We start from the raw sequence: 115343 nt of genomic DNA on the forward strand, positions 1-115343 counted from the left end.
AAGGCGTCGTGAGAAAATGGAATGATCGAGTCCCCAGTCACGTCAAAGCCTGAGTTGGTCACCGCTGAAATCGCTTGGTAGAAACCATAAAAGATTGCTTCACCAATACGATGGTAATAGCCCTTTAAATAGAAATAAATGGAAAAGAGCGTGCCAAAGATGACTTCGATTATTAGTAGCATAGAAAAGGTGATTCGAATCAGATTGACGATTCCGCTCAGACGGGGTTGATTCATATCGGTCATGATTAACTGCCGCTGTTTAAGGGTAATTCGCCGCTTAGAAACGATAAAGAAGAAAGTGGTAATCATCATGATCCCTAAGCCACCAATATGAAAAAGCACCTCCAGCATGACCACGCCAGCGTTGTTAAAGGTGGAATTAATATCAATCGTGGTCAATCCCGTCACGGAAACCGTTGAGATTGCCATAAAAATTAGATCCAATAAAGAAACGTGAGACCCTGGTTCGCGAAAAATTGGCAAGCTAAATAAAAATAAGGCCAAGATCGTCATCGCTAAATAGTAAAAAACGATAATCTGAATTGAAGAAAACCGATTGTTTAGTTTACGCCAGTTCTTTTTAAAAAAACTGATCCGTCGTTCAAAATTCATGGAGAACTCCTTAACAAGTAATTTGTAGAAAGAAATAAAATTTTAACAATAAAAATAGTATAGCATGCTTCGCTGAGAAAGGCTGTGGGAACTCGTCTAACAGCTTACCGAAAAAATGATTTGCAAGGTTGGCTGTTGTCAGAAATAAAAAAACTCCCGTCACTTGGACAGGAGTAGAAAAATTTATGCGTCTTGTGCTGTTGCGGCAATGTCGATTTCGCGAATGTTGACAGCTTGTGGCATATCGTAGATAAATTTGACCGTTTCTGCGACATGGACTGGATCTAAAGTGATTCCTCCCATGCTGTCCTTCCAAGCACCGTAATCAATTAAAGATTTTTGATCCGTGACATGAGTCAACAGTTCTGTTTCGGCCGCACCAGGAGCGACTAACGACACGCGGACATTTGAGCCGGAAACCTCTTCGCGGATCGTTTCACTCAGTCCGTGGACACCGAATTTTGAAGCAACATAAGCGGCATGATTCGTAAAGGTTTTTTTGCCTGCAAGGGAAGACATGTTAATGATCGTCCCATGTTTTCGCTCGGTCATATTTGGAAGTACGATCTGCATGCCGTTTAAAACACCCATCACGTTGGTATTCAGCATAGTTTGCCATTCGGTTGGCGATTGTGTCAGGACATTGCCTAATAACATGACCCCGGCGTTGTTGACCAACAAATCAGTTGGACCATAAACCGCTTCGGCCTGCTTGATACTCGCTTCAAACGCCGAGTAATCCGTCACGTCAACCGCTTCGATCATGACTTTGTCAAAATTCAGCGGCAAGGCTTTGATTTTTTCGACTCGGCGCCCTAACAATAACAAAGGGAAACCCGCTTGATTAAATATTTTGGCGATCTCTGCTCCAAATCCTGAGCTGGCACCGGTAATAACGACTAATGATTTTTCCATATAAATTGCCTTCTTTCAAAATTATGATAGACTTACTGTACTACTTGGAGTTAACTCCAGGTCAAGAAGGAAGTTGAAAAAAAATGAAAAAATTTTTGATCGGAGAAATTTCAGAACGCTATGGTATCTCTCAAGATACCTTGAGATACTATGACAAAGCCGGGTTGTTGCCTTTCGTTAAAAAAAATTCGGCGGGACGCAGGGAATTTACCGAAGATGATCTTGGCTATATCGAAGTAATCGATTGCTTGAAACGTTCAGGCATCGCGGTGAAAGAAATCGCGAAATTTATGGATTGGTGCGTTGCTGGAGATTCGACTTTGCCGCAGCGCTATGCCTTTATGACAGAGCAAGAAGCAGCATTGGAGCAAAAAATTCATGAACTGCAAGCGCAACTTGATTTTTTGCGTTGGAAAAAATGGTATTATCAAACAGCGAATGAAGCGGGAACTGAAACGATTTTCTTTAAGGCCGGGACCCGACAAGTAGATGCGAAGTGGCATCAAAAATATTTGGCTACGACTAGAGAATAAAAAAACGACCGGAATCCTTCAAGGATTCCGGTCGTTTGCGGTTATGAAAGCAGCACGCCAGCTGCTAGTAGGACAAGAATTAATACAATAATCGTAATCAAAAGTTTGGTAACAAACTTGATCCATTTATCAAAACCAATGTTCACTACCGATAAGGAAACAAGAATCAATCCCGTTGGTGCAATCAAACCAATCAGGCCTTGCCCCCAGTTGTAAGCATCAACAATCATTGCACGATCAATTCCGACCACATCGGCCAATGGGGCCATGATTGGCATTGATAGCACGGCTAAGCCGGAAGAAGATTGAATGAAGAAACCTAAAATAACATATACTAAGAACATAAACCAAATGAAGACAACATTGTTCATTCCGCTAATAGCACCGCTAAAGAAATTCATAATGGTATCGCTGATGAAGCTGTTTTCCATTACGATTCCTACTGAACGAGCCAAGCCTACAATCAAGGCAACACCTAAAAGATCAGCCGCCCCAGTCACGAAGCTATCAATAAATTTCTTTTCACCTAGTCCGGAAACGAAGGCCAAGATGTACGTCACTGCTAAGAAAACAACCGCAATCTCGGTGAAGTACCAGCCTAATTGTTGAACACCGTAAATCATGACAACAAAGCCCAACGCAAAGACGATTAGTGAAAATTTTTGACGCTTTGTAAAATCGGTACTGGTTTTACGTTCCTCGCTACCTAAAAATCGTTCACGGTCGCTCGCCGCTTGATCGGCGACTAATGAAGCAGCAGGATTCAAACGAACTTTTTCTGCATAACGAATCGTGTAGAGAATCGAGATACCAATGGCTGCGACCCACATGATGATCCGCAGCGGCATCCCATCAGTGAAGTTGATTCCCGCAGCATTCGACGCGATGACCGTTGAAAAAGGGTTGATCGTCGAACTCATCGTGCCAATGGCTGTTCCTAAATAAATTGAGGCGACAGCCGTCAAGGTATCGTAACCCGCCAATAAAAAGATTGGGATCAAGATTGGGTAAAAGGCAATGGTTTCCTCGGCTAGACCAAAAGTCGTTCCGCCAATTGCGATCAACGTGGTAACAATCACGATCAACCACTTTTGTTTGCCTTTCAGTTTTTCCGAAAGCCGCATCATGCCGGCATCCATTGCGCCAGTAGCATTGACGATTCCGATCACACCGCCTAGGATCAAGATGAAGATCATGATATCGACACTCTCAGTGATCCCTTGGACTTGGGATTTTAAAAATTGAGTGATCGTTCCAGTTACCCCACGAGCTGGTTTTTCGATTTGTTCATAAGAATTCGGAATAGCCGCAGGGCGGTAGATCGTCCCATCACGAAACTTGCCGACTTTGATATGGATGTCATATTTATCCAAAGTTGCTTGCGTCGCCGGTTCCATTTTGGTTTTGTCATGAGCATCCGTAATCATAAATTGATCTTTTCCGCCGTCGTACGTCAAGGTACTATACTTACCGGAAGGAATAAAAAAGGTTAGTGCTTGCACCAGAATCAAAACGATGATGATGACTGTGTAAGCGGATGGAAAACTGCGCCGTTTCTTAGGTTGTTCCATTAAAAAAGCCTCCTAATAATAAATGATAGAAAAATAAAGTTCCATTGAAATTATATCATTGGTAAGAAAGATCACTAAAAGATAACCTATTTCAGATTAGAAAATCCTTTGTTTTGCCAAAGTAAGAGCCAGTTGTTTTTTTATGAATATGGAAACAATGAAAATTATGACTGTAAAAAAATCTGCTTTTCCGCTATAATACGATAGGAACAAAAGGGAAAGGTGACAAGAAATGGCCCAGCTTTTTTTTAAATACGGCGCAATGAACAGTGGGAAGACCATCGAAATCTTGAAGGTTGCCCATAATTATGAAGAACAAAACAAACCCGTTGTGCTAATGACTAGCGGTTTAGATACCCGGGACGGCGTAGGCAAAATCTCCAGCCGCATCGGTTTAAGCAGCCCAGCTGTACCGATTTTTGCAGATACAAAAATTTTTGATTTTATTCAAGGGCTTGATTTTAAACCTTATTGCATTTTGATTGATGAATCGCAATTTTTATTGAAGGAACATGTCTTAGAATTGGCTCGTGTGGTAGATGAATTGGATATCCCCGTGATGGCTTTTGGCTTAAAAAATGATTTCCGCAATGAAATGTTTGAAGGCTCGAAGTATTTATTGTTATACGCGGACAAGTTGGAGGAATTAAAAACGATTTGTTGGTTCTGCCACAAAAAGGCAACGATGAACCTGCATTATATCAACGGACGTCCGGTCTACGAGGGCGATCAAGTCCAAATCGGCGGCAATGAAGCCTACTATCCAGTTTGTCGCAAACATTATTTGCATCCGCAGATTCCCCACAATGAAGAATAACTGATTAATCAAAGAATATATGTAATGAAAAACGCGTTTATTTTTCACTGTATGAAAAATAAATACTTTAATACGAATTAGGATGTCAGTTCCGCTTTTTCCAGTAATTGTGGTACAAAGAATCAAAAAGGAATTAAACTGTATCCAGATTGAATAAGTTTAGCGGAATGATATACGTGATGAGCATCAAATTCATTTTTCACTGTATGAAAAATAAATACTTTAATACGAATTAGGAGGAATTTTATCCATGTACGATCAACTGCAAGCCATCGAAGATCGTTATGAAGAGCTTGGCGAATTATTGAGTGACCCGGAAGTCATCACTGATACCCAGCGCTTTATGCAGCTGTCTAAAGAAGAGGCGAATACTCGAGATACTGTTGCGACATACCGCCGCTACAAAAAAGTAGTAGAGGGTATCAGCGATGCCGAAGAACTATTAGGTGAGAACTTAGATGCTGAAATGGCGGAGATGGCTAAAGAAGAGCTGTCTGATTTGAAAAAAGAAAAAGAAGTCTTAGAAGACGAAATCAAAATTCTGCTATTACCAAAAGACCCGAATGATGATAAAAATATCATTATGGAAATTCGTGGAGCAGCGGGTGGAGATGAAGCGGCATTATTCGCCGGCGATCTTTTCAATATGTATCAAAAATATGCGGAAGCGCAAGGCTGGAAGACGGAAGTTATGGAAGCCAATGTAACTGGAATCGGCGGCTATAAAGAAGTCATCATGATGATCACCGGTGATAACGTGTATTCAAAATTGAAATACGAAAGTGGCGCCCATCGCGTTCAACGGGTCCCTTCAACAGAATCACAAGGGCGGATCCACACTTCAACTGCGACAGTGGTCGTAATGCCAGAAGCTGAAGAAGTCGAGATCGATATTGCTGATAATGATATTCGGACAGATATTTATCATGCGTCAGGTGCTGGTGGTCAGCACGTCAACAAGACGGCATCAGCTGTTCGTTTGACTCATATTCCAACAGGGATCGTAGTAGCGATGCAGGACGAACGTTCACAAATCAAAAACCGTGAAAAGGCGATGAAAATTTTACGGGCCCGCGTGTTTGATAAAATTCAACAAGAAGCTCAAAGTGAATATGACGCAAGTCGTAAGTCAGCGGTTGGTACTGGGGATCGTTCAGAACGTATCCGGACCTACAACTTTCCGCAAAATCGGGTGACAGATCACCGCATTGGTTTGACGATCCAAAAACTGGATCAAATCCTAGCTGGTAAACTTGATGAAATTATTGACGCTTTAATTATGTATGACCAAACCCAAAAACTGGAAGAGTTGCAAAATGGGTAAAACGTATGTGGAAGTCCTGTCTGGGGCTTCCTCTTTTTTAGAGGCAGCCGGAAAAGAAGGCTATGCTATTGAATACCTTTTCCTCGCTCGCAAACAATGGAGTAAAACCGACTGGCTGCTGCATATGCGGGAAGAAATCTCAACAGCAGAGGAACAGCTGATTGAAGAAGATCTGGCGAGTCTAATGAAAAATATTCCGCCTCAGTATTTGCTAGGCTACGAATATTTTTTTGAGCATCGCTTCAAAGTAACGCAAGATACTTTGATCCCCCGACCTGAGACTGAAGAACTAGTCGCCCTTAGTTTGTCCGATAATGATGCATCCGCTAAAAAGGTCGTGGACATAGGTACCGGTACTGGTGCGATTGCGATTAGTTTGAAGCTGGCACGCCCTGCATGGACTGTCACGGCGGTAGATATATCTGAAGCGGCGTTAAAGGTCGCTTCAGAAAATGCAGAGACCTTGCAGGCACCGATCACTTTTTTGCAAAGTGATGTGCTAAGCGCTATTACAGAAAAGCAGGACATCATCATTAGCAATCCTCCTTATATCAGTAGGACAGAATGGGATTTGATGGATGAGAGCGTGCGAACTTATGAGCCAAAGCAGGCGCTTTTTGCGGAAAATGATGGGCTGGCAATCTATCAAAAGATCGCTGCGGAGAGTCAAGGGTTATTGCAACCAGATGGGATGATTTTTTTGGAGATCGGCTTTCAACAAGGTCTCGCTGTCCAAGAAATATTCCAACGAACCTACCCTGATAAAACGGTAACGATTCATCAAGATCTGTCAGGAAATGACCGCATGATCATGGTGCGTTGAGATTTGCCAAAAAATTATTTTTACGAGCAATTGTAATAAAAAAACATTGGGATGACGGTGTTAAAAGCTTGAAAAAGTTATTCACATGGTTATACACACTTGACAAACAAGTTATCAACAACACGGGGATAACTTGCAAGCAAAAGTTTTAAAATAAGGAAAGTTAAAAAAAGGGAGCTGTGGAGAAGCTGTGGAAACAAAAATATTTCAAGTAGAGGAACTAAAAGAAGCGGCGGGATTATTACGTCAGGGAGAATTGATCGCCTTTCCTACGGAGACAGTCTATGGATTGGGAGCTGACGCGCTTTTACCGGAAGCGGTTAAAAAAGTATTTGCCGTTAAGGGGCGTCCAAGTGATAATCCGTTGATCGTCCATATCGCGAATTTTTCCATGACCGAAAAATTTGTGGAAAATTACCATCCGTTGACTGAAAAAATTGTTGAAGCTTTCTGGCCAGGACCACTGACCTTGATTTTCCCTATTAAAAAAGGCAGTCTGAGTCCAGTGGTGACCGGTGGGTTATCCACAGCGGCCTTTCGGATGCCAGATAATAAAAAAACATTAACTTTAATTGAAGAAACGGGCGATCCTCTCGTTGGACCAAGCGCGAACACGTCAGGGAAACCAAGTCCAACTACTGCTTCTCATGTTTATCATGATTTAAAGGGAAGAATCGCTGGCATCCTTGATGATGGAGCGACCCAGATCGGAGTGGAATCAACGGTGCTTGATCTTAGTGGCGAGGTACCGACGATTTTGCGTCCAGGAGCGGTAACAAAGGAACTACTGGAAGACACTCTAGGGATTGAAGTCCCATTAGATAAACATTTAGTCAAAGAGAGTGAGACACCTAAAGCTCCTGGTATGAAATATAAACACTATTCACCAGATACGCCGGTCTTAATGGTTAAGTCTAATGATTGGGCAAAAGCATTAGCGTGGGCCGTTGCGGAAAATAAAAGCTATGGACTATTGGCGACACCAAAAATTGCTGAACAATATGCGTCAACGACACGTTTTGTTTTTGCTGATGATTCGATCGAAGCGGCGACGCGAGGATTATTCAGTGGCTTACGGGCATTGGATGAAGGAGAATCCGTTGATTTGATTTTTGCAGAAGTCTTTCCGGAAGATCATTTAGGCTTAGCTTATATGAATCGTCTGAAAAAGGCTGCTGCACAGAAATATTTCGAAGTATAAAGAGTTTTAGATTGAATCTTGAATTTTTCGCTTCATTCATGGAAAAAAATTTGTGGGTAAAAAAGTAAACAAAAGATTCGATTATCTCTAGAAACTTTCGTATACTTAAATCAGAAAAAATGAAAGGTGGCGTTGGGATGGATTACAAAGCACTAGATCCCGAACTATGGGAAGCAATTAAGGATGAGGGGCAGCGGCAAGAGCAAAATATTGAGTTGATCGCCTCAGAGAATATCGTCTCAGAAGCCGTTCGGATGGCGCAAGGCAGTGTGTTGACCAATAAATATGCGGAAGGCTACCCTGGTCGTCGTTATTATGGCGGGTGTGAATTTATCGATGTTGTAGAAAATTTAGCGATTGATCGCGCAAAGGAATTATTTGACGCAAAATTCGCGAATGTTCAAGCGCATTCTGGTTCACAAGCCAATCAAGCAGCTTATTTTTCATTGATTGAACCCGGAGATACAGTTTTAGGAATGGATTTATCGGCAGGAGGACATTTAACTCATGGTTCACCAGTGAATGTCAGCGGTAAGTTGTATCATTTTGTTAGCTACGGCGTTGATCCTCATACAGAAACGATCGACTATGAAGTCGTTCGTATTTTAGCGCGGAAACATCAACCAAAATTAATCGTAGCAGGAGCGAGTGCCTATAGTCGGATCATTGATTTTGCCCGTTTCCGTGAAATCGCTGATGAAGTAGGTGCGAAGTTAATGGTGGACATGGCACATATCGCTGGTTTGGTGGCAACTGGGTTGCATCCTAACCCAGTTCCTTACGCGGATGTTGTTACTTCCACCACTCATAAGACTTTACGTGGGCCTCGTGGCGGCTTGATTTTAACCAATGATCCGGACATGGCCAAAAAAATCAACAGCGCGGTTTTTCCTGGGTTACAAGGCGGACCATTGGAACATGTTATCGCAGCCAAAGCTGTGGCTTTTAAAGAAGCGTTAGCGCCTAATTTCAAAACTTACAGCGAACAAGTCTTGAAAAATATTCAAGCGATGGTGAAAGTCTTCAATCAAACACCGGAAACCCGGGTAATATCTGGGGGCAGTGACAATCATCTGATTTTATTGGAAGTCACCGGATTTGATATCACCGGTCGGGAAGCAGAAGAATTATTGGATCAGGTTCACATCACAGTCAATAAAAATTCTATTCCTTTTGAATCAAAAAGTTTCCGCGAAACGAGTGGGGTTCGGATTGGGACCGCCGCTATTACCAGCCGCGGCTTTAAAGAAGAAGATGCCAAACGTGTAGCTGAATTGATTGTTGAAGCATTACGCTCAAAGGGTGACGAAGCGAAGCTGGATGAAGTACGCAAGGCGGTCTTAGAATTAACCGATGCTCATCCGATTCAAGCCAGCTTAGACTAGTTTTCTCAAAGCAGTTGTCATATAATAAATGAAATGCATACTAAGAATATCCGCTCAACATGCAGTAGTTTTTAGAGTTCAAGAAAAACTGGTTGCTGGATAGACAACATGAAAATAATTATATTAAAATGAGTAAGGGGCAAATTAATATGGGCAAGTTTCAAGTAATTGATCATCCATTGATCCAACACAAATTAACGATTATTCGCGATAAGAATTGTGGAACCAAGGTTTTCCGCGAAGTGGTAAATGAAATCGCGATGTTGATGGCGTACGAAGTATCTCGTGATATGCCATTGGAAGACGTTGAAATCGAGACGCCAATCACTGTTTCAACACAAAAAACATTATCCGGTAAAAAAGTTGCGATTGTTCCGATTTTACGTGCTGGTATTGGTATGGTAGACGGCATCTTAGAATTGATTCCCGCTGCCAAAGTTGGCCACATCGGGATGTTCCGTGATGAAGAAACGTTAGAACCAAATGAATATTTCTTCAAAATGCCAGAAGACATCGACAGCCGTCAATTATTTATTGTTGATCCAATGTTGGCGACTGGTGGTTCAGCGATCATGGCGATCGATTCATTGAAAAAACGTGGCGCTTCAAATATGAAATTCGTTTGTTTAGTTGCTGCTCCAGAAGGGGTCAAAGCCTTGCAAGACGCGCATCCAGATGTAGATATCTATACAGCTGCATTAGATGATCACTTAAATGAACAAGGCTATATCGTTCCTGGACTAGGCGACGCAGGCGACCGCCTATTTGGAACTAAGTAAATTAAAATAGGTTGGGGGAGAAGTGGTTAGCTACTTTTGTCCCGACGATTGCAACAAAAGAAGGAGTTTGGGCGATCATCGCCCAAACTCCTTCTTTGTTTAAAAACTAAATTTTTTCCATTTGTTTATAATTGATTACAACAACACCGTTGGAATGATTAATCAACTCTCCGTTGTCTTGCTTTTCATCAATTTCAACCACTGCTGCATTTTTCAATTGTTTCGTGACAATTCCAGTCTGAGATTGTCCGCGAATCGTAAACATCACATGTGTCTGAACTGGAAAATCTTTTCCAGCTTCGGAAGGATCAATTTGCGTCTCTATTTTACCAAATGTAGCCATCTGTTCTAAACGCCTCCTTTTTCATACTAACGAAAATCTCAACTTTAAACTGCGTCGGATTTGTTAGTATCTTGGATTTTGACTCGACTTAATCACAGGATTTTGCTAAACTATGAAAAGTGGAGCGGTCATCCATTGGTATCACATGCCCTATTTTAGCATATTTTCAACTTTTTTTCATGTAATCGCTTTTTGAGAGGAATCTTACTTTACTTTTTGCTAGAAGTTTTTTATAATTCCTTTTGTACGAAACGCCAGCTTAGCTCAGTTGGTAGAGCAACGCACTCGTAACGCGTAGGTCGTAGGTTCGAATCCTATAGCTGGCATAAATTATAAAAGCCGTCATATCAAAGGGAAACCGAGATAGCGACGGCTTTTTATTATTTATAAAGTAAGTATAAATTTTTCACAGGAATACGCTTTACAGCAGATTTAGCCATGTCTGGCTTCACGAANCACTCGTAACGCGTAGGTCGTAGGTTCGAATCCTATAGCTGGCATAAATTATAAAAGCCGTCATATCAAAGGGAAACCGAGATAGCGACGGCTTTTTATTATTTATAAAGTAAGTATAAATTTTTCACAGGAATACGCTTTACAGCAGATTTAGCCATGTCTGGCTTCACGAACTAGCTTTATCGGCAATAAGCAAAACGATTTCGAAATTTGAGAAGCACCAAGTAGGAACTGTTCAACATCAAAGTTAAAACTTTGTGTTTCTCAGTCATTTATCAAAAGTTTGGTCTGATTGCTCAGCTGACTCCTAATTAGGGAATCATTTTTCCAAAAATACGAAAAATGACTCTGATTGTCGTTACGCATACCATTTTTCTAATCTCAATAAAGCAAGCAGAAAAACTGGCAAAAAGCTGAGGGAGTTCGCGAAAGCCTTTCTCATATTATTTTGATTGTATGGAAGAAAAGTTGCTTTCTATTGAGGGAGAAGGATGAAGAAAAATTATTTGTTCCACTTTGGTGTGATTCTTTATATTTTATTTATGAGTCTATTTCGCGAGACGTTTTCGTTTATGGGCTTGAATGTTTTTCTAGCTTGGCTACCGCTAGTCTTTGGTAGTTTGTTTATGAAACTTATTTCGCCGGTTCGCTGGCTATTTGCAGCGCTGTGGTTATTGTTTTTCCCGAATGTTCCCTATTTATTGACAGATCTGTTTCATTTAGAGAGTTTGAGGATTTATCACGCCCATGGTCTTTTTGCACCAGTTGCGAGTGATTGGTGGTCTTATTTTTTCTTAGTGCTGCCGATTTTAGTTATGGTTTTTGTTGGGATGGCGCAAGTCTTCCACTTGCTTGCGACAGTCAAATTGCAAAAGTCGCAACGGTTCATCAGTCTGCTAGGCTTAGCTGTTCTTTCAGGAATTGCCGTTTACAGTGGCCGCTTCGATCGGATTCACTCGGTCGAATTGATTCTTAAACCGCTTCACGCGTTACAACTCTTATTAGGAAACTGGCACGTTGAAAAAATTCAATTCGTAGTGATGTTTAGTCTGTTACAATTAGGAGTGTGGGCGTTAATTTTCGGATTGCAACATGATCGATCGCTCCAAGACTAAAGATTTTGCAAAGGAAATGAAGCGGACTTTTCTTTAGCGAGAGAAGCGTCTATAATAAGGCGAGTAAATTGGTGGAAAAGAGATGAAAAATGAATACGTTAAGAAAAAACAATGATAGCCGAATTGATTACGGCGTTATTTTACCTGTGTTTCTATTATGTTTGATTGGATTATTGTCCCTTTACGTGGCATTATCTCACGATCCGAGAGATCCAAATATTTTTCGCAATATCGTCATGCAAGGCGTGTGGTACGCAGTGGGAGCATTGGCAATTGTTATTATCATTCATTTTGATGCGAAAATGCTTTGGCGTTTGACCCCATTTTTGTATGTCATTGGATTGGCTGTCATGCTGGCTTTGTTAAAATATTACGATCCGGTTCTGGCAGCTTCCACCGGTTCAAAAAACTGGTTCAAATTCGGTACCCTGACCTTCCAGCCATCTGAGCTGATGAAGATTGCTTATATTTTAATGATGGCGCTGATTATTACGAAACATAACGTAGCCAACAAGCTTCACACAATTAAGACAGACGCGTTATTAATTGGCAAAATGTTGTTAGTCACACTGCCCGTGATCGGCTTGGTCTTGGCACAGAAGGACTTTGGGACAATGCTAGTTTTCTTGGCTATTTTTGCTGGGATGTTTTTGATGTCGGGAATTTCTTGGCTGATCGTTTTACCAGCGATTGCTTTGGCGGTGGTATTAGGTGTCTCACTGATCTTTTTAGTTTCGACAGATACCGGAAGAGCGTTATTAACAAATCTGGGTTTTAAGAGCTATCAATTCGCTCGGATTGATTCTTGGTTAGAGCCTTTCCATGATCCTCAAGGAGTTAGTTTCCAATTGGCTCATGCGTTGATGGCGATTGGGTCTGGTGGTATTTTTGGGACAGGCTATAACGTGAGTCATGTTTATGTGCCGGTGCGCGAATCGGATATGATTTTCACCGTTATTGGTGAGAATTTTGGTTTTGTCGGCGGTGCTTTTGTGATCTTAGTTTATTTTGTTTTGATTTACCGGATGATCCGTTTATGTTTTGATATGAATAATGAGTTTTATGCTTATATTGCTTCAGGGATCGTTATGATGATGCTCTTTCATGTCTTTGAAAATATCGGAGCGAATATTGGTCTGCTACCATTAACAGGGATCCCATTGCCTTTTATCAGTCAAGGTGGTTCTTCTATTCTCGGTAACATGATCGGAATTGGCTTGATTTTATCAATGCGTTATCAAAGTGCCGGTAAACAAGTAATGAAACCAACAAGGAGCTCACAACATGCTTAAATTTTATTGGTATCCAAAATGTTCGACTTGTCGAAAAGCCAAAGCCTGGTTGGACCAGGAAAATATTTCCTATGAAGCGATTGATTTGATTCAAGCTACGCCGCAAGCGGCTGAGTTTGAAAAGTGGCTGTCAACTAGCCAGCTCCCTGTTCGCCGCTTCTTCAATACTAGCGGAATGAAGTATCGTGAGCTGGGATTGAAGGATAAAATGACAGAGCTGTCGATTCAAGCTGCGAGTGAGCTATTAGCTAGTGACGGGATGCTGGTGAAGCGTCCAATGCTGATTAACAACGATCAATTTGTTGTGAATGGCTTTAAAGAATCAACTTATGAAGAAAGCCGAGCCAGCTTCTCATAGCAGAAGCTGGATGTTCACCGGCTATATTAAAAATTTTTATACTAGCAAAAGGGGCGTTTAAAGAAATGAATTACTTGAAAAAAAATGATGGTCTGTGGATTTTACATAATGATAAAGATTTTTGTATGGGTTTAACCGAAGAAATGGCTGAAACACTTGGCGAGGTAACCTTCATTTCGTTACCGAAGATCGGCCAAAAAGTAACAGCAGGCGAACCGTTATTGGAAATCGAAGCTGAAAAAGCGGTCCAAGAATTTAAAAGTCCATTAACCGGAGTCGTTTCATCCATCAGCGAAAAAGTAGCTGCTGATCCGAAAGCATTGAATACTGAGGATGAAATGGATGCCTGGATTCTTTCACTGCGAGAAGTAGACGCAGCTGATTTTGAAAAACTATAAAGAAAATTTTCATTTGATGTTTGACAGGATAAAAATCCCCTGATATAATCCTTTCATACACATGAGAAAGCGATGAAAAGAAAAGTACATCTGATGAACGTACAAAGAGAGCTCCGGTATGCTGAAAAGGAGTGACGCGAGTGAGATGGAAAATGGTCTTTGAGCAGGATCGACGAGGCGAGTGCCAAGTCCTTCACGGGAGTGCCCGTTATAGCACCTCAGTATGCGCCATAGGCAAGTACTGGTAGAGGTTATGATTGTGAAATCATAATAAATTTTAGGTGGTAACACGGAAGTCAAAGCTTTCGTCCTAAATGTACAAACGTACATTTATTAGGACGGAAGCTTTTTTTGTCAGTTTTTCTTCCTGCTTTAGCAGGTTAGAAAAATGATATGTCGACGAAGATAAAAATAAATTTTGTCAAAAATTTATAGTCATCCGTCTGAGCTAGTTGTTTCAGGATTCATCACATTCTAGTCGCAAAAAAATAATCCGTAAGTTACCGTTCCACAGAAAGGGAGTAAGAAAGATGGCATTGATTGAATTGAAGCAAGTGGAGAAGAGTTTCGCCGGCAAAAAGGGAACAATCCACGCAGTCAATGGAGTAAATTTAGCAATTGAAGCAAAAGATGTATATGGCATCGTCGGTTATTCTGGTGCAGGCAAAAGTACCTTAGTTCGTTTATTGAACGGGTTGGAAGCATCGACTGGCGGTCAAGTCTTAGTCAATAATGAGGACGTCGCCAAGTTACAAGGCCCCGCATTAAGAACGTTTCGAAAAAAAGTTGGGATGATCTTTCAGCATTTCAATTTATTATGGTCACGGACGGTCAGTGAAAATATTCAATTACCGTTGGAACTGGCTGGCGTAGCCAAAGACAAGCGTCAACAAAAAGCGCAAGAATTATTAAGTTTGGTCGGCTTAGATGGTCGGGGGGATGCGTATCCTTCACAACTCTCCGGTGGCCAAAAACAACGGGTCGGCATTGCTCGCGCCTTAGCCAATGATCCTGATATTCTGCTTTGTGATGAAGCTACTAGTGCTTTAGATCCCCAGACAACCGAAGAGGTTTTAGAGTTGTTGGCGAATATCAATCAGAAATTAGGACTGACGATCGTGCTGATCACCCATGAAATGAATGTGATCCGGAAAATTTGTAACAAGGTCGCTGTGATGGAATTAGGAAAAATCGTCGAAGAAGGTTCCGTTCGCGAAGTCTTCCGCCATCCACAACAGGAAGTGACTAAGATTTTCGTTCAACAAGATTTAGAACCGAAAGCTGATCCATCAGCTTTGTTAGCAGAGTTTATCAAAGAGAATCCAACCGGGACGTTAGCGACGCTCCACTTCTTAGAAAACAATGCTGGTGAGCCAGTGGTTTCACAGGCGATTCGTAAATTTCCAATTGACATCAGCATCGTTTATGGCAATATCGAGCGCTCTACGGGAAGTTCTTTTGGAACACTGACCGTCCAATTCACTGGTGATTCAGCAGAGGTAGACCAAGCGATCGCTTTTATTGAAGCTCAACAAGTTGGCGTGGAGGTGTTGCACCGTGGATAAAAGTTTTACAGAGACGTATTTAAATTTCCAACAAGTATCATGGGACACCTTGAAGGAAGCAATCAATGATACGTTGTTCATGACGATCATTTCGATGGTGATAGTATTTGTTTTAGGTTTATTACTAGGCTTACTGCTGTATTCCCTTGGACGAAAGCATTCAGGTGCCCATAGTATTTTATACGGCTTAGTCTCCATTATCAGTAATATCTTTCGTTCCACCCCGTTTATGATCTTAATGGTCCTGATCATTCCTTTCACGAAAGTGTTAGTAGGAACGATGCTGGGAGCGAAAGCAGCGATTCCGGCGCTAGTCTTATCAGCAGCCCCATTTTATGCCCGACTCGTAGAAATTGCGTTTCGGGAAGTTGATTCTGGTGTCTTGGAAGCGGCAGATTCGATGGGGGCCAGCTATTTCCAAACAATTTACAAAGTCTTGATTCCAGAAAGTCTACCAGCGTTGATCTCTGGGTTGACGGTTACATCGGTTTCGATGATCGGCTTCACCGCAATGGCTGGTGCGATCGGTGCAGGAGGGCTTGGAGCGTTGGCTTGGCAAGAAGGCTATCAACGTGGAAATTATACAGTTACGTTAGTGGCAACAGTCATCATTTTAATTATTGTGTTTATCGTTCAAGGAGTCGGCGATTTCTTGACGAAGAGAACAGATAAACGTTAAAAACTAGGAGGAAATTATAATGAAAAAGAAAATTTTAGGTTTTGCAGCAGTAGCATTATTAACAGTCGGATTAGCGGCTTGCGGAAATAGCAGCAGCGGTTCATCAGACAGTAGCAGTAAAGAAAAAAGTGAAACGCTAGTTGTGGGAGCATCGCCAACACCCCATGCGGAAATTTTAGAGCACGTGAAGCCATTACTTGAAAAAGAAGGCGTGAATCTGGAAATCAAAAAATTTGATGACTATGTCTTGCCTAACAAAGCACTAGCAGATAAAGATATCGATGCCAATTACTTCCAACACAAACCATTCTTTAACAAAGCCGTGAAGGAAAATGATTACAAGTTTACCGATGTCGGTGCGGTTCACATTGAACCAATGGGCTTATACTCTAAGAAGATCAAAGACATCAAAGATTTAAAAGATGGGGCAACCATCATTACTTCAAATTCCGAATCTGACTGGGGTCGGATCATTACGATTTTACAAGATGCAGGTTTAGTAAAAATCAAAGACGGTGTTGATTTAGAAACAGCAACCTTTGACGATATCGCTGAGAATCCTAAGCATTTGAAATTCGAACACTCAATCGATCCAGCGTTACTTGCAACGACTTATAACAACGACGAAGGCGATCTAGTAGCGATCAACGCAAACTTTGCTTACGGTGCTGGCTTAAATCCAGTGAAGGATGCCTTATTACTTGAAAAAGACACTTCTCCATATGCAAATATCATTGCTGTTCGAACAGAAGATAAAGATGATCCTCGCATCGAGAAATTAGTGAAAGTGTTACATGAAAAAGATGTTCAAGATTGGATCTTGAAGAAATGGGACGGCTCAGTGAAGCAAGTCGATAAATAGAACGTTTATCCTTAATACATCTGTATTAAGGATTTTTTTATTATTCTAAAGCTCATATATAATGATCATTTTGGATCAATATATATGAGCTTTTTTAGCTACAAAAGACTTTTTAACCGAAAATCGTTCAAAACGTTGAACGATATAGGTAGCGATGATATAGTATCCTCATAAACAAGGTAAGCGCTAACCTAGTTATGAAAGTAGGTTTTACAATGAATTTGATTGATTTGATGATGAGCGATTTGATTATTTTTAATGAATCGATAAGCTCAAAAGATGAGCTTTTTGAAGAAATAGGTCGGATACTTGAAGAAAATCAGCGTGTTACGAAAGCAAGAAAAGTAATTAAGGATTTATACAAAAGAGAGTTAGAGACTTCTACTGGTATTGAAGATGGATTTGGAATTCCGCATGCAAAAAGTAAAGCTGTCTTAAAGCCTACAGTTTGCTTCGCGCATACAGGAAAAATGGATAATTACGTTGGATTAGATGAGAAACCCATTGAATGCGTTTTTGCTATTATAGTACCTAAAAAAGCTTCTGAAATTCATTTAGAAATTTTGAGTGGATTGTCACGAAAATTAATGGACCTAGAATTTAGAAAACAGTTGAAATCAGCTACTAACGCAGCCGAGATACTTGAGATTATAAACAAGGAGGAATCATCATGAAAATAATTGGAATTACAGCTTGTCCAACGGGAATTGCGCATACGTATATGTCTGCTGAAAAGCTGGAAGTCACTGCAAAAAAATTAGGATATGAAGCAAAATTTGAAACTCAAGGTGCAAAAACAGAAAATGTACTTACAGCAAAAGAAATCAATTCCGCGGATGCAATTATTTTAGCTGTTGATAAAGATATTGATACAAGTCGATTTGCAGGAAAAAAAGTTAAGAGAGTTTCGACAAGTAGGGCAATCAAGGAGCCCGAAGAAGTAATTGAAGAAGCACTTAATAATGTTGGAACGATAGAATTCTCAGCAGATAAAGGAAATGATTCAAAAGAACGACAAGGAGGAATCTATAACCATTTCATGAATGGAGTAAATTATATGCTGCCTTTTGTAATTGCAGGTGGAATAATTATTGCTCTAAGTTTCGCATTTGGGATAACCGCTTCTGACCCTGAGTCTGCTGATTATAACGTTCTTGCAGGAGCACTATCAACTATTGGAGGTGGGACAGCTTTTGCAATGATGGTTCCTGCACTGGGTGCGGGTATTGCCAGCTCAATTGCTGGTAAAGCCGGATTTGCTCCAGGGATCGTTGCTGGTTTACTTGCGGCTAATGGAGGTTCTGGATTTTTGGGTGGTATGATTGGTGGGTTGCTAGCTGGTTATGCTACTGACTTGTTGGCCAATAAAATTAATGTTAAAAAACAACTTGCTGCAATCTATCAGTTAATTGTTGTTCCTTTGGTTTCAATCTTAGTAATTGGGCTTGCTATGGTATTTCTAATTGATAAACCGATTGCTTGGGTGTTGGAGGCGTTAACGAGTTGGTTAAATGGATTAGGAAATACTTCTGGACTTATGTTTGGTTTGTTAATTGGTATTATGATGGCTGCAGATATGGGTGGTCCAATCAATAAATCAATTTCTACCTTTTCAATAGGGTTAATGTCCGCAGGGGTTAATGCACCAATTGCTGCATGTATGGCAGCTGGCATGACTCCTCCGTTGGGATTAGCATTAGCGACCATTTTATTTAAAAATAAATTTACTAAGGAAGAACGAACTTCCGGACAATCATGCTGGATACTAGGTGCTTCTTATATTACTGAAGGCGCTATACCATTCGCAGTTTCAGATCCGATTCGAGTAATTCCTAGCTTAATGCTTGGATCTGCTACTGCGGCAGGAATTTCTATGGCAGCAGGAGTAACCTCAATGGCTCCTCATGGTGGGATTTGGGTTATGCTGATTCCTAACGTCATGAATAATTTGCCAATGTACGTATTAGCTATTGTTGCTGGAACTATAGTAACGGCGTTAGCTGTTGGTGTTTTGAAAAAAACAGTAACAGTTGAAATAAAAAAAGAATCATCTGAAAAAATAATTAATGAGGTGGAAGTTTAATGTTGTATACAATGAAAGACTTATTGAAAATTGCGAAGGAAAATAAATTTGCAGTACCTGCATTTAACATTTGTAGCTATGATATGATGAAAGCTATTATGGAGGAAGTAGAATCACAAAATGCTCCGGTTATTCTGGAGATACATCCAGATGAAATTGCTTATCTAAATGATGAATTTGTAGCGGCAGCGAAAGAATACGCACACAATAGTAAAGTCCCGGTGGTAATTCACATGGATCATGGGGGATCAGTTAAAGATGTGATGCGAGCTATTCGTAATGGATATACTTCTGTAATGATTGATGCATCTACTAAACCTTATGAGGAAAATATGAGCCTTACTAAACAAGTTGTTGAACTGGCACACAATATAAATGTTTCAGTTGAAGCAGAATTAGGTACAATCGGAAATAATGGATCAGCAGAAGGTGGATCGGCAAATATTATTTATACTGACCCTGATCAAGCAGAGGAATTTGTTAAGGAAACTGGAATTGATACTCTTGCCGTAGCAATTGGAACTGCTCACGGACTTTATCCTAAAGATATGACGCCAAAATTAAATATTGATTTGCTAAAAGAATTGAATGAACGGATTGATATTCCTTTTGTATTACATGGTGGGTCAGGGAATCCTGATTCTGAGGTTAGTGAGGCTGTTAAGTATGGCGTAGCAAAAGTTAATTTAAGTTCTGATCTAAAGAGCGTTTTCTTTGATGCTCTACGTGATGTATTGAGTCAAAATCCAGAAATGTATGAGCCAGGAGATGTTTTTCCAGAAGCCAATGACAAAGTGAGAGAAGTTGTAAAACACAAATTAGGCGTACTAAACACAATCGGAAAAGCTGAATTATATTAATAAAAAAGACAGGGCTTTCAATTTTTTGAAAGAGCTGTCTTCTTTTCCATTAATAATGTTAATGTATAAGTGAGAATATTTTATAGGAATGGAGCTAAATAAAAATGCTAACTACAGTTGAAGATCGGCAACAGCAGATTGTTAATTACTTGAAAATTAACCAATTTGCAACAGTTACAGACTTAATTGAATTAGTTAACTATAGTGAAGCTACAATAAAAAGAGATTTGGTTTTACTTGAAGGTAGTGGATTGATTAGGCGAACCCGTGGTGGGGCCATGATTGTAGATAATAAAAAAATTGATGTGCCTTATCTAATGAAAGTTACACATTTAAATGAAGAAGATAATAAACAATATATCGCAGATGTGGCGTGTACTCTAATCAAAGATGATATGGTTATTTTTTTGGACTCAAGTACCACAAGCTTACATTTAATAAAAAATCTAAGTAAGTTTGATGGACTTCAAATAATTACGAATGGTGTGTTGACTGCAGCTATGCTAAGCGAATTTACTAGTGCTCATGTATCTATATTAGGTGGATCTATTGTACCCAAACGAGCGACAATTAATGGCTCGAAAGCCTACAATGATATACTCACTTATAATGCTGACATAGCTTTTATAGGTTGTCGGGGATTGGATTTTGATCATGGAATCACAGAAACTCACGAAGGAGAAGCGTTAATTAAGAAAGCTTTTCGAAGACAGGCAAATCATGTAGCGGTACTGGCTACAATAGATAAATTAGATCATAAGTATATGTATCAATCACTTGCCTGTCATGAAATTGATTATTTAATTACGGAAATACCACTTTCTATTGAGAAAATAGATAAATTAAAACAACATCATATTACTTGTTTATACTAATACGATTAAGAGCTTTGAAAGGAAAATCTTTTCAGGTTCTTTTTTATATATAAATAAAACTTAAATTGTCGTATCTAAAAACGAAATTATAATAATTCTAAATAAACCTCAGTTTTCCGTAAGAAAATCGGTGAATCAATTTGTATTCCATTCTCATTTAGATTAAAATGTGTGAGAACGAGAAAAAATATTTGGAGGTACTTTCATGTCAGTTTTAGAAATCAAAGACTTACACGTAGCCATTGAAGATAAAGAAATTTTAAAAGGCGTTAACCTGGAAATGAAGACTGGGGAAATCCACGCTATTATGGGACCAAATGGGACAGGTAAATCAACGTTATCTGCCGCAATCATGGGAAATCCAAACTATAAAGTGACTAAAGGCGAAATCCTTTTTGATGGCAAAAATATTTTAGACTTGGAAGTTGACGAACGCGCGCGCTTAGGCTTGTTTTTAGCAATGCAATATCCAAGCGAAATTCCTGGGATCAGTAACGCCGAATTCATGCGGGCAGCAATCAATGCCCGTCGTGAAGAAGATGAAAAAATCTCTGTGATGCAATTCTTGAAAAAGCTAGATAAAAAAATGGAATTATTGAATATGCCAGAAGAAATGGCTGAACGCTATTTAAATGAAGGCTTCTCAGGTGGAGAAAAGAAACGCAATGAAATTTTACAATTATTAATGATCGAACCGACCTTTGCGATTCTAGATGAAATCGACTCAGGTTTAGATATTGATGCCTTGAAAGTCGTTGCAAAAGGAATCAATGAAATGCGGGGCGATGATTTTGGTGCCTTGATCATTACTCACTACCAACGTCTATTGAATTATATCGTACCTGATGTTGTGCACATTATGATGGATGGACGAGTAGTCTTGACTGGTGATGCAGATCTTGCGAAACGTTTAGAAGCTGAAGGCTACGCAGGGATTTCTGCTGAATTAGGTATCGATTACAAAGAAGAAGTTTAGGAGGGCAAGATAGATGAAAAAATGGACAGAATATCTTGAGGCCGTCAAAGCTTTCTCAGCCGAATGGGCCGAACCTCAATGGATGACTGATTTACGCATCAACGCATTAAATAAAATCGACGAGCTGCCTTTACCCGTCATTGAAAAGGTGAAATTCGCTCGTTGGAATCTTTACAACGTCAAGCCAGAACATCAAGCAGCGGCTGGAACAATTCCTAGCTTCGACCAAATGAAAGACAATCCAATGATCGTCCAAACGGGTGAAACAACCGTTTTCGAACAAATCTCACCAAAATTGGCAGATCAAGGTGTGATTTTTACGGATCTTGTAACAGCGATCCAAGAACACCCTGAGTTAGTCAAAGAATATTACATGACGAAAGCTGTGCCAGTGGAAGAAAATAGTTTGACTGCTTTACATGCCGCGTTTATGAACAATGGCGTCTTCTTATATGTACCAAAAAATGTCGTAATCGAAGAACCACTTGAGAGCTTATTCATCCATAATGGTGATGAAGAATCACATTTCTTCAAACACGTATTGATCGTAGCAGAAGACAACAGTGAATTTTCTTACTTGGAGCGCTTTGAATCACAAGGCGCTGCCGCCAAGAAACTTTCAGGAAACGTTGTCGTTGAAGTCATTACGAAGCCAGGTGCGCGGGTGAAATTTGCGGCAGTAGATTCTTTAGGTGAAAACATTACGACTTACATGAACCGTCGGGGATACTTGATGCGGGACTCCATGATTGATTGGGCTTTGGGGATCATGAATGATGGCAATGTAGTTGCTGACTTTGATTCTGATTTAGTCGGCGAAGGTGCCCATTCAGAGGTCAAGATCGTCGCGATTAGTGATGGTAAACAAATCCAAGGGATCGATACAAGAGTTACCAATAAAGCCCCTCATACGATCGGACATATTTTGCAACACGGTGTCATCCTTGAAAAATCGACCTTAACCTTCAACGGGATCGGGCATATTTTAAAAGGTGCTAAGGGAGCTGATGCGCAACAAGAAAGTCGTGTCTTGATGTTGTCTGAAAAATCTCGTGGCGATGCCAATCCGATCCTTTTGATTGATGAAAATGAAGTGACCGCCGGACACGCAGCCAGTGTTGGTCGCGTTGACCCAGACGAATTATTCTATTTAATGAGTCGCGGGTTAGAAAAAGCAGCGGCTGAACGGTTAGTGATCCGTGGATTCTTAGGACCTGTGATCACCGCAATTCCAATCAAAGCCACTCAAGAGCAACTGATCGCAACGATCGAAGGGAAGTTGAGTAAATAATGAGGGATTTTGCTACGATTAGAAAAGATTTTCCGATTCTTTTCCAAGAAGTAAATGATGAACCACTTGTTTATTTAGACAATGCAGCAACAACACAAAAACCGACGCAAGTCTTGGATGCGCTGCGTCATTACTATGAAAACGACAATGCCAACGTTCATCGCGGCGTCCATACTTTAGCTGAGCGGGCAACCGCAGATTATGAAAATAGTCGCGAAAAAGTTCGTGCATTCATCAACGCTAAGGAAACCGCTGAAGTATTGTTTACCCGTGGAACAACGACTGGTCTGAATTGGCTGGCTCGCAGCTACGGCGATGCCTTTGTTGAAGCAGGCGATGAGATCGTTATTTCCTACATGGAACACCATTCAAATATTATTCCGTGGCAGCAATTAGCCCAACGCAAGGGTGCGACATTACGTTATGTCCCATTAACGGATGACGGTTTCCTTGATATGACTGCTGCAAAAGAAATCATCAATGAAAAAACAGCGATTGTGTCACTCGCCTACGTCTCCAATGTTCTTGGTGTGATCAATCCAATCAAAGAATTAGCAGCGCTGGCTCATGCCAATAACGCGGTGATGATTGTAGATGGCGCTCAAGCAACTCCCCATATGAAAGTAGATGTCCAAGCGTTGGACGCAGATTTCTTTGCCTTTAGTGGACATAAAATGTGTGGACCAACCGGAATCGGTGTATTATATGGCAAGCGTCAATGGCTGGAACAAATGGAACCTGTCGAGTTTGGCGGCGAAATGATCGAATTCGTGAATCTTTATGATAGTACATGGAAAGAATTACCTTGGAAATTCGAAGCCGGCACACCCAATATCGCTGGAGCGATCGCATTAGGTGCGGCGATTGATTATTTAAACGAGATCGGGATGGAGCAGATCCATCAATACGAACAAGAATTAGTGGACTATGTGTTACCAAAATTACACGAAATAGATGGAATCACCACCTACGGACCGCAAGATCCTGAACATCATACGGGTGTGATCGCCTTTAATTTAGACGGTATCCATCCTCATGATGTAGCGACGGCTTTAGATATGGAAGGTGTCGCAGTTCGGGCGGGCCACCATTGTGCACAACCATTAATGAATTATTTGAATCTGCCAGCGACGGCGCGGGCCAGCTTCTATTTCTACAATACGAAAGAAGATGCAGACCGTTTGATCGAAGCAATTCAGGCGACGAAGGAGTTTTTCAAGCATGGCGCTCTCTAAATTAGACAATTTATATCGGCAAGTGATCTTGGATCATTCCTCTCATCCACATCATCGTGGAAAATTGAGTGATTCCACGCAAACGATCGAGATGAATAATCCAACTTGTGGTGATGTGATCGAGCTTGAACTAATCGTAAAAGACGACATCATTACAGACATCGCTTTTTCTGGCAGTGGCTGTTCAATCTCAACCGCTAGCGCGTCAATGATGACTGACGCAGTGGTGGGCAAGCCTGTCTCAGAAGCGGAACATTTAGCAGTAATTTTTGCCCAAATGGTTCAAGGCAATGAGATCCCAGAAAAAGATGAAGAGGCTTTGGGCGATGCGGCGATGCTTAGCGGTGTCGCAAAATTCCCTGCTCGTATCAAGTGTTCCACCTTAGCTTGGAAAGCACTAGGCAAAGCCTTGACCAATGAACAAGGTAAAGCTAGAGAAGGACAATTTCATAAGGATTAAAAGAATACTAGACTTATCTTTCTGAAAAGAAAGTAAGTACATATAAAGTAAGAAGTTAGGAGCGGGATTACATGAGTGTACCTGAAATGCAAGAGGAATATCAATTTGGCTTCCACGATGATATCGAACCGGTCTTTACCACCGGCGAAGGTCTATCTGAAGAAGTTATTCGCGAAATCTCCCGCGCAAAAGGAGAACCAGAATGGATGTTGGATTTTCGTTTGAAGTCCTTAGAAACATTCAGAAAATTAGAAATGCCCGGTTACGGACCTGATTTGTCCGAACTGGATTACGATAAAATCAATTATTTCATTCGTTCCAGCGACAAACCGGCCCGCGATTGGGACGATGTACCAGAAGAAATCAAAACAACCTTTGAACGTTTAGGAATACCAGAAGCAGAGCGTGCTTACTTAGCTGGTGCTTCGGCTCAATACGAATCCGAAGTGGTTTATCACAACATGAAAGACGAGTTCAAAAAATTAGGCATCGTCTTTACTGATACTGATTCAGCTTTGAAAGAATATCCTGAGTTGTTCAAAGAATATTTCGGAACATTGGTGCCACCCTCAGATAACAAATTGGCTGCGCTAAATTCAGCGGCTTGGTCTGGCGGAACCTTTATCTATGTGCCAAAAGGTGTGAAGACGGATATTCCGATCCAGTCTTACTTCCGGATCAACTCAGCCAACACCGGACAATTTGAGCGCACATTGATCATCGTCGACGAAGGCGCCAGCATCAATTATGTTGAAGGCTGTACCGCACCAACCTATTCTTCAGATAGTTTGCATGCCGCAGTCGTAGAAGTTTTTGTTAAAAAAGATGGCTATTGCCGTTATACGACGATCCAAAACTGGTCGAACAACGTGTACAGTTTGGAAACCAAACGTGGGCAAGCTCAAGAAAACGCGACAATGGAATGGGTCGATGGTAACTTAGGATCAAAAGTGACTATGAAATATCCAAGTGTCTACATGGAAGGCAAAGGCGCCCGTGGTACGATGCTATCAATCGCCGTAGCTGGCAAAAACATTGTCTTAGATAACGGTGCGCGCATGATCCATAATGCACCAAATACTTCCAGCTCAATTGTTTCAAAATCCATCGCCAAAGACGGCGGCGCGGTAGACTATCGAGGAACCGTGCGCTTTGGTCGTAATAGCGCAGGCTCATTCAGTCACATCGAGTGCGACACGATCATCATGGACGATCAATCAAGTTCTGATACGATCCCGTATAACGAAATCTTGAATGGGAATGTCTCTTTGGAACACGAAGCCAAAGTTTCAAAAATCTCAGAAGAACAATTATATTACCTAATGAGTCGCGGTATCTCTGAACAAGAAGCAACAGAGATGATCGTGATGGGATTCGTTGAACCATTTACAAAAGAATTACCAATGGAATATGCCGTGGAATTAAACCGTCTGATTCAGTATGAGATGGAAGGCAGTGTAGGTTAATTTTAATTTAAGCGCTAGAAATGTTGATTTATCAATGTTTCTGGTGCTTCTTTTTTTCGGAAAAGTAAACTAACTACAAAACTAACTACAACGGAGGTTAAAAGAGATATTTCTCTTTTTCAATAAATTTAGCAAATTGATCCGCACTGCGTTCCTCGCGTTCAGGATAGAAGTAGTTATAAACCTGACGAGTCATCTTAGAATCTTTATGTCCAACTCGATACATAATATCCTCTAGATTCATATCTGCCATTGCACAAAGAGAAACGTGCGTCTTCCTGAATTCATGAAGAGTAATACGTTTTAGGTTGTACTTGGTTGCAATGACATCATACCAATCGTTTGCTTGACCAGGACGACAAAACATATTTTCTCTATTTGGAAACACAAGCTGGTGCTTACTTGTAGATTTAAATCCTAAAATAGTTAACTCTAACTGCTGTCTAGTTTTCCATTCCTGTAACATAGTCATAGTTTCTGAATCAATTGAAATGGTTCTTTTTCCAGCATTTGTTTTAGCACTTTGGCTAGCTACTTTAGTTATTTTAGTAGTAGGATCACTTTCGACTTCAGCTAGTGTTTTACTGATGATTAATTTATTCGTTTCAAAATTAATATCATTCCATTCAAGAGCAAGTATTTCTGATTTTCTAGCGCCTGTATAGGACAGGACACGAAAATAGGTTTCGATTTTCTTATTTCCATGTTTTTTGCATGAATCTAGAAAAAGCGCTAATTCTTTTGGTGTATAAGCTGTCATTGTTTCAGTAGCGACTAAATGTTCATCAATTTCTTGACGTTTAATTGGCTCAGTTTTTCGCATTGGGTTTTCAGTAATGAGTTCTTGTTGGATACCATATTGAAAAATTTGAGCAACCGCTCTCCGAAAATAGTAAGCCTGTTTATATCCATCTCGTATCCAGCGACGATTAACTTGAGTACAAAATCGAACAGAAATATCATTTATTTTTTTGTCTCCAAAATATTCAAGTGCATGATCTTCAATTGCTCTTCTAGTGATCATGATAGTAGACGGCTTTACTTTCAATCGATATTGCTCGATGAATTCTTCATACAACTCTTTAAAAGTAATATTGCCATTCATTTTAATTAGATTTCTGTCAAAATCTAATTGTAGTTGTCTGTAGACTTGTTGGGCATCTTTTTTTGTTTGAAAGCCACTTCTTGTGGTGCGGACTTCTTCACCAAACTCAGTCTTTCCAAGATAGCATTGGAATTTCCAGAGTTTTTTATTGTATTTTGTGTATTGCTTAAAAGAAACAGACATTAAAATCTTCCTTCCTAATTCATTATTTGGATTAGGGTATTTTGTTTTTAGTAAGATTTTAATAATTGAGGCTTTAATCAGATGAATCATTTTTTAATTGATTGAAAATATTTTTAACATCTTCAAGATCATACAAATGTTGCCGACCAATCATAATTACTTCTAATCCATTTAGATGAAGTGTTTTTAAGGTGTCATAACCAATGTGCAATTCCGTCATCAAAGTTTGTTGATTAATATATCTTCCGAGAATTAGTGATGTTTTATCAGGCATATTCATAGGATCTTACCTTTCTTTACACAATAGATTGGTTTCGATATTTATTTGCGTAATATCGTTGAAAAAAATCAGCAGTCATCCTTTCTTCTATGAAGAGTGTATTTGCCTCAAAATGCTGCGAGCTAGAATTAAATACTGTACTTTAATTATAATACGCTCAGCATCTTTTTCCTATACTAAGTAGAAAAAGGATAATTGTTTTAAGGAATGTTATCACTTATTCAAACGACTTAGGAAAGTCCACAGGAATTTCACCTCAACTCAAACTTGGAGAAGCTACCCAATGCCGTGAAGCGTTCAAGGTAGGAGTATCATTATAGTGAATACAAATCATGGCTTCTTCAAATTCCTAAATGAAGAGTGTAAATCAAATAATAATCGCTCGTTTTTTTCAAAGTCATTGCGGATTTGTTTACCTAGCTTATTGTAATCAAAATGTATTTGAATAAGTTATTCAATTTTCAAAGAGCAGTTTTGGTTATATACTAATAAGAGGTTTATTGGATAAGAAAATACAACATTTAATTTGTTAAATATGGAAAAATGGCCGAGTTTGTACTCTCAGCCATTTTTTTGGTTTAATTCAAATTTGGGTTGTAAATAAATACTTGATATTCTTATTATTGAACTTCAAAATCCATTATCAACCTGATAAAGCGCTCTGATAACTCTTGATAGCAGTCTAAATCAATCCTGCCATCACGTGTAGACTCTTTTAGTAATAAAGGTTGAAACTGTTGGTACAAATGTACCATTGATTCATGATCGCCTTTCTGAGCTTTAATAGCTAAAGAAGTAAGAGTTTCCATATTCTATTCCTCCCTTAAAAAGTTTTATAAATTTTTTAAAGGAGGAGCTCGTATATAAATAAATCTGAGATTATCTTTTCATTAACTTCTTTAACTTTTCTAGCAACCTTTTCTTGTAAATAGAAATTGCCTGCTGTGATATTTCCTTTTCTTGTGCAAGTTCAGTATCACTTTTTTTTACAACATATTTTTCTAAGAGAAATCTCTTTTCTTTAGTATTAAGCTGTTTGATTGCTTTTATAAGCATTTCATCTTCAAAATACGTTTCAAGGTTTATCAAGTCAAGTAATGTCATATTGATAATATTAAAATAATTATCTGTGTAAGAAGAATCGAGTGTGATATCTTGAAAATCGGTAAGGAGTAATTTAGCAGAGTAGTTTCTCTTTTTTCTATAATAGTTGTTTGCTTGATAGTGTATTCCTATATGAATGTATTTTTTTAGTTTGTTATCACTTGGAGTATTTGCCATGTGAACTACCTCCTATATCTATGTGACTTTTTCCGTATGTCGATACTGCCAAAAATCTCTATAAACTTTTTCAACAGGCAAGTTATTATCGTCTACCATTTTTGGTAAAATATTACTTACTAGATTTTTATAACCTAAATTGAAATGTAGATTTTTTGTGACTACAGAATAAATTTGTGAAGCATTCATTGGTATGCCAGAAGATTTCAAAATGTAGCAGATATCTTTAGAAATAATGTCATAGGGAATAGAAGAAAGCTTTATTTTTTGATCCTTAAATTTTGTGTAATCAATTTCTTTCTTTGGATAATAGTAGTTTGAGAAAGTGCATGTCCTTCAGAAATAGTATTTTCTATTTCTTCTATTCGATTTAATCGTTTTTCAACGGCTTCATATAGACTGGCTACGGCTTTTCTTTCATGCATTAATTCAACCAGCAGCTTCATCAGGGTTCTTTTTTCTTCTAACAGATTCAAAATAATCACCTCTTTATTAATAAGAGGTTTTAAAGTTACCAAATTACAACAAAAACCGACCATCAATCTAATAAATTGATAGTCGGTTTTTGTTGCTTTATTAAATTAAAAGTGGGTAATAAAGATTATTTATGTCAACAGACTGTTTTCTGAATACAAAAAAGTAATTTATGAGGGAAAATAGAAAAAATTAGCCCAAATTGGTGAATCTACAAAATTTTTATTCGAAATTATTTCTCTATTGATAGATATTTTTGTGCAGGTAAAAGTGGCAGTTATTATGATAATAACTGCCGTTTTAGCAATTACTATCATTGGCTTATCAATTTTTATTTAATAAGGGTAAGGAATGTAAATTTACTAATTGAATAACAATTTAAAAGGAGAGAAGAGACGCCATTTCGAAAATACTTATTAGCAGCATGGCCCACTATGATCTCTATCTCATATTTTTAGTTCACAAAAATAGTTTAGATTTTCTATTTCGAAAAAATTTGCCAAGAGAAAGTGAGAGTGCATTAATAACAATGCTCCAGCTTAACATAATAATTAACAATTTGAATTGAAAAATCACACAAAAAAGAAAAACAAATAAGTATTTGTAAAGTGATAATTTCAGTTTGTTTTTAAAGTAAACTAACTCTTCATTATCAAATGGTTTATTTTTATTATCAACAGGATTGGATAAATAAATATAGATGTAAGATACACAAGCTAAAAATTCTAAAATATTAATTGATACAGCATCTGATTTGACTAATATTATCATCAATTGAATTAGCAATAGAGAGAAGAGAATACAAAAGTGATCATTTTTTAAATGTAGTCCTCCAGCATATCGTCTCAGGGTAAGGAAACAGATAGTAAAAAGTATTGTTTCTAAAAGGAAATGATTAATTGTACCTAAAGTTAAAATAAGAAATGCGATAAAGAGATATTGAAAAAGCGTTTCTAATCCATAAATGTATATATCTACTTCATCCAAGTCTATAATTTTTTCTTTGACTAAAGTGTTCGCTATGATTCTAGTAAATTTTTGCATATTCTAAAATTTTCTTAATTTTTTTACATTTTTAGGAATTTTTTTTTGCCCAAAGATAAATGCACAAGTAAAGTTTACAGACAGTCCTGCACTAGCAAAACTTATTTTTTTTGTTAAATTGAGAATTTGTTTCTTCATAATTCCATATCTCCTTTATTTTTATTTTATTTATAAGTAGTTAGAAATATAGAGTTACTTTCTTACTACTGTATAATTTGTTTGAAAAAAGTTAAGAAATTTTAATTAAAGTCCCATAAAATTATTTTTACGCAATAATAATCATTTTCGATAAATTGCTCGTAAATACCACTATTTTCACGGACAGTTTTTTTTATGTTTTTTATTCCTATTCCTTCATTGGGAATTTCACTATGATTAGTATCAATGGTATTTTTTATGTTAATAAACAAACTTTGATCAAAATATTTAATCTTTAGATCAATTTTTTTGAAACAAGATTTATCAATCTCTAAACAAGCATTAATAGCATTATCAAGTAAATTACCCAAAAGTACAATAATGATGTCATTTTCTAAATTTAATTCTTCAGGAATGAGACAATTTACTTGAGTAACTATACCATGATTTTTTGCAAAATATATTTTATGAGAAAGTAAATAATTCAATTCTTTATTTGGAGTGTAGACTTCAAGCGAGTTATTATCTAATTCTGAAATTTGCGATTGAATGGTTGATATGAAATTCATCGCATCTGTATATTTTTTATTTTCAATGTGACTTGCTAAGATAAGTACCGTGTTTTTGAAATCGTGCCTCATAGATTGAAGTTGCTCCTGTGAAGCAATAGCATTAGTAAGTTCCTTTTTCTGCTTAATTAAGTTAAATTCTAGTTTTTGATACTCTAAATCAGTTCTGTTTTCTTTTTTCATACGATTATACAGAATAAAAAAACCTAAATTGAGAAAAGAAATCTCAAATATCAGCAATAAAGTAAGAATCGTATTTTCGATAGGTATTTCTATTATAAAATATAAAAACATATAACAAGACAATACAAACAATGAGGTTAATGGAACAAGACAAACAATTAACTTTGAAGCTTTTCTTGTTCTAAAAAAATCTTGTTTTAATAGAATTATTGCACAGATAATTAAAACTGTCTTAGTAGCAAATGTTGGAATTGTTCCATCTATAACTAAGGGAATTTTATCTAAATCATAATTAAGTAATTGAGTTAGTTCCAGAGCTGTAATGCTCTCACTTAATAAAGTAATTAAGACATAAATACCCCCAAAATAGAATTTATCAATCATTGGTAATTTAATGTTATAAGTTAAAAAAGCTATAAAAAGTATATATGATATTAAATTAAGTAGTGTTAAAGTTGATTCACTCAAGGGAATGAAATGACTGGTATTTATTCCTAAATTTGGTATGAAAATTCCGAAGAAGCCTATTATTAATTTATTCTTTTTACATTCTGCAAATCTTTTCATAAAAAAATAAAATAAGAATATATCAATGAGTGTCGAAGTCATTAACAAGAATATCGTCATATTAAAATTTCCTTTCCATATATCTAAGTATTTCAGTTCTTGCATACGATCTGAATTTTCTACTTATTGGAAGAATTTGATGATTTTGTAATTCGTGATTACTAAATTTCAATATAACATTTTCACCAGATAAACGTATTAAAGATTTCAGATTAATGATAAATGACGTATGAATTTGAACAAAAGAGTCATTCAGTTTTTTTAATAAATCGTTTGTTGACATGATAAATTCATCTGCACCATTTTCAGTATGAATTAAAACGTATCTCCCCTTTTTTTCAAAATAAATAATGTTTTTAAAAGGCACCAAAACTACTTCATTTCTTTTTTTATAATAAAATTCTTCTTCTTCTGAATCAAGTAAATCTGTTATTCTATCAATTGTTTTAAATAGCTTTTCTTTGGTTACGGGTTTTATTAAATAATCAAAAGTATTTACCTCAAAAACATCTTTCATATATTGTGTGTAATAAGTACAAAAAATAATAAAAGCATGTACATCAGTTGATCTTATAAGCTTCGCTAATTGTAAACCATTAATAGTTGGTATCTCGACGTCTAAAATGTAAATATCATAGTGACTATTGTTAAGATTGTTAATGAGTCGCTCTGATTGATTAAAAATATCACAATCTATTGTAAAACTATCGCTTGTATATTCTAATAGATAATTTTCAATAGAGCTAGTAACTATTGGAATGTCATCACATATTGCAATTTTTAAGGTCTTCATATTTGAGGCTCCAATCTTTAATTAGTTATGAACGGCATAAAGAAATCAAATATTGTACAATCAATTTTAACTCCTTCAATAGTAAAATCGTCTGATTTGTCATGATCAGCAAAGTAAACGTAACGATAAACAAAATTTGAAAATAACGTTGATCACTTTAAATAATTTTAACATGCTAGTTTTCATTTTGGAAATATAGATTACAATGCGAACAGTTTCTATGTATTAATTGTTTTCAAATTTTCTTATGTTATTTAAGACAGCTTGATTGTCGATTATTACATGTCAATTTTTTTTTTGAAGAATTTGTTACATTGGTAACAAGTAGTAATGTATTTTACTAGCTCTTAAGAATTACCTGTTTAATGACTTTTCTTGAAGTTAAATTTATGTTTTATCCACAAAAAGTTATTTTATAGGTATCAAATTATATAGTATAGGAGGGGAGAATAATGGAAAAAGCAATGGTTGTAAATAACAAAAGCTGTTCAGTATGTGCTATTGGAGCAGCTTGCTTAGCGGATGGACCAGTTCCAGATTTTGAAATTGCAGGGGTATCTGCTATTTTCACAGCATTTGGTTAAAGTATTTAAAGTATTAAAAGGAGGTGAAAATGATATGGAAAAAGCCATGATTGTAAATAACAAAAGCTGTTCAGTATGTGCTATTGGAGCAGCTTGTTTAGCGGATGGACCAGTTCCAGATTTTGAAATTGCAGGGGTATCTGCTATTTTCACAGCATTTGGTTAAAGTATTTAAAGTATTAAAAGGAGGTGAAAATGATATGGAAAAAGCCATGATTGTAAATAACAAAAGCTGTTCAGTATGTGCTATTGGAGCAGCTTGTTTAGCGGATGGACCAGTTCCAGATTTTGAAATTGCAGGGGTATCTGCTATTTTCACAGCATTTGGTTAGAAAATAATTAAGCAAATACATTACTACTTAACTATAAATAATAGTGTCATCATAATACGGAGTAATAGTATGATAAGCTCCGTATTATGTAATAGTTGGATTTAACTTGTAATTTAATAAGAGGAGGTGTCTCGAATGAACTATTTAGCAATTAATCCTAAGGTATCAATGTTTTTGACAAAAGATGCATACAATATAATCATCGAAAAAGAAGATTCCAACAAAAGGAAAATATATGATTATTTTTCTGTTAACAAAACAGGAAAACTTATTCTTGAAAGTATAAATGGAGTAGAAAAATTCGAAACGATCATAGATATATTTATAAAAAAACATAATCTTATTGAAGATGATCGTCAATGGATTACTGAATTCATAATGGATATGATTCGTAAAGAAATTATACTTGTTGAAAAAAAGCCAAGCAAAACGCCTCACGTTCTAGTGATATTTGGAGAGACTAATTTAATATCTCCAATGCATGTAACTATCGAAATTACTGAAAAATGCAATCTTTATTGTGATCATTGCTACTTAAATGCATCATGTAATAAAACTACTTCAATAGACTATGAAAGTTTTGAGCCTTTAGTAAAAGAATTAAAAGAAAATAACGTTTTATCTATCGAGTTAACAGGTGGAGAAGTTTTCATGAATAAAGATGCTGATGCAATTTTGGAACTAGCGTTTGCAGAGTTTGCTCAAGTTGCAGTTTTGACCAATGGAACAATTTTAAAAAAATCAAGTCTAGAAATTCTAAAAAGAAATAAAGATAAGTTAGTGGTTAGTATTTCTTTAGATAGTGTTTCGGAGGAAACACACGATTCTTTTAGAGGATTCAAAGGAGCTTTTAAGAGTACATGTAGAACTATAAAAAAATTAAGTGATGAAGGTATTCATGTAAGAGTTGCATCCTCGATTTTCGATAAAAATATGTGGGAAATTGATAAACTAGCAGAATTATCAAAGAGATTAGGTGCAGAAATCTTTGTTTATAATTTTATTGAAGATTTTGGTCGAGGAATAGAGTTCAACGAGTCTAATGCTATTGCATCTACAGAGAAGTATCGTAAATATTTAAATGATACAGTTCATAAATTTAAGGATATTATTCCTATAATTGAATCAGAATTCTTTTTAAAAGCATCATCAAACTGTGGTGCTGGGATCAATTCTTTTCTTATTGGTTCTAACGGGGATATCCGTCCTTGTGCAATATTTCCTAAAAACAAGATTTTTGGAAATATTTTTCAAGAAGAATTCTCAAATATTTTTAGCAAAGACATTTACAGCCAGTTAAGTAAAATAAAGCCACCTAGTACAGAGAATGGATGTTCAGTAGAGTGTCCAAAATATTTATCATGCTTAGGTTGCTACATGAAAGGATTAGAAAATAATTTTGATAAACAACCTAATGAATTTTGTACTTGGATAAAACACAATGATCTTGCTGAATTTATGGAAGTATATAAGGAAGGTCGTGCTGTCTAAATGAAATGTATATCTAAGTATTTTTTTAGGCATCTTCCCAATGAAGCTACTAAAAGAACAATTCTTTTGGTACAGAAAGAAATTATATCGAAAATTAATCATATTGAACTTGAATTAGGTATAGTGGTTAAAATGTTTGTAGTAGGATCAATTTCCAGCTCATTCGTTGAACTGGTTAGTATTCAATCAGTTGATGAGTTAACAGAAACTCAGTATAGAGAAATCATTACAAAAATAGGAGTATTAGAAAAAAAACAATTTAACTCATTAGGTTCAATTGATATCTCTAGTTTGGAAATTGAGGATATTGGTTTAAAAAGAAAAATTAAAAATAATACTGACAAAACTTTTATAATTTTAAATAATCAATTTAAAAATTGGAATGACTATAAGTTCATCCCAAACAAAGAAATTTTGTTAGGTAAATTTGAATTGAATGGTGAACCACGAAATACGAATGTATCATTTATTGGTAATTATTTTGATATTGAATCTCTAAATTCATATGAAGAGCTTGCAAAATTGAAATTATATGAACAATTATGGGAAAGCAACAGAGGGTTACTTAATATCAGAGAGAAGGGGTACTGTTATTCGACAGTAGCGAAATTTCATGAAAGATTAAGTATTTTTATAATAGGATCAGTGGCGGAGTATAGTATTGAAAAAAGCGAATTCATTAGAAAAAGTATCCAAAGCGCGAAGTTTTCAAGCGATAGTTTGAGGAAAGCAAAACAGAGATTGAAAAAAAACCTTCTAATTTCTTCTAGTCTAAATCAATCTTGCTACACTCTGTTTCCTTTCTGGATTTTCAATAAAGAAGTAGTTATAGAAGATATAATCAACGTTATTGATAAATTAAATGTGGATGATCTACAATGTGAATTTTTATCTAGTGAATTTGTATGTACAAAGATTGGGGTAAATAATGAATAAAGAATATATCTATATGGAATTTAGTTTTCCTATCAATGTTTCAGTAGATCATATATATATATATCCAAAATTTGAAATGTTACCAGGTTATTTACATTTGCTTGAACACATGATTATACGAAATAGTAAAGTGGAATTAGAAAAGTATGAACTTAAAAATAATATTTATAACGCATTAACTGATAAAAAGAAGATGAACTTTGTATTTATTCACAGTGATTTTGAAGAAATTCCTATTAGTTTTTCAGCAGATACCTTTTTTCAAGAAGAAGATTTTAATACAGAAAAAAAGATTATTATAGAGGAAAGAAAGTTATATCCTGATAATTATCCATCTGTCGATAAGATTTTGGGAACAGAAGATCAAATTGAAGAATTTAAGTTGAGAATTTTACAGAACATTTTAATAAACAATGAATTTTCTTTTATACACTTTAATTATGCCTCTCATAATCAAAAAATAAATGAGAAGAGAAAAGAGTACGTACCTATTTCTATGAATTCGATTTTTAATTCTGTAATTTCTAAAAGCAAAGGATATATTATTTTAAAAGAATCCTTTGTTGCAAAGTTAATTATCTATTTTTTAAGAATATTAGAATTCACTGTTATTGGGCTTAAGTTTAATGTTAACAAGGAAAATAAAAGAATAGAAATATCATATTACGAAAATACAGATTTACCCAAACTACTAACCCAAAAATCTCAGATATTAAAACGTTATAAAATATTTCTAAATGAGTTTAGGTTTCATAATCAAGAAATGATTTATCTAATAGAAAATTTTGAATGCGTAATTGAATTTGAAAAGTACTGGGAGGAATTGACTTGGGAAAAGCTTCTATATTAAAAAAGAAAGCTGTTTTTCTTTTTATAGTTAACCTAGTTATGTTACTTATTGTATGGGGATTAAGAATTTATGGAATAAAGCCACCTAATGTATCAAACTATCTAGTTTGTTTGGTTTATTTCATTATTTTGATGTTAGAGTTAGAGTTCAGTAATATGCTGATTTTTTTTAAAGAGCAATCGTTTTCCACACCTAATTTTCTTAGTAATTTAATTAGTACTATAAATATTGGAATCTTTCTCATGACTCTACTCCTTTTATGCAATCGTTTATTCAACAATTCTTTTATAGGGATTTTAGATAGTAAAGTTTGGTTATTGAATATTTCTCTATTCTTAGTTAGTATATTATTAGTGATAAAAAAGCAAATCATAAATTTAAAAGATAAGAAGAAAATGTTATTTATTTTTATAGGAATGGGATTATTCATCTTTCAGCTTACTGTTTTAGACGTCTTTTCTATTTTAGTGATTTTTTTTACTACAAGCATAATAGATAGATTTAATCTGAATGCTAATTATCGAACAATCACGTTGTATTTGTTAGTTATTCCTATGATTGCATTATTAGTAGTAGCCTTAAAGTCTCAAAATATTGTCGTTTGGTTTATAGTTGGAATGTTGATGATAGTATCTATTACAATTAGAAAGTTAGGAGGAGCTATTTATGGATAGAAAGTTATTAAGAATACTTATTGCTATTTGTTTTTTAGTAGGTGGCATTGTATTTTTGGTTAAGCAAGAATACATTTACGCCATAGTATTTTTTGTGGTGGCAGTTGTATATTTATTGAACAGAGGCAAACGAAATGAGTGAGAATGAACCACTATTGTTTATAAGCAATCTCAAATCTTGGTATGAGAAAGAAAAATTTATAATAGATATTGAGGAACTAACAATTTTTAAGCACAGTATAGTTGGATTAGTTGGGAGAAATGGTGCAGGGAAAACTACACTTATTAATACGTTGAGTAGTGTAACTGATCAATATAGTGTAACTAAAATTAAATGGTTGAACAAACCAATATCTTTTGAAAAATTAGAATTCAAGAAAAATCGATTTACTGTTTTTACAGAAAATAATGGATTTATGAATTGGAATTTTGATCAATACATTCGGTTGCTATGTAAGTTATATAACGTAGTATTTGATAATGAAAAATTATTGTATTTAACTGAGGGCTTTCATTTTACCTCATATAGAAATGTTCTGATTAAAGATTTATCCACAGGTAATAAAAAAAAGGTATTTCTTATTTCAGGACTATTTCTTAGGCGGCCTCTATTAATTTTGGATGAGCCTCTGGATGGTCTTGATTTTGATTCTACAGAATTTCTTTATAAAGAACTCATGGAATATAAAAAATATGGCTCAATTTTTATGAGTTCGCATATTATTGAAAGTATAACAAGAGTATGTAATGAAATTATGGTACTGAAAAACGGAAAGATAAATAGTTTCAAATTGCAACAGGACTTAGTTTCTGATCAATTACTTAAAAAAATAATGGGAGAACTTTAAATGATAACTATTACTTTTAGAGATTTGCTTAATTTAAAGAAGCTAACATTCACCTTAATTTCTTTATTAGCTGCTGGGTATTTTTCTTATAATTTTACTATTCATTTTAATCTGTCCATTATTTTTTTTAGTGTTTTTATTGTTACATTTCTCTCATCTATGCAGACATATTTTTCATACTTTATCAAAGGAAGGATCATTGACTATTATCAACTACCAATACCAATAAATCATTTTTATGTAATTTTTCTAACAAGTGTTTTCTTTGTAAATTTACTTGAAAGATTGTTAATATTGGGAGTCATATTTTATAGTCAATTTATTAGTAATTTTCCAGCATTTATATACTGTTTGGTTTATTCAATGTATGTTATATTGATTAGCTTCTTTACATTTGATCTTATGCAGAAAGATAGTCTAATTTTTTATAAAAAAGCTTCTAAAATGATAACATATCTAATTGCTATGACTATTCCGATTTTGATAGATAGTCTCATACTACTATTCTTATTATTACTAGTTGCCATGGTTAAATTAGTAAAAATAAAACATTTAGTCTATATTTCTGAACAATTAAGAAGCAGATCAAGCCTTGTTAAAAATAATTATTTTACCAATTCTTTAGTTATGGATGGTGCTTTTTTTATCAACTTGATTTTTGGGATGGTTTTCATTGCATATCTATTAATGCAAAATACTAATGTTCATGTTATTGTACCATTAATTTTTACTATAATTTCTATTAATTCACCCATTGCAACATTAATATCGTCGGATAGAGGAATGTTAAAACAAATTAAGTCATTGCCAAATTCTAGATATATTTATATGATGTATTTTAGACTACTGCTTGTCTATTTTTCTTCGATGAATGGTTTCATTTTTCTTATACTAATTTATTTGAATATTATAACTGCAAATTTGTTTACCGTTTTTTTTATAGCAGTATTAATACTATTCGAATCAATATTTTCAACCATTTTGGAGATACGTTTTCCTATAAAAAAATGGCATTTAAAAAAAGATATATGGAAAAATCCAAGAAAATACATTTTAGCTGCTATAGTTTATTTATTTACGTTTCTCTTTAGCTTTTTATTTTAGCTCCGATTCTCGAATCTCTTTGCAGAGATAGAGGATAGGAGCTATTTTATTATCAAATATTTTTGTACTTTAAACTAAATATTACAATCGAATATCTAGACTTTTATATAGATATTCACTATAAAACTAGTTGATATTTGAACAGGTTGCGTGTTTCCTATTTTCAAATTATTGTTTTAAGCATATTCAATTTACATTAACATTAAGAAAATAAAGTAAAATGATCTATTGAGGAAATGAAATAAAATAACCAGTTATTCTTGAATTAAGAGCTATTAGCCTTGTTATTAGAGTTTATGGTATCCCATATCCAATAATATAAGGACTATTTTTTTCATAATTTAGTTTAGCAATCTTATCTCCTGAATTCCCTTCAATTGTGAAAATAACTTCATTTTCTACTTTCTCAACAATCCCAACATGGTCACTAACAGAATCACCATCCCAGTCAAAAAAGATGATGTTGCCACTTTTAGGCAAGCTTCCTTTCCCCAGCCATTGATTTTTAGCTTTAAAATTTTCAATACCTGTTGGGCAATAAGCGAACCGTTCCATTTTAACCCCAGCTTTTTCAGCATTATAAGAAACAAAAATAGCGCACCATTCTACACGCCCATTAAAGCCATACCATTGCCAATATTTCGTTCCACCATCATGTGTTCCTTCATCCAATTCTTTAAGTGCTGCTTTTACAATAGTTGAATTTCCTTGGCTATTGTTGTTGGAAGTAGAAGTGATGTATTGCTTAACAATTTGAGCATAAAACATATTGCCATACGCATAACGATAATCATAGCCTAAGCTGATAGCTATAGGATTCGTGTAAGTGACTGTTTTTCCACCTGCTTGAGTTTTTGAGAATTGAATCGCATTATCCAGAGAATAACTTTTACCTGAGTGACTTAAGAAGCCACCTCCAAAGTTATAAGCTTGCACAATATTTAAAACATCGTAATCACGATGCTCTTTCCACATATCTGCAAAATATTTTACGCCAACTTCAATGGATTCGTTTGGATTTTTGATTGAATTTGGTGGCTTTCCTTGGCTTTCGGAACATTGCATTATATCGGGATATTTTTCTGAATTTCCACCTGATTCTGCCATAATGATTCCTAATAAATAAGGAACAGCTTCGTAAATTTCATTTTTAGTTGCTTCCTTTGTGACTTTATCTTTCCAACGAAGCACTGCTTCTGGAAGGTTTTCTCCTTCTTCGGAGGCTGTGTGTGTAGTAGAAGAACTACTACCAGCAATGAGCATAAAAAAAACAAAAAAGAAGCTCAAAAAAAGCAATGGAAATAACTTACGCATTTTCATAGGCTTGTTCCTCATTAATTTCTGGTGTAGTATAGGTTTCTTGTCTTAGGTGACTGATTTCTTTTTCCAGTTGCTGGGCTTCTCGTTCTGTAACTGGAGAAGGGGGGTGTGACTCTGTTTCTGATGAGTCGTCCTTTACATTGCTGCTTTTTGTTTCAATGATTGATTCAACAACAGGTATTTCTGTTTCCTCTGTTAAAGCATTTGGGCTAAGCAAATGATCATCAACCTCTTCTCTAGGTAATGCGGTTTTTGTGAGTAATGGCTCTGTATTTGAGACAGAACCAGAGGCATTATCAACAGAATAGTTAAATGATTCTTCTGAGTCTTTTACATCAAAAGTATCTGTAGGGAGTGGTTCTTCTTTGGACTCCATTGGTTGTTCATCAAAAGACATTGTCGTTTGATGCAAAGAAGCTTCTTCCTCCCCAGCTTTCACTAATAAATTATCCTGTAGTTCATTTTGACGATAAGCGTGATCTAGCTCTATACCTGATTGAAGGTAATCATTTTCTGCGGTTTGCGTTTTATAGTTTTGTTCAGCATAACGATTTTGCTGATCTTCTTTTTGTGCTCGCTGATGTTGTTTTTCTTGAAGAGCTTGTTTGGGATTGAAAGAAAAATCTTTTAACTCTGCTTTACCTTTCGTCAATGAACGAACAATCTGACCTTTATTTTTCCAGATGAATAGCCCCAACAAAACTTTGACAAACAGTCCGACAATCATGGTGACAATGTTTGTGACAACAAAAAAGGAATCTAACAAATTTAAAATAGAGAACAAGAGACCAAAACCGAATCCAATCCCTATTTTTGAAGCAAACAGTGTTCCTAGTAACATGAAGCCATTTTTTAACAGATGGTGCATGTTTGGAATCAAAGCTAAAAAAAGTAGTGAAGGAAAGAGAAAGAGGATGCCGTAAATTAATAGCTGGATTAAAATGTTTGCAACTCCGATAATTAGTACGGCCGTTCCAATCACAATTAGCATGATAAACGTATTTAATAAAACAGCAACTTTTTCGGTCATACGATCTGAGGTGAGATAAGAATTTTTTTCGGAGTCTTTTTTTATTTTGTCAGCAATTTCATTTGTCTTTTTTTGGTCAAATGTTTCACCACTTTTAACAAGATAGGATTCAAATTGCTCTTTTGATATGTCTGTTTTTCCATAGTTTAGTAAAGCATAAGGTTTAATAACAAATTCATCAAAAATGAGATTTCGGATATTGCTTGTTCCATCTAATTGTTGGTTTGATCCAAGTAGTTTTTCTGAGATATTGCCAGTGTTTTTCGTGAAACTGCCACTTGTTAAATCAACTAATTGTCCTTGCACATTTTGAGAGAGGGTATTCACTTCTTGAACTTTGTTGGCACCATCGGCAAAAAAGGTCATACTACCCACGTAGATTAAGGTGAAAATACCAAAACGGATTAATGCCTTGCTGATTCCTTTTTCAAAAAAATCCTTCACTGAAATGACAATCACAAATGTAAAAAGGAGAATCCCTACAATACTAAATAATTTGTTGTAAATAGCACCAGTAGTGGAGAATAAATCTGGTAATACTCCTTCTAATAAATTTAAACTAAAGAGTTTATTTATCACGTAATCTAATGCTAGAACAAGGTATTTGATTAATCCAAAGGCAATATTGAGCAACGCATTTAGCACACTTTGCAAGTTTTCATTGATGCTAAACCAGCCGCCTTTTTCAAAAAAGGATTGGAAACTGTCAATATCAAATAAATCTTTTAGTAACATAGCTGCTCCTTTCTAAGCGCTAAAGGTCGTTTCCACATCTGCACTTGTATTTTTTTTGACCGTTTGCAGCATTTGATGGATTTCTTCATAAGGACAGTAGACAAGCATTTTGCCAACACGTCCTCGTAAATCTAAATAAAGGCAATGATATTTTGGTAGGTTTTTTAACCACTCAATATTCTCATTAGTGATTTCTAATCCTAAATGACGAAGAATATCTTCTCGTTCATCTTTGTCATCGTATGCAAAAATTCGTCCAAAGTTTCCTGTATCGTCTTCTTCGGCTGTATCTTTAACCGATTGAGTGACAATAATAAGGGTATTGTTAAAACTTCGACCAACTCTGCGCATGGATTTGATAATCGCACGACCGTTTTTAGAAGAATTAAAAATCCAACTTTCATCAAATAGAACAACGGTGCTTTCTTCTCGGTCACGTAAGCCGAAAAGTTCACAGAATTTTCCAATAGACATCATCAACATGACCGATTTTCTTTGTGTAGCACTGTAATCACTGCTAAGCGTTTCTGCACGAGGCATTTCTAACCCCAAAACTTCTAAGATAGTCACCTTATTCGTGAGATTTAGTCCTTCATTTTCGCCATAACTAAAAGCTAATTCTAAAATAGAACCTTGTACTGATTTCTTGATTAAGCTGGCCGTATCTCGTACCTCCTCATGTGGACTTTCCAGCATGAAGTCAACTACATGAAGTAAGCCTATTCGTTCGCCTTGATCTCTTCTTTTTAATACAGTTTCGATTCCTTCTAGCATTGCCAATCTTGATTTTTTCTCTCTAGCACTAGTGAAATCATAAAGCTCTTCAAATAAGTCTTGTGCCATATCTTTTGCAGCTACTCGATTAGGAATAAAGCAGAAGGGATCAAGAACGCCTTTGTTACTGGTTTTATTTGGATCAAGTCTCACTTGGTGGAAGTGCTGTTGAATGAAAGCACAAGTGTCGGGATACTTTTCTTGATAAAGTGGATGATTGATAACCTCCATAATCCAATCGAAGAATTCAGATTTAGGGTCAACGTACAATCCTTTTCCATTCATTAAAACTGAAAGGAAGAAAATAAACTTTGCTAAGTAGGATTTTCCGTTTCCAGTGGGTCCAGTGATGGCAATGTGCGGACTATTGGCTTTTTTATCGGCGATATCATTTTGGTTCCCGATAGATGGATTAAAGAAAATGGGTTTTCGGCTCGTTTTTGCCACTTCTTTTGGTGTTAAGTTTCGAGTGTTTTTCAATTCCGAAACCATACCAATAGGAATTCCTACGTTATCGCCGATCCGATTTTCAACACTCAATAACATTTCACTAATTCCCTCAACTGTGGTGTAGTGAAGCCAATTTTTTTCAGGACCTAGTTTGTTACCAGCTAAAAATTGATGGAAGAGAAACACTTGATCGGCTAAGCCTTTGACTATTTCAACATTTCGAGATTGGCATAAAGAAATGACGGTACGAATCCGACTGCGACATTCCTCTGGTGTTTGTCCAAAGACACCAAAAAGTCCCAGCCATTTAATGACAGGGACTCTTAAATCTATTTTATTGTTTAGGTCAGTCAAAGCATAACGGTTAAAGCGGCTGGATTTCATTTCGGAATCGCCCATAGAAACCGTTTCTTTTGCACTATTTTTTAATCGCTTGGCAGCACGAGAAGACTTTCCTTTTAATCCTCTACCACCTTTTAAGGGTTCAAAATGCCCTTTGAGTCGGAATTCTACTGGAAAGGGGAGACTTTGCACCACTTCTGCTATATGATTGAATGCCAAGTTGGGGGCGAATTTATGAATAGGAAGCAGAGCAATGTAGCTAGTTCCTTCTGAGCTTCTTAACTTTAATAAGCCTTGTTCTTCTGTAGGATCAAGAATAGTATCTGTTAATGAATAGCTGCTATTTTCAACAAAATCAAGATCAAAGGAAGTCTTCATTCCACGTACATAGGGATAACGGCAGGCTTGTAGCACTTCTTGTTCAGTAAGTCTACGCCCATTAACCGTTCCAACAAGTTGAAAAATTTCTGATTCTATTGAACGGTATCGTTTTAAAAAATCTTCATCAACAGTTAGGTGATAATGGTTCAAGGATAATAACTTTCCTGCGTAATAGTCAACGACTTCCATCGCTTTTCCTTTTACAGTTGTTGCAGAAGATAAACTAGAAAGTTTAACCCCAATATAAAATTTTTCCGTTGTGAGAACTCGAAGTTGATTTTCTAATTCGGAAAGTGTTCGATCAACTAAACTATCGCCCATTGATTTTGCTTGTTCATCAAAATTTTCGGAGAAAGCTGCTAGCCGCTCACTAAGATTGTAAGAATGCGGATTTAGAAATAGTTCAAAGTCCTCAAAACGGCGTAAGCTTTGTAAAAATTGATTCCATTTTTGTTTATGCTTTTCTTGAATTTCTTTATTTTGACCAATAACATAGTCGCTAGGACAAGTAAAATATGCCCAAACTTCATTTTCTGTAGTAAGCAATAAATTATGATAAACCTTATGAAATGGCTGTTTAAACTTCATTTTTTTCCACCTTTCTATAATAATCTAGTGATTCGTTTACGAATGGATTGCTTGATTAATGACTGATATTGTTCCTTTAATTTAGGAATTTCTGACATCGGGATAACTCCGTCTGCAAATTGCCGAAAGAGTATTTTCTTCATTAGCAATACTTCATCATCTGTTTCAAACAATTCATAGAAACCTTCTTCTCTTGCCTTTAAGGATTCAAATTCATGGATTAGTTCTGGAACAACACTATCTTTTATTTCTTGTTTCAATTGGTCAACATCTAATGTATTCATTTTTGCTTCTCCTTCTTTTTTTATGGAAAGCTGTTCAACGGTACAGCGATCATAAATTACTTTTTCTTGTTTAAATGAGTGAAGTTGCTCATGATACAGTGATTTATGCCCAAATACAAAGGTCAGAAGATAGAGAAAATAATCTTTCAAAAAAATATCCGCTCTCTTTCCATCTGGTTCAACTCGGTTAAATAGTTGTACTAATCCATAAGGAATCGCCAGAGAAATCATGACGACTAATTGATTCATTCCAAAAAGTATCAACAAAGTACTAAACACAATCGCAAAACTGACTGTTGCAACAGTGAAGTCCTGTGCATAAACGACAAAAGGTAAGTGGACATTTTTAGCAATTTCTCGAATCATATAGGGGGCATTGAAGGGCTCTCTATAGTCTAATATCTGTTTTTCTACATTCATGACTATAACCCAAAGTAGCTTTTTAGATTAGAAAGGGAATTAAGAACGCCTGTAGGGTCTTTAATAACAGCGTAAATGATACCGCCAAAAAAGAGCATTGCAAAACCTTGAATCCATTTTGAATTTAGAAATTCTTTGATGACTAAATAAACAACAACTACCCCAAAAATTGGTGCAATCCAGTCATTCAAGATATAGTTACTGGCTTCTTTAGCATTTGCATCAGCATAAGCGACAGGAGATAGAAAGAAGAAGAATAAAAGGCTGCTGAATATTGTTGTGAGTTTGACGGTTAGTAGTTGTCTTTGCTGAGGAGATCGGACTATTTTCTTTTGTTTCATTTAAATTCCTCCTAAATAATGATGAATGGTTTCAATAAAATAAGTGTTTTCTCGTTGCTTCAATAATAAAGTCATGGTTTCCTTGTGTCCTATTTTTGTTTCACCATCAATAACATCAAAGGTAACAAAAGCAAAGAGTTGTTCGTCCTTGAAGAAGGGCTTAATTTGGCTATTGTTTATCTGATAATTACCTGTTAGAATCTCTGGTTCTTTCATCATAAATGCCATATCTTCCAATGAAGCAGATACATATTTATCAAGGAATGACTGAATGAAACTGATAACCGCTTTTTCTTCTTTGTTATCGACTTGTTGGTACTGAGAAATATCAGGCATTTTTAGTTGCCCGTTTTTTGAAGTTAGTGAAGGCTCAAGAGTAAAATAAGGATAGGCAGTCACTTTAAACGATTGATTTTTTAATTGCACAAAAGGGATATTTAACAACACACGATTTTCAATTTTTTCGTAATCAATATATTTTTCTTTGATAACTACTTTTTTATCATCTTCCTTTTTCTTTACATCACGTTCTTTTGTAACTGGAGCATTGATTTCATAAGCAATACGGTATTGAGCCACTAATTGTCCATTTTCGTTGACTAGATTATAAAAATCAGAAGAGAGTAGTTTTCGTTCAGTCCCTGTATTCTTTTCTTCATCTAGAGTGATCATGAAATAGGTCTCTTGGAGTGAATTAAAACGTTTTTCAAATGCTTGCTGATCGGTAGGAATATTAATGTAAACTGTGATGAAAGGCTGTAGAAACTGTTTATACAATTCTGATGTAACAACTGTATTTGTATTTTTTGCTAATTCTTTCTGAATCGTTTCGGTTAATGAGGTTTGTTCTTTGCGAATAAGACTTTGCATTTGGGTAGTTTTAAAAAAGGCAAAGGGACCACTGCTGATTAAAAAAAGCGTTAGGATTAGAAAGAAGGTACGAGTCGTTCGGATACTAGCGGCTTTTTCTTCTTTTGGTAAAGCTGGGGGATGATTCTTTTTCTCTTTGATAAATTTCATTGAATTACTCCTTTGCGATTATTAAAAAAGGGAACCCCTTTACCAAATAAAGGAGTTCCTTTGCAGAAAGTTGCGTACCATAAATTTTTAAACGACTAGGCTGAGAATTGAATAGATAGGTAGCTTTGTAAAAATCATACGAATAACCAAGATAAACGCCGGAATCGCTATAACGTTCTAGTCCTTCAATATAAAGACTGGTGTGTTTAGAAAGAATTCGTTCAAAACAGACTTCTTTTTTAGGAATAAAAACCAGATTTTCTCGTTGAGTTAGTTTTTTTACAGTGAGAAATTGCCGAGCTTGTCTTTCGGGAATTTGTCCTTCTAAATAGAAAAAGCCATATTTTTTTAGTTCTTCTTTGAGATATTTCTGATTCATGACAATACCTCAATAATAGTATTGTCGTTTGCTTGATAGAGGCGTCCATCTTGGCGTAAATCTTCGCCAATTCCCTCATAGTCAACATTCCACTTGATTAAATCAGGAACACCAGATAAATAGCCAAGATCATCCACTAATTGTTCTGCATAGTCTTTATAAGAATAACAGTCAGAGTAGACTTGAATTTCATCAATTTGTTCAAATGCATCTAAAATATCGCTGAAAAATCCGTACTCTACAAGTTCACCTAAATAGTGAATGGCTGGGTGTCCACTATGCTCATCCAGTTGTTCTGCTACTTCATTCATTTCATTAAAATTTTCATAGTGAGAAAGGGTAAATGGTGCCATGTAGTCTGTTATTAAATGTTCCTGCCCATCGTCCAATTCGATTTTTTCTTTGACTTCTTCCCAATCAATAGGTAGTTCAAACCATCGCCCTTTATGGGTATGAAGATTTTCGATATATAATTCAATCATGTTTTTCACCTCTCAATTAAATAAAAATTGTGCTAATAGTTGTTCGACTTCATCTTGTGTAACAGTTACAGAAGAGGGAGTAGTCGTTCGAGTTTCTTCTTGTATCAATAATTCTTTGATTGTTGTTGTAAGTTTTGCCAACTCTTCTTGATCTTTTTCTTTTAGCTCTGCTTGCTGAATTCTAGACATTAACTCATTTTTGCCAAATGTTTGATCCATAATCCAAATTTTCTTTAGTGTAGGAGCAAGATAGTTTGAGAGCCAGCGTAACGCTTTATCATAATTTGGTTTTTCACCCTTCATGGTCAATCGCAATTCTTGCATGCTTTCAATGACCATGCGCCAATTTTGGCTGTAATGAGTGCGCAGTCCATTTGAGTCACAATCATATACTTTAATGGCAGTATCGATTAATTCTTTAACAATCCATTCAATTGTTTCTCCTGTAGAAAGTAAATACTCAACAAAGAGATAGGCTTTTTCGTCAGCTAAACGGATTTCATAACGGTTTTTAATGCCATATTTTTGCCGAGCCATTTCAACAGAGATTTCTTCTTTTTTTGCTAGTTCGTAATCTTTTTGGTAAAAGTTTAAATAAAACGGCGATTGTCTGGAACCAAAATAAAGAGAGAGTCCTTTGTTGAGCCGCTGTCCACTTTTAACAACAATTCCTCCTGTAAAATCAAAATTGCGAAATGTGGTATCGACTAATCCTTGTTCAACTTTTTCTTTCAACTCAAATAAATCATAATTGGGATAAAGAAGAGAGAGATGTTCATCCAGAGCCAAATCAATTCGTGTAATTTTGGTGTCAATTATTAGACCTTCACCAAAAATATTCGATTGATAAAGCCGCCAAAAGAATGTTGTCCAAGTTTCTTCCTGTTCTTCTAGTACCAATTCATATTCTCGACAACCTTGTCCACGCAGTTCAATCATTACACCCATATCTAGGTTTTCTGGATTTGAGAAAACAAAGATGTCACTGAAACAATAGCTTTCTGTATAATGATTAAAACCATAGTTTTTGTAAATGAATACATCTGGATTCATTTGTAATATCTTCTCAATTACTTGAGAAGGGGAGTGGATTTTGAATCGAACACGAAGAAAATCAATTTTTGCTTCCATTGGTAGAATGCCACCATCCAAATGGAATGTTTTACGTATTTTTTCTGTAGATTTTTTTGTAATCGCTCGTTTGCCAGTTTCAATCATGGAGAGATATGATTTACTCCAATTAAGCTTTTCGGCAAATTGCTGTTGTGTTAATTGTAGTCGCTTTCGTAAAATTTTTATTTCTTGATTATTCATGGGTCACCTGCCTTGTTGTTCACAAAATAAATGAAAATTGTTTACAGCTTTATTCTTAAAGAAAAGCTTTATTAATAAGGGATTTGGATAACCAATTTGTCTTTCTTGTAAAAAGTTACCCCCATGTTATTTAGCGGGGGTAACAGGTTAGAGCGAGCACTGCTCGCCCTAACCACGCACAGTCATAGGCAGGAAACCTGCCTATTCCTTTTCGTTCTACCGCCACACACCAAAGTGTGCGGCTTTCACAAGGAAACCTTGTTCATAAAACGAAGCGGTTAGTATCAGCTTCTTCCATCCGCTGAGGCAACGAAAAAAGGGCAACAAAAGATAAAGCTTTTCCTTTCCCTTTTTTCATTGATATAGGGAGTATCTCACCCTAATTTTTTCTGTGAAAGTCCAAAAGCTGAATGTGCTTCATTAATTTCCTCAGTAGTCATTTCTTGTAAAAGCTCTTTTATATTTAATGTTTGCATAGTACCTATTTGTCTAAGTTCTGCTAGGAAATCATATTTTTTCGGAACAAGAGGGGCATAGAATTCACGAGGAACTCCTGAGCCACTATCGCAGTAGCCTCTGCCTTTCATTCGTTTATTGATGAACGCTTTTCCTTTTTGATCCGATCCAAAAGTCATGTAATAGCCCTGTTCTGATAGCTTTCCCAAGCTAACTCGAAATAGAAGATTATCACGTACACCGCCACCAAAGTTATCTGCATCAGGACGTTGGGTTGCTAATATTAGAAAAACACCTGCTTGTCGTGCTTTTAGAACAAGTTCCTTTACATATCGCAGAATTTCGTCCTGTTCTTTATAGGTTAAGGTGCCAAAAAATGCTGCCCACTCATCAACAATAATAAAGTAGGGAGGAATACCATAGTATGCAAAGTTTTTCCCTGTTGTATAGTTAGGGAGAGCCTTCATATAAACATAACGTCGATTCATTTCTTCTACAGCATTTTTTAAGCATTTCGTGATCCATTTTGTTCCGTAAAATACGTGATTTTTGAATAAATGTAGACTTTCTAAATCTTTTAAATCTGCTTCTTTTGGATCACATACATCAACTGTTCCAACCTGAATAAGCGCATGGATTAAGGTGAGCAGAAAGTAGGACTTGCCACCCCCTGTGCCTCCAGTTACTAACATGTGAGGCACTTCGGCATAGTCCCATACAACGCCATCCATGAGTTTGACTTGTCCATTTGTTACGATACAATCTTCAATTCCAATCCGCTTACTGATCACATCAATCATTAATAAATAGGTGGTGAAGCCCATTTCCTTTTGTTCCTCAATGAAGTCAGCAATGTACATTTCTTCAAAAGTCTTTGCAATTTTTTGAAAGCGATCATGCCATTTCATGCCATCTGTGGGAACCGTTAAATAAAGAATTTCCTTGGTATTACGGTAATAAACTTTTGGGAAAACCATTTTTTCAGTAGCCTGTTCTTTTGATTTCCGTTCCTTCTTCTCATACAATCCATTGCTTTTCAAGAGGCGAGCTAACATTTGTCGTTGGTAGACTCGATAGAAGAAACCACCCTTTAAAAAAGAAACTCTGCGAATCATGACCAAAACTAACAACGGCAAGAAGAGTATTAAAAAAAGCCCTCCAATGGGAACTAAGAGGGCAATCCAATCAATTATTTGTCTTTGTTGCATCATCTGTATTAGCGGATAGATAAAAAGGTAGCTATAGTAACCAGCAGATAATAGAAAAGGAAACCAAGCTAGTAGAAGGTAGGTACGATAAACAGATAGATGTAGAGGACGAATTCTACGTCCACGATAATGAAAGAATGTGTTCATAGTTGCCTCCATTCAATTAGTTTTTCAGATTTTGGTCCCCTTTAGCTTGCTTTACATTAACTGATTCTACTTTTTTTAGGGATTCTGCTCGGATTTTGAAGGCTTGCTCTGACTGAATCGAATCGTTATAACCAGTATAAGAAGAAAGCCAAGCAAGTGCAGTGACTTCTCCTGTAAGCTCTACTTCATCATCATAAGAGAACGCTGTAGTATCAACAGTTTCTGGAACAGTAATATCAATTTGGTCATTTTTAGCTTCGGAATAGACAGTAATGCGTTGTTCACGAACAAAATCTGTTCGGTTACCTTCTGTATCTGTTTCATAAATTTTTTGGCTATTCAAATAGAATAATTTTCCAAATGTTCTACGTGTATCAAAATCTTTCACAATGTTATCTTCAAATTTTAAACTCATCATTTTTCTCCTTTTCTAGTTCAGTGTCAGCAGTTGTTTAGCGAAAATTCGTAATTCAAGTGATCGACTAACTGTTCCAATATTATTTCGTTTGGCACTAGGAACAAGTGTAACTTCACGCAGCTCGACTTCTTTACGACCTTCAAAACGTAGGGAGTTTCGTAAATTTGGAACGATGATTTCAAAGTCAGGATGAAGAGCAGAGGAGGCTGTAAAAATGCGACAAGGGATTCTTTTTCCCTCTACATAAATTTCTCGTTCTTCTTTAACGGTTGCTTTGATTTTATTTCCTAATTGATTGTCCTTTAAGACAATGCTTGTGACACGATTGGACATCTTTTTTCCTTCTTTCTTTTTTATAATAAAAAAGAGACATAGAACTGCCTCCGTTTTTTCTAATTATCGTTGTGATGCTTTTTCTTTTTGTTGTAAAGGTAATAGCCAGCAACTCCAGCTAACAATAAGCTCCCTAAAATAATTCCTGCAAAAGAAACAACTTCACCCGTTTGTGGTAAGCTTCCTGTTACAGAAGTTTCTTTTTTACTTGGAATCATTTTATTTGTCATGTTACATTTGATAACCTCACCGTCTTCTTGAATTTCAAACTTAATCGGCGTTTCGTCTATTTGATAGCCAGTAGGGGCTTTATATTCTTGGAAATAGTAAACTCCTCGTGGTAAGTTTTCAAAACTAAAACGACCTTGATGATCCGTCTTTCCTTCAATGATGATTTTTTTATCTTTATCAAGAATACGAACGCCTGTATCTGGCAGCTCTATTCCGTTGGACACGTCCGTTTTGGTTAGTTCAGCAATCCCTTTGACTAAATGATTTTTAATCTCCAGCAGTAGAAGTGGTTCTTGATTGGTTTGTGGTTCCTCAGTTGGTGTAGTTTCATTTGTTAATTGCTTGTTTGGATTTTCTTCTTGTTTCTCTTCATTAAGGATTTCACCAAGTAAAGTTCCTTTACTGTCATAGGCTTGAATTCCTTTTAGAGTAGAGATAATTTGATAGGTCTCAGGAGATAGGACATACTGTTCAGAAGCTGGTTGTTTTTCTTTCAAATAGAATGTTCCCACAGGGATATTGGTAAAGGTAGCAAGAGATTGTTCATCAACAGTGACTGTTTGAATCACTTCTTTCTCCTCATTTTCTAAAGTCAAAATAGTGCCTTTTCCATTCCCTGTAAAAGCAAAATCATAGCCATTTTTTTCTTTTAAAGTGGCTTCTTCATTTACTTTTTTTAGTGAAAATTGATTGAAGTGAAGCTTATTTAGAAGTGGTACAGATTCATCCTCTGAGTTTTCTTTCGCAGCATAAATGTCGATTACTTTTTCGGATTCGTGGTCAGCAGCTGTAAACTCAAATTCATGATGGCTAGTGTCAATATCATGATTTTCACCAGCATCTAATTCTTTAACATAATAGTTTCCTTCCATTAATTGTTGCCTAGGGAACGTAAGTCCACCATCTTTTACTGTGCCAAAACCTAGTAGAGAATCAGCAGGCAGCACTGTTTTATCTGTCATTGTAAATTCTTGATTAGTAAACAGACCGAATAATTTGTCGTTGGCTTTGATCTCTTCTATAATTGGTTTATTTTCTTTCCACTCCTGAATCTGTTCTTCGTTTTTATGGAGAGTGATCTTTAGTTGTTGAAAATCGTTTTTTGCTTCAATAGATTGAGATACAAGTTCAACGTTTTGTCCTTCATAGGTGAATTCAAAAGGAAGCGGAGTGGTATTCATCAAATAGCCAGCAGGCGCAGCTGTTTCAATGGCTTCATATTTTCCGAGATAAAGTTTTGGCATATTCATTAGTTCACCATTGTTATCTGTTTGAACAGTGGCAACTACACTTCCTTTTTTTGCATGAACATAGTTGCCTACTTTAATATCTTCACGAGCTTTGATGGTGAAAGTTACATCCGCCAGAGGAACATAATCGAAAGTGATTTCATGTAGCTTTCCATATTTTGAATCTTTGGTTGTAACACTAGAAGCTTTTTGCCCTGTTTTCTTTAGGTGAAGCAATCCTTGTTGGGCTTTATTTCCAAACACCACTTCAATTGTTTTATTGGGTTCAATCGTAATTTCTTTAGATTCGCCTTTATTTACAAAGCCATTGTTGGCCGTTACTTCGGTGATTTTTATTTTGGTACCAGCTTTTAAGTCATTTATTTGAGCTAAACCATTCGTATCAGTGACAATTTCTTTGGATTGTCCGTTAAACTCAAATTTCATTTTTGTATTGGGGACAGGCTGTCCGGTATCCTCATCTACTTTTTTAAATTTGACATTACCGTTTAAATTGACTTTGATATTTAGCTGAAAGGAGCCGGCATTAGATAATTTGAAAGTAGCTACTTTTTGTTCATTGGGTTTGTTGAAAACAAAACTTGTACCAACATCATTCGCATTTGCGATATTGTACTGTAATTTTCCTGTTTCTTTCGATGAACTGGTTGCGGTTAACTTCAATTGGTTTCCGGATTTATTTAGTTGTAGATTAGCGGAATTGCTAGCTAAATTGCCATACTTACTTAAAACACCGTTTGTATCATTAAGTGTGATTGTATCGCCAACATTTAATGTGATCGTCTGATTATTGAATGAAGGTTTTGTATTGTGTGCATTCACTTTTTCTAGAATTTCATTTTTCCGATTTTGATAGTTGGGAAGGGTGGTAGACAGTAGCTGATCGCCAAACGACTCCCAAATCATATTTTGAGTTATTCCATAGTTTTCACTTGTAGGATTCGTTTTATAGCCATAATAGGCAATCAGAGACAAGCGGTCTTTTTCAGCAATAGTGAGTTCAGATGGATCAAAACCAGAACCGCCGTTTAAAATGGAACCATGTTCAATACAAAAGGCAGGCTCACCCTCTGCTTTAATCATGTGAACACCATCATCTGTCCAATGAAGACCAGCAGGGTTCGCTAAATACCAAGTAGAAACGTAATCAGCAATTCTTGTGTAGTTGACGGTAGCAGCAAGAGCAGTGATAGGAGTAACAAAAAAACTAGCCATAATGACTATCAATCCCAGATAGTTGGCTAGTTTGTGCTTTTTATATTTAGTTGTCATTGTTTCTTTTCCTCCTTTAAGTTATTTTTGTTTTTTAGTTTAAGAGAGGGACTTCTGATTAGTGGGGACACGGGTTTTTGTTCAACTCCTTTTTGCCAAAAGTATTATTCAAATGGTATGGAACATGATAGAATTAATTTATTAAGAAAACTTAGATTATTTTAGGAGGGAATTTATGAGACTAGAAAATTTTGAACCATTATTTATTGCAATGAATCAAGTAGGTGAGAAAAAACAGAGATTTACAATAGAGTATAATGGAGTTAGAGCACACGTTCTATTCTTGGCTGACATTGAACCATTTCTTTTGATTTTTGGCATTCAAGGTACAAATGAGTATTTTGAGTTGGAAATGACTCGAGATTTTGAAGTTAATTCTTTTTTTGTTAAAGAACTGTATCGGAAATTAATAGAGATATTCAATATTCAGTATGATCCTGATCATAAATTCACACCGAATGACTTCTTGAGTTTTGTTAATAACAATGTACCTGAGTTTAGAAACACTGAAAGAGTAAAAAGTAGTGATATTCTTCGATATAAAAGAGACATAGAGGAAGCGGACAAAGTACATTTCTGTGGTTGGATTTATCATACTACTAAAAGTAATGCTCAGCCTCCTAATCTTGAAAAAACACGAATTTTAATGGGTGAAGCAGCCTATAAGAGATGCTGTGAAAGAAATATTAGTTCTAAATGGACCGATTTAATAGAAAGAAGAACTGATCCAGATTTGGAAAATTTTTTAGCTTAAAATGGATTTCTAAATAGCAATTGTAATATTTTAAATTGCTCAGAGTTAAAAAGGACTGGAAAATAACTCAGAGAGTTCGTTTTCCAGTCCTTTTAGGATGCTTATTAGAGTGATAAAATATTGTAAAATTGAATGGATATTCCGTCACATAAAAAATAATAAAATTAGTTTTTCTTTTTAATAGTCACTTTTACCCCTGCGGTTCCAGAAGCACCAACAAACAGTTTTGTGATTCCGTTTGTTTCAACAGCAGCTTCTAAGTTTAACTCAATATTATCTAGTTCATATGACCCTAAACTCTCTATAAAGCTTGTAATTTCATTAAAATCAATTGCTGTACTTGCAAAACTTGCTCCATTCCCGCTTGAACCACCATATTCTTTCTCTATTTGTGATTCGTCTTTCTTTACAGGCATTAATATTTCAAATTTTTTCATTATTCATCCTCCTCAGGTGTACCGATATCTATAGAGATTTCTTGGAGAATATTGAATCTATTAGTGGCTTCAATTTCACCATAAAGATTTAATTCTTCATTTTCATATAGACTTTCGATTGTTATTATTAACACATATTCAATTTCTTCTTCATCTGGAATTTCTGGTTTTGTATATAATTCTAACCACAATTGCCAGTCGCCAGAATCAAAAACAGTAAACTCTTGAGAAAAATGATGCAAGTTACTCCATTTTTTTCGACCGTTTTTTTGGGAAGGGTTTTTGGTAACTAATTTAGAATTCGAATTAAGCATATGTAACGAAGTATCTATATATGCTCTTAAATATTCGCTACCTTTACTCATATCCACTGGAGAAATAGATAAGCATGTTACTGTAACTTTTGCTAACTTCACACCACTTTTTCTTTTATCTGATAAAACCGCAGGAATTAGAAATCCAACTTTTTCTTTTGTTTTCCTATTCATTTTTCCGTACCTAATGTAAGTAGGCTTAGATGCAAATGACTCTTTTGCACTATCTAAATTTCCATAACCACAACCATATACTTTATTGTACTCTTCGGTGCTTGTATCTGACATATTATCTATGGATTTAGCATGATGACTAAGCAATCCTCTAGAGATAAAAGTTGCTTTTCTATCCAAATTATTAGTATCTCCTATACTATTTAGATACTCAATAACTGAATGTTGTAATGAACCTAAATCGAATGCTGCTAAAGGAGTGGAGAAACTTGTACCAAAATCTAATGAAATATAACCATCTGAATTAATGACAAACATACCAGAAGTTTTTGGTATGAAGCATCGTGTATTTTGTTTGCACACATTTCCCCCAGGATAAACTAGATCTGGTTTATATGAATTTGCAAATCCATATCCAACCCTACTGAAAGGAGACAACGCATTCTTGTTAGATATGCTGTCTGGATGCTGATCTTTTGTGATTGAACCTATTGATAATGAATGAAGGCTTTCAGCTGGTGAAGCTAAACGAGCATCGTCATGTTCACAAATGTCATTAATGTCATTTAAAGTTCGCCATAATTCGTGATTGCCCATTGACACAACAAAATTGACACCTTCTTTATAAGATATAACATCTAATTCAAAAGCTAATTTGCTTACTGATTTTTCACCAAAAATGGAGGACGAGTTATCGTTAAAAGCTAAACAAAATGTTGTAGTTATATGCTTTATTTCTTGTACAGCTTTTCTGATTCTTGAAATTATTTTTGTCTCAGTTACAGTATTCCCATCAGATATTACTGCATCAATTATTCTAGCCTTAGGTATAAGTAATTGATTACTTATCTGTTCATGCAAATTTTCTCCAAATACAATTCTACTAGCTACTTTAGTACCATGAGCAGAAGTATTATAATTAATATCTGGTGCAGTCCATCTACCAGCTATAGCAGCAGAAATATTATCAGGGAAAGACACACCATCATCCAAAACACAAATAAGTGGAAGATCATCCAGATTGTCAGAATAAAAATCAAAAGCTGCCACATTTTGTCCGTTCTTGGTAATTTGATGACTTCCATTATACTTATGAGTGATATCAATATCCAATACAACCTCTTGTTCAATCAAATCATTTACTGCACTAGATGGTAGGTAAGCATGTAAAACAGGAGTATGGTCTGCTAGATAATAAATTCCATCGCTTTCTATATCTCCATTAAAGCTTTCTACTAAAGTGATTAGATGAGGTAGTATTTTTGCATATTGTTTTTCATTTAGTTTTGGAACGACGGTAATTTGTGCATCAATAATATCATTATTATTTTCGTTATTTTGTAAGTAATCTAGCTTTTTACTTTTTTTGTCGTGGATATCTATTGGCGATATTTCATCAATATATTGCCAAAAAGAACTTTTAGGTGCAGTACCTTGTGTATACTGTACTGCGCTTTCTTCTAAAGAGATCATATCATCTTTTTTTATTGATACGATGGCTTTATGGGAGTCTCTGATAGCATTGATATTTATTTTATTATCAGCAAAAATCCTTTCATAATCTCCTCGAGAATCAACAACTTTATCATCTGGAAGTTCAACTTGAAAGAACAGTAAATCGTCTGACAGTATGTTATGTTTAGGGGTATTTCTTTCTTTTATTGATAAAAGACCTTCACCAATTTTTTCGCCATGTTTTCTAAAATCAATCTCAACTGGTTCTGGAATAGCTATGCGTTTAGTGTCCTCACGCTGTACTTCATTATCTGGTATTGTAAAATGTTTTTTCCCTTTTTTTCCTTTATTATCATCGTCCATAATCCTTACTTACCTCCTTTCAGTTTATCTGCAAGTGTGCTGCGTGGAATTTTTAATAATTCTGAAATACTAGTTAATGTTAAACCGTTTTCTCTTAGTTTTGTTATCTTCTCATAATCAATTTTTTCCTTAGAAAAGTTATACATTAGAACCACTTCGATGATAGATTCTGAAAATTCTTTTAACGAAATATCAGAACTATTATTTAAGACTGATTTTTTCATTGTTTTCATACAAACTTCCCGTATTTCTGAAAAACTGAAATTCTCGCAGTAGTGACTGGCTTTTTCAATGCTACTATTGTCCATATGAAACTTGTACTGTAGTAATAAGTTTCTAATGTAAATTTCTCGTAGCTTTGTATCTGGCTTGTCTAAATATAAAATACTGTTAAATCTTCTCCAGACGGCAGAATCTAATAATTTTTCATGGTTAGAAGCTGCGATTAAGAAATTGTTTGTAGGCATTTGATCAATATTTTGAAGTAATGAATTTACAACTCTTTTTAATTCTCCTAATTCGTTGCTATCATCCCTTTTCTTTGCAATAGAGTCAAATTCATCAAGGAAAATAATTGCATCTTTATTATTTAGCTCTTCAAATATTGTTCTTAGATTAGAGGAAGTCTGACCCAACATGGAAGAAATTAATGAATCTAATCTGACATAGACAATAGGTAAGTTCATTTTTTTCGCAATATGGTAGGCAATAGTAGTTTTTCCACAACCAGGAGGTCCACAAAGTAAAAGTCGATTCTCAATAATGATACCTCTGTCTTCAAATTTTTCTTTGTTAGTATACTCATTAATTAGTGAATCAATTTTGTTTTCGATTTCAGTTGATAGAACAAGGTTGTCTGAATCAATACCTGATGGATATAAAACATCGTACAATTTAGATTTTGGAATACTTGAATTATCCTTTTTCTTGTTATGATCGAACATCTTCAAGCCAGAAGATGCTTCATATTTTTTTTCTTCTGGATACTTACTTAATACATTTAATAACATAGAGTAGTTATTGTTTTTTCCTGCTTTTTTTTCATTTTCCGCTATTTTCAAAAGAGACTTTCTGAATAGTGCTTCTTTTTCTTGAAAATGATTTTCTGCTAATCCAATAACATCTTCAATCTTCATTATTTATCCTCCATTTCGGAATAGTCCGTCCTTAGATGAATATGTTACCATAAAATAAGGATTTTTAACAGGGGAACACTTAATGTTTTTCCGGAAATTTCCGTCGGATATACAGAATTTATCAAACGGTTCTAATATTGTGAAAATAAAAATATTTGTTTAAAACAAGTATTTTTATCAACTTTTCAATTTTGGGAAACTTTCCTTAATTTAGAATCATTAACGGAATACAAATAACGGAATTACTATCTTTTTAATCCCGTTATTCGATGCTTGATTAATTGGAGAATTCTTTATTAAGAGTAATTGTTCTAGCTCGCAATGGTCTTACTAAAAACATCCAAAATATCCCAATTTTCTAGTTAAAACAGTTTGAAACTAAATCAAAACTAACTACAATTGACAAAAATTACTAGAATTTCGCAGTATTCACAGAAAAAATAGAATGCTGTCATACCAACGATTAGAGCTTATCAGAAGCTCTGGAAAAAGTTAACCTTTTGCTGGAAGGGTCTGTCGGTTAGTAATCAATCTAAAACTCGAAATGTTGAGAATTCAGCGTTTCGAGTTTTTTTATTTGAAATGTTTATGTGCTCTTTATAATGTAATAGAAGAATGATATAATAAAAAATGTTATTAGAACGCACGTAATTATCTTTAGTTATAATTTAAAAGCGATTATAACGTTGTCCGTATAAAGATAATTGATATTTTTTGCATTTTTAAGTGAGTTGATAAATAGCTGTTAGTTTTAGAAAAAAATAAAAATAAATATAAGGAGAAGCATTCGAAATGGATGCGTGGGTGAACAATGAATTTTGAAAAGCAAAAATTAACGATCATCACTCTGGCAGTTGTTCTAATTGGTGAGGTATTGGCTATTACCGGCATCGCGCTAGTTTACTTCAATCAGCAGTTTTTTAATGAACGAATCAACATTATCGAAACATATATTGGCGCGTCAACGGCTTTTTTTGGTAGTTTCTTTTCAATTTTAGCGGTTTTGCTGCTGTTCCAATTCGTTAAGTATCGTGAGAAACAAAAAGAAGTGCAACAAACGCGGCAGATTTATCAGAAGCTGAAAAAGGAATATGAACATAATTTTTCAGTACTAACTGAGCTTGGAGTGGAAATTGCTAATGGTTCTGGTGAGCTAGCTAAATTGTTAAAAGAGAACCAAAAAATCAGAGAATTATTCCTTTTATCTATTTTTAAATTGGATTTTCCAATTTTTGATGCGTACTTTGATCAGCTTGATTGGCAGCAATTAGGTGAGGAGCTTGAAGATGGCGAGGAATACTTGGAATCAATGGAACAAACCAATCAACTAAGAGCCCTTTGCCAAGCGATTGCTACAAAAGCGATTGATAGTGAAGAAAATTTGAAGCCGTTGTTACAGTTGATCACGCAAAAGATTTCGCTATTGAAAGGGAATCAGACGGAGACTGAAAGTAGCGCAGTTTTTATTGAGACTGTGGGAGAATATGCTTATCTTACCGAAACACCAAGCGGTGAAATGATTCAAGAGTAAAAATAGAACCAGTCGACTTATCAAAAGAGTCGCTGGTTTTTTTCGAATTCATTAGTAAAAGTTTGATTGGAAGTTTGGCTGTTCTTTTTAAGTGAAACCAGTAATTTGATAAATCTATTAAGGAAATGGGCAGAGGCGGGATTGGCTTTGGCTTTATAATGGAGAGAGAAGATTTTTTGCAGAGTATTTATTGGACGTCGAGTCTTAAATAATTAGTACAAAGATCCGTGGTTGGTATCAAGGGAAGAATGTTTTTACAAATCACCTATGTGGGGACATGGGGTTGGGGGGATAAGTATGGAGTTGAAAAGGAAGGGTAAAGGGAAAAAGCAGAAAGAATATGAAGAGTTTGAGTCGCTGTGTCAACGTTTAGAGAAGAAGAATTATTTGAAAGAGGATCGGACCTTCTCACTGAAGGATACGAATTCCCTTGATATGCTGTTGTCGTTGCCATTGATTGTGTTGGTGGTGACCGGCTATTTTTGGCGTTGGGGCAAAGAGGCGATTCCGCTGTGGGAAAGTGATTTTAAGCTGGTCATTTTCTTGTTGGTTGTTTCCATTCCAGTTCATGAGCTGCTGCATGGACTGGCTTGGGCGAATTACGCTAAAAAGAAAATGAAAAGTATCAGCTTTGGTTTTAATCTGATTGAGCTGATGCCGTATTGTCATTGCTGTGAAGCTTTGGAGGTAAAAGCTTATAAGCTCGGAGTATTAGCGCCAGCTGTGGTACTGGGAGGCGGCTATTTTCTTCTTGCGCTGTTAGTGCCTAATACGGAGTTTCTTCTGCTTTCGGCGTTTAATATTTTTATGGCTACCGCTGATTTATTGATTTTTTGGAAAGCGCATGGGATTCATAAGGGTTTATTGATCGATCATCCTGAGCAGCCAGGCTTTGTTGTATTTACCAAAAAATGAATACGCTATTGACGGAAGTAAACTAGCGTAAAAGGTTGTGTGTAAAGTGGCAAAATTTGAAGCACTTATTCAATTCTTTTTTCATCCAATTGTTCTACTGCTAGATGTCCTATCGATTTTTATTATTGTGATCGGTGCTTTTCTTTCCTTGATCAAATTGCTCCAGCAAGGAAGAAATCAGGCCTGTTCCTCGACCTTGGAGAAAAATAAATATATCAAGGCTTATTTAGGCAGTTATATTTTATTAAGCTTGGAATTTCTGATCGTAGCGGACATCATTGAATCAATCATTCATCCGACTTTCCAAGACATCATCAAGTTGGCGATGATCGTCCTCATTCGAACCTTGATTTCTTATTTCTTAAATAAGGAAATCAACGAGTTTTCAGAAGGCTAATGAAGGTATAACAATCACTTTGACTGGGATTAAAAGGTTTGCTTTACTTCCGTGAGCCATCGCTCAATCGTTTCGATTAATAAATATTGCTGATGCATGACCGCTTTTTCAGTTGTGGAAAGTGTTGGAAGTTCTTGTTGTGTTTCGTTGATCTTCGTTAGCTTTGTCTGGGTACTTTTAATATTTGCTTCAAGAATGCTTAAACAAGTTTTTTGATCTGCGGGAGAAAGATTGTCTAAGTTTAGAATAACGGCGTTGAGATCTAAGTGAAGATTAATCGGACGGGTAGCGATGCCCAGCATTAATTTCTCAAACTCCCGGCGGCCTTTTTTGGTTAAGGAGTAAATCACTTTTTCTGGCATCTTGCTTGTCTTTGCTGTTGTACCTTTTAGATAGCCTTGTTTTTCTAGCTGGATGACTTTCTTATAGATTGATGGAATACTAATTTTGACCCATTGAGAAATATTCCGTGAGGTGACCTGTTTTTGAATATCATACGCACTAAGAGCTTCTCTTTTTAAAATACCTAAGACAATCAAATCAATTGTTCGCACAAGAAGAACTCCTTTCGATTAGTTTAAAATAGTATAAATTATAGCAATGTTAACTATCTTACTATAATTTATACTATTTATATTTTGCATCAAAGTCAAGTTTGAAGAGGTTTTACGGATTTGGAATCCGTTTACATTTCTTTTTTTGCTATGCTATTATTAAATAAAAAAGGTAGGTGGTAAGATGAAATTATTAGTAACAGAAGATTATGAAACATTGAGTCAGGTAACGGCTGATTTGATTTTGCTGAAGTGGTCGGAAAATCATCGGGTGAACTTGGCCTTGACGGCAGGTTCTTCGCCGAAACGAACGTATGAGATTTTGGTTGAGCGTTTGCGAGCAGTACAGTTTGATCAAAGCTTGGCACATTTTTATAACTTTGATGAAATCAGCTTGAAGGATCAAGCAGACGGGTTGACGATGCAGGCGCTGATGCAAGAATTATTTCAACCGCTAGGAATTGAAGATAAAAATATTGAAGTCTTAGATGCCGAAAATTACCAAGATTATGACTATCAGATTGCTGAAGCTGGTGGGTTGGATCTTGTCTTGATGGGGATCGGCGAGGACGGTCATTTTTGTGGTAATCTGCCGGGATTTACTTCATTTGATTATGGGGTGTATCGTGTGCCGATCGCTCCAGGTGATGATTTGTATCAACTGCTGGATCAAGCGACACCTCATACACCCGGGACGGAAATGGTCACCTTTGGACCACAAACGGTTTTGGCTGCTAAGGAACTGGTATTGATCGCTAATGGGAAAAAGAAAGCGGCAATCATCAAACAAGCATTGGAAGGCCCAATCACAGAAGACGTGCCGGCTTCAGTTTTACGTTTGCATCCTAATTTAACAGTGATCTTAGACCAAGAAGCCGCGAGTGAATTAACTGAATAAATAATTTCTAAGAGTGCATTCATTTGTACTCTTTTTTGATTAAGAGCAAAAAAATAGGCTCCGTTCTCATTGAGAACGCAGCCTATTTTAAATTAATTTTCTAGTTCTTCCTCTTCAACCGTTTCAAAATACTGTGAATGAATAACAATCAATAAAATCCCGATAAAGACCATTGCGCTGGCAAAGTAGAAAGTATAATTCCCGCCAAATTTTGCCCCAATCAGGCCTGCGACAAAGGGTGCCAGTGAGCCGCCAAAGAAGCGGACAAAGCTGTAAGTAGAAGAAGCAATGTTACGCTTGATTCCAGGAATCTCCATCGCAATCGTAGTCATCAAAGTATTGATGATTCCTTGGAAGAAGCCGGCTACGATCAACGCAGTCGCGACAAGGTTAGGCTGATCAGCATTGATCCCCATTAAGAGTAAACAAATGACAAAACCAATGAAGCCGATCATTAAGGTATAAAAAGTTCCAATCATTCTTTCAATCCAAGTAGCTAAAAAGATGGACGAGATCGCTAGTAAAATACCCCACCCGAAGAAGGTCATACCAATCTGCATTTCAGAAAAATTTGGTAGTAAGAAGGGAGCATAGGCTAATAAGGTAAAGAAGCCAAAATTGTAAAGCAAAGCGATCAAGCCAACCGAACGTAATTTATGATTTTTCAAGGCCTTCACACCGGCTAATAGCGCAACTTTTTCTTGATCGCCCTTGGGTTCTTTGAACATGATAACGATCGACAAGAAAGAAATCAGCATTAGCACAGAAACACCAGCAAAGGGCAAACGCCATGAAATTGACCCTAGTGAACCGCCGACTAACGGTCCAATCGACATTCCCAAGCCCATCGCTGCTTCATAAAGCATGATGGATTTTTCTGTTTGTCCAATCAATACGCTGACGATCGCGGACAAAGCCGTTGAGATAAATAAGGCATTTCCTAAGCCCCAGCCTGCTCGAAAATAAATCAAGGCATCAATCGAATGAGATAAGCCAGCAAAAAGCGCAAATAAAATAATAATAAAAAGTCCTAACATCAAGGTCTTTTTTGTGCCGATCCGACTAGAGACAAAACCGGTGAAGAGCATCACGACTCCTGTCACCATCATGTAGCTGGTAAACAGTAAGGTTGTTTGCGCCGGTGTTGCTTGTAAAGATTTTGCGATGGAGTTCAAGATTGGGTCAACCAAGCCAATCCCCATGAAAGCAATCATACAAGCAAACGCGACAACGTAAGCAGCCTTTCCATTTTGTTTTTCCTTAACCAATTCGTTTTCGTTTAAATTTTCCATTAAGTCACCACTTTCCATTCACTAGTTTAATCATGAATTTAATTTATGTCAATATTTACATAAATAAATTTACATATATTTTTTGTAAAAAAAGAAACAGATCTCAAATGATCTGCTCCAATGATTAGTTGCTATTTTTCTAAAAAGTACGCTTCAATTTTTTCTCCTGCCCACTCACACCAAGCCAGCTCTTCTTTACACAAACGGATTTTTCGTTCAATAATCAGTTCCCGTCCAAAATTTTTATGACGTTCTGCTTGGTTCAAGTCGCTCAAGCTGTCTAAGACTTTGGAATACTCGCTTAGCTGCTCTTGAAAATACTGCTGACGTTCCATAATCAAAAATTTTGAAGTGTCTCGATCCAAGGCAGAGATTGTAAAGACCTTCGCCAAAAATTCATCCTTTTGGGAGGGAGCATGGCTTTTACTGAAGACCCATTCCTTTACTAACTCTTTGCCTGCGGGAGTAATATCATAGATTTTACGTTTACCGTCGGGAATATCGACGATCTCAATTAATTCCTGTTTTCGCAGCTCTTTTAAAGTAGGATAGATTTGACTATGATGGGCCTCCCAAAAAAGATTCAAGAAACGTTTTAATTCGTAACCGGTCAAGGGTGAGCGAATCAGCATCGCTAAAATTACATAACTGATGGTATTCATGATCGATCCTTTCTGCTAAGGATATTTTGCAATTTTTTATTTGTAGGAATTTCTCCGTATCCATTGTATCATTGTTTATTATTTTTGCTAATGCAACTAATCAAAAAGCGGTTTTTTCAGACTTTTGGCGGATGTTTTTGTCGTTGGTTTTCGCTAAACTTATTTCTAGAGAGGAAGATCGTTATGAAAGTTTTGTTTGTATTTGATGACCGTCAGTATTCGAGCTTCTTTGTGTATGATTTGACCAGCGGTGTAAATAGTTTACTGCGGGTCTCACCAGAGATAAAAATTCAAAAGCTGACTTTAGGCGAATTATATACTCAAGTACCGATCGAAAAATTTTTAACTTATTTTTCGCTGGCTTTTTCAATAGAAGTAAAAAAATATTTGATTCTGAAAAAGTCGGATAGTCTTTTAGGAGTGGAAGAGGCTGGTTTGGAGGCAGATGGCAAAATGCCAGTGACCGTCTACAAAGAGTTCACCGCTTTGAAAAGCGGCCAAACGTTTCAAAAAGGCGAACAACGTCTGACTTTGGCAGAAATTGATGCGTATATCAGCTATCAAATTGATCAGGATGGTCGAATCGACGTTTTCGAGCGGCAGGAGGATATTATTCGCTTAATGAAACGTAAAACAGTGCGTCCGCGGTTGTCAGCTATTACGAATAATTATGGGACTGTTAAAGAATATTCCGGCAGTAATCTCAATTTAAAAGATATGCTGAAAATGGGAACGGGGTATTTAGCGAAGGGGAGTGCCCGTATGAATAAAATCAATGTGCCTGAAGTGGGCAGCTTTTCAATAGAAGGAAACTTTCCTTATCGCTTAGGTCCGATCGATTGGGCAAAAAATGGGGTAAGGCTGCGAAAAGATCTTATTTGATAAGAGTTATTCACAGGTACAGCCAAATTGGTGTTTTTTTACAGTGGATTAGCCGCTTACAAAAGGGGAAAAGGGATTATGGCGGGCTTATTTAAGGTTTCACATTTGCGAAACTTTTTGCAAAAGGGCTCAAAAGGCGCTTGACAGAGGCATAAATTATTTGGCTCAAAAGATGTATTCGGGATGAATTTAAAAAATGGAGGGATTATTATGTTATGGACATTGATTATTGGCGCGTTGATTGGCGCCATCGGTGGTGGTATTTCCGGTCGAGGAAAACAAATGGGCTGCGTATTAAATATTATCGCTGGGTTAGCCGGTTCGTATATTGGACAAGCGATATTTGGTCACTGGGGGCCACATCTTGCAGGTATGGCGTTAGTCCCCTCTATTTTAGGCGCGGTCATTGTTGTAGCCGTAGCTTCCTTTTTTACCGGCAGACGGTAAAAAATTTTTTGTAGCATAGACTCTTTTCTTATTTACAAATAAATCATATTTCTTCATCCAAAAGATTGAGGCTTTAAGCTTCAATCTTTTTTTCTAATCGTGTTCGTTCAGCTTTTTGGAACTCTTTGCTATAATGGATAATGGGTGATAAGAATGATAAAACGAATTGAAAAATTACGTGCATTGATGGAAAAAGCAATCATCGATGCTTACTTAGTTACCAGTCCAGCAAATCTTCGTTATTTGACGAATTTTACTGGCACGGCGGGCATGGCTTTGATTACATTAGAGCAAGCCTTCTTTATTACAGATTTTCGCTACATTGAACAAGCTAGCGAACAAATTCAAGGAATGACGATTATTCAGCATCAAGGGGATATCGTTAGTGAAATTCTTAAACTAATGGAAAGTGAATCAGTTAACGTGCTCGGCTTTGAAGATGCTGTAATGACTTATGCCGATTATTCGATCTTTGAAGAGGTGATCGATGCCGAGTTGGCACCTGCTAGCGGATTGATTGAAAAATTGCGGGAGCAAAAAGATGATGGCGAGATCGCAATTATTGAGAAAGCTTGTGCGATCGCTGACGAAGGTTTTGATCATGTACTAAAAATGATTCGGCCGGGCATGACTGAAATTGAAGTTGCCAACCAACTTGATTTTTATATGCGGTCATTAGGTGCCAGTGGAACCTCTTTTGAGACGATCGTTGCTAGTGGTGCACGTTCAGCATTGCCTCATGGTGTGGCCAGTGAAAAGATGATTGAACAAGGAGATCTGATTACGCTTGATTTCGGTTGTGTTTATCAAGGGTATGTTTCTGATATCACACGGACCTTTGCAATCGGAGATCCAGGACAGCAGTTGAAGGATATCTACCAAATCGTTTTAGAAGCACAGAAAAAAGTTCTTGAAGTTGCACAAGCAGGTGTGACGGGTTCGCAGCTAGACGCGGTTGCTCGCGATTTCATTAGCGAAGCTGGATACGGGGAAGCCTTTGGCCATTCCACCGGACACGGGATCGGAATGGAGATCCATGAAGGACCGAATATCAGCCGTTCCAATGATGAACCATTAATGGAAGGCAACGTTATTACCGATGAACCGGGCATTTATTTACCTGGCTTAGGTGGGGTACGGATCGAGGATGATCTAGTGATTTTAGCAGAAGGTAATCGAATTTTAACGCAATCGCCAAAGGAGCTCATCATTTTGTAGGAGTGCTTGAGTAGTGGTAGCGTTAGTAAACAAGAAATGATAAACTAGAACCAAATCTGAAAAGATGGGGTATCAATCAATGTGTCTGTTTTCTTTGCCTTGCAAGAAAACGAACAGATGTAACAAGGCTTGGAATTATTTTGTAACACTTTACCAAAGTAATTACCTTGCAATGAATTAGGGGGAAGTATCATGATTTCAGTAAACGATTTTAAAACTGGCTTGACGATCGAGGTGGACGGCGGCATTTGGCGCGTAGTCGATTTTCAACATGTGAAGCCGGGGAAAGGTGCAGCCTTCGTTCGTTCAAAATTAAAAAATCTACGTACGGGTGCGGTTCAAGAAAAAACCTTCCGTGCCGGTGAAAAAGTTGCAAAAGCACAGATTGATAATAATAAAATGCAATATCTCTATGATGACGGCGACAACTATGTTTTCATGGATATGCAAAGCTATGAACAAATCGAAATGCCGAAACAACAAATTGCGGATGAAATGCGCTATGTCTTAGAAAATACTGAGTTGACCGTCATCATGTATGGCAACGAAGTTTTAGGGGTTGAACTACCAAATACAGTAGTGCTAGAAGTCGCTGAAACAGAACCAAATATTAAAGGCGATACATCATCAGGCGGATCAAAACCTGCTGTAATGGAAACTGGCTTAACTGTCAACGTGCCATTTTTCGTCAATCAAGGTGATAAATTAATCGTGAATACACAAGACGGCAGCTACGTTTCACGAGCCTAAACTAAGATACGACAGGAACATCAGAATTATTTTTTCTGAAAGAAAAAATAAATACAATTGACCGAATAAGGATGTCAGTCCAACTTTTGGCAGTATCTAAAGCAATGAGGAATCGAAAAATCATCAGCGAGACAAGACTACTGAAGTTTAGTTGGATGATATACGGCATGAGAATCAGACTTATTTTTTCTGAAAGAAAAAATAAATACATTTGACCGAATAAGGAGAGAGTACAATGACAGATGAAAAAAATTTAGTTTTAGGCGAAAGTCCTGAGCTTGGAGAAATTATCATTGCACCTGAAGTGATCGAAGTCATCATCGGGATCGCTGCTTCTAAAGTTGACGGCGTCTATGGGATGCGCGGCTCTTTAGCTAGTAACGTGACTGAACTACTTGGAAAATCCGCTCACGGCAAAGGCGTCTATCTTAAAAATGATGAAGATGGCTTGAAGGTCGATATCTATTCTTATTTTGATTATGGCACTTCCGTACCAAAAGTGGCAATGGCAATGCAAGAACGGGTAAAACAACAAGTCTTGTTTATGACGGACATTGCATTAACTGAAGTAAATATCCATGTAGTCGGTGTCGTAGCAGAGAAGATGGAACAACCGACACTAGAAGAACTATTTAATGATGAAGAGGAAAATAATGAATAAAGAATTATCACGTCATGAAATTCGGGAAAAGGCGCTGCAAGCTTTGTTTCCGTTGGATTTTAATCAGGATTTAACTAAAAAGGACGCCATCAATCATGCCTTGAGCATTGATCAACAAGAATTTGTCAGTGAAGATGAAGAGGAATTCGTGCCTGTTTATCTGGATGATTTAGTTGGCGGAGTCGTGGAACACCAAGCAGAGCTAGATGGAATTATCCAAAAACATTTACGTTCGAACTGGTCGATTCAACGAATTGCAAAAATGGATTTGATTATCTTACGACTAGGGATCTATGAGATGTTATACAATACTCAGGTACCCAATCGAGTTGTTTTAAACGAAGCAATCGAATTAGCCAAAACTTTCAGTGATGACCAATCAAGAAAGTTCGTCAACGGAATCTTATCTAATGTAATGAAAGAGATCGATGAAGCTGGGGCAAATAGCTAATAGAGCTATTTTTCCCAGCTTCATTTAAACTATCCGAAAAAGCGAGGGAATAGAGTGGCACAACTTATCAACGGAAAAGAATTAGCGGAGAAGCTGCAAAAAAATACGGCAAAAGAAGTCGAAGCTTTGAATGCACAAGGAATTCAGCCTGGTTTGGTTGTTTTGCTGGTCGGTGAAAACGCGGCTAGTCAAATCTATGTTAGAAACAAAGAACGAGCAGCGAAGAAAACCGGCATTCATTCTGCGGTAATGCGCTATCCAGAAACGATTACAGAAGAAGCGTTGATTAAAGAAATCGAACATTTCAATCGCTCAGAGGAGTTTCATGGTATTTTGGTGCAATTGCCTTTACCGGATCATATCAATGAAGAAAAGGTTTTGTTAGCCATCGATCCATTGAAGGACGTTGACGGTTTTCATCCCATGAATATGGGACGACTTTTTGCTGGCATGCCTCACACGATTCCTTGTACCCCCTATGGCATCATGAAAATGTTTGAAGAATATGATATTCCTTTAGCTGGCAAGCAAGCCGTCGTAATCGGTCGCAGCAATATAGTTGGTAAACCGATGGCAATCTTACTTTTAGGCGCGGATGCAACGGTTACGTTAACTCATTCTAAAACGGAAGATTTGGCGAAAGTTGCAAGTAAAGCTGATATTCTAGTTGTAGCGATCGGCAGAGGACATTTTGTCACGAAAGAATTTATCAAGCCTGGTGCTGTCGTGATCGATGTGGGAATGAATCGCAATGAAGACGGAAAATTGATTGGTGACGTAAAATTTGATGAAGTAGAGCCAATCGCAGGTTACATCACGCCAGTTCCTGGTGGTGTCGGTCCAATGACGATCACGATGTTGCTTCAGCAAACTATTGAATGCTGTCGACGTCAAGTAGTGGATCACGAATAGCAAAGAGGTGTTTACATGACGCAAGAGTATTTGACCGTCAGTGCTTTAAATAAATATATTAAACGAAAATTCGACGTCGACCCTTATTTAGAGCGGGTCTATTTGACTGGAGAAATTTCCAATTTCCGCATGCGGCCCAATAATCACCAATACTTCAGCCTAAAAGATGAGCGTTCCAAAATCAATGCCATCATGTTTAAAGGGGCGTTTCAAAAATTGAAATTCACGCCTAAAGAAGGCATGAAAGTATTAGTGGTGGGCCGGGTAGCGTTATACGAAGCCAGCGGAATGTATCAAATCTATATCGATCATATGGAGCCTGATGGCGTGGGTGCCCTGTATCAAGCTTTAGCCGAATTGAGAGAAAAACTAGATAAAGAGGGGCTTTTCTCACTGCCTAAAAAGCCACTCCCGCGTTACCCAAAACGCATCGCAGTGATCACCAGTCCCAGCGGTGCGGTGATTCGCGATATTATTACCACCGTCAAGCGTCGTTATCCAATTGCTCAGCTCGTTTTATTTCCAACGTTAGTACAAGGAGATAAAGCAGCGGCGGATATTGTAAAAAACATCAAACAAGCCGAGACGCTGGATTTTGATACGATGATTATTGGTCGTGGTGGCGGCTCAATCGAGGATTTATGGCCCTTTAATGAAGAGGTGGTCGCTCGGGCGATCGCGGATTCACCAATTCCGATTATTTCATCGGTGGGACACGAGACCGATACGACGATCGCTGATTTAGTCGCGGATGTTCGGGCGGCCACTCCTACGGCGGCGGCAGAATTAGCGGTCCCTGTCTTGTCGGAAGAAATCTTACGAATTAAAGAAAAACAAGCCCGTCTAGAGCAAGCCTTCTTGCACCAGTTGCAACGGAAAAAGGAACGTTTCGAACGACTGCAGCAGTCGTATATTTTTAGGCAGCCCAATCGTTTGTATGAAGCGCAAAGTGTTCAACTCGATCGCTTGACCCAGCAGCTGCAGCAAAATATGACTGTTTTAGTCAATCAGCGTGAGCGTGAATTGATGCAATACAGCAATCGTTTGGCGCAAGCAAACCCTATTAATCGGGTCAAACAAGCCCAGCAGCAAATGACGTATTTACAAGAGCGATTGCAACAACAGATGCAGAGCTATTTAGACAATCAACAGCGTCGATTGCAGCAAGCAATCACGTCATTGGACTTATTAAGTCCTTTGAAAACGATGGGCCGGGGTTTTACTTATACAACACAAGAGGATCAGGTGATTCGTTCGGTGAAGGACCTGCAAGAAAAAGAAATGACGGTTCATTTTGTTGATGGGACGGTTAAAGCCGCTGTCTTAGAAATCAATGCGGTGAATGAAGGAGAAGAATGATGGAAAATACGACTTTTGAAGAATCAATCGCGCAATTAGAAACAATCGTGACCCAGCTTGAACGGGGCGATGTTCCCTTAGAAGAAGCTTTAGAAGCTTTTCAAAAAGGAATGGTCTTAAGCAAACAGTGCCAAGATACTTTAACAAAAGCGGAAAAAACCTTAACGAAAATGATGAGTGAAGAGGAAGAAGTACCTTTTAGCGGTGAGGAGGAAGCCTAATGTTGCAAGAGCTTTCTGCTAAAGAACTGCCGAAAGTCGAAAAAGAGATCACTGACTTCCTCAATACCAGTTCCGCTAATGATGAATTGAAAAAGAGTATGCTGTATTCTGTCGAAGCCGGCGGTAAACGGATTCGGCCTTTGATTGTTTTGGCAACGATGCGTGCTTTTAAGAAAGAACTGTCTGCACCGGTTTATCAAACGGCGGGAGCGCTTGAAATGATTCATACATATTCGTTGATCCATGACGATTTGCCGGCGATGGATGATGATGATTTGCGACGAGGAAAGCCTACTAATCATAAAATCTATGGTGAAGCTTTGGCGATTTTAGCCGGTGATGGACTATTGACCGGCGCGTTTCAGTTAATCAGTGAAACGACCTTAGCGCCAGCTGAAAATGTACTGCTGATCCAGCTGTTAGCTAAAGCCGCAGGAATCGGCGGTATGGTTGCTGGACAGGCTGGGGATATGGCAGCTGAGAAACAACAGGTATCTTTGGAGCAATTAAAAACAATTCATCGCGGCAAGACGGGATCGCTGTTAACCTATGCCTTTGTGGCTGGCGGGATTTTGGCACAGCAAACAGAATATGTGATTGAGCTATTGGAAAAGCTTGGTAATCACATTGGCTTGGCCTTCCAAATCCGTGATGATTTGTTAGATGTTGTAGGGACAACAGAAGAGTTAGGCAAACAAGTCGGGCAGGATCAAAAATCAGAGAAGAGTACCTATCCAGGATTACTTGGTCTTGAGGGAGCAAAGCAAGCTTTAACCACTGAATTGGCGCAAGCAGAAAAAACGGTTCAACAGCTTGCCGAAGCGACTGAATTCCAACCTGAAGTATTTGAAGAATTACTAACGCTTTTTAAGTTATAAGCTTTCAATAAATGAAACGGACTTAAAGCGATTCCCTTAGGATGAATAAGGAGCAATAACATGAAAAAAGAACGTGTCGATGTTTTAGCTTTCAATCAAGGTCTTTTTGAAACTAGAGAAAAGGCTAAACGTGGTGTAATGGCTGGTTTAGTCTATGACCAAAAAAATGAACGGCTAGACAAACCGGGAGAAAAAATCGCGATTGAAACCGTACTGCAGCTCAAAGGGCAACGCTTAGCGTATGTTTCTCGTGGTGGATTGAAATTAGAAAAGGCGTTAAAAGAATTCGATGTAGCTATCAAGAACAAAATTTTATTGGATATTGGCTCATCAACCGGCGGCTTTACTGATGTCGCACTACAAAATGGCGCGACCATGAGTTACGCTCTCGACGTTGGTTACAATCAGTTGGCTTGGAAACTTCGTCAAGATGAACGGGTCGTTGTGATGGAACGGACCAATTTTCGCTATTCTAAGCTAGAAGATTTCCAGCAAGGACAACCGGACTTTGCAACGATTGATGTTTCCTTTATTTCTTTGAAGCTGATTTTACCGCCGCTTCATGAAATCTTAACCAATAATGGTGACGTGGTGGCATTGATCAAACCGCAATTTGAAGCGGGAAAAGAATATGTCGGCAAAAAAGGGATTATTAAAGATCCCAAGACCCATTTGATGGTTTTAGAAGAAATTACCAGCTTTGCAACTGTTCATGGATTTGATGTTGCGGAATTGACTTTTTCACCGATTACCGGCGGCGAGGGAAATATTGAGTTTTTGGCTCATTTAAAAAAAGTTCCAGCGACTGGTCAATTAAATCAATCCATCGATCTAGCAACAGTAGTAGCAGAAGCCCATCAACAACTGGATAAATAATTATTTTCGGAGGGAAACGGATGCGAAAGCAAGAGCGGCATCGAATCATTACGCAATTGTTAAATGAATACGATGTAAAAAAACAAGAAGACTTCGTGATGATTCTTGCGCAACAGGGAGTTACCGTGACGCAAGCGACGATCTCGCGGGATATTAAAGAAATGAAGCTGATCAAAGTTCCGGCGCAAAATGGTGGCTATCGCTACAGCCTGCCGAAACAGGAGCAAGAGGACGTCAATGAAAAATTAACGGACTTATTAAAAGAAGCTGTCCTTTCTGTTGATCAAATGGAAAAATTTATTAATGTGAAAACTTTACCGGGAAATGCCTCAGCTTCTGCAAATTTGCTAGAAAAGCAATTCTCAAAGGAGCTGTTTACTACTTTGAATGATGATGACAGCATTCTAATGATCGCTCGGACAGAAGAAGACGCCAAACGGATCCAGCAAGAGATTGCTGAAAAAAGTCAGAGTGGCAATTAGATAAAAGGTCTTAATGGGAATAGGAGTGTAAAAATGTTACAGGAATTGACAATCAAAAATTTTGCGATTATTTCTTCTTTGCATTTAGGTTTTACCGATGGAATGACCGCGTTAACTGGTGAAACCGGCGCAGGAAAATCGATCATTATTGATGCCGTTAGTTTGCTGGCTGGCGCCCGTTCGTCCATTGAATACATTCGACAAGGCAGTGAAAAATGTTTGGTAGAGGGGTTGTTTGATCTCCCTAGGCAGCGAGAGTTCCAAGTGTTAATGGAGGAATTAGGAATTGAAGTGGACGAAGCTGGCTTGATCGTTCAACGGGATTTGAATGTCTCTGGTAAGAGTATTTCCCGGGTAAATGGTCGGATTGTTACATTAGCCAATTTACGGCGCATCGGACAATTTCTAGTGGATATCCAAGGTCAGAATGACCACCAAGAACTGATGCATCCAGAATCACATTTGCGTTTGCTGGACAGCTTTGGAGATGCGCCTTTCCAAGCAATCAAACGAGATTATCAAGCGGCCTATCAAAGCTATCAGACCTTAGCCAATCAAGTCAAAAAATTCAAACAAAATGAGCAATCTTTTGTCCAACGGATCGATATGCTGACCTTTCAGCAAGAAGAGATCGGGAATGCCGAACTAACACTTGGCGAGGAAGAGAAGTTGATGGAGGAACGAGAAAAGCTGACGAATTATCAAAAAATCGTGGACAGCCTTTCTTACAGCTATCAGGCCATGACGAATGAAGAAACTAGTTCCCTCGATGCGATTGGTTCCGCTAGTCAAGAGTTACAAACAATCGCTTCTTTAGACAAAGACTATGAAACGATATCTGACAATGTCCACAGTGCCTACTATTTATTGCAAGACGCAGTTAGTGAGATTGGTCGGCAGTTAGACCTCTTGGAATTGGATGAAGAACGGTTGGATTTAGTCAACGAGCGGCTGGAGTTGATCCATCAATTGAAACGAAAGTATGGGGAGTCGATTGCAACGATTCTTAGCTACTACGATCAGATCAGCCAAGAATTATTAGACTCTGACTTTTCAGGTGACAAGCTAGAAAAGTTAGAAAATGAGTTGCGTGCAAAAGAAGAGAAGTTGCAGAGCTTAGCGAAACAATTACGACGAGCGCGTAAAGAAATGGCCAAAAAATTGGAATCCGCGATTCAGCATGAGCTGAAAGATTTGTACATGGAAAATGCTCGCTTTGAGGTAGCCTTTAAGGAAAGTAATTATACCCACGATGGCTTTGATGAAGTCGAATTTTATATTACAACGAATCCTGGGGAGCCATTGAAACCATTAGTCAAAGTCGCTTCTGGCGGAGAAATTTCACGAGTGATGTTAGCTCTTAAAACGATTTTTTCAAAAACGCAAGGATTGACCAGTATCGTTTTTGATGAAGTAGACACTGGTGTGAGTGGGCGCGTCGCCCAAGCAATCGCCGATAAAATTTATCAGATCGGAAAAAATTCACAGGCATTATGTATTACACATTTGCCACAAGTCGCTGCCAAAGCAGACCATCAATTATTTATCCGTAAAGAAATCGTCAAAGGTCGGACACTGACAAAAGTGGAAGAGCTGACCGAAAACGAGCGAACAGAAGAAATTGCTCGAATGTTAGCAGGAACCGAAATTACAGACTTAACGGTAGAACACGCAAAAGAATTATTACAATTAGCAAAAAAATAGCCGGAGCAGCTGCTCCGGCTATTTTTGCATTCCAACTGAAACGAAGGTCGTTTGTCAATTTTTTACATGATGCTAATCAAGCTACTTAAAATTAATGAGCCAATCGTTAATATTAACATAGTCCAAATAACGACTTTAGTTACTTTAGAAAATGTGCTAGTGGATTTCTTGTTATTCATGCTGTCACCATCCTCATAAAAATCTCAAATTCATCATACTCTTTTTTTTAAAACTCCGCAATTATTCGAAAAAAACTTTTAAAAAATACTAAAAAATCTTTTCGCGACTATATCATGAATTCAATTGTTAAAACTTGCTAAATCCTTTATATTTTAAATGAAATGAAACACGAATGTAACGATAATGCAGTATAGTTAGGGTAATAGTTTTTGATAGGAAGGACTGTAGTTGTTGGCAGCATTTTCACCAGTTATTTTGTTATGGTACATTTTTCCGTTAATAGTTTTTTTAGCGTCGGATTATATTGTAACAACTTTTAAACTAAAACAGCGATTCAATTTGAGGACACCGGATATTACCGTACCATTTTTAATCGTCGGAATGCACGAAATATCTAAAAGTATTAGCACGTTCTCTATTTTACCATATTTTTTATTAACCATATTGTTATTGGGAATAAGCGTAGTGGTTTTTCAAGCCTATCGCTATCGCGAAATAATGTATGGACGTTTCTTTAAAATGTTTTGGCGTCTAACGTTTTTGCTTTCGGTTGTGATGTATTTGATTTTAATCCTGGTCAGTATTATTTATGCGTTATAAAATAAAAAAACTATAAAAAAACTCCTGATTAGCCTCTTGGACCTTGATTAGATAATATGGTTAAAAAAGGTCAATAAAGTGTTATTTTTGTTTTTTACAAAATGTGGTAGATTGTGGGGGATTGTGGTAGACTAAACTCATGCGGTGGGAAAAAGGGGGAAGTCTACATGTTCATGGGTGAATTTCAGCATAATATTGATGCAAAAGGACGTTTGATCGTTCCTTCGAAATTACGTGAACAGCTAGGCGAGAAATTCGTCGTTACCCGCGGCATGGATGGCTGTCTGTTTGGTTATCCCTTAGCCGAGTGGAACCAGTTAGAAACAAAATTGAACGAAATGCCTCTTTCAAAAAAAGATGCGCGTGCCTTCGTTCGCTTTTTCTACTCCGCTGCTACCGAATGCGAGATTGATAAACAGGGACGTATTAATATTCCCGTTTCTTTACGCAGTCATGCTTCGCTTGAAAAAGAATGTGTGATTATCGGTGTAGCAAATCGAATTGAAATTTGGGATCAGACTCGCTGGAATGACTTTACTAAAGAAACAGAAGCGAGTTTTGATGATATAGCAGAAACAATGGTAGATTTTGGATTTTAGAGAAGAGGATTAGTAATGACAGACTTTCAACATACGACCGTTTTGCTTCATGAGACTGTCGATGGTTTAGCAATCAAACCAAACGGTGTTTATGTTGATTGTACATTAGGCGGTGCTGGACACAGCGAGTATCTATTGAGCCAATTAGGTAAAGCAGGACACCTTTATGCGTTTGATCAAGATCAAAAAGCAATCGACAATGCTAAAATCCGCTTAGCAAAATATGTGGAACAAAACCAAGTGACTTTCGTCAAAGCGAATTTCAGAGAGCTTACTACTGAAATGAACCGTTTAGGCGTAACAGAAGTCGATGGTATTTTATATGACCTTGGCGTGTCTTCTCCTCAATTGGATGAAGCAGAGCGCGGTTTTAGTTACCACCAAGACGCTCCGCTAGATATGCGAATGGATCAAACAGCGCCACTGAGTGCGTATCAAGTAGTCAATGACTATTCTTACCACGAATTAGTAAAGATCTTTTTCCGTTATGGTGAGGAAAAATTTTCAAAACAAATCGCGCGCTTGATTGAACGCAAGCGGGCCGATGAACCAATCAAAACGACTGGTGAATTGGTAGATTTGATCAAAGAAGCGATCCCCGCTCCTGCCAGACGAAAAGGCGGTCACCCAGCTAAACGGGTATTCCAAGCCATTCGAATTGCGGTCAACGATGAGCTAGGCGCCATTGAAAGCTCGTTGGAACAAGCAATCGAGTTATTGGCGCTTAATGGTAGAGTTAGTGTTATTACCTTCCACTCTTTAGAGGATCGAATTGTAAAAACGATGTATAAAGAATTCAGCACACCGAAGGATATGCCTCCGGGATTGCCAGTTGTGCCGGAAGAATTCCAACCAGTATTGAAATTAGTCAATCGAAAACCAATTATTCCTTCAGATGAGGAATTACAAGATAATAATCGTGCGAGAAGCGCTAAATTACGGATCGCGGAGAAAGTGAAGAAAGGATAGGGAGTATGGCAGAATTAAAGAAGCAACAATATGATCAATTTGATTACCCTCAAGAAGAGATTCATCAAACGCCAGACTCTTTCCAAGTCTTTGTTTCACCCGGAGATCGTCTAAAGAAAATCACCCGGATTGAGAAGGTCGCTGTTTTAGCTTTCTTAGTTATGTTGATTGGCTTATCAATCGTAATGGTGAATTATCGCAATGAAATCAGCAAGACACAAAATGACATTACTAGTATTCAAACAGATATAGATGGAAAAGAAAAGACAGCGACTCAATTGCAACAAGAAAAGAGCGAATTATCACGTTCTGATCGTTTGAAAGAAGTTGCTGAGAAAGCTGGACTTTCAATCAATGATGCAAATTTAAGGAAAGTGAAGTAAATGCGTTTTAAAAGGCTAAAAAGAAAAATCCGAAAAAAGAATTTGACTCCGATGAACAATCGCAAAAAAGTAGGTGTTGTTTTGTTTGCTACGAGTATTGGATTGTTCTTTTTGTTTGCCGTTCGCATGATCTATGTGGTGGCAGGCGGTCATGTAGCAGGCACCTCATTAAAAGTAAAGACCGAAGAACTCTATCGAGGAGAAGATGTCGTCAAAGCGAAACGGGGAACAATCTATGACCGTAATGGCGAAGTAATCGCTGAGGACGCAACTTCCTATTCTGTTTATGCGATTCTGTCAGAAAGTTATGTTTCTGGGAAAGAAAAGCTTTACGCGCAAGAAAAGGATTTTGATGAGTTGGCTTCGATCTTACATAACAATTTGGATATTAAAGAAAAGACTGCTTTGAAAACATTAAAAAGCGGCGTAAACAGTGACGGAACAAGTAAATACTATCAAGTCGAATTTGGAAATAAAGGAAAGAACATCTCTGAAGAAACGAAACAGAACATGGAAGATGCCATGAAAAAGGCTAAAGTGAAGGGACTGTACTTTACTGAACATACGGATCGGATGTATCCGAATGGTAATTTTGCTTCTCATTTCATTGGATATGCTCAACCTGATAAAAAGGAAGAACTTGTTGGGATGATGGGCGTTGAAGCTGCTTATGATGATGTGCTGAAAGGCAAAAATGGAAAAATTGTATATCAAAAGGATGAAAACCAACGACCAATCCCTGGCAGTGTAGCCGAGGAGAAAAAGGCAGTCGATGGGGAAGATATTTATACAACCCTCGACGGCGGACTACAAAGCTATTTGGAAACCTTAATGGATAAAGTCAATGCTGAGGCCAAGCCGAAAGAACTAACCGCGACTTTGATGCAAGCGAAGACTGGAGATATCTTGGCGATGTCTCAACGGCCAACGTTCAATCCTGAAACTAAAGAAGGATTAGGCGAAGAGGACGCCTGGCAGAATTTCTTAGTCGAGACCAATTATGAACCAGGTTCGACGATGAAGGTCTTTACGACTTCAGCTGCTGTGAATGAAGGTGTTTTTGATGAAAATGAAAGCTACTTATCTGGGAAAATCCAAGTAGCGGATGCCACCATTAATGACTGGGATTTAGGAAAAAAAGGCGTTTTAACGATGCGTCAAGCTCTTTCTTGGTCAAGTAATGTTGGAATGGTCAAGCTTGAAGAAAAATTAGGCGACAAATGGCCTGAGTATGTGAAACGGTTTGGTTTTGGACAAAGTACTTACTCTGGTTTGCCTGGCGAATCTAAAGGCACATTGCCAACGTCAAATATTGTCGACCAGGCGATGAGTTCTTATGGTCAGGCTATTGGGGTGACAAATTTCCAAATGATGCGGGGCTTTACTGCCGTTGCAAACGATGGGAAAATGCTGCAACCTCATTATATTGAAAAAGTTTCTAATCCAAATACGAATAAAGAAATCATCACGAAACCGGAAGTAGTAGGTGAGCCTATCACAGCGGAGACTGCACAAAAGGTTCGTGAATATATGCGAGATACGATCGAAAGTGAGAACTATGGATCAGCCTATGATCAATACAAAGTACCAGGCTATCATATTTCGGCTAAAACAGGTACGGCTCAGATTGCAGAAAATGGTCGCTATTTAACGGGAGATACAAACTATATCTACTCGATTGCGTTGATGCTGCCATCAGAAGATCCTGAATACATTTTGTATCTGACAATGAAGCAACCACAACATTATTCAGCCGGCGTGCTGGGAGAAATTGCAAACCCATTGTTAAGTCGTGCAATGGAATTTCAAAATAATGAATCGGATTCCGCGGATGAAGAAAATGATACAGAAGTAACGGTTGAGGATTACCGTAATCTAGCTACTTCAAAAGCTGCTGCTGATGCGAATAAGCGTGGGTTGACAGCGGTGGTTGTAGGTGACGGTGATGAAGTAACAAAACAATCGGCCAAGCCTGGCGAAAAAGTCATGGCAAATGAGCATTTGATCCTATTAACAGATGGTAAGAAAGAGATGCCGGATGTTCGTGGATGGTCAAAGGCAGATATATTAAAATTAACAAACCTACTAGATATCGATGTCAGCTTCAAAGGTGAGGGCTATTGTACAAAACAAAGCATTGCCCCTTTTGCAGATATATCGAAAAAGAAATTGAAAATTACCTTAGGTTAGGACTGGAGAGAAAAAAATGGAACCGGCACAATATTTTATTGCTTTTGCCAGTAGTTTTGCTATTACTGTTGCAGGCATGCCATTCATTATTGGTTATTTTAGAATGAGAAAGCAAGGACAAGAGATTCGCGATGAAGGGCCTAAATGGCACAATTCAAAAGCGGGAACACCAACGATGGGCGGTTTAGGATTTTTGGCCGCTGCCGTGATTACTTCTATCTGGTTCAGCCTTTGGCAACAACAAATGACAACGTCGTTATTGATACTAGTTTTCGTCTTGTTGCTGTATGGAATCATCGGCTTTTTAGATGATTACATTAAATTAGCAAAAAAACAAAATGAAGGTTTAACTTCAAAACAAAAATTTATCGCCCAAGTCGTTGTGGCCATTATTTTTTACGTGGTCTATCGCATGGAGGGTTATCCGAATACGCTGAATTTCTTTGGCATTGAATTGCCACTGAGTATTTTTTATGGAGTATTCATCATTTTCTGGTTGGTTGGTTTTTCAAATGCCGTGAATCTAACGGACGGAATTGATGGCCTAGTTTCAGGACTAGGAACAATTTCTTTTGCGACCTATGGATTGATTGCTTGGAAGCAGCAACAGTACGAGGTTTTAATTGTTTGCTTAGCTGTTATGGGTGGATTAGTCGGTTTCTTCCCATATAATAAAAAGCCGGCCAAAATTTTTATGGGTGATGTTGGTTCGTTAGCTCTAGGGGGCTTACTTGCGGCTATCTCGGTCGTCTTACATCAAGAGTGGACCTTACTATTGGTTGGTTTAGTTTATATATTCGAAACAGCAAGCGTGATTATTCAAGTCACTTCCTTTAAAATGACTGGTAAGCGGGTATTTAAAATGTCTCCGCTACATCATCATTTTGAGATGTCTGGCTGGTCGGAATGGAAAGTAGACACGGTCTTTTGGTCAATCGGACTAGTCGCGTCCATCATTGTGTTATTGATAGTACTGTAGGAGATGACTAAGAAATGAAGCAAATTAAACAATATGAAAACGAAAAAGTTTTAGTTTTAGGATTAGCTAAGAGTGGATTTAGTGCGGCCAAGTTATTGAATGACTTGGGCGCACTTGTTACCGTCAACGACGGAAAACCTTTTGAAGAAAATCCTGAAGCCCAAGGTTTATTGGAACAAGGTGTACGAGTTATTACTGGGCATCATCCGATTGAATTATTAGATGAGGATTTTTCACTGATGGTAAAAAACCCCGGTATCCCGTATGACAATCCTCTAGTTGCCAAAGCAGAAGAATTACAGATCCCAATTTTGACTGAAGTAGAGTTAGCGTATCAAATTGCCGAATGTCCGATTATTGGGATCACTGGAACAAACGGCAAGACGACTACGACGACTATGATTGGACTTTTATTAAATCAGGAACGTTCGGCTGGAAAGGCATTGCTTGCTGGGAACATTGGTTTTCCCGCTAGTGAAGTAGCGATGCAGGCAAGTGCTGAGGATGATATCGTGATGGAATTGTCAAGCTTCCAGTTGATGGGTGTCGAAGAGTTCAAGCCGCAAATCGCGGTGATCACAAATATTTATGAAGCACATTTGGATTACCATAAGACCCGTGAGAATTACGTAGCAGCGAAGTGGGCGATCCAGGCGAATATGACCGCCGAAGATTTTCTCGTCTTAAACTGGAACTCTGAGGAATTGCAAACAATGAGCAAACAAACCAAGGCCCAAGTAGTTCCTTTTTCTACCAAAGAAAAATTGTTGAATGGCGCGTATTTACTTGATGGCGATTTATACTATCAAGCAGAAAATATTATGCCTGCCGCTGAATTAGGCGTACCAGGCGCTCATAATGTTGAAAATGCTTTAGCAGCGATTGTCGTTGCCAAATTAAAGGGTGTCTCAAATGAAAGCATCCGTTCCGCATTAAGCAATTTCCACGGTGTTCCTCATCGGACGCAATATGTGGACACGATTAATGGCCGGAAATTCTACAACGATTCAAAAGCAACAAATGCCTTAGCAACAGAAATGGCGTTAAGCGGTTTTGATAATGAAAACCTGATTCTCTTGGCTGGTGGATTAGATCGTGGGAATGATTTTGATGAATTGATTCCAGCTTTTGAAGGAATCAAGGCCATTTTGTTATTTGGTGAAACCAAGGAAAAATTAGCTGATACAGCAAAACGTGCGGGGATCCAAACAATTATTAAGACAGCTAACGTTGAAACGGCCGTACCTCTAGCTTATGAGCAAAGCGAAGCAGGGGATAGCATCTTACTTTCTCCAGCAAATGCTAGCTGGGATCAATATCCTAGTTTTGAGATTCGTGGAGACAAGTTTATGCACGCGGTGAAACAATTAGAAAAGTAGGGAAGTAGTAATGAGAATACTTGTGACAGGCGGCGGAACCGGCGGACATATTTATCCGGCTTTAGCGTTTATCCGCTACGTACAAAAAATCCAACCTGATTCAGAATTTTTATATGTCGGAACACATCGTGGATTGGAGAATAAAATTGTGCCTGAAACAGGCATCTCTTTTAAAACTATTAAAATTCAAGGCTTTAAACGGAAGCTTTCCATGGATAACGTGAAAACTGTTCAATTATTCCTTGAAAGTATCAAGCGTTCAAAAGAAATTTTGCGCGACTTCAAACCAGACGTAGTGATCGGAACGGGAGGCTATGTTTCGGGATCAGTGGTTTATGCCGCTGCTCGTATGAAGATTCCTACGATCGTTCATGAACAAAACAGTGTACCAGGAATCACAAATAAATTCTTGAGTCGTTTTGCGGATCGAGTAGGTATTTGTTTTCCTGATGCAGCACAATATTTTCCCGAAAAGAAAACGGTCTTAGTGGGGAATCCACGAGCACAAGAAGTGATGACTAGCGGTAAGTCGGATGTGTTAGAACAATATGGCTTATTAACCGATATTCCGACGGTATTAATTTTTGGCGGTAGTCAAGGTGCTTTGAAAATCAATCAAGCGGTCATTCAAGCCTTGCCGCAATTCGCCCAAAAAGAATATCAAGTATTGTATGCCTCCGGAGAACGTTATTATAACGAACTATCCGGGAAAGTGGATGTAAAAAAAATCAATTGTAATTTGTCACTACAGCCGTATATAAAAAATATGACGGATGTTATGGCGAATGTTGATTTATTGATCGGTCGGGCAGGTGCCACATCAATTGCTGAATTTACTGCCTTAGGTCTGCCGGCAATTTTGATTCCTAGTCCTTATGTGACCAATGATCATCAAACAAAAAATGCGCAAAGCTTAGTGAAAGCCGGAGCAGTCAAAATGATCTCCGATGCTGAGTTAACGGGTGATAATTTGGTTGAATCCGTGGATCAGATCATGGGGGACTCTGAGCTGAAAGAACGCATGGCTAGAGCTTCAAGGCAAGAAGGAATTCCCGATGCAGCAGAACGTCTCTGGTCATTGGTAAATGAAATTGTAAAATAACTTTTGGAGGTGAGAACCATTAGTCGTGAAGAGTTTCCAGAGGAAGAAAAAGAAAAGCGGCCCAAGCAAGAAAATTTAACACCCTGGCAGCTGGCCAATATCGAATACTTAAAACAAAAAGCGCTTGAAAAGGGTGAAACTGAGTCAGAGCCTGTTGAAGAATCGGAATCGGTACCTGACGACGATGGTGAGCCAGCAGAAGAAACTATCCAGACAGAACCAGATTCTGAAAAGTCAGAGGAAGAGTTGCTAGTAGAGGAAGAACCAATGAAAGAGGTTCCCGTTGGTCCTAAAAATGGCTCCTTTTTGGATCGCTTACCTAATATTAAGCATGAACGAAATCAACGACTACTGCGGCGCTCCACGATCTTAATTGGCTTATTTTCTATTCCAGCACTGTTATTATTGTATTACATTTCTCCATTGGGAAAACTTGGCGGAGTTAGTGTTGAAGGCAATCAAAGAATTTCAGCGGAAGCCATAGAAAAAGAACTGAATTTTTCGGTAGGAGACAATCTTTGGTCACAATATTTTGATCGCCAAGACAATATAAAAAATTTAAAAAAACAAGAGTTACAGATTGAAGACGCCAGTGTCCAGTTTAAAGGATTCAATCATTTTGAAGTGAAGGTGAAGGAATACCCAGAAGTTGCTTACATAGATAATGATGGCAAATATTCTCCCGTTATTTCAAATGGCAAGATTATTCCCATTGAAGTGGCTAAAGGGAATGGTGATTTGCCAATTTTAGAGAGCTTCACCAGTTCAAAAAGAATCTTAAGTGTCTTGGAGCAATATAAGAAATTATCCGGTGAAGTGAAGCAAGGCATCTCGCAAATAAAATACGCTCCAACGGATGAAAACAAAGAGCTGTTGGAAATTTTCATGAATGATGGCAATAAAGTATTAGTCAGCATTCACGATATGGGGACTAAAATGCAGTATTATCCACAAATTGCGAAAGAAATGAGCGCCAAAGAAATGAAAGGCGTAGTGGATATGGAAGCTGGAATTTATAGTTATCCTTACGCGGAAAATTCTACTAGCGAAGAAGCGACCCAAAACTCCACAGATCAATCTGAAACACCTGCTGGAAATGATTAAATTTATTACAAGAAAATGTTGAATCTTCTTTTTCATTCCAGGTAAAATGTGGTAAAATTGAAGGCAGTGAATTACTTGCAAAAAATTATATTTCATGCTTAACAGTAAGTTAAATTTTTAAATCTGAATAAAGCATTTATTTGAAAATAGGAGGGAATCCCATTCATGGCAAAAGCAGGAATGTATGTAGGCCTTGATATCGGGACAACATCGATAAAAGTTGTTGTCGCCGAATACATCGATAGCCAAATGAATATTATTGGTGTTGGAAACGCAAAATCAGAAGGAATCAATCGTGGGATTATCGTAGACATCGATAAAACAGTACAGGCGATTCAACGAGCAGTGAAACAGGCCGAGGAAAAAGCTGGGATTCAGATCAAAAGCGTCAGCGTGGGATTACCTGCCAATTTATTAGAAGTTGAGCCTTGTCAGGGCATGATCGCTGTAAACAATGAGTCAAAAGAAATTATGGATGATGATGTTCGGAATGTTGCTTCAGCAGCAATGGTTCGCTCCGTTCCTCCTGAAAGACAGATCGTTGCTTTACTTCCTCAAGAGTTTACTGTTGATGGTTTTGAAGGCATCAAAGATCCACGCGGCATGATCGGTGTTCGTCTTGAAATGTTTGGCCTAGTCTTTACTGGACCTAAGACAATCATTCACAACATCACGAAATGTGTTGAAAAAGCAGGACTGACTGTTGCTGAAACAGTGATTACTTCTTTAGCACTAACAGAATCTACGTTATCGGATGGAGAAAAAGACTTTGGTACAATTGTCATTGACATGGGCGGCGGTCAAACAACGACGGCGGTTATGCATGACAAGCAATTGAAATTTACCCATGTTGATCAAGAAGGTGGAGAATTTGTTACTAAAGATATTTCCATCGTCTTAAATACATCATTCAATAATGCAGAAGCGTTAAAAATTAATTATGGGGATGCTTATCCAAGTCGTACCTCAGCTGATGAAGAGTTCCCAGTAGATGTGATTGGAAAAACTGATCCGATTAAAGTTGATGAACGCTACTTAGCTGAAATCATTGAAGCTCGACTGGAACAAATCTTCCGTAAAGCGAAAGAATCACTTGATGAAATCGAAGCACTTGATTTACCAGGTGGAATCGTTTTAACTGGTGGAGCCGCAAGCTTACCGGGTGTGGTCGACTTAGCAGAAGATATTTTTGGAACCACAGTTAAGCTGCATGTACCAAATCAAATGGGATTGAGAAATCCAGTATTTACTAACGTAATCAGCATCGTGAACTATTCAGCTGAATTGAGTGATGTCTATCATTTAGCAAAATCAGCTGTAACTGGTGAAAAGGTTTCGTTATCGGCTGCGCCGCAAACGAATGCTGTTTCAACAACACCTGTTTATGATGACTACGACGCTTCTAATGATTACGAAGAAGAAACAAAACCTAAGAATGATGAAAAAGTAACTGGGAAGATTAAAGACTTCTTCTCAAATATTTTTGATTAATTTGCAGAGTATTATTTGTACTGAAAATCAAGCGGATATTTCTGATGGAAAATAAATCCATTAATTACGAAGTAGGAGGAAATAGAAAACATGGAATTCTCAATAGATAACAATATTAACGAAGGTGCAGTTATTAAAGTTATCGGTGTTGGCGGCGGCGGTGGCAATGCTATCAACCGAATGATCGAAGAAAACGTCAAAGGCGTTGAATTCATCGCTTCAAACACTGATGTTCAAGCTCTTAAAAATTCTAAAGCTGAAACAGTTATTCAATTAGGCCCTAAATACACTCGTGGCTTAGGTGCCGGTTCACAACCAGAAGTTGGTCAAAAATCAGCTGAGGAAAGTGAACAAGCGATTCGCGATGCTTTAGAAGGTGCAGATATGGTCTTCATTACAGCCGGTATGGGCGGCGGAACGGGTACTGGAGCTGCTCCAATCGTAGCGAAAATCGCAAAAGACCTTGGTGCTTTAACAGTCGGCGTTGTTACACGACCATTCAGCTTTGAAGGACCAAAACGTGGACGTTTCGCAGCTGAAGGTATTTCAGCTTTGAAAGAAAATGTTGATACATTGTTGATCATCTCAAACAACCGTCTATTAGAAGTTGTTGACAAGAAGACGCCAATGCTTGAAGCATTCCGTGAAGCAGATAATGTTTTACGTCAAGGGGTTCAAGGTATTTCAGACTTGATTACTGCACCTGGTTACGTAAACTTGGACTTTGCTGATGTGAAGACTGTCATGGCTAATCAAGGAACAGCCTTGATGGGTATCGGTGTTGCTAGCGGCGAAGATCGTGTCGTTGAAGCAACTAAGAAAGCAATCTCTTCTCCATTACTTGAAACATCTATTGATGGGGCTGAACAAGTATTGTTGAATATTACTGGCGGATTGGACATGACCTTATTCGAAGCTCAAGATGCTTCTGATATTGTTGCGAATGCAGCAACTGGTGATGTAAATATTATCTTAGGTACATCGATCAGCGAAGAACTAGGCGATGAAATTCGCGTGACAGTAATTGCGACAGGAATTGATCCAACAAAAAAGGAGCGTAAGGCTACGCGCAATTCACAACGTGACCGCGCTAGTCAAATCCAGTCAGTTCCACAAAAACAAAATTTAGATATTGAACCTGCAAGAAACAACGAAGGTCAATCTGCTTTTGGCGAATGGGATATTCGTAAAGAAGAAAACATCCGTCCTAAAGTTGAAGAAACACAATTTGATAATATCGAAAAGAAAGAATTTGAAACGTTTAATCGTGAAGAAGTAAAACCTGAAAAAGACGAAGAACTAGACACACCACCATTCTTTCGCCGCAGAAAATAAAAGGGGGAGAGCACATGATCGCTGAAAACTTGCATAGAATCCAGCAAGAGATTCAGGAGTCGTGTGCTCTTGTTTCACGTAACCCACAGGATATTACTATGGTTGCAGTGACCAAGAGTGTCGACTCTACCGAAGCAAATGAACTTGTTGAACTAGGTGTCAGAAATTTAGCCGAGAATCGAGTAGACAAATTACTTGAGAAAAAGCAAAGTCTTTCACAAAAGCAGCACATCAAATGGCATCTTATTGGCAATTTACAGCGCCGCAAGGTAAAATTAATTATCAATGAAATTGATTGCTTTCATGCATTAGACAGTTTACGTTTGGCACAAGAAATTCAAAAGCGCGCCGAACATCAAATAGATTGTTTTATTGAAGTAAATGTTTCCGGGGAAGAATCAAAGCACGGCGTTTCGCCAGAAGAGCTTTTTTCTTTCATTAAAGAATTAGAGGGATTGGATAAGGTTCATGTGATCGGATTGATGACAATGGCACCTTATGACGCGAATGAATCAGAGGTTCGTGCAGTCTTTTCTGAATTGAGACAGCTCCAAGAAAGCGTGAGAGATTTAAACTTGCAGTATGCGCCTTGTACAGAATTAAGTATGGGAATGAGCCAAGACTTCAAAACGGCAATTGAAGAAGGTGCTACGTTTGTACGGATCGGAACGGCACTATTTAAGAAAGGTTAGGTAAAGTTAATGGGAATTAGTCTAGCAAGAATCACTGATTTTTTTGGTTTAGCAGATGATGATATGTACGAAGAGGCAGCTCCTGCACCAAAGAAGCAGGTTAGTCGCCCACAGCAACAAACACCAAGAAGTACACCAATGAAAAAGGAACGTGTAAAACCACGTCCTACCTATCAGCAAAAAGAAGAGCGCCCCAGAGAGAGAGTTCAGCCGGCTGCACCAGCTACCAATCGGAGAGCTGAAACGGTTGCCAAAATGGCTGAAAGCACACCAAAGAAAAATGATAACGTTGTTTCTATGCCAAGTAATAATAGAACTCAGCGTTTTGCACCAAAGGTTGAAGAAAAAAGTAAAAGCCGAATCTCAGTGGTAGAACCTAGAGCTTATTCTGAAGCAATGACGATCGCAAGACGTGTTGGTCAAGGGGAAGTTGTCTTAATTAATTTCCAATCTCTTGATGAAATGAAAGCTCGTCGGGTGGTTGACTTTTTGACAGGTGCGGTGTTTATGATCGACGGTGACATCAAACGTGTTGGAAATGAAATGTTCTTGTGTACACCGACGAATATAGAGATTGATAATTCTACATTAAGTTCGATTGTTGATGAAGATATTTTTGGATTAGAAATGTAAAGGAGCCGCTTAGTTGGAATTACTTATTACACTTTTTAGTATTTTGAATCGCCTGGTTTATTTTTATTCGATTCTCTTAGTGGTTTATGCGTTAATGTCTTGGTTTCCAGGGGCGTATCAGTCCAAACTGGGCCAATTATTAGGAAGAATCTGTGAGCCTTTTCTTAATTTGTTTCGGCGTTTGCCGCTGCAATTTGGCGGAATCGATTTTTCAATCATGGCAGCAATTCTCGCATTAAATTTTTTCATGGAGGTTTTAAGAAAAATTCTGATCAATATTATTTATTAAGGAGGTGGCAAAATGAATGCGAATGTCTATCAGCATTTTAGACAAGAGGAACATGCATTTATTGACAGTGTTGGCGATTGGTTAGAACAAGTTGAAAGCCAGTACGCTCCTTATTTGACGAATTTTTTAGACCCTCGGCAAGCGTATATTTTGGAAACCTTGGTTCGTGAAACAAGTGAGCTGAAGTTTTCGTTTTATGGCGGGTATGAACGTGCGGAGCGTTGTCGGTGTCTGATTTATCCGGATTACTTTGAACCGCAAACCGATGATTTTGAACTGGTCATGATTGAGATCAAGTATCCGCAAAAATTTACGGATCTTTCTCATGGAAAGATTCTAGGAACTTTAATGAGTGCTGGAATCAAACGAGATTATTTTGGCGATATTATTTCAAACGGAGAGCGATGGCAAATTTTTTTGGCGAAGGATTCGGCCAGCTATATCGTAAATCAAGTGACAAAGATCGGTCGCGTAACCGTTCATTTAGAAGAACGCCCTTATACGGATATTATTATTCCGAAAGATAGTTGGCTGGAAGAAGTTACTACAGCTAGCTCGTTAAGGCTAGACGTTATTATCTCAACAGTCTATAACATTTCCCGTCAACGCTCGAAGCAACTGGTGGAAGCGGGGAAAGTCAAGGTCAATTGGTCTGTAAATGAACGACCAGATTATTTGTTAGATTTATTGGACGTTGTTTCTGTTCGTGGATTTGGACGAATTCAGATACAAGGAATCGAAGGAAAAACAAAGAAAGAAAAAATCCGTTTGCGTTTAGGCGTATTACGAAAATAATTATTATGAGGTGAACAGAAAAATGGCACTAACTCCATTAGACATTCAAAACAAAAGTTTCTCCACTAAAATGCGTGGCTATAATCAAGATGAAGTTGATGACTTTTTAGATATGATCGTTCGTGATTATGAAGAAAGTATCGCGAAAAATCGTGAATTAGAAAAATCATTAAAGCATGCTGAAGAAAAATTAGAATACTTCAACGAGTTGAAGGAAGCCTTGAATCAATCAATCGTTGTAGCGCAAGATACTGCCGATAAAGTAAAATCTTCTGCAAGTAAGGAATCTGAAGTGATTGTTACTTCAGCTCAAAACCGTGCGGATGAAATGATTTCTAATGCGATGCAAAAAGCAAATCTATTAACTACCACAGCAGAAGACAAAGCGAAAGAAATCTTAACCGATGCAACTTCAAACGCTCGTCAATTGGCTGCTGAAACCAACGATTTGAAGAAAAAAACACGGGTCTTCCACCAACAATTATTGTTGTTGTTAGAAACACAAATCGATCAAGCTCGCAGCGGCGATTGGGAAGAAATATTGAAGCCAATGTCTGCATACGTTGGCGATGGACATGAAGTTTTGAAAGAAGTCCTATCGAATGAACTTGACAATGATACAGTGAATGCAGTAGACTCAGATGAACCAATCGTGCTTGATGAGCCGAAAGATGAGGACATGGGCCTAACGATTGATATACCTGAATTAATTAAATCAGACGAAGAATAATTCTAGAACAGAAAAGCTGATTAGATTTCTTTTTAGCGAGCCGATGATAGTGAAAGTTCGGTAGACCCTCTAATTAGAAAGATCCTCTAGGACATTCAGCTGTGAAAAAAGTAGCAGTTGGCGGCTCATCTCGTTACCGATGACAAGAGGAAACATTAGTTTCAAATTTTGGGTGGTACCACGACAAGCTCGTCCCTATGCGGATGAGCTTGTTTTTTTTGCGAGTTCCACTTTGCGCAACGCGCAATTAGTGGAATCGTATGTGTGGTGACGATAAGAGCATTTTTCGTTTTAGAAAGATGCTACCTTTATTGGGAGCTAACTGTCAGTTTTTCAATCGTATCACCAAGTAATACTTAGTTTTATAAACATGCTTTTCTTAATTGAATGGCTTAGATTATTAAAAGGAGACGATCAATAGTGAAAACAAAAGAAACCCTTCAGCTAGGGAAAACAGGTTTTCCAATGCGGGGCAATTTACCAAACCGCGAAGGACAATGGGAAAAAGAGTGGGAAGAAAATAAAATTTATGAGAAGCGTCAAGCATTAAATGAAGGCAAACCATCTTTCGTTTTACATGATGGCCCTCCATATGCCAACGGGAATATCCACATTGGTCATGCCTTAAATAAAATTAGTAAAGACATCATTGTTCGTTCAAAATCTATGTCCGGTTTTCGGGCACCCTATGTTCCCGGTTGGGACACTCACGGACTGCCAATTGAACAAGTTTTAGCCAATAAAGGCATCAAACGTAAAGAAATGACGATGGCGGAGTACCGCAAAAAATGTGAAGAATATGCCTTGTCACAAGTGGACAAACAACGCGAAGATTTTAAACGTTTAGGAATCGCCGGCGAATGGGATCATCCATATATCACATTGACACCGGATTATGAAGCTGCGGAAATTCGTGTCTTTGGTAAAATGGCGGAAAAAGGCTATATTTATAAAGGCTTGAAACCTATTTATTGGTCACCATCAAGTGAATCTTCTTTAGCTGAAGCGGAAGTTGAATACAAGGATGTAAAATCGGCTTCGATTTATGTGGCTTTCAAAGTTAAAGACGGCAAAGGAATCTTAGATAATGATACGTCATTTATTATCTGGACCACCACACCATGGACCTTGCCAGCTAACCAAGGAATCTCTGTGAATCCAGCCTATACTTACGTAGTTGTGGAAGCAGCCGGAGCAAAATATGTGATCGCGAAGGATCTATTAGAGACAGTAGCGAAAGAATTGGAATGGACAGACCCGAAAGTCCTGAAGGAAGTTGCTGGTAAAGAACTTGAATACATGACTGCCCAACATCCATTTTATGATCGCGAATCATTAGTCATCTTAGGCGACCATGTCACGTTAGATGCTGGTACTGGTTTGGTTCATACGGCGCCTGGTCATGGTGAGGACGATTACTTTGCCTGGAAAAAATACCGCAATGACATCATTTCACCAGTGGACAATCGGGGAGTCATGACGGCAGACGCTCCTGGTTTTGAAGGAGTATTCTACGAGAAGGTCAATCCAATGGTGACTGAGCTGTTAGAAAAAAATGGCGCGTTGTTGAAATTGGAATTCTTTACTCACAGCTATCCACATGACTGGCGGACGAAGAAACCAATCATTTATCGGGCAACTCCACAATGGTTTGCATCGATTGATAAATTCCGTCAAGATATTTTAGATGAAATTGAAAAAGTTGATTGGATCATTCCTTGGGGCAAAACACGTTTGTATAATATGATCCGTGATCGCGGTGATTGGGTTATTTCTCGTCAACGTGCCTGGGGTGTACCATTGCCAATCTTTTATGGTGAGGATGGAGAAGCAATCATCACACCAGAAACAACGGAACACGTCGCACAATTATTTGCGGAACATGGTTCGAATATTTGGTTTGAACGTGAAGCAAAGGAATTGTTACCTGAAGGTTTCACGCATCCAAGTTCGCCAAATGGTGAGTTTACCAAAGAAAAAGACATCATGGATGTTTGGTTTGATTCTGGTTCTTCTCATGAAGCTGTTTTACGTCAACGGGAAAACTTAACCTTCCCAGCGGATATGTATTTAGAAGGATCGGACCAATACCGTGGCTGGTTCAACTCAAGTATTACAACGAGTGTAGCGATCAACGGTGTAGCACCATATAAATCAGTTCTTTCTCAAGGTTTTACTTTAGATGGTGAAGGCCGCAAAATGAGTAAATCGTTAGGCAATACGATCGTTCCAGGAAAAGTCATCAATCAAATGGGTGCCGATATCTTGCGACTATGGGTCAGCAGTGTGGATTACGAAGCAGATGTGCGGGTTTCAATGGATATCTTGAACCAAGTATCTGAAGTCTATCGTAAAATCCGTAACACGATGCGTTTCTTATTGGCAAATACGACGGACTTTGAACCAACTCAACACACCGTTGCTTACGACGAGTTGCGCTCGGTGGATAAATACATGCTAGTTCGTTTAAATGAAGTGATCAAAACGATTCGTGAAGACGGCTATGAGAAATATGACTTCACACAAATTTATAAAACTGTTGTTAACTTCTTAACGGTTGATTTGTCTTCCTTCTATTTAGATTTTGCGAAGGATGTCGTTTACATCCAAGCAGAAGACAGCTATGAACGCCGTTGTATGCAAACCGTATTCTATCAAGCGGCTGTTGCCTTGACGAAGCTTTTGACACCAATTATTCCTCATACGACCGAAGAAATCTGGTCATACTTAAAAGAGGACGAAGAGTATGTTCAATTGGCAGAATTACCAAGCTATGAAGCATTCGCGAATCAAGGGGAATTGTTGGATACTTGGAAGGCCTTCATGGATTTCCGTGACAATGTTCTGAAAGCTTTGGAAGAAGCGCGGAATGAAAAAGTTATCGGAAAATCATTGGAAGCAAAAGTAACAATCTATCCAAATGAACAAGTCGCAACGATGTTGACCGCACTTGATGCTGATCTAGCGCAGTTATTGATCGTTTCACCTGATTCATTCAGTATTTCAAAAGAAGCTGCACCAGAAAATGCGAAGACATTCGATGATGTTGCGATTCTAGTAGAAAAAGCCGAGGGTGAAGTTTGTGACCGCTGTCGTCAAGTTCGTACGACAGTCGGTGAAGACGAAAAATTACCAACCTTATGTGCTTCATGTGCCCATATCGTGGAAGAGCATTATCCAGAAGCGGTCGCAGAAGGATTAGAATAAGCCTATATAATAGAAGAAACCCGTGTCGAATGGCTGACACGGGTTTCTTTGTGCATAAAAAAGAAGCTGAGAAAAATCACTCAGCTTCAATCAGGCTAGTTTAGTTTACCACGTTCACGATACCATTGATCTGGCTGCCAAGTCCATTCGTGACCATTTTTCGCTAACAGGTCAAAGGCAGATTGGGGGCCCATGGTTCCAGCAGCGTAGTTTGGAAAGCCTGGTGTTGTTTTGTCCCAAGTGTGACGGATGCGGTCAACGATTTCCCATGAGTTTGCAACTTCGTCCCAATGAGAAAAGTTGGTAGCATCACCATTTAGAGCATCTAGTAATAATTTTTCGTAAGCCTCAGGACTATTTTCTGTCACTTCAGCGCTTTGACGGAAGTCTAATTTGACCGGTTCCGTATTAAAGCCTTGGCCAATTTTTTTGCCATTTAAGGTCAAGGAGAACCCTTCTGTTGGTTGAATATAAATCGTCAAAATATTTTGCGGCAAGTCAGCGCCTTTGGCTTCTTCTTGTTCAAAATTAAAGACATTGACTGGTAATTGTTTGAACACGATATTGATTCGGGTACCTTTTTCGGTCATCCGTTTACCGGTGCGAATATAGAAAGGAATACCTGACCAGCGGAAGTTATCGATTAAGAATTTACCAGCTACGAAAGTTTCCATCAGGGAATCTTCAGCGACTTTAGGCTCGTCGTGATACGCGACAAAATCTTTACCATCTAACGTTCCGGCGTCATATTGTCCACGGACGAAATTTTGTAAAACTTCTTCTGACGAATAGCGGCGAATCGCTTCTAAAGCTTTGACTTTTTCTTGGCGAATCGAGGAATTTGAAAAAGAAGTCGGAACTTCCATCGCTAATAAGGCAACAACTTGCAGGATGTGATTTTGAACCATATCTTTCAAGGCACCACTTTGTTCATAATAGCCGCCTCGATCCTCTACGCCTAACGCTTCGGAAAAAGTGATTTGGATATTTTCAATATAGCGGTTGTTCCAAAGGGATTCGAAGATATTATTACCAAAACGAATCACGGAAATATTTTGAATCATTTCTTTGCCTAAGTAATGATCAATCCGGAAAATGTCTTCTTCTGGAAAGACATTACGGATTTGTTGATTCAATTCAGCCGCGGAATCGTAGTCAAAGCCAAAAGGTTTTTCGATCACTAAACGATTGTAGCCAGTTGTTGTCAAAATCCCTTGAGACTTCAAATGATTAACGATCGTACCGAAAAATTGAGGTGCCATCGCCAAGTAATATATCCGATTGCCTTGCAAACCATATTGTTCGTCTAATTTGTCAGATAAGTCCTTTAGTTGATCGTAATGCTTAGTATCATTCACGTCATGGGATAAATAATAAAAGTGGCTGGCAAAATCTTTCTTTTCTTCATCGGTAGGATTCAAATCTTTGATTTTATCACAAACGATCTCGCGGTAGTGATCGTCGCTCCAAGGTCTTCTAGCCGTTCCAATCACAGCAAAGTGTTCAGCGAGATTGCCTTTTTTATACAAGCGAAACAACGAAGGATACAATTTCCGTTGTGCTAGATCGCCGGTTCCGCCAAATATCGTAAATAATGCAGCTTGTTCCATAAAGTTACGCTCCTCGTAGTTAGTAGTGATTACATAAGTGCTAATTCTGCCCTGGAGGTCACCGCTTCCAAGGACAGACAAACTCAAATCTTATAGGGCATCAACGAAGATCGTTGATGCGGCTTTATAACTGATTGATACCTCTTTTTGTTGGTTTTGTAAAGTAATTGGCCCTTCATAAGCAGCGACATTCGTGATGGTAAATTCTTCGTGGATTTTTACGCCTAAGTCCATCAAATAATCCAGCAGCTCCTTCTCGTCTAAGACACGGGCGATGCGGATCTGAGTTCCTTCAGAATAGTTCGCTAAAGTCATTCGTTCCTCTTCATGGACTGTTTGATCCTGCTGAGGGATCATGCCTCCATGAGGACAGAAGGTGGGGTGGCTTAAATAATTGTCCAATCTCTCTTCCAATTGAGGAGACGTCACATGCTCTAAGACTTCTGCTTCTTCATGGACTTCATTCCAGGAATAGCCGAGATGATCGACTAAGAACACTTCCCATAAACGATGTTTGCGGACTAAGGCACTGGCCTTTTTCAAACCAGCTGGCGTTAATTGTACTCCTTGATAAGGGGAGTGTTCCACCAAGCCTTCTTTGACTAATTTATTGATCATTTCGCTGACCGAAGCTCCAGAAATGGATAAACCGGCAACGATTTTTTTATTGCTGACTTTTTTTTCGTCGCCACCTAATTCTAATATTAATTTTAAATAATCTTCGCGGTTCGGTGTCATTGATGTTCATCCTTTCATAACGAAGCATATCAGATTTAGTTTATCAAAAAAATCTTTTTATTTCCATTTGATTGGATTTTTATTTTAAAGACACAGAGATGTTATAACGGCGGTAATTAAAAAAAAGTTCTTAGAAAACTTGCACAATCGTTATAAAAAGGGTAGGATATTAAAAATAAATGAGAATTGTCAAACTATTTAAAGGATTGATGTGAATGTTAAAGGAACAGTATACCAAAGCCCCGACCTTGTATGATCCTGCTTTTGAAAAGGATGCATGTGGTATGGGCTTTATTGCTCAAATGCAGGGCAAAAAGTCCCATCAATTGGTGGAGTATGCATTAACGATGTTAGAACGAATGAACCATCGAGGGGGTACCGGCGCAGAACCTGAGACAGGGGACGGAGCGGGTATCTTAGCGACAATTCCCGACAAGTTTTTTCAAAGAGAAGCCCAAAAGTTTGGGGCTCAGCTACCAGCGAAGTCGCAATATGCGGTAGGAATGTTTTTCCTGCCAACGGAAGAGAAGCAGAAGCTAGGCTTGTTGAAAGCTTTAGTCACTGAAATTGAAGCGGCGGGTTATCCCGTTATTTGGCAACGCGATGTTCCTTTTCAATACGAAAACTGTGGGCCAGGTGCGCAAAAAGTCATGCCTAGCTTTGTACAGTTATTCATTAAGCGACCAGTAGATGTAGCAACGGATCGTGAGTTTGAAGATCGTTTGTTCCGTCTACGCCGAAAACTAGAAAAAATTTATCATGCTGGCGAGCTTTCGATCTGTAGCTTATCCGCTAAAACGATCGTCTATAAAGGCATGCTCCATGCTTATCAAGTGGGGATCTTTTATGATGATTTAAAGGACCAAGATTTTGAAGCGAGTATCGCAGTTGTTCATTCACGCTTTTCTACCAATACTTTTCCTAGCTGGGATCGAGCACAGCCGTTTCGTTTCTTGGCTCATAATGGAGAGATTAATACCTTACGAGGTTCAGAAAATTGGATGAAGAGTCATGATATTGAAGTTTATAATGAAGAAGATTCAGATTCTGCCAAACTGGAAAACTGTATGGAATATCTTTACCGCAACGGTCGTGACATTCCTCACGCACTGATGATGATGGTACCAGAAGCTTGGTCGGAAGAAGCCAACTTAGGCGAAGAAATGACCGCTTTTCAAGAATACAATGCCAGCTTCATGGCTCCTTGGGACGGTCCGGCAGCTTTGTGTTTCACCGATGGTGAGATGGTGGGAGCGACCTTGGACCGGAATGGCTTACGACCTTCTCGTTATTCGATTACGAAGGATGGCTTTGTACAGGTGGCTTCTGAATCCGGCGTCGTCGACTTCGCACCTTCCAATGTGATTGAAAAAGGGGTTTTAGGACCCGCTAACATGATCTTAGTCGATACGACGAAGGGCAAGTTTTACCGTAATCAAGAAATCAAAGAAAAATATGCGAAGGCTCATCATTATCGTGAATGGTTGACGGAGCACAGAATTGCCTTAACAGAGTTGCCTGAGGTGGAAGCCGCACCGCTGGAATTATCGGAAAAAGAATTGCAGATGATGTGGAAGCTGAATGGTTACACGGATGAGATTATTCGCGGGGCTTTATTACCAATGGCGGAAAAAGGGGAAGAACCGGTTCTTTCAATGGGCTTTGATTCTCCGTTAGCCGTGTTAAGCGACAAGTCGCAATCTTTGTTTACTTATTTCAAACAACAATTCGCCCAAGTTACCAACCCGCCAATCGACGCGATTCGCGAACAGCTTGTGATCGGGACGGAAATGTTTTTAGGCCGTGATGGCGATGTGCGAGTGGATCAGGCTGAAAATTGTCAAAAATTAAAAATCAACAGTCCGGTATTAAGCACTAGTGACTTCCAAAAGATTCAACAACTAGCTACCAAGCAGCAAAAAGTCGTGACTGTTTCGACCTTGTATCGTGTTGGTGCGCGAAATGCTTTAGAAGACAGCTTGGAGCAGATGTTTAAAGAAGCAGAAGGAGCCGTTGATGCAGGAGCGACGATCTTAATCTTAAGTGACCGCGGGTTTGCTTCAGACAAAATGGCGCTGCCAATCTTGTTGGCTGTTTCTGGGTTGCACAATCATTTAGTCCGCAAAGGAAAAGCATCTCACGTGAGTCTAGTGGTAGACTCTGGGGAAGTTTGCGAAGTCCATCATTTCGCGACCTTGATCGGTTATGGAGCCAGTGGTATTCATCCTTATGGGGCCTACGCGACCTTGGAAACCTTTGAGATTGAAAATGGCTTGGAAAATTATCGTAAAGCAGCGGAAAAAGGCATCGTCAAAGTCATGTCCCGCATGGGGATCTCGACGATCGCCGGTTACCATGGGGCTCAGCTTTTTGAAGTAGTGGGGATTAGTCAACAGGTGACGGATAAATACTTTACTGGAACAGCCAGCCGAATTGGTGGACTGTCCTTGATCCAGATTGAAGAAGAATATTTGACCCGGCACGAAGCTGCCTATGGCTCGCGGCAAAATGATCTGCTGGCTTCTGGCGGGAGTTTCCAATATAAGGCAGACGGAGAGCATCATTTATTCAATCCTAAAACGATCTATAATTTCCAGCAAGCAGTTCGTGCAGGTGATTATCAGTTGTTCAAGCATTATGTCGATCAAATGAATCAAGAAGCGCTGGATGAACCAACGTCCTTGCGTTCGCTTTGGGAATTTAAAAACGAGCGACCAGCGGTAAAATTATCTGAGGTGGAACCGGCGAGTAAAATCGTGAAACGTTTCAAAGTCGGCGCGATGTCTTATGGTTCTTTAAGTGAAGAAGCTCATCAATGTATCGCTGAGGCGATGAATGCTATTGGGGCAAAATCCAATAGTGGTGAAGGCGGCGAACATCGCAAACGGTTCAAAGCGCAAGCGGATGGTAAGAATTTTAATAGTAAGATCAAACAAGTGGCTTCTGGTCGTTTCGGGGTTAATGCTGAGTATTTAATGAGCGCAGAAGAATTACAAATCAAAATGGCGCAAGGAGCGAAACCGGGTGAAGGCGGACAGTTGCCGGGGAATAAGGTCTTTCCATGGGTAGCAGAGATTCGCGGCTCGACACCAGGTGTCCGACTGATCTCGCCACCGCCTCATCACGATATTTATTCGATTGAGGATCTGGCGCAGCTGATCTATGACTTAAAAGCGATCAATCCGTATGCCAAGATCAATGTTAAATTGGTTTCAAGCACCGGAGTCGGTACGATTGCTACCGGAGTGGTGAAAGCAGGCGCCGATGTCGTTGTGATCTCTGGGTACGACGGTGGAACCGGGGCTTCGCCGCGAAATTCGATTCGGGATGCCGGGCTACCGTGGGAAATGGGTGTCGCTGAAGCCCATCAAACTTTGGCAATGAACAATCTACGTCAACGAATGACGTTAGAAACAGATGGTAAGCTGATGACTGGTCGGGATGTCGCGATGGCGATCTTATTAGGGGCTGAGGAATATAGTTTTGCATCATTGGCGCTAGTTGCAATCGGCTGCGTCATGATGCGGGTCTGCAGCTTGAATACGTGTCCGGTCGGGGTGGCGACCCAAAATCCAGCCTTACGGAAATTCTTTGTTGGTAAACCTGAACACTTAATTAATATGATGCATTTTATCGCGGAGGATTTACGAGAGATCATGGCGGAGCTCGGCTTTAGAAGTATTGACGAAATGATCGGTCACACCGAAGTCTTACAGCCTCGTTTTATTGCAAAAGGTAAAGCCAAATCATTAGATTTTTCCCGCATCTTTTCAACTAGCGTGGGGATTCAACGAAAGACGGAAGATCCCTTCAAAGAAAAACGGGAATGGCCTGAATTGGATCATTTCGCGGAAGGTGCCATCAGAAATGGTGAATTAGTGGAGATGACTTATCCAATCAACAACGTCAATCGCACAGTCGGCGCACGAATGGGCGGCTGGATCGCGGAACGTTTCGGCAATTATGCGTTAACGCAGGGTCAAATCAAATATACGTATACAGGAATTGCGGGTCAAAGCTTTGGTTCATTCATTACGCAAGGAATGGAATTGAAATTGATTGGCGAAGGCAATGACTATGTAGGCAAAGGATTGAGTGGTGGACGCTTGATTATTGTTCCACCGGAGGATGCGGCATATGATGTTGAAAATTCTCCAATCGTGGGAAATGTCGTTTGCTTTGGTGCCAATCGCGGTGAAGGTTATTTCCGCGGCAAAGCGGGAGAGCGTTTCTGTGTCCGCAATAGTGGAGCCAATGTTGTGGTAGAAGGCGTCGGCGATCATGGCTGTGAATACATGACCGGCGGGGTTGCGGTAATCTTAGGACCAACCGGCCGAAACTTTGCGGCGGGGATGTCCGGTGGTGTCGCGTATGTCTATGATCCGACTGGGACCTTTGCTGAAAAATGCAATCTGGAAATGGTGGAGCTCTTTACATTCGGCGAGTCAGGTGATGACGGCGTCTTGAAAGAAATGATCGAAAAACATTTTGCTTATACGGATTCCTTGAAGGCGGCACAATTATTGAATGATTGGGAGACAGCGCAAAAGCACTTTGTCAAAGTCTATCCAAGAGAATACCATGAAATGATTCGGGTCACTGAAGAGCTGGCGAAAACCGGCTTAACAGGTGAGGAATTGATTGAAAAAGCCTTTGTTGAGGTGATCGGTGAACAAACTGCACCGGCTGGAAAGGAGCGTGGCTAAGATGGCGGACCCATTTGGATTTTTAAAATATGCCCGGAAGGATAATCCCTATCGTCCGGTAGAAGAACGGGTCAAGGATTGGCAAGAGCTGCAAACTCCTTTAAGTGTGGAAGAGCGGCAAGAGCAAGCAGCTCGTTGTATGAACTGTGGCATTCCCTTTTGCCATACCGGAATCTTTTACGGGGGCAAACGCGCGGTCTCAGGTTGTCCCAACGATAATTTGATTCCTGAATGGAACGACTTCGTTTATCGCGGGGATTTTAAAAATGCTTTTGAGCGGTTAGCTAAGACCAATCCGTTGCCTGAAATGACGGGACGGGTTTGCCCAGCACCTTGTGAGAAATCCTGTACCGAGGGCTTGAACGGAGCTGGAGTTGCGATTCATGACAATGAGCGCTTTATTATTGATAATGCCTTTGAGCAGGATTGGGTCAAAGCAGACGGCATGCCGGTGGAACGAACCAATTTTACCGTTGCGGTGATTGGTTCCGGGCCTGCGGGGCTTTCAGCCGCATGGCGCTTAAATCAGCTAGGTCATCAAGTAACGGTGTATGAACGTAGCGATCGTGCCGGAGGATTACTGATGTATGGTATTCCAAACATGAAGCTTGATAAAGACATCGTACAACGTCGAATCGATGTGATGGAAGCGGTAGGAATCACCTTTGTGCTGAATACCGAAGTCGGTGTCGACGTTACGGCAGAAGAACTACAGGAAAAATACGATCGCGTGATTGTTGCTAGTGGTGCTAGTGTACCACGAGATTTGAAAATCAAAGGCCGCGAGTTACATGGTATTCAGTTTGCGGTGGATTATTTGACGGATTGTACGAAAGATGTGCTGAAGCATGGCAAAGAGGCCACCAGTAAAAAACTGGCAGGTAAGCACGTTGTAGTCATTGGCGGCGGCGATACCGGGAATGACTGTATTGGTTCCGCGATTCGTCAAGGTGCGGCTTCTGTTAAGCAGCTGGAGATCACGCCACAATTACCGCCTGAACGGACAGCAAATAATCCGTGGCCGGAATACTCGATGGTGGATCGCACAGGCTATGGTCAGGAAGAAGGCCTGTTGGAAAATAAGGAATTGACTTATTACAATACCTCAACGACCGCCTTTGTCGGAGCCGAGCGGGGACAAGTAATTGCCATCGAAACGACAAAAGTCGACAATCGTTTCCAACCAGTAGCTGGAACGGAGCAAGTCTTAAAGGCTGATTTAGTTTTATTGGCGATGGGCTTTACCGGCGCAGAGAAAAGCTTGTTAGATGCTTTTGATGTGCAAGAAATCTACGAAGATTACACGACTAACAATGAAAAAGTCTATGTGGCTGGTGATGCTAGAAGAGGACCAAGCTTGGTAATTTGGGGTATTCGTGAAGGCCGTAAAGCTGCAGAAAACGTCGATCAAATGCTACGGACGTTGATCTATCAGTAAACAAAAAAGGTGTGCCGATTATTGCATCGGTACACCTTTTTTTGGCGGATTGAGCGTTGTTGGTACAAGTGTCAGAGAAATATCATCTAGTTCATCGTACAAAGTATCTGGGGTTCCATTTTTAGTCTTGATGATTAAATGGTAACCAAATTGATCTTGGATCGCTAGTTTTTGTTCACTTAACTCAATCAGCTGGTAAATGATGGCACTGCCATCTAAAATAATCGATAGATCAGGATAAATCGTGATTGTGTGGAGTCTTTTCTCGCGGGGATGAGAAAATTCCCAAGAACCGACGTACAAGCTATTCAGCTCCTGCGTTTCATGCCTGCGCACTAGCTTCGCTCCCGCCGCCGCAATCCCAAGAGAGGTTAGAAAAAAAGGCCACTTTAATCTCATCAAAAAAACTCCTTTCTCAATCTTAATGTACAAATTTTAAAAAAATTTGCTCTATTTTCGAGCCGTATACCATTCTGCTAATCTGCTAAAGAAGAAAGGAGAACTGGCATCCTTTCTCAATCTTAGTACACAAATTTAAAAATGGTTCACTTCAAGTCTGATACCATTCGGCTAAACATCCACAAATAAATAATTTTTTTAATTAAATAGCGTATAATTACCTGATGTAAAGCGAAACAAGCGTCGTTCACATCTTGTTTGTTATACTATATAATAAAGTCCGTGATCTTTCCATCAGGCTTAAGGACTATTTAACTTTTTTTAGAAGGATTTAGATAAAATGAACTATTCAGAGATCCATTTAGCAAGCTTTATTGAAAGAAGCAATCGATTTATCGCTCGTTGTCGCTTAATTGAGACGGGAGAAGACATTATCACTCACGTCAAAAATACGGGCCGGAACAAGGAATTATTTTTAACGGATGCGTTGGTTGCCGTCAATTATCAGCCCTCGGCCAAGCGTAAGACTGCCTATGATTTAGTTGCGGTACGAAAAGGCGAGATGTGGATCAACATTGATTCTCAGATTCCCAACGCCTTAGCAGCTGAAGGGATTTTAGCTGGAAAAATTGCGCTGCCGGGCTTGCGCGGCGCCATCACCTTTCTGAAACGTGAATATACGTTTGAGCACTCAAAATTTGATATTTATTTTGAGACCGATCAACAAGAAAAAGGCTTTGTGGAAGTCAAAGGGATGACGCTGGAAAATCAGGGCATCGGCGCATTTCCGGATGCACCGACTTTGCGAGGCTTAAAGCATGTGGAAGAACTGCGGGTCGCACAGGCGATGGGCTATCATAGTTATGTTTTATTTGTCGTACAGTTCCCAACGGTTTCACGAGCGACGATTCATCGTCAGATGCAGCCGGCACTGTATTCTGCGGTGGAGGGGGCATTGGCAGACGGCGTCACGGTTTTAGCGTATAATTGTGACGTAGATCAACAAAGTATTTCAATCAAACAGGCAGTTCCTTTTGATTTAACACAAAAATTTATTGACCCTAATCAATGAAAGGTGGAATAAGTATGATCAATTTAGGAATTATCGGTACCAATTGGATTACGGACCAATTTGTCCAAGCTGCTCACCAAACTGGCAGCTATCAGCTTGCGGCGGTTTACTCACGACGTTTAGAGACCGCTCAAAAATTTGGCGAAAACTATGGAGATGTGGAATATGCGACGGATTTGGTTACTTTTTTTGCGATCCAGCATGTTGATACGGTGTATATCGCATCGCCAAATAGTCTGCACTTTGAACAAGCGAAGCAGGCTATTTTAGCGGGAAAAAATATCATCGTTGAAAAACCCGCCTTTTCCACGCCGCAAGAAATGGACGAGATCATCGAACTGGCGAATCAGCAACGGGTTTTCTTTTTTGAGGCAGCCCGTAATATTCATGAGCAGGCCTTTAAAACCATCGCTGATTTTCTGCCACTAAAGGATCAAACGATCGGTGCGGATTTTAGTTTCATGAAGTATTCTTCACGGTATGATCAAGTCTTAGACGGCGAAGAACCAAATATCTTTTCCCCTCATTTTTCTGGCGGAGCCTTAGTCGATTTAGGCGTATACCCGATTTATGCGGCGCTAGCTTGGTTTGGGATGCCTAATGAGAGCTTGTATTTTGCAAAAAAAATTCAAACGGATGTTGATGGAATCGGCACAGGAATTTTGCGTTACGAAGAATTTGATGTGACCATTCGTACGGGGAAAATTAGTGACAGCTATCAACCAGCAGAGATTTTTTTAAGTAATGGGACGTTAGTACTGGACGCGATTCACTCCATCGATGAAGCCGTCTTCCATGACCGTGATCATCAGCGAAAAATAAAACTAAGTGTGCAGCGGGTAGAAAATCCAATGGTTGAAGAAGCGGCGGCGTTTGCTGAAGTAATTTTGAATCCAACGGATCGAACATTAGGAACGAATTATGAAGAGTGGGTGGAATTGGCCCGCAATGTCAACCAAGTGTTGTATGATATGAGAAAAAGTGCAGGCATCGTTTTTGATGCTGACGAGAAATAGAGGGAATTATGGATAGTCAAACATTTGTGCCATTTTTACAAAAGAATTGGACAGAAGCTGGATTTCAACAGCCAGCATTGATCCAAAATAAAGTCTTTTTACCAATTACCGAAGGAAAAAATTTAGTCGGGATCGCCCCCACCGGCAGCGGCAAGACCCTAGCTTACTTATTGCCCTTACTTAACCAATTAGAAGTCGGTGTAGCTAGTCAAATCCTGGTTTTGACGTCATCACAGGAATTGGCGATGCAAGTCGTGGAAGTCGCCCGTAAATGGTTGGCGGGATCAGGCATGAAGGCGCAGCCTTTAATCGGCGGAGCCAATGTCAAACGCCAGCAAGAAGCCTTAAAGAAGAAGCCGGAAGTGCTGATTGGTACGCCAGGACGAGTATTAGAATTAATCACCGCCAAAAAAATCAAGGCGGCCAATATCAAAACGCTAGTCTTTGATGAAGTCGATCAATTGATCCAAGGACAAAGCTTGCAGCTGATCCAAAAAATCATGAAAGCCGCCGATAATCAGGCGCAACGCTTATATTTTTCTGCTACGGCGGATGTCGTGCTGGATGAATTGAAAAAACTTGAAACGGACTTAGAAGTGGTAGATGTTTCTAAAGAAGACAAGAGTCAAGGCGAAGTTCAACATTTCTATTTAGAAACGACGGATCGTAAGAAAGTGGATCAATTGCGTCGTTTATTGAATCTGCCGGAATTTTGGGGTATGATCTTTTTCAATCAGCTAAGTGATATGGGCAGTGGTGAAGAAAAATTAGCCTTTCATCAATTGCCAGTTGTTAGTCTAGCTTCAGATCAGTCAAAAATCGCTCGTAAAAACGCGATCGAACAATTTAAAAAACAGCAGGCGCAAGGCCTGTTGACGACTGATTTGGCGAGTCGCGGCTTAGATATCGAGTCGCTGCCGTTTGTTATCAATGTAGACGTGCCGTTAAGTGAAGAAAGCTATCTGCATCGAGCGGGTCGGGTAGGCCGAATGGGGCAATCCGGGGTCGTGATCACATTGGTCAGTCCGCAGGAGAAGGCGGACTTAACAAAGATCGCTAAAAAATTAGCGCTTCAGTTGGCACCGATTTATTTATTCGGCGGCGAGTTATTGACGGAAGAGCCAGTAAGACAAGCTGATCCAAAAAAGAAGAAACCAAAGAAAAGCAAAGGGAAAAGACGAAAATAAGTCTTTTCCCTTTTTTTCGATTTGATTAGCAATGAAAAATCTTAATTATAAAATAGACTTATTAAATCTTCGACGGCGCTTGCGAAAATAAGTTAAAATCGCTACAATAATAGAGATTCATATCAAGCCCCGTTCTCGTAGCTCAGTAGGATAGAGCGATCGCCTCCTAAGCGATAGGTCGCTGGTTCGATTCCAGTCGGGAACATACAAGAGAGACTGTGACAGGAGTGCTCAGTCTCAAGAAACAAGCCGGCTAATCTGAAAATTGTTTCTCCTATTTTTGGACTTGGTCAGCTTGTTTCCGAAGAAGTTACTACTGGAAAGAAGCCATTTATTCGCAAATAGAACCTGTATTTATAATAAAATATCCTCTTAGAAAAAACTTTCTAAGAGGATATTTTTTACGTTATTAAGCCCAATCGCCGTTTCTAAAGATGGGTACTTTAGAGCCATCTTTACGAATCCCGTCAATATCCATTTGATTAGAACCGACCATGAAGTCGACATGGGTCTGGCTGCTGTTTAAGCCGGCAGCGGCTAACTCGGCTTTCGTCATTTCTGTCCCGCCCTCGACGCTGAATGGATAGGCTGCACCAAACGCCAAATGATTTGAAGCATTTTCATCGAACAAGGTATTGAAGAAAGTGATCCCTGATTGTGAAATCGGTGAAGGATCTGGTACAAGAGCGACTTCGCCTAGATGTTTGGCCCCTTCGTCAATGTCTAATAAAGAAGCTAAGACATCCGCGCCGCACTTAGCAGAAAATTCCACGACTTCGCCGTCTTTGAAGGTGAATTTCATTTCGTTAAGCGTTGTTCCTGCATAACTTAGTGGTTTGGTGCTAGTGATATAGCCGTCCACTCGATTGCGATCCGGAGCGGTGAAGACTTCTTCTGTCGGCATGTTGGCCATAAATTCGTTACCATCTGCCGCAAAACTGCCAGCACCTTCCCAGACATGATTTTCTGGTAAGCCGATCGTGATATCTGTTCCTGGCGCTGTGTAATGCAACGCCGAAAATTGTTCCTTATTCAAGCGCTCGGCTTGCTTGCGCATCGCTGCGTCGTGTTCTTCCCAAGCTGCAACGGGATCCTCGGCGTAGATTCGTGTGGTTTTAAAAATCTCATCCCAAAGTGTATCTACTTGTTCTTCACTTGAAGAAAGATCGGGAAAAACTTTGCTGGCCCAAGCTGGACTAGCTGCCGCAACCACGGTCCAACGCAATTTATTGGATTGTGTCGCTTCCATGACGGCTTGTAGGGCTTTTCCTCGTGCGGCTTGGTAAGCTGCGACACGATTTGTGTCTACACCTAATAATGCATCGGGATTTTGTGAAACGATACTGATCCGGGTCACGCGTTTTTCCGCAAACACGTTGGCTTCATCGACTTTATAAGCCGGCACTTCCATAATCCGATCTTCTGCCGCATGACTTAAAAATGCTCGTTGCACGGTGTCATCGTTCCATTGCAGGATTACTTCTGCAGCACCAAGTTGATAGGCTTCTTTTGTTACTAGTCGGGCAAGCTCAGCTTGTTCCACACTGGCATAAACAACAACCGTATCATCTTTTTGGATATTCACACCAACCTTTGTAATTAAATGGGCGTATTTTTTTAACAATGTTTCAAAATTAGGTAACGTCATTTCAACCCCTCCATTTCGTTAGAACTATCATAGCATTTCTTACGTTTTCTCAAAAGAAAGAGTCTCCAAGGAATAAAATGTTTCCTTCTTTGACAACGAAGGTTAGTTAATAAAAAAGGATGAGCAACAACGAGCTCATCCCCAAATAGTATTTTACGAAGCTGCATCGGCGATTTTTTTCGCGAAGGCTTCTAAGTTTTCAATGTCTTCTTCTTCAGCTGCCATCTCGACTTTTACACTATCCGCTCCGCGAGTCGCGCCGATTTTTTCGAAGACGGCGTCAAAGTCATCGACGGATTTGCAGTATTGATCGTAGAAGGTATCGCCAGAACCGCAGACCCCAAATATTTTTCCAGTAAGGTCCAGTTCTTTTAGGTCCTCATAAAAGTCTTCGATCTCGTCTGGCAAATCTCCTTCACCATAAGTATAGGTTGCAACGACACAAATATCAGCGTCTTCAAAATCCTCCGCTTCGACTTGTGTGCATTCGTCGATTTCTACGTCAATATTTAAATTTTCAAAAGCTTCGGCCACGATGTCGGCGATCTCTTCGGTATTTCCCGTCATGCTGGCATAAACGATTTTTGCTACTGTCAAAAAAAATTCCTCCTTGCTTTATGTCCATGTATTATTTTTTCTGATAGAAAAAATAGTTTGGTCTTTGTCCCGTGTCTCATCCAAAGAAACCCACTTTTTTCTCCATTTCAGGAAGAATCAAATTGCTTTCGGAATTTGATTGGGGAGAAGATGAGATGAAATCCGTAACTTTAAGCCAAATTTATGGTCATTATATCAAAATAGAAATCAAAAGGAAATGACTGCTCTCTAACCATTTGTTCGCTTTATAGGGTTATGTTAAAATAAACAAGATGAAAAAAGGATGTTGGTCTAGTTTTTACCCCGTTCCTAACAGGAAAGAAAGTAAAAATTAATCTGAATGGACAATCGGTGAATGACATAAATCATTCCGGAAAGAAACATCCACCTCATTTTTTCACCAGAAAAAATGACTACATTTAAGGAGACGAGAACATGATTACATTAAAATCACCCCGTGAAATCGAAATGATGGACGAGTCTGGCGAATTATTAGCAGACGTACATCGTCATTTACGTGATTTTATTAAACCTGGTGTGACCAGTATGGAAATTGAAAAATTTGTCAAAGACTTTATTGAAAGTCACGGCGGAATTGCCGCACAAATCGGTTTTGAAGGCTATGAATACGCGACTTGCTGCAGCATCAACGACGAAATTTGTCACGGATTTCCCCGCAAGAAGCCATTGAAAAAGGGCGATTTGATTAAGGTCGATATGTGTGTGGAATATAAAGGCGCGATGTCCGATTCTTGCTGGTCTTATGCGGTGGGAGAGGTTTCACCTGAGATCGAACGCTTAATGGAAGTCACCAAAAAAGCGTTGTATCTAGGGATTGAACAAGCACAAGTAGGAAACCGAATCGGAGATATTGGTCATGCGATCCAAACCTATGCTGAAGGCGAAGGCTTTTCAGTTGTTCGCGATTTTGTCGGACATGGCATTGGGCCAACGATTCATGAAGAGCCAGCAATTCCTCATTACGGAGTAGCAGGTAAAGGGTTACGTTTAAGAGAAGGCATGGTTATCACCATCGAACCGATGATTAATACCGGCGTTTGGCAAATGAAGATGGACCCTAATGGCTGGACAGCTTACACCAAAGATGGTGGTTGGAGTGCACAATACGAACACACTTTAGCAATTACTAAAGAAGGTCCAAAAATTTTGACTTCACAAGGTGAAGAAGGAACTTATTAGGACGACGAGGATGTTATGGGACCAATAGATAAGATTAAAGAAAATAAGAAACTAATGGATTTTATCCAATCGATCCAAAAACATTTGGCAGAAACAGAAATAGGCGACCGCTCCGTGGTAGTTGCCTATTATTTGTTGCTGTCCTTTTTCCCGATACTGATTATTGTTGGGAATTTACTGCCGTATTTTAATGTTACCCCAGAGACGGTCTTGCCATATTTAAGTGAAGCAATCCCACCGAATGTTTTTAGTTTTCTAAAGCCGGCGATCACGGGTCTATTGGAAAATACTTCGGGAGGAATGCTATCAATCTCGGTCTTGGCCGCATTATGGTCATCGAGTCGCGGTATCAATGCCCTCCAAACGGCGTTAAATAGAGCGTATGGTGTGGAGGACCGCGGAAATTTCGTGATTAGCCGGATCGTTTCGGTGGGGATCGTCGGTGTGTTGATGATGGCGATTATTGCTGTCGCTTTATTTTTCAGTGCGGGACAAGTGATCTTAGACGCTTTACAGCAATTACTGAATTTTTCACCGGGTATTATTGATACCTTTTTGACATTGCGCTGGCCAGTTACTTTAATTGGATTATTAGTTATTTTAGGCGGTTTATATGTCGTTATTCCAAATGCACATGTCCGGATCAAATATGCACTTCCAGGGACGATTTTTGCCACAGTTGGCTGGATTGTTCTGGCTCAAGGTTTTAGCTTGTACGCGCAAACGTTTGCTCAACGAGTTTCTGGTTATCAAATCATCGGAAGTTTTATCGTCTTGATGTTCTGGCTGAATTTTGCTGCGACGATTATTATTTTAGGTGGCGTATTGAATGTGACCTTAGAAGAATATCGAACAGGTGAAGAAGTGGTAGAAGGTTCTAACCGAGTCAATAAATGGTTTAACAAACTAAAAACACGCGTTATCAAAAAAAGAAAGAAAAAATAAGTTCAAGCTTTTTTGTAAGTTTCAGATAGAACCTTGTAATGAAGCTGCAATCCGTTATAATAATTTTTAGAAAAAAGGCAGGTGGCAGTATGTTAGTATCCTTCGGGCTGATCATTAAATACGTTTTAACGTTTTTGATCGCGTTGATCTTAACCCCGATCTTTAAAATTATTTCAGTCCAGACTGGACTAGTGGATAATCCCAATGCCCGCCGAATGAATCAAGTGCCAATGCCTAGTGCTGGCGGCTTGCCTATTTTTATCACCTTCGCGATTTCTTCCCTTGTTTTATTTCGCGGTGTGATTCCTTTTGGCTACATCAGCAAAATTTTACTCGGTGGACTGGTGATCGTGATCACAGGATTATTAGATGACAAATTTGAGCTAACGCCACGACAAAAAAGTTTGGGGATTTTAATTGCTGCACTTATTATTTATTATTTTGCTGGAATCCGCTTTGACTTTTTTACGGCGCCTCTACTTGGCCGAATCAATCTTGAATGGTTGAGTTTGCCTGTGACAGTGTTTTGGATTTTCGGGATTACGAATGCGGTGAATTTAATCGATGGTCTCGATGGGCTGGCCTCTGGTGTTTCTATCATTGGGCTGACGACGATCGGAGTGATCGGTTATTTCTTCTTGCATTCTTCGCAAGTCTTTATTTCGTTAGCAATTTTTTGTTTAGTTGCAAGTATTTTAGGGTTCTTTCCATATAATTTCCATCCTGCCAAGATTTATCTGGGGGATACAGGGGCTTTGTTTTTAGGCTTTATGATCGCAGTCTTAACGCTGCAAGGGTTGAAAAATGTTACTTTTATCTCATTGATCACACCTTTGATCATTCTAGGAGTGCCGGTAACGGATACCTTTTTTGCAATGGTCAGAAGAAAAGCCAAGAATATGCCAATCTCTGTTGCGGATAAACAGCACTTGCATCATCGTCTGTTAAACTTAGGTTTTACCCATCGTGGTGCAGTTTTGACCATTTATGGAATTGCAATCTTATTCTCCTTTGTAGCGCTACTATTGAACTATACTAGCCGGCTTGGAACGATCGTGTTGATTGCGGCAATGGTCTTCGCCTTTGCCTTTTTGCTAGAGCTGATTGGTTTAATCAGTGAAAAATATAGTTTTATTACTAAGAGCTTCCGCTTTTTCGGAAACAAAGAATACCGTAGCCAAGTGTTGCACAAATATTTCAAGAAATGAGTGTTGACGTCCTTTATGAGTAATGAAAAGAATGATGTGACTGTCAGCATCGTGACCCATAATAGCGATAAGATTTTTATGAGCTTGGATGCCTTGATCACGACAATTGGTGATGCTTCAGCGATCCAAATTAAAATTTTTGATAATGCTTCTGAAGCAGATTATCGAGAACGCTTAGAAAAATATCTAGCCTATTCTTTTGTGACGATCACCTTTTATCCAGAAAATAAAGGCTTTGGCTTCGGCCACAATGCCAATCTGTTAGCTGCCGAAGGTTATGGAATTATTTTTAACCCAGATATTATTTTGTCTGAGAATCATTTAAACAAAATGGTTGCTCATCTAGCCCAGCATACAGACTGTGGCTTATTGGCACCGAAAATCTTAAATCAAGACGGGACGACCCAATATTTGATTCGTAACCATTTAGACGTCTTTGATTATATATTGCGGTTTATTCCCTTTAAGTTTGTCAAAAAGAGCTTTCAAAAACGATTAGCGACCTTTGAATGCCGTGATTTGCCAAATGATCAGGATAGCTATGTGCGGATGATCTCCGGCAGCTTCATGGTGGTTGATCTAGCGAAGTTCAATCAGATCAAAGGCTTTGATGAGCGCTATTTTATGTATTTTGAGGACAATGATCTATGTCGTAAAATGGAAGCGGCAGGCTATAAGGCTCTGTACAGCCCACAATTTTCCGTCGTTCATTTGTACGAACGAGGAGCGGTTAAGAGCCGCAAATTATTTTTTATCTTTTTACAGTCCATGGGAAAATATTTTCAAAAATGGGGCTGGGAATTTTTCTAAATCGGGAGGTAGGGTATGCACAAGCAGTCCGCAATGCGGGTTTCCGTTTGTATGGCGACATACAATGGACGCCACTTTATTGAAGAACAACTGAACAGCATATTCCCACAGCTTTCTACTAATGATGAGTTGATTATTTCCGACGACCATTCAACTGATGGGACGTGGGAATTTTTATTAGATTTGCAAAAAAGCGATACTAGAATTAAGCTTTTTCAAAACCAAGGACAGGGCTTGATCGGTAATTTTGCCAACGCTATTCAGCAAAGTAGCAACCCGATTATTTTTTTAAGTGATCAAGATGATGTTTGGCAGCTGGATAAAGTTGAAAAGACCTTGCCGCTTTTTGAAAATTCAACAACCCAAGTGGTCGTTTCCGACTTGATCATTGTAGACAACGATTTTGAAGTGCTGGTGCCGTCTTATCAAGCGATGCGTAAAACGCACTCCGGCTTTTGGCATAATCTTTTAAAGAGCAGCTACATTGGAGCGGGTATGGCCTTTCGTTCAGACTTAAAAACGACGATTTTACCGATTCCACCGGATGTGCCGATGCATGATATGTGGATCGGCTTGTTGGCGGATTATCATCATGGTGTGGTTTTTATCCCAGATCAATTAGTCTATTACCGCCGTCATGGCCTGAATGCTTCAGAGATTAAAACGACCGCCTCACGAATTCAACAATTTAAATGGCGCTGGAATGCGTTGCAGTTGGTGAGAAAAAGAATAAAAGAAATCAAAAAAAAATAGCAAAAGGATTCTTCTGTTACTGAACATCAGGTATAATGTGTTCGTGTGCATCTGAAAGGATGCTTTTGTATAAAGCAAGCTATTACATTTTCAACAAGGAGCGTAACTATGAAAGGAATTATTTTAGCTGGGGGCAGTGGCACTCGTTTGTACCCATTAACCAAAGCAACGTCGAAACAATTAATGCCAGTCTATGACAAACCGATGATCTATTACCCAATGTCAACCTTAATGTTAGCGGGAATCAATGAAATCTTGATCATCTCAACACCACAAGACACACCGAGATTTGAAAATCTATTTGGTGATGGTCATGAATTAGGTATCCACATCGAATACGCGGTTCAAGCAAGCCCTGATGGATTGGCGCAAGCCTTTATCATTGGTGAAGAATTTATCGGTGACGATAGCGTCTGCTTAGTTTTAGGCGATAATATTTATTATGGCGACGGTTTATCACGGATGCTGCAACGGGCGGCTAAGAAAACCGAAGGCGCGACTGTCTTTGGCTATCACGTCAACGACCCAGAACGTTTCGGCGTTGTAGAATTTGACGAAGAGATGCGGGCTGTTTCCATTGAAGAAAAACCCGAACAACCAAAATCACATTACGCTGTAACAGGTTTGTATTTCTATGACAATGAAGTTGTAGAGATTGCGAAAAATATTCAACCTTCTGAACGTGGGGAATTAGAGATCACCGACGTTAACAAAGAATATTTGAAACGCAATAAATTATCTGTTGAAGT

General features: G+C 38.4%; 117 protein-coding genes, 2 tRNA genes and 1 other annotated feature (2 of these 120 cut by a window edge). Of the genes, 81 read left to right on the forward strand and 38 right to left on the reverse strand.

All coding sequences use genetic code 11. From position 1 onward, the window contains the following. Both RV00_RS01265 and RV00_RS01270 read right to left on the reverse strand, forming a co-directional pair. A protein-coding gene (locus RV00_RS01265; protein ID WP_071860791.1) for a TrkH family potassium uptake protein crosses the window boundary here: on the reverse strand, nt 1–614 show its beginning. Its footprint begins 784 nt before the window's first position; the window shows 614 of its 1398 coding nt (coding positions 1–614); its start codon is at nt 612–614; the stop codon falls past the left edge of the window. Nucleotides 615–797: 183 nt separating this feature from the next. After that, entirely contained in the window at nt 798–1529 is a 732-nt protein-coding gene (locus RV00_RS01270; protein ID WP_071860792.1) for an SDR family oxidoreductase, read from the reverse strand. 83 nt (nt 1530–1612) lie between these two features. On the opposite strand from RV00_RS01270, the gene RV00_RS01275 reads away from it, so the two are divergent. Continuing rightward, entirely contained in the window at nt 1613–2062 is a 450-nt protein-coding gene (locus RV00_RS01275; protein ID WP_071860793.1) for a MerR family transcriptional regulator, read from the forward strand. A 41-nt stretch (nt 2063–2103) separates the two neighbouring features. Here RV00_RS01275 and RV00_RS01280 read toward each other — a convergent pair whose 3' ends face one another. Continuing rightward, nucleotides 2104–3633: a YfcC family protein gene (locus RV00_RS01280; protein ID WP_071860794.1), complete on the reverse strand. Its 1530-nt coding sequence runs from the start codon at nt 3631–3633 to the stop codon at nt 2104–2106. A gap of 232 nt (nt 3634–3865) precedes the next feature. Between RV00_RS01280 and RV00_RS01285 the strand changes: the two genes are divergently transcribed. The 6 genes from RV00_RS01285 (at nt 3866) to upp (ending at nt 9962) form a co-directional block, all read left to right on the forward strand. Then, nucleotides 3866–4450, forward strand: coding sequence for a thymidine kinase (locus tag RV00_RS01285; RefSeq protein WP_071860795.1), 585 nt, complete (start codon nt 3866–3868; stop codon nt 4448–4450). A 250-nt stretch (nt 4451–4700) separates the two neighbouring features. Next, on the forward strand, nt 4701–5774 hold the full coding sequence (gene prfA / locus RV00_RS01290) for a peptide chain release factor 1 (RefSeq protein ID WP_071860796.1): 1074 nt from the start codon (nt 4701–4703) through the stop codon (nt 5772–5774). Then, nucleotides 5767–6597, forward strand: coding sequence for a peptide chain release factor N(5)-glutamine methyltransferase (gene prmC, locus RV00_RS01295; RefSeq protein WP_071860797.1), 831 nt, complete (start codon nt 5767–5769; stop codon nt 6595–6597). Before prfA ends, prmC begins: the two co-directional genes overlap by 8 nt. Before the next feature lie 190 nt (nt 6598–6787). Continuing rightward, complete coding sequence (locus RV00_RS01300) at nt 6788–7798, forward strand: L-threonylcarbamoyladenylate synthase (protein ID WP_071860798.1); 1011 nt, start codon at nt 6788–6790, stop codon at nt 7796–7798. A gap of 137 nt (nt 7799–7935) precedes the next feature. Further along, nucleotides 7936–9183 (forward strand): serine hydroxymethyltransferase, encoded by a 1248-nt coding sequence (gene glyA / locus RV00_RS01305; RefSeq protein ID WP_071860799.1) that lies wholly within the window; start codon nt 7936–7938, stop codon nt 9181–9183. 149 nt (nt 9184–9332) lie between these two features. Beyond that, the gene (upp, locus tag RV00_RS01310) at nt 9333–9962 is read left to right on the forward strand and encodes a uracil phosphoribosyltransferase (protein ID WP_071860800.1); all 630 of its coding nucleotides are present in this window, start codon (nt 9333–9335) and stop codon (nt 9960–9962) included. A 106-nt stretch (nt 9963–10068) separates the two neighbouring features. Here upp and RV00_RS01315 read toward each other — a convergent pair whose 3' ends face one another. Beyond that, nucleotides 10069–10305 (reverse strand): hypothetical protein, encoded by a 237-nt coding sequence (locus RV00_RS01315; RefSeq protein WP_071860801.1) that lies wholly within the window; start codon nt 10303–10305, stop codon nt 10069–10071. Between the two features lie 253 nt (nt 10306–10558). On the opposite strand from RV00_RS01315, the gene RV00_RS01320 reads away from it, so the two are divergent. The 17 genes from RV00_RS01320 (at nt 10559) to sufB (ending at nt 26276) form a co-directional block, all read left to right on the forward strand. Continuing rightward, nucleotides 10559–10631, forward strand: a tRNA-Thr gene (locus tag RV00_RS01320). Between the two features lie 621 nt (nt 10632–11252). Next, nucleotides 11253–11876: a DUF1361 domain-containing protein gene (locus RV00_RS01325; protein WP_071860802.1), complete on the forward strand. Its 624-nt coding sequence runs from the start codon at nt 11253–11255 to the stop codon at nt 11874–11876. Nucleotides 11877–11965: 89 nt separating this feature from the next. Next, a complete protein-coding gene (locus tag RV00_RS01330) occupies nt 11966–13168 on the forward strand; it encodes an FtsW/RodA/SpoVE family cell cycle protein (protein ID WP_071860803.1) in 1203 nt (400 codons plus the stop codon). Then, nucleotides 13161–13526 (forward strand): arsenate reductase family protein, encoded by a 366-nt coding sequence (locus RV00_RS01335; protein WP_071860804.1) that lies wholly within the window; start codon nt 13161–13163, stop codon nt 13524–13526. Before RV00_RS01330 ends, RV00_RS01335 begins: the two co-directional genes overlap by 8 nt. A gap of 65 nt (nt 13527–13591) precedes the next feature. Continuing rightward, a complete protein-coding gene (locus RV00_RS01340; RefSeq protein WP_071860805.1) occupies nt 13592–13924 on the forward strand; it encodes a glycine cleavage system H family protein in 333 nt (110 codons plus the stop codon). 63 nt (nt 13925–13987) lie between these two features. Next, nucleotides 13988–14240 (forward strand) — a binding site (T-box leader). A gap of 214 nt (nt 14241–14454) precedes the next feature. Beyond that, on the forward strand, nt 14455–15489 hold the full coding sequence (locus tag RV00_RS01345; RefSeq protein ID WP_071860806.1) for a methionine ABC transporter ATP-binding protein: 1035 nt from the start codon (nt 14455–14457) through the stop codon (nt 15487–15489). Continuing rightward, the gene (locus RV00_RS01350) at nt 15482–16168 is read left to right on the forward strand and encodes a methionine ABC transporter permease (protein WP_071860807.1); all 687 of its coding nucleotides are present in this window, start codon (nt 15482–15484) and stop codon (nt 16166–16168) included. The genes RV00_RS01345 and RV00_RS01350 overlap by 8 nt, the downstream gene beginning before the upstream one ends. Nucleotides 16169–16187: 19 nt before the next feature. Next, on the forward strand, nt 16188–17030 hold the full coding sequence (locus tag RV00_RS01355) for a MetQ/NlpA family ABC transporter substrate-binding protein (protein ID WP_071860808.1): 843 nt from the start codon (nt 16188–16190) through the stop codon (nt 17028–17030). A 215-nt stretch (nt 17031–17245) separates the two neighbouring features. Then, nucleotides 17246–17704: a PTS sugar transporter subunit IIA gene (locus RV00_RS01360; protein ID WP_071860809.1), complete on the forward strand. Its 459-nt coding sequence runs from the start codon at nt 17246–17248 to the stop codon at nt 17702–17704. After that, a complete protein-coding gene (locus tag RV00_RS01365) occupies nt 17701–19113 on the forward strand; it encodes a PTS fructose transporter subunit IIC (RefSeq protein WP_071860810.1) in 1413 nt (470 codons plus the stop codon). Before RV00_RS01360 ends, RV00_RS01365 begins: the two co-directional genes overlap by 4 nt. Next, entirely contained in the window at nt 19113–19973 is an 861-nt protein-coding gene (locus RV00_RS01370) for a ketose-bisphosphate aldolase (protein ID WP_071860811.1), read from the forward strand. The genes RV00_RS01365 and RV00_RS01370 overlap by 1 nt, the downstream gene beginning before the upstream one ends. A 104-nt stretch (nt 19974–20077) precedes the next feature. Then, the gene (locus tag RV00_RS01375; RefSeq protein ID WP_071860812.1) at nt 20078–20848 is read left to right on the forward strand and encodes a DeoR/GlpR family DNA-binding transcription regulator; all 771 of its coding nucleotides are present in this window, start codon (nt 20078–20080) and stop codon (nt 20846–20848) included. Between the two features lie 205 nt (nt 20849–21053). Beyond that, the gene (sufC, locus tag RV00_RS01380) at nt 21054–21824 is read left to right on the forward strand and encodes a Fe-S cluster assembly ATPase SufC (protein WP_071860813.1); all 771 of its coding nucleotides are present in this window, start codon (nt 21054–21056) and stop codon (nt 21822–21824) included. A gap of 13 nt (nt 21825–21837) precedes the next feature. Continuing rightward, nucleotides 21838–23115 carry a Fe-S cluster assembly protein SufD gene (gene sufD, locus RV00_RS01385; RefSeq protein ID WP_071860814.1) on the forward strand — a complete coding sequence of 426 codons (1278 nt, stop codon included), beginning with the start codon at nt 21838–21840 and terminating at the stop codon, nt 23113–23115. Further along, nucleotides 23115–24350, forward strand: coding sequence for a cysteine desulfurase (locus RV00_RS01390; RefSeq protein ID WP_071860815.1), 1236 nt, complete (start codon nt 23115–23117; stop codon nt 24348–24350). The genes sufD and RV00_RS01390 overlap by 1 nt, the downstream gene beginning before the upstream one ends. Further along, nucleotides 24337–24810, forward strand: a complete 474-nt coding sequence (sufU, locus tag RV00_RS01395) for a Fe-S cluster assembly sulfur transfer protein SufU (protein ID WP_071860816.1) — start codon at nt 24337–24339, stop codon at nt 24808–24810. Before RV00_RS01390 ends, sufU begins: the two co-directional genes overlap by 14 nt. A gap of 71 nt (nt 24811–24881) precedes the next feature. Further along, complete coding sequence (gene sufB, locus RV00_RS01400; protein WP_071860817.1) at nt 24882–26276, forward strand: Fe-S cluster assembly protein SufB; 1395 nt, start codon at nt 24882–24884, stop codon at nt 26274–26276. 97 nt (nt 26277–26373) lie between these two features. Here the strand turns inward: sufB and RV00_RS01405 are convergent, their stop codons facing one another. The 9 genes from RV00_RS01405 to RV00_RS01440 form a co-directional block, all read right to left on the reverse strand. Next, nucleotides 26374–27564, reverse strand: a complete 1191-nt coding sequence (locus RV00_RS01405; RefSeq protein ID WP_071860818.1) for a site-specific integrase — start codon at nt 27562–27564, stop codon at nt 26374–26376. 73 nt (nt 27565–27637) lie between these two features. Further along, on the reverse strand, nt 27638–27838 hold the full coding sequence (locus tag RV00_RS01410; RefSeq protein ID WP_455290055.1) for a hypothetical protein: 201 nt from the start codon (nt 27836–27838) through the stop codon (nt 27638–27640). A 626-nt stretch (nt 27839–28464) separates the two neighbouring features. Further along, complete coding sequence (locus RV00_RS01415) at nt 28465–28653, reverse strand: helix-turn-helix domain-containing protein (RefSeq protein ID WP_071860820.1); 189 nt, start codon at nt 28651–28653, stop codon at nt 28465–28467. Between the two features lie 70 nt (nt 28654–28723). Beyond that, entirely contained in the window at nt 28724–29125 is a 402-nt protein-coding gene (locus RV00_RS01420; protein WP_071860821.1) for a hypothetical protein, read from the reverse strand. A gap of 260 nt (nt 29126–29385) precedes the next feature. Beyond that, nucleotides 29386–29601 carry a hypothetical protein gene (locus tag RV00_RS01425; protein ID WP_071860822.1) on the reverse strand — a complete coding sequence of 72 codons (216 nt, stop codon included), beginning with the start codon at nt 29599–29601 and terminating at the stop codon, nt 29386–29388. A 457-nt stretch (nt 29602–30058) separates the two neighbouring features. Beyond that, on the reverse strand, nt 30059–30643 hold the full coding sequence (locus tag RV00_RS16860) for an accessory gene regulator ArgB-like protein (RefSeq protein WP_071860823.1): 585 nt from the start codon (nt 30641–30643) through the stop codon (nt 30059–30061). Nucleotides 30644–30646: 3 nt separating this feature from the next. Beyond that, complete coding sequence (locus RV00_RS16080; RefSeq protein WP_083571978.1) at nt 30647–30781, reverse strand: AgrD family cyclic lactone autoinducer peptide; 135 nt, start codon at nt 30779–30781, stop codon at nt 30647–30649. A gap of 101 nt (nt 30782–30882) precedes the next feature. Further along, nucleotides 30883–32160 (reverse strand): sensor histidine kinase, encoded by a 1278-nt coding sequence (locus tag RV00_RS01435; RefSeq protein ID WP_071860824.1) that lies wholly within the window; start codon nt 32158–32160, stop codon nt 30883–30885. A gap of 1 nt (nt 32161) precedes the next feature. Then, a complete protein-coding gene (locus RV00_RS01440) occupies nt 32162–32893 on the reverse strand; it encodes a LytR/AlgR family response regulator transcription factor (RefSeq protein ID WP_071860825.1) in 732 nt (243 codons plus the stop codon). A 452-nt stretch (nt 32894–33345) separates the two neighbouring features. Here RV00_RS01440 and RV00_RS01445 point away from each other — a divergent pair, with 452 nt between their 5' ends. The 10 genes from RV00_RS01445 (at nt 33346) to RV00_RS01490 (ending at nt 39712) form a co-directional block, all read left to right on the forward strand. Then, complete coding sequence (locus tag RV00_RS01445) at nt 33346–33477, forward strand: subtilosin A family bacteriocin (RefSeq protein WP_002336256.1); 132 nt, start codon at nt 33346–33348, stop codon at nt 33475–33477. Between the two features lie 34 nt (nt 33478–33511). Next, nucleotides 33512–33643, forward strand: a complete 132-nt coding sequence (locus tag RV00_RS01450) for a subtilosin A family bacteriocin (RefSeq protein ID WP_002336257.1) — start codon at nt 33512–33514, stop codon at nt 33641–33643. 34 nt (nt 33644–33677) lie between these two features. Beyond that, nucleotides 33678–33809, forward strand: coding sequence for a subtilosin A family bacteriocin (locus RV00_RS01455; RefSeq protein WP_002336257.1), 132 nt, complete (start codon nt 33678–33680; stop codon nt 33807–33809). A gap of 135 nt (nt 33810–33944) precedes the next feature. Beyond that, nucleotides 33945–35300, forward strand: coding sequence for a radical SAM/SPASM domain-containing protein (locus RV00_RS01460; protein WP_071860826.1), 1356 nt, complete (start codon nt 33945–33947; stop codon nt 35298–35300). Nucleotides 35301–35366: 66 nt separating this feature from the next. Further along, nucleotides 35367–36236, forward strand: a complete 870-nt coding sequence (locus RV00_RS01465) for a hypothetical protein (protein ID WP_143141760.1) — start codon at nt 35367–35369, stop codon at nt 36234–36236. Beyond that, on the forward strand, nt 36229–37086 hold the full coding sequence (locus RV00_RS01470) for a peptidase M16 family protein (RefSeq protein WP_071860828.1): 858 nt from the start codon (nt 36229–36231) through the stop codon (nt 37084–37086). Before RV00_RS01465 ends, RV00_RS01470 begins: the two co-directional genes overlap by 8 nt. Further along, on the forward strand, nt 37065–37760 hold the full coding sequence (locus RV00_RS01475; protein ID WP_071860829.1) for a hypothetical protein: 696 nt from the start codon (nt 37065–37067) through the stop codon (nt 37758–37760). The genes RV00_RS01470 and RV00_RS01475 overlap by 22 nt, the downstream gene beginning before the upstream one ends. Further along, complete coding sequence (locus RV00_RS16220; RefSeq protein WP_071860830.1) at nt 37753–37902, forward strand: YrhK family protein; 150 nt, start codon at nt 37753–37755, stop codon at nt 37900–37902. Before RV00_RS01475 ends, RV00_RS16220 begins: the two co-directional genes overlap by 8 nt. Continuing rightward, complete coding sequence (locus RV00_RS01485; RefSeq protein WP_071860831.1) at nt 37895–38608, forward strand: ATP-binding cassette domain-containing protein; 714 nt, start codon at nt 37895–37897, stop codon at nt 38606–38608. Before RV00_RS16220 ends, RV00_RS01485 begins: the two co-directional genes overlap by 8 nt. Continuing rightward, nucleotides 38609–39712, forward strand: a complete 1104-nt coding sequence (locus tag RV00_RS01490) for a hypothetical protein (RefSeq protein WP_071860832.1) — start codon at nt 38609–38611, stop codon at nt 39710–39712. A 294-nt stretch (nt 39713–40006) separates the two neighbouring features. Here RV00_RS01490 and RV00_RS01495 read toward each other — a convergent pair whose 3' ends face one another. The 13 genes from RV00_RS01495 to RV00_RS01555 form a co-directional block, all read right to left on the reverse strand. Then, nucleotides 40007–41032, reverse strand: coding sequence for a lysozyme family protein (locus RV00_RS01495; RefSeq protein WP_071860833.1), 1026 nt, complete (start codon nt 41030–41032; stop codon nt 40007–40009). After that, a complete protein-coding gene (locus tag RV00_RS01500) occupies nt 41019–42797 on the reverse strand; it encodes a CD3337/EF1877 family mobilome membrane protein (protein WP_071860834.1) in 1779 nt (592 codons plus the stop codon). The genes RV00_RS01495 and RV00_RS01500 overlap by 14 nt, the downstream gene beginning before the upstream one ends. 12 nt (nt 42798–42809) lie before the next feature. After that, nucleotides 42810–45332: an ATP-binding protein gene (locus RV00_RS01505; RefSeq protein ID WP_071860835.1), complete on the reverse strand. Its 2523-nt coding sequence runs from the start codon at nt 45330–45332 to the stop codon at nt 42810–42812. Between the two features lie 14 nt (nt 45333–45346). Then, the gene (locus RV00_RS01510) at nt 45347–46036 is read right to left on the reverse strand and encodes a TcpE family conjugal transfer membrane protein (RefSeq protein WP_071860836.1); all 690 of its coding nucleotides are present in this window, start codon (nt 46034–46036) and stop codon (nt 45347–45349) included. A 2-nt stretch (nt 46037–46038) separates the two neighbouring features. Then, the gene (locus tag RV00_RS01515; protein WP_071860837.1) at nt 46039–46377 is read right to left on the reverse strand and encodes a TcpD family membrane protein; all 339 of its coding nucleotides are present in this window, start codon (nt 46375–46377) and stop codon (nt 46039–46041) included. After that, nucleotides 46378–47397, reverse strand: coding sequence for a conjugal transfer protein (locus RV00_RS01520; protein ID WP_071860838.1), 1020 nt, complete (start codon nt 47395–47397; stop codon nt 46378–46380). It abuts the gene before it with no gap. Between the two features lie 4 nt (nt 47398–47401). After that, nucleotides 47402–47776 carry a hypothetical protein gene (locus RV00_RS01525; RefSeq protein WP_002336271.1) on the reverse strand — a complete coding sequence of 125 codons (375 nt, stop codon included), beginning with the start codon at nt 47774–47776 and terminating at the stop codon, nt 47402–47404. Next, the gene (locus tag RV00_RS01530) at nt 47773–48258 is read right to left on the reverse strand and encodes an antirestriction protein ArdA (RefSeq protein WP_025188530.1); all 486 of its coding nucleotides are present in this window, start codon (nt 48256–48258) and stop codon (nt 47773–47775) included. Before RV00_RS01530 ends, RV00_RS01525 begins: the two co-directional genes overlap by 4 nt. A gap of 12 nt (nt 48259–48270) precedes the next feature. Next, nucleotides 48271–49572 (reverse strand): replication initiation factor domain-containing protein, encoded by a 1302-nt coding sequence (locus tag RV00_RS01535; protein ID WP_071860839.1) that lies wholly within the window; start codon nt 49570–49572, stop codon nt 48271–48273. Nucleotides 49573–49946: 374 nt separating this feature from the next. Further along, nucleotides 49947–51383, reverse strand: coding sequence for an FtsK/SpoIIIE domain-containing protein (locus RV00_RS01540; protein ID WP_071860840.1), 1437 nt, complete (start codon nt 51381–51383; stop codon nt 49947–49949). 16 nt (nt 51384–51399) lie between these two features. Further along, complete coding sequence (locus RV00_RS01545; protein WP_010783787.1) at nt 51400–51798, reverse strand: DUF961 family protein; 399 nt, start codon at nt 51796–51798, stop codon at nt 51400–51402. Between the two features lie 15 nt (nt 51799–51813). Continuing rightward, the gene (locus tag RV00_RS01550; RefSeq protein WP_071860841.1) at nt 51814–52134 is read right to left on the reverse strand and encodes a hypothetical protein; all 321 of its coding nucleotides are present in this window, start codon (nt 52132–52134) and stop codon (nt 51814–51816) included. A 59-nt stretch (nt 52135–52193) separates the two neighbouring features. Continuing rightward, nucleotides 52194–54887, reverse strand: a complete 2694-nt coding sequence (locus RV00_RS01555; RefSeq protein WP_071860842.1) for a SpaA isopeptide-forming pilin-related protein — start codon at nt 54885–54887, stop codon at nt 52194–52196. 175 nt (nt 54888–55062) lie between these two features. On the opposite strand from RV00_RS01555, the gene RV00_RS01560 reads away from it, so the two are divergent. Then, on the forward strand, nt 55063–55641 hold the full coding sequence (locus RV00_RS01560) for a DUF6037 family protein (protein WP_071860843.1): 579 nt from the start codon (nt 55063–55065) through the stop codon (nt 55639–55641). 164 nt (nt 55642–55805) lie between these two features. Here RV00_RS01560 and RV00_RS01565 read toward each other — a convergent pair whose 3' ends face one another. Genes RV00_RS01565 through RV00_RS01575 form a run of 3 tightly spaced genes read right to left on the reverse strand, consistent with a single transcriptional unit; the run spans nt 55806 to nt 59520 of the window. Continuing rightward, nucleotides 55806–56078, reverse strand: coding sequence for a hypothetical protein (locus RV00_RS01565; RefSeq protein ID WP_071860844.1), 273 nt, complete (start codon nt 56076–56078; stop codon nt 55806–55808). Then, the gene (locus RV00_RS01570) at nt 56078–58384 is read right to left on the reverse strand and encodes a S8 family serine peptidase (RefSeq protein WP_071860845.1); all 2307 of its coding nucleotides are present in this window, start codon (nt 58382–58384) and stop codon (nt 56078–56080) included. Before RV00_RS01570 ends, RV00_RS01565 begins: the two co-directional genes overlap by 1 nt. Before the next feature lie 5 nt (nt 58385–58389). Beyond that, on the reverse strand, nt 58390–59520 hold the full coding sequence (locus RV00_RS01575; RefSeq protein ID WP_071860846.1) for an AAA family ATPase: 1131 nt from the start codon (nt 59518–59520) through the stop codon (nt 58390–58392). A gap of 811 nt (nt 59521–60331) precedes the next feature. On the opposite strand from RV00_RS01575, the gene RV00_RS01580 reads away from it, so the two are divergent. The 3 genes from RV00_RS01580 (at nt 60332) to RV00_RS01590 (ending at nt 62363) form a co-directional block, all read left to right on the forward strand. Then, on the forward strand, nt 60332–61051 hold the full coding sequence (locus tag RV00_RS01580) for a hypothetical protein (RefSeq protein ID WP_071860847.1): 720 nt from the start codon (nt 60332–60334) through the stop codon (nt 61049–61051). 297 nt (nt 61052–61348) lie between these two features. After that, nucleotides 61349–61966 (forward strand): DUF3267 domain-containing protein, encoded by a 618-nt coding sequence (locus RV00_RS01585; protein WP_249024042.1) that lies wholly within the window; start codon nt 61349–61351, stop codon nt 61964–61966. Nucleotides 61967–62012: 46 nt separating this feature from the next. After that, complete coding sequence (locus RV00_RS01590) at nt 62013–62363, forward strand: DUF1622 domain-containing protein (protein ID WP_071860848.1); 351 nt, start codon at nt 62013–62015, stop codon at nt 62361–62363. 29 nt (nt 62364–62392) lie between these two features. Here RV00_RS01590 and RV00_RS01595 read toward each other — a convergent pair whose 3' ends face one another. After that, a complete protein-coding gene (locus RV00_RS01595) occupies nt 62393–62917 on the reverse strand; it encodes a PadR family transcriptional regulator (protein ID WP_071860849.1) in 525 nt (174 codons plus the stop codon). A 184-nt stretch (nt 62918–63101) separates the two neighbouring features. On the opposite strand from RV00_RS01595, the gene RV00_RS01600 reads away from it, so the two are divergent. Continuing rightward, nucleotides 63102–63815, forward strand: a complete 714-nt coding sequence (locus tag RV00_RS01600; RefSeq protein ID WP_071860850.1) for a glucosamine-6-phosphate deaminase — start codon at nt 63102–63104, stop codon at nt 63813–63815. A 92-nt stretch (nt 63816–63907) separates the two neighbouring features. Here RV00_RS01600 and RV00_RS01605 read toward each other — a convergent pair whose 3' ends face one another. Together RV00_RS01605 and RV00_RS01610 are read right to left on the reverse strand one after the other, a co-directional pair. Beyond that, on the reverse strand, nt 63908–65125 hold the full coding sequence (locus RV00_RS01605; protein WP_211272358.1) for an MFS transporter: 1218 nt from the start codon (nt 65123–65125) through the stop codon (nt 63908–63910). A gap of 113 nt (nt 65126–65238) precedes the next feature. Continuing rightward, complete coding sequence (locus RV00_RS01610; RefSeq protein ID WP_071860852.1) at nt 65239–65769, reverse strand: PadR family transcriptional regulator; 531 nt, start codon at nt 65767–65769, stop codon at nt 65239–65241. Between the two features lie 183 nt (nt 65770–65952). Between RV00_RS01610 and RV00_RS01615 the strand changes: the two genes are divergently transcribed. The 13 genes from RV00_RS01615 to recN all read left to right on the forward strand — a co-directional run bounded on the left by RV00_RS01615 (nt 65953) and on the right by recN (nt 76610). Beyond that, nucleotides 65953–66651 (forward strand): hypothetical protein, encoded by a 699-nt coding sequence (locus RV00_RS01615; RefSeq protein WP_071860853.1) that lies wholly within the window; start codon nt 65953–65955, stop codon nt 66649–66651. Nucleotides 66652–66855: 204 nt separating this feature from the next. Next, complete coding sequence (locus RV00_RS01620) at nt 66856–67098, forward strand: GlsB/YeaQ/YmgE family stress response membrane protein (protein ID WP_169818922.1); 243 nt, start codon at nt 66856–66858, stop codon at nt 67096–67098. A gap of 153 nt (nt 67099–67251) precedes the next feature. Continuing rightward, complete coding sequence (locus tag RV00_RS01625) at nt 67252–68316, forward strand: M24 family metallopeptidase (RefSeq protein WP_071860855.1); 1065 nt, start codon at nt 67252–67254, stop codon at nt 68314–68316. 192 nt (nt 68317–68508) lie between these two features. Continuing rightward, a complete protein-coding gene (gene efp / locus RV00_RS01630) occupies nt 68509–69066 on the forward strand; it encodes an elongation factor P (RefSeq protein ID WP_071860856.1) in 558 nt (185 codons plus the stop codon). Between the two features lie 235 nt (nt 69067–69301). Continuing rightward, nucleotides 69302–69727 (forward strand): Asp23/Gls24 family envelope stress response protein, encoded by a 426-nt coding sequence (locus RV00_RS01635; RefSeq protein ID WP_071860857.1) that lies wholly within the window; start codon nt 69302–69304, stop codon nt 69725–69727. Beyond that, nucleotides 69720–70178 (forward strand): transcription antitermination factor NusB, encoded by a 459-nt coding sequence (nusB, locus tag RV00_RS01640; RefSeq protein ID WP_071860858.1) that lies wholly within the window; start codon nt 69720–69722, stop codon nt 70176–70178. Before RV00_RS01635 ends, nusB begins: the two co-directional genes overlap by 8 nt. Before the next feature lie 54 nt (nt 70179–70232). Beyond that, nucleotides 70233–71090: a bifunctional methylenetetrahydrofolate dehydrogenase/methenyltetrahydrofolate cyclohydrolase gene (locus RV00_RS01645; protein WP_071860859.1), complete on the forward strand. Its 858-nt coding sequence runs from the start codon at nt 70233–70235 to the stop codon at nt 71088–71090. 15 nt (nt 71091–71105) lie between these two features. Beyond that, the gene (gene xseA, locus RV00_RS01650) at nt 71106–72449 is read left to right on the forward strand and encodes an exodeoxyribonuclease VII large subunit (RefSeq protein ID WP_071860860.1); all 1344 of its coding nucleotides are present in this window, start codon (nt 71106–71108) and stop codon (nt 72447–72449) included. Continuing rightward, nucleotides 72449–72670 carry an exodeoxyribonuclease VII small subunit gene (locus RV00_RS01655; protein WP_071860861.1) on the forward strand — a complete coding sequence of 74 codons (222 nt, stop codon included), beginning with the start codon at nt 72449–72451 and terminating at the stop codon, nt 72668–72670. Before xseA ends, RV00_RS01655 begins: the two co-directional genes overlap by 1 nt. Further along, nucleotides 72670–73548 carry a polyprenyl synthetase family protein gene (locus tag RV00_RS01660; protein WP_071860862.1) on the forward strand — a complete coding sequence of 293 codons (879 nt, stop codon included), beginning with the start codon at nt 72670–72672 and terminating at the stop codon, nt 73546–73548. The genes RV00_RS01655 and RV00_RS01660 overlap by 1 nt, the downstream gene beginning before the upstream one ends. Nucleotides 73549–73608: 60 nt before the next feature. Beyond that, on the forward strand, nt 73609–74424 hold the full coding sequence (locus tag RV00_RS01665) for a TlyA family RNA methyltransferase (protein WP_071860863.1): 816 nt from the start codon (nt 73609–73611) through the stop codon (nt 74422–74424). Between the two features lie 20 nt (nt 74425–74444). Further along, nucleotides 74445–74906: an arginine repressor gene (locus RV00_RS01670; RefSeq protein WP_071860864.1), complete on the forward strand. Its 462-nt coding sequence runs from the start codon at nt 74445–74447 to the stop codon at nt 74904–74906. Nucleotides 74907–74939: 33 nt separating this feature from the next. After that, entirely contained in the window at nt 74940–76610 is a 1671-nt protein-coding gene (recN, locus tag RV00_RS01675) for a DNA repair protein RecN (protein ID WP_071860865.1), read from the forward strand. Nucleotides 76611–76672: 62 nt separating this feature from the next. On the opposite strand, the gene RV00_RS01680 is transcribed toward recN, so the two are convergent. After that, nucleotides 76673–76789, reverse strand: coding sequence for a DUF4044 domain-containing protein (locus RV00_RS01680; protein ID WP_071860866.1), 117 nt, complete (start codon nt 76787–76789; stop codon nt 76673–76675). A gap of 229 nt (nt 76790–77018) precedes the next feature. Here RV00_RS01680 and RV00_RS01685 point away from each other — a divergent pair, with 229 nt between their 5' ends. From RV00_RS01685 to ileS, 17 genes are all read left to right on the forward strand, one after another. After that, the gene (locus RV00_RS01685; protein WP_071860867.1) at nt 77019–77390 is read left to right on the forward strand and encodes a DUF3397 domain-containing protein; all 372 of its coding nucleotides are present in this window, start codon (nt 77019–77021) and stop codon (nt 77388–77390) included. A gap of 167 nt (nt 77391–77557) precedes the next feature. Then, nucleotides 77558–77989: a division/cell wall cluster transcriptional repressor MraZ gene (gene mraZ, locus RV00_RS01690; protein WP_071860868.1), complete on the forward strand. Its 432-nt coding sequence runs from the start codon at nt 77558–77560 to the stop codon at nt 77987–77989. Nucleotides 77990–78004: 15 nt separating this feature from the next. Then, nucleotides 78005–78958, forward strand: coding sequence for a 16S rRNA (cytosine(1402)-N(4))-methyltransferase RsmH (rsmH, locus tag RV00_RS01695; protein WP_071860869.1), 954 nt, complete (start codon nt 78005–78007; stop codon nt 78956–78958). A 5-nt stretch (nt 78959–78963) separates the two neighbouring features. Continuing rightward, complete coding sequence (gene ftsL / locus RV00_RS01700; RefSeq protein ID WP_071860870.1) at nt 78964–79341, forward strand: cell division protein FtsL; 378 nt, start codon at nt 78964–78966, stop codon at nt 79339–79341. Beyond that, nucleotides 79342–81531, forward strand: coding sequence for a penicillin-binding transpeptidase domain-containing protein (locus RV00_RS01705; RefSeq protein ID WP_071860871.1), 2190 nt, complete (start codon nt 79342–79344; stop codon nt 81529–81531). 16 nt (nt 81532–81547) lie between these two features. Further along, entirely contained in the window at nt 81548–82510 is a 963-nt protein-coding gene (mraY, locus tag RV00_RS01710) for a phospho-N-acetylmuramoyl-pentapeptide-transferase (protein ID WP_071860872.1), read from the forward strand. A 14-nt stretch (nt 82511–82524) separates the two neighbouring features. Beyond that, nucleotides 82525–83889: a UDP-N-acetylmuramoyl-L-alanine--D-glutamate ligase gene (gene murD, locus RV00_RS01715; RefSeq protein ID WP_071860873.1), complete on the forward strand. Its 1365-nt coding sequence runs from the start codon at nt 82525–82527 to the stop codon at nt 83887–83889. A 10-nt stretch (nt 83890–83899) separates the two neighbouring features. Next, a complete protein-coding gene (murG, locus tag RV00_RS01720) occupies nt 83900–84991 on the forward strand; it encodes an undecaprenyldiphospho-muramoylpentapeptide beta-N-acetylglucosaminyltransferase (protein WP_071860874.1) in 1092 nt (363 codons plus the stop codon). 3 nt (nt 84992–84994) lie between these two features. Then, the gene (locus tag RV00_RS01725) at nt 84995–86095 is read left to right on the forward strand and encodes a cell division protein FtsQ/DivIB (RefSeq protein ID WP_211272359.1); all 1101 of its coding nucleotides are present in this window, start codon (nt 84995–84997) and stop codon (nt 86093–86095) included. Between the two features lie 165 nt (nt 86096–86260). Further along, entirely contained in the window at nt 86261–87586 is a 1326-nt protein-coding gene (gene ftsA, locus RV00_RS01730) for a cell division protein FtsA (protein ID WP_071860875.1), read from the forward strand. Nucleotides 87587–87676: 90 nt separating this feature from the next. Continuing rightward, nucleotides 87677–88921 carry a cell division protein FtsZ gene (gene ftsZ, locus RV00_RS01735; RefSeq protein WP_071860876.1) on the forward strand — a complete coding sequence of 415 codons (1245 nt, stop codon included), beginning with the start codon at nt 87677–87679 and terminating at the stop codon, nt 88919–88921. Between the two features lie 14 nt (nt 88922–88935). After that, on the forward strand, nt 88936–89613 hold the full coding sequence (locus tag RV00_RS01740; RefSeq protein ID WP_071860877.1) for a YggS family pyridoxal phosphate-dependent enzyme: 678 nt from the start codon (nt 88936–88938) through the stop codon (nt 89611–89613). Nucleotides 89614–89622: 9 nt separating this feature from the next. Beyond that, nucleotides 89623–90246, forward strand: a complete 624-nt coding sequence (locus tag RV00_RS01745) for a cell division protein SepF (protein ID WP_071860878.1) — start codon at nt 89623–89625, stop codon at nt 90244–90246. A gap of 13 nt (nt 90247–90259) precedes the next feature. After that, entirely contained in the window at nt 90260–90535 is a 276-nt protein-coding gene (locus tag RV00_RS01750) for a YggT family protein (RefSeq protein WP_084133202.1), read from the forward strand. Nucleotides 90536–90547: 12 nt separating this feature from the next. Beyond that, a complete protein-coding gene (locus RV00_RS01755; RefSeq protein WP_071860879.1) occupies nt 90548–91330 on the forward strand; it encodes a YlmH family RNA-binding protein in 783 nt (260 codons plus the stop codon). 22 nt (nt 91331–91352) lie between these two features. Next, a complete protein-coding gene (locus RV00_RS01760; protein WP_071860880.1) occupies nt 91353–92060 on the forward strand; it encodes a DivIVA domain-containing protein in 708 nt (235 codons plus the stop codon). Between the two features lie 420 nt (nt 92061–92480). Further along, on the forward strand, nt 92481–95267 hold the full coding sequence (gene ileS, locus RV00_RS01765) for an isoleucine--tRNA ligase (RefSeq protein ID WP_071860881.1): 2787 nt from the start codon (nt 92481–92483) through the stop codon (nt 95265–95267). Between the two features lie 95 nt (nt 95268–95362). On the opposite strand, the gene zwf is transcribed toward ileS, so the two are convergent. After that, nucleotides 95363–96877 (reverse strand): glucose-6-phosphate dehydrogenase, encoded by a 1515-nt coding sequence (gene zwf, locus RV00_RS01770; protein ID WP_071860882.1) that lies wholly within the window; start codon nt 96875–96877, stop codon nt 95363–95365. A gap of 90 nt (nt 96878–96967) precedes the next feature. Next, nucleotides 96968–97615: a transcriptional regulator EfaR gene (gene efaR, locus RV00_RS01775; RefSeq protein ID WP_071860883.1), complete on the reverse strand. Its 648-nt coding sequence runs from the start codon at nt 97613–97615 to the stop codon at nt 96968–96970. Nucleotides 97616–97830: 215 nt separating this feature from the next. Here efaR and gltB point away from each other — a divergent pair, with 215 nt between their 5' ends. Beyond that, a complete protein-coding gene (gltB, locus tag RV00_RS01780) occupies nt 97831–102321 on the forward strand; it encodes a glutamate synthase large subunit (RefSeq protein ID WP_071860884.1) in 4491 nt (1496 codons plus the stop codon). Between the two features lies 1 nt (nt 102322). Continuing rightward, nucleotides 102323–103759: a glutamate synthase subunit beta gene (locus RV00_RS01785; RefSeq protein ID WP_071860885.1), complete on the forward strand. Its 1437-nt coding sequence runs from the start codon at nt 102323–102325 to the stop codon at nt 103757–103759. A gap of 18 nt (nt 103760–103777) precedes the next feature. On the opposite strand, the gene RV00_RS01790 is transcribed toward RV00_RS01785, so the two are convergent. Next, complete coding sequence (locus RV00_RS01790) at nt 103778–104158, reverse strand: DUF4828 domain-containing protein (protein WP_071860886.1); 381 nt, start codon at nt 104156–104158, stop codon at nt 103778–103780. Nucleotides 104159–104498: 340 nt separating this feature from the next. Here RV00_RS01790 and sfsA point away from each other — a divergent pair, with 340 nt between their 5' ends. From sfsA to RV00_RS01810, 4 genes are all read left to right on the forward strand, one after another. Further along, nucleotides 104499–105230, forward strand: a complete 732-nt coding sequence (gene sfsA / locus RV00_RS01795) for a DNA/RNA nuclease SfsA (RefSeq protein WP_071860887.1) — start codon at nt 104499–104501, stop codon at nt 105228–105230. Between the two features lie 14 nt (nt 105231–105244). Next, nucleotides 105245–106246 (forward strand): Gfo/Idh/MocA family protein, encoded by a 1002-nt coding sequence (locus RV00_RS01800; RefSeq protein ID WP_071860888.1) that lies wholly within the window; start codon nt 105245–105247, stop codon nt 106244–106246. A gap of 8 nt (nt 106247–106254) precedes the next feature. Beyond that, nucleotides 106255–107433: a DEAD/DEAH box helicase gene (locus RV00_RS01805; protein ID WP_071860889.1), complete on the forward strand. Its 1179-nt coding sequence runs from the start codon at nt 106255–106257 to the stop codon at nt 107431–107433. Nucleotides 107434–107564: 131 nt separating this feature from the next. Then, nucleotides 107565–107638: transfer RNA gene (locus RV00_RS01810), tRNA-Arg, on the forward strand. Nucleotides 107639–107842: 204 nt separating this feature from the next. Here RV00_RS01810 and RV00_RS01815 read toward each other — a convergent pair. Further along, nucleotides 107843–109081, reverse strand: coding sequence for an aminopeptidase (locus RV00_RS01815; protein ID WP_071860890.1), 1239 nt, complete (start codon nt 109079–109081; stop codon nt 107843–107845). A 153-nt stretch (nt 109082–109234) separates the two neighbouring features. Then, a complete protein-coding gene (locus RV00_RS01820; RefSeq protein WP_071860891.1) occupies nt 109235–109678 on the reverse strand; it encodes a flavodoxin in 444 nt (147 codons plus the stop codon). Between the two features lie 435 nt (nt 109679–110113). On the opposite strand from RV00_RS01820, the gene map reads away from it, so the two are divergent. The 6 genes from map to rfbA all read left to right on the forward strand — a co-directional run. Next, complete coding sequence (gene map / locus RV00_RS01825) at nt 110114–110878, forward strand: type I methionyl aminopeptidase (protein ID WP_071860892.1); 765 nt, start codon at nt 110114–110116, stop codon at nt 110876–110878. 15 nt (nt 110879–110893) lie between these two features. Further along, nucleotides 110894–111823 (forward strand): YihY/virulence factor BrkB family protein, encoded by a 930-nt coding sequence (locus RV00_RS01830; RefSeq protein ID WP_071860893.1) that lies wholly within the window; start codon nt 110894–110896, stop codon nt 111821–111823. A gap of 89 nt (nt 111824–111912) precedes the next feature. Further along, nucleotides 111913–113031: a glycosyltransferase family 4 protein gene (locus RV00_RS01835; RefSeq protein WP_071860894.1), complete on the forward strand. Its 1119-nt coding sequence runs from the start codon at nt 111913–111915 to the stop codon at nt 113029–113031. A gap of 15 nt (nt 113032–113046) precedes the next feature. Continuing rightward, the gene (locus RV00_RS01840; RefSeq protein ID WP_071860895.1) at nt 113047–113841 is read left to right on the forward strand and encodes a glycosyltransferase family protein; all 795 of its coding nucleotides are present in this window, start codon (nt 113047–113049) and stop codon (nt 113839–113841) included. A 15-nt stretch (nt 113842–113856) separates the two neighbouring features. Continuing rightward, entirely contained in the window at nt 113857–114594 is a 738-nt protein-coding gene (locus RV00_RS01845) for a glycosyltransferase (protein WP_071860896.1), read from the forward strand. Between the two features lie 108 nt (nt 114595–114702). After that, on the forward strand, nt 114703–115343 hold the 5' portion of the coding sequence (gene rfbA / locus RV00_RS01850; protein ID WP_071860897.1) for a glucose-1-phosphate thymidylyltransferase RfbA. 229 nt of this gene lie beyond the right edge of the window; 641 of the gene's 870 nt are visible here — the first part of the coding sequence; it begins with the start codon at nt 114703–114705; the stop codon falls past the right edge of the window.

Origin of the sequence: Enterococcus devriesei (assembly GCF_001885905.1) — a bacterium.
GTDB classification, from domain to species: Bacteria; Bacillota; Bacilli; order Lactobacillales; family Enterococcaceae; genus Enterococcus_A; species Enterococcus_A devriesei.

Bases quoted from the DNA above. Each gene is read 5' to 3' on its own strand.
- RV00_RS01270 (WP_071860792.1), bottom strand. From the start codon at position 1,529: ATGGAAAAATCATTAGTCGTTATTACCGGTGCCAGCTCAGGATTTGGA.
- RV00_RS01275 (WP_071860793.1), top strand. From the start codon at position 1,613: ATGAAAAAATTTTTGATCGGAGAAATTTCAGAACGCTATGGTATCTCT.
- RV00_RS01280 (WP_071860794.1), bottom strand. From the start codon at position 3,633: ATGGAACAACCTAAGAAACGGCGCAGTTTTCCATCCGCTTACACAGTC.
- RV00_RS01285 (WP_071860795.1), top strand. From the start codon at position 3,866: ATGGCCCAGCTTTTTTTTAAATACGGCGCAATGAACAGTGGGAAGACC.
- prfA (WP_071860796.1), top strand. From the start codon at position 4,701: ATGTACGATCAACTGCAAGCCATCGAAGATCGTTATGAAGAGCTTGGC.
- prmC (WP_071860797.1), top strand. From the start codon at position 5,767: ATGGGTAAAACGTATGTGGAAGTCCTGTCTGGGGCTTCCTCTTTTTTA.
- glyA (WP_071860799.1), top strand. From the start codon at position 7,936: ATGGATTACAAAGCACTAGATCCCGAACTATGGGAAGCAATTAAGGAT.
- upp (WP_071860800.1), top strand. From the start codon at position 9,333: ATGGGCAAGTTTCAAGTAATTGATCATCCATTGATCCAACACAAATTA.
- RV00_RS01315 (WP_071860801.1), bottom strand. From the start codon at position 10,305: ATGGCTACATTTGGTAAAATAGAGACGCAAATTGATCCTTCCGAAGCT.
- RV00_RS01325 (WP_071860802.1), top strand. From the start codon at position 11,253: ATGAAGAAAAATTATTTGTTCCACTTTGGTGTGATTCTTTATATTTTA.
- RV00_RS01330 (WP_071860803.1), top strand. From the start codon at position 11,966: ATGAATACGTTAAGAAAAAACAATGATAGCCGAATTGATTACGGCGTT.
- RV00_RS01335 (WP_071860804.1), top strand. From the start codon at position 13,161: ATGCTTAAATTTTATTGGTATCCAAAATGTTCGACTTGTCGAAAAGCC.
- RV00_RS01340 (WP_071860805.1), top strand. From the start codon at position 13,592: ATGAATTACTTGAAAAAAAATGATGGTCTGTGGATTTTACATAATGAT.
- RV00_RS01345 (WP_071860806.1), top strand. From the start codon at position 14,455: ATGGCATTGATTGAATTGAAGCAAGTGGAGAAGAGTTTCGCCGGCAAA.
- RV00_RS01355 (WP_071860808.1), top strand. From the start codon at position 16,188: ATGAAAAAGAAAATTTTAGGTTTTGCAGCAGTAGCATTATTAACAGTC.
- RV00_RS01360 (WP_071860809.1), top strand. From the start codon at position 17,246: ATGAATTTGATTGATTTGATGATGAGCGATTTGATTATTTTTAATGAA.
- RV00_RS01365 (WP_071860810.1), top strand. From the start codon at position 17,701: ATGAAAATAATTGGAATTACAGCTTGTCCAACGGGAATTGCGCATACG.
- RV00_RS01370 (WP_071860811.1), top strand. From the start codon at position 19,113: ATGTTGTATACAATGAAAGACTTATTGAAAATTGCGAAGGAAAATAAA.
- RV00_RS01375 (WP_071860812.1), top strand. From the start codon at position 20,078: ATGCTAACTACAGTTGAAGATCGGCAACAGCAGATTGTTAATTACTTG.
- sufC (WP_071860813.1), top strand. From the start codon at position 21,054: ATGTCAGTTTTAGAAATCAAAGACTTACACGTAGCCATTGAAGATAAA.
- sufD (WP_071860814.1), top strand. From the start codon at position 21,838: ATGAAAAAATGGACAGAATATCTTGAGGCCGTCAAAGCTTTCTCAGCC.
- RV00_RS01390 (WP_071860815.1), top strand. From the start codon at position 23,115: ATGAGGGATTTTGCTACGATTAGAAAAGATTTTCCGATTCTTTTCCAA.
- sufU (WP_071860816.1), top strand. From the start codon at position 24,337: ATGGCGCTCTCTAAATTAGACAATTTATATCGGCAAGTGATCTTGGAT.
- sufB (WP_071860817.1), top strand. From the start codon at position 24,882: ATGAGTGTACCTGAAATGCAAGAGGAATATCAATTTGGCTTCCACGAT.
- RV00_RS01405 (WP_071860818.1), bottom strand. From the start codon at position 27,564: ATGTCTGTTTCTTTTAAGCAATACACAAAATACAATAAAAAACTCTGG.
- RV00_RS01410 (WP_455290055.1), bottom strand. From the start codon at position 27,838: ATGCCTGATAAAACATCACTAATTCTCGGAAGATATATTAATCAACAA.
- RV00_RS01415 (WP_071860820.1), bottom strand. From the start codon at position 28,653: ATGGAAACTCTTACTTCTTTAGCTATTAAAGCTCAGAAAGGCGATCAT.
- RV00_RS01420 (WP_071860821.1), bottom strand. From the start codon at position 29,125: ATGGCAAATACTCCAAGTGATAACAAACTAAAAAAATACATTCATATA.
- RV00_RS16860 (WP_071860823.1), bottom strand. From the start codon at position 30,643: ATGCAAAAATTTACTAGAATCATAGCGAACACTTTAGTCAAAGAAAAA.
- RV00_RS16080 (WP_083571978.1), bottom strand. From the start codon at position 30,781: ATGAAGAAACAAATTCTCAATTTAACAAAAAAAATAAGTTTTGCTAGT.
- RV00_RS01435 (WP_071860824.1), bottom strand. From the start codon at position 32,160: ATGACGATATTCTTGTTAATGACTTCGACACTCATTGATATATTCTTA.
- RV00_RS01440 (WP_071860825.1), bottom strand. From the start codon at position 32,893: ATGAAGACCTTAAAAATTGCAATATGTGATGACATTCCAATAGTTACT.
- RV00_RS01445 (WP_002336256.1), top strand. From the start codon at position 33,346: ATGGAAAAAGCAATGGTTGTAAATAACAAAAGCTGTTCAGTATGTGCT.
- RV00_RS01450 (WP_002336257.1), top strand. From the start codon at position 33,512: ATGGAAAAAGCCATGATTGTAAATAACAAAAGCTGTTCAGTATGTGCT.
- RV00_RS01455 (WP_002336257.1), top strand. From the start codon at position 33,678: ATGGAAAAAGCCATGATTGTAAATAACAAAAGCTGTTCAGTATGTGCT.
- RV00_RS01460 (WP_071860826.1), top strand. From the start codon at position 33,945: ATGAACTATTTAGCAATTAATCCTAAGGTATCAATGTTTTTGACAAAA.
- RV00_RS01470 (WP_071860828.1), top strand. From the start codon at position 36,229: ATGAATAAAGAATATATCTATATGGAATTTAGTTTTCCTATCAATGTT.
- RV00_RS16220 (WP_071860830.1), top strand. From the start codon at position 37,753: ATGGATAGAAAGTTATTAAGAATACTTATTGCTATTTGTTTTTTAGTA.
- RV00_RS01485 (WP_071860831.1), top strand. From the start codon at position 37,895: ATGAGTGAGAATGAACCACTATTGTTTATAAGCAATCTCAAATCTTGG.
- RV00_RS01490 (WP_071860832.1), top strand. From the start codon at position 38,609: ATGATAACTATTACTTTTAGAGATTTGCTTAATTTAAAGAAGCTAACA.
- RV00_RS01495 (WP_071860833.1), bottom strand. From the start codon at position 41,032: ATGAAAATGCGTAAGTTATTTCCATTGCTTTTTTTGAGCTTCTTTTTT.
- RV00_RS01500 (WP_071860834.1), bottom strand. From the start codon at position 42,797: ATGTTACTAAAAGATTTATTTGATATTGACAGTTTCCAATCCTTTTTT.
- RV00_RS01505 (WP_071860835.1), bottom strand. From the start codon at position 45,332: ATGAAGTTTAAACAGCCATTTCATAAGGTTTATCATAATTTATTGCTT.
- RV00_RS01510 (WP_071860836.1), bottom strand. From the start codon at position 46,036: ATGAATGTAGAAAAACAGATATTAGACTATAGAGAGCCCTTCAATGCC.
- RV00_RS01515 (WP_071860837.1), bottom strand. From the start codon at position 46,377: ATGAAACAAAAGAAAATAGTCCGATCTCCTCAGCAAAGACAACTACTA.
- RV00_RS01520 (WP_071860838.1), bottom strand. From the start codon at position 47,397: ATGAAATTTATCAAAGAGAAAAAGAATCATCCCCCAGCTTTACCAAAA.
- RV00_RS01525 (WP_002336271.1), bottom strand. From the start codon at position 47,776: ATGAATCAGAAATATCTCAAAGAAGAACTAAAAAAATATGGCTTTTTC.
- RV00_RS01530 (WP_025188530.1), bottom strand. From the start codon at position 48,258: ATGATTGAATTATATATCGAAAATCTTCATACCCATAAAGGGCGATGG.
- RV00_RS01535 (WP_071860839.1), bottom strand. From the start codon at position 49,572: ATGAATAATCAAGAAATAAAAATTTTACGAAAGCGACTACAATTAACA.
- RV00_RS01540 (WP_071860840.1), bottom strand. From the start codon at position 51,383: ATGAACACATTCTTTCATTATCGTGGACGTAGAATTCGTCCTCTACAT.
- RV00_RS01545 (WP_010783787.1), bottom strand. From the start codon at position 51,798: ATGAGTTTAAAATTTGAAGATAACATTGTGAAAGATTTTGATACACGT.
- RV00_RS01550 (WP_071860841.1), bottom strand. From the start codon at position 52,134: ATGTCCAATCGTGTCACAAGCATTGTCTTAAAGGACAATCAATTAGGA.
- RV00_RS01555 (WP_071860842.1), bottom strand. From the start codon at position 54,887: ATGACAACTAAATATAAAAAGCACAAACTAGCCAACTATCTGGGATTG.
- RV00_RS01560 (WP_071860843.1), top strand. From the start codon at position 55,063: ATGAGACTAGAAAATTTTGAACCATTATTTATTGCAATGAATCAAGTA.
- RV00_RS01565 (WP_071860844.1), bottom strand. From the start codon at position 56,078: ATGAAAAAATTTGAAATATTAATGCCTGTAAAGAAAGACGAATCACAA.
- RV00_RS01570 (WP_071860845.1), bottom strand. From the start codon at position 58,384: ATGGACGATGATAATAAAGGAAAAAAAGGGAAAAAACATTTTACAATA.
- RV00_RS01575 (WP_071860846.1), bottom strand. From the start codon at position 59,520: ATGAAGATTGAAGATGTTATTGGATTAGCAGAAAATCATTTTCAAGAA.
- RV00_RS01580 (WP_071860847.1), top strand. From the start codon at position 60,332: ATGAATTTTGAAAAGCAAAAATTAACGATCATCACTCTGGCAGTTGTT.
- RV00_RS01585 (WP_249024042.1), top strand. From the start codon at position 61,349: ATGGAGTTGAAAAGGAAGGGTAAAGGGAAAAAGCAGAAAGAATATGAA.
- RV00_RS01600 (WP_071860850.1), top strand. From the start codon at position 63,102: ATGAAATTATTAGTAACAGAAGATTATGAAACATTGAGTCAGGTAACG.
- RV00_RS01605 (WP_211272358.1), bottom strand. From the start codon at position 65,125: ATGGAAAGTGGTGACTTAATGGAAAATTTAAACGAAAACGAATTGGTT.
- RV00_RS01610 (WP_071860852.1), bottom strand. From the start codon at position 65,769: ATGAATACCATCAGTTATGTAATTTTAGCGATGCTGATTCGCTCACCC.
- RV00_RS01615 (WP_071860853.1), top strand. From the start codon at position 65,953: ATGAAAGTTTTGTTTGTATTTGATGACCGTCAGTATTCGAGCTTCTTT.
- RV00_RS01625 (WP_071860855.1), top strand. From the start codon at position 67,252: ATGATAAAACGAATTGAAAAATTACGTGCATTGATGGAAAAAGCAATC.
- efp (WP_071860856.1), top strand. From the start codon at position 68,509: ATGATTTCAGTAAACGATTTTAAAACTGGCTTGACGATCGAGGTGGAC.
- RV00_RS01635 (WP_071860857.1), top strand. From the start codon at position 69,302: ATGACAGATGAAAAAAATTTAGTTTTAGGCGAAAGTCCTGAGCTTGGA.
- nusB (WP_071860858.1), top strand. From the start codon at position 69,720: ATGAATAAAGAATTATCACGTCATGAAATTCGGGAAAAGGCGCTGCAA.
- xseA (WP_071860860.1), top strand. From the start codon at position 71,106: ATGACGCAAGAGTATTTGACCGTCAGTGCTTTAAATAAATATATTAAA.
- RV00_RS01655 (WP_071860861.1), top strand. From the start codon at position 72,449: ATGGAAAATACGACTTTTGAAGAATCAATCGCGCAATTAGAAACAATC.
- RV00_RS01660 (WP_071860862.1), top strand. From the start codon at position 72,670: ATGTTGCAAGAGCTTTCTGCTAAAGAACTGCCGAAAGTCGAAAAAGAG.
- RV00_RS01665 (WP_071860863.1), top strand. From the start codon at position 73,609: ATGAAAAAAGAACGTGTCGATGTTTTAGCTTTCAATCAAGGTCTTTTT.
- RV00_RS01670 (WP_071860864.1), top strand. From the start codon at position 74,445: ATGCGAAAGCAAGAGCGGCATCGAATCATTACGCAATTGTTAAATGAA.
- recN (WP_071860865.1), top strand. From the start codon at position 74,940: ATGTTACAGGAATTGACAATCAAAAATTTTGCGATTATTTCTTCTTTG.
- RV00_RS01680 (WP_071860866.1), bottom strand. From the start codon at position 76,789: ATGAATAACAAGAAATCCACTAGCACATTTTCTAAAGTAACTAAAGTC.
- mraZ (WP_071860868.1), top strand. From the start codon at position 77,558: ATGTTCATGGGTGAATTTCAGCATAATATTGATGCAAAAGGACGTTTG.
- rsmH (WP_071860869.1), top strand. From the start codon at position 78,005: ATGACAGACTTTCAACATACGACCGTTTTGCTTCATGAGACTGTCGAT.
- ftsL (WP_071860870.1), top strand. From the start codon at position 78,964: ATGGCAGAATTAAAGAAGCAACAATATGATCAATTTGATTACCCTCAA.
- RV00_RS01705 (WP_071860871.1), top strand. From the start codon at position 79,342: ATGCGTTTTAAAAGGCTAAAAAGAAAAATCCGAAAAAAGAATTTGACT.
- mraY (WP_071860872.1), top strand. From the start codon at position 81,548: ATGGAACCGGCACAATATTTTATTGCTTTTGCCAGTAGTTTTGCTATT.
- murD (WP_071860873.1), top strand. From the start codon at position 82,525: ATGAAGCAAATTAAACAATATGAAAACGAAAAAGTTTTAGTTTTAGGA.
- murG (WP_071860874.1), top strand. From the start codon at position 83,900: ATGAGAATACTTGTGACAGGCGGCGGAACCGGCGGACATATTTATCCG.
- ftsA (WP_071860875.1), top strand. From the start codon at position 86,261: ATGGCAAAAGCAGGAATGTATGTAGGCCTTGATATCGGGACAACATCG.
- ftsZ (WP_071860876.1), top strand. From the start codon at position 87,677: ATGGAATTCTCAATAGATAACAATATTAACGAAGGTGCAGTTATTAAA.
- RV00_RS01740 (WP_071860877.1), top strand. From the start codon at position 88,936: ATGATCGCTGAAAACTTGCATAGAATCCAGCAAGAGATTCAGGAGTCG.
- RV00_RS01745 (WP_071860878.1), top strand. From the start codon at position 89,623: ATGGGAATTAGTCTAGCAAGAATCACTGATTTTTTTGGTTTAGCAGAT.
- RV00_RS01755 (WP_071860879.1), top strand. From the start codon at position 90,548: ATGAATGCGAATGTCTATCAGCATTTTAGACAAGAGGAACATGCATTT.
- RV00_RS01760 (WP_071860880.1), top strand. From the start codon at position 91,353: ATGGCACTAACTCCATTAGACATTCAAAACAAAAGTTTCTCCACTAAA.
- zwf (WP_071860882.1), bottom strand. From the start codon at position 96,877: ATGGAACAAGCTGCATTATTTACGATATTTGGCGGAACCGGCGATCTA.
- efaR (WP_071860883.1), bottom strand. From the start codon at position 97,615: ATGACACCGAACCGCGAAGATTATTTAAAATTAATATTAGAATTAGGT.
- gltB (WP_071860884.1), top strand. From the start codon at position 97,831: ATGTTAAAGGAACAGTATACCAAAGCCCCGACCTTGTATGATCCTGCT.
- RV00_RS01785 (WP_071860885.1), top strand. From the start codon at position 102,323: ATGGCGGACCCATTTGGATTTTTAAAATATGCCCGGAAGGATAATCCC.
- RV00_RS01790 (WP_071860886.1), bottom strand. From the start codon at position 104,158: ATGAGATTAAAGTGGCCTTTTTTTCTAACCTCTCTTGGGATTGCGGCG.
- sfsA (WP_071860887.1), top strand. From the start codon at position 104,499: ATGAACTATTCAGAGATCCATTTAGCAAGCTTTATTGAAAGAAGCAAT.
- RV00_RS01800 (WP_071860888.1), top strand. From the start codon at position 105,245: ATGATCAATTTAGGAATTATCGGTACCAATTGGATTACGGACCAATTT.
- RV00_RS01805 (WP_071860889.1), top strand. From the start codon at position 106,255: ATGGATAGTCAAACATTTGTGCCATTTTTACAAAAGAATTGGACAGAA.
- RV00_RS01815 (WP_071860890.1), bottom strand. From the start codon at position 109,081: ATGACGTTACCTAATTTTGAAACATTGTTAAAAAAATACGCCCATTTA.
- map (WP_071860892.1), top strand. From the start codon at position 110,114: ATGATTACATTAAAATCACCCCGTGAAATCGAAATGATGGACGAGTCT.
- RV00_RS01830 (WP_071860893.1), top strand. From the start codon at position 110,894: ATGGGACCAATAGATAAGATTAAAGAAAATAAGAAACTAATGGATTTT.
- RV00_RS01835 (WP_071860894.1), top strand. From the start codon at position 111,913: ATGTTAGTATCCTTCGGGCTGATCATTAAATACGTTTTAACGTTTTTG.
- RV00_RS01840 (WP_071860895.1), top strand. From the start codon at position 113,047: ATGAGTAATGAAAAGAATGATGTGACTGTCAGCATCGTGACCCATAAT.
- RV00_RS01845 (WP_071860896.1), top strand. From the start codon at position 113,857: ATGCACAAGCAGTCCGCAATGCGGGTTTCCGTTTGTATGGCGACATAC.